Origin of the sequence: Pseudonocardia ammonioxydans, assembly GCF_900115005.1 — a bacterium.
Classification (GTDB): domain Bacteria; phylum Actinomycetota; class Actinomycetes; order Mycobacteriales; family Pseudonocardiaceae; genus Pseudonocardia; species Pseudonocardia ammonioxydans.
Genome location: NZ_FOUY01000001.1, coordinates 1 through 112255, shown reverse-complemented (window position 1 = coordinate 112255; position 112255 = coordinate 1). Strand labels below are relative to the sequence as shown.

The 112255-nt window shown below is 72.2% G+C and carries 112 protein-coding genes, 4 tRNA genes and 1 pseudogene (1 of these 117 cut by a window edge); 85 read left to right on the top strand and 32 right to left on the bottom strand.

The annotated features are described in order from the left end of the window. From nuoF to BM093_RS00540, 10 genes are all read left to right on the top strand, one after another. A protein-coding gene (gene nuoF, locus BM093_RS00585; RefSeq protein WP_093335548.1) for an NADH-quinone oxidoreductase subunit NuoF crosses the window boundary here: on the top strand, positions 1 to 1290 show its 3' portion. The gene continues 99 nt to the left of window position 1, outside the view; only the last 1290 of its 1389 coding nucleotides appear in the window; its start codon lies off the left edge, out of view; it ends in the stop codon at positions 1288 to 1290. Next, positions 1287 to 3752: an NADH-quinone oxidoreductase subunit G gene (locus BM093_RS00580; RefSeq protein WP_093335546.1), complete on the top strand. Its 2466-nt coding sequence runs from the start codon at positions 1287 to 1289 to the stop codon at positions 3750 to 3752. Before nuoF ends, BM093_RS00580 begins: the two co-directional genes overlap by 4 nt. A gap of 2 nt (positions 3753 to 3754) precedes the next feature. Further along, positions 3755 to 5044 (top strand): NADH-quinone oxidoreductase subunit NuoH, encoded by a 1290-nt coding sequence (nuoH, locus tag BM093_RS00575; RefSeq protein ID WP_425439093.1) that lies wholly within the window; start codon positions 3755 to 3757, stop codon positions 5042 to 5044. Between the two features lies 1 nt (position 5045). Next, positions 5046 to 5588 carry an NADH-quinone oxidoreductase subunit NuoI gene (gene nuoI, locus BM093_RS00570; protein WP_093335541.1) on the top strand — a complete coding sequence of 181 codons (543 nt, stop codon included), beginning with the start codon at positions 5046 to 5048 and terminating at the stop codon, positions 5586 to 5588. After that, positions 5585 to 6445 carry an NADH-quinone oxidoreductase subunit J gene (locus BM093_RS00565; protein WP_093335539.1) on the top strand — a complete coding sequence of 287 codons (861 nt, stop codon included), beginning with the start codon at positions 5585 to 5587 and terminating at the stop codon, positions 6443 to 6445. The genes nuoI and BM093_RS00565 overlap by 4 nt, the downstream gene beginning before the upstream one ends. Further along, positions 6442 to 6741, top strand: coding sequence for an NADH-quinone oxidoreductase subunit NuoK (gene nuoK, locus BM093_RS00560; protein WP_085915824.1), 300 nt, complete (start codon positions 6442 to 6444; stop codon positions 6739 to 6741). The genes BM093_RS00565 and nuoK overlap by 4 nt, the downstream gene beginning before the upstream one ends. A gap of 70 nt (positions 6742 to 6811) precedes the next feature. Continuing rightward, complete coding sequence (gene nuoL / locus BM093_RS00555) at positions 6812 to 8707, top strand: NADH-quinone oxidoreductase subunit L (RefSeq protein ID WP_425439092.1); 1896 nt, start codon at positions 6812 to 6814, stop codon at positions 8705 to 8707. Further along, entirely contained in the window at positions 8704 to 10347 is a 1644-nt protein-coding gene (locus BM093_RS00550) for an NADH-quinone oxidoreductase subunit M (RefSeq protein WP_093335533.1), read from the top strand. The genes nuoL and BM093_RS00550 overlap by 4 nt, the downstream gene beginning before the upstream one ends. Beyond that, positions 10344 to 11960 carry an NADH-quinone oxidoreductase subunit NuoN gene (nuoN, locus tag BM093_RS00545; RefSeq protein ID WP_093335530.1) on the top strand — a complete coding sequence of 539 codons (1617 nt, stop codon included), beginning with the start codon at positions 10344 to 10346 and terminating at the stop codon, positions 11958 to 11960. Before BM093_RS00550 ends, nuoN begins: the two co-directional genes overlap by 4 nt. A 47-nt stretch (positions 11961 to 12007) precedes the next feature. Beyond that, complete coding sequence (locus tag BM093_RS00540) at positions 12008 to 12985, top strand: polyprenyl synthetase family protein (RefSeq protein ID WP_093336503.1); 978 nt, start codon at positions 12008 to 12010, stop codon at positions 12983 to 12985. Here BM093_RS00540 and rarD read toward each other — a convergent pair. Then, positions 12982 to 13929 (bottom strand): EamA family transporter RarD, encoded by a 948-nt coding sequence (rarD, locus tag BM093_RS00535; RefSeq protein WP_093335527.1) that lies wholly within the window; start codon positions 13927 to 13929, stop codon positions 12982 to 12984. The genes BM093_RS00540 and rarD overlap by 4 nt on opposite strands. Positions 13930 to 14782: 853 nt before the next feature. Here rarD and BM093_RS00530 point away from each other — a divergent pair. Then, complete coding sequence (locus BM093_RS00530) at positions 14783 to 16423, top strand: sunset domain-containing protein (protein WP_143105212.1); 1641 nt, start codon at positions 14783 to 14785, stop codon at positions 16421 to 16423. An 80-nt stretch (positions 16424 to 16503) separates the two neighbouring features. On the opposite strand, the gene BM093_RS00525 is transcribed toward BM093_RS00530, so the two are convergent. The 3 genes from BM093_RS00525 to BM093_RS00515 all read right to left on the bottom strand — a co-directional run bounded on the left by BM093_RS00525 (position 16504) and on the right by BM093_RS00515 (position 20430). Next, the gene (locus BM093_RS00525; protein WP_093335522.1) at positions 16504 to 17583 is read right to left on the bottom strand and encodes a 2-oxoacid:ferredoxin oxidoreductase subunit beta; all 1080 of its coding nucleotides are present in this window, start codon (positions 17581 to 17583) and stop codon (positions 16504 to 16506) included. Continuing rightward, positions 17580 to 19541, bottom strand: coding sequence for a 2-oxoacid:acceptor oxidoreductase subunit alpha (locus BM093_RS00520; protein WP_093335520.1), 1962 nt, complete (start codon positions 19539 to 19541; stop codon positions 17580 to 17582). The genes BM093_RS00525 and BM093_RS00520 overlap by 4 nt, the downstream gene beginning before the upstream one ends. Positions 19542 to 19668: 127 nt before the next feature. Continuing rightward, positions 19669 to 20430 (bottom strand): enoyl-CoA hydratase, encoded by a 762-nt coding sequence (locus BM093_RS00515; protein WP_093335518.1) that lies wholly within the window; start codon positions 20428 to 20430, stop codon positions 19669 to 19671. A gap of 37 nt (positions 20431 to 20467) precedes the next feature. Between BM093_RS00515 and BM093_RS00510 the strand changes: the two genes are divergently transcribed. From BM093_RS00510 to BM093_RS00500, 3 genes are all read left to right on the top strand, one after another. Further along, positions 20468 to 21061 (top strand): PaaI family thioesterase, encoded by a 594-nt coding sequence (locus tag BM093_RS00510; RefSeq protein WP_218162608.1) that lies wholly within the window; start codon positions 20468 to 20470, stop codon positions 21059 to 21061. A 6-nt stretch (positions 21062 to 21067) separates the two neighbouring features. Next, positions 21068 to 21925, top strand: coding sequence for a zinc metalloprotease HtpX (htpX, locus tag BM093_RS00505; RefSeq protein WP_093335512.1), 858 nt, complete (start codon positions 21068 to 21070; stop codon positions 21923 to 21925). 98 nt (positions 21926 to 22023) lie between these two features. Then, the gene (locus BM093_RS00500; protein WP_093335508.1) at positions 22024 to 22707 is read left to right on the top strand and encodes a hypothetical protein; all 684 of its coding nucleotides are present in this window, start codon (positions 22024 to 22026) and stop codon (positions 22705 to 22707) included. A gap of 41 nt (positions 22708 to 22748) precedes the next feature. Here BM093_RS00500 and BM093_RS00495 read toward each other — a convergent pair whose 3' ends face one another. After that, on the bottom strand, positions 22749 to 23327 hold the full coding sequence (locus BM093_RS00495) for a TetR/AcrR family transcriptional regulator (protein WP_218162607.1): 579 nt from the start codon (positions 23325 to 23327) through the stop codon (positions 22749 to 22751). Positions 23328 to 23397: 70 nt separating this feature from the next. Between BM093_RS00495 and BM093_RS00490 the strand changes: the two genes are divergently transcribed. Continuing rightward, complete coding sequence (locus tag BM093_RS00490) at positions 23398 to 24144, top strand: CPBP family intramembrane glutamic endopeptidase (protein WP_245773204.1); 747 nt, start codon at positions 23398 to 23400, stop codon at positions 24142 to 24144. A gap of 22 nt (positions 24145 to 24166) precedes the next feature. Here the strand turns inward: BM093_RS00490 and BM093_RS00485 are convergent, their stop codons facing one another. Continuing rightward, positions 24167 to 26383: a bifunctional lysylphosphatidylglycerol flippase/synthetase MprF gene (locus BM093_RS00485; protein WP_245773203.1), complete on the bottom strand. Its 2217-nt coding sequence runs from the start codon at positions 26381 to 26383 to the stop codon at positions 24167 to 24169. 215 nt (positions 26384 to 26598) lie between these two features. Here BM093_RS00485 and BM093_RS00480 point away from each other — a divergent pair, with 215 nt between their 5' ends. Continuing rightward, the gene (locus BM093_RS00480; RefSeq protein ID WP_177238202.1) at positions 26599 to 27276 is read left to right on the top strand and encodes a hypothetical protein; all 678 of its coding nucleotides are present in this window, start codon (positions 26599 to 26601) and stop codon (positions 27274 to 27276) included. A 62-nt stretch (positions 27277 to 27338) separates the two neighbouring features. After that, positions 27339 to 28028 (top strand): DUF2306 domain-containing protein, encoded by a 690-nt coding sequence (locus BM093_RS00475; RefSeq protein ID WP_218162606.1) that lies wholly within the window; start codon positions 27339 to 27341, stop codon positions 28026 to 28028. 17 nt (positions 28029 to 28045) lie between these two features. Here BM093_RS00475 and BM093_RS00470 read toward each other — a convergent pair whose 3' ends face one another. Further along, a complete protein-coding gene (locus tag BM093_RS00470; RefSeq protein WP_093335502.1) occupies positions 28046 to 28537 on the bottom strand; it encodes a YajQ family cyclic di-GMP-binding protein in 492 nt (163 codons plus the stop codon). Between the two features lie 99 nt (positions 28538 to 28636). Here BM093_RS00470 and BM093_RS00465 point away from each other — a divergent pair. Continuing rightward, positions 28637 to 28718 (top strand) — tRNA-Tyr (locus BM093_RS00465). Between the two features lie 445 nt (positions 28719 to 29163). On the opposite strand, the gene BM093_RS00460 is transcribed toward BM093_RS00465, so the two are convergent. Next, complete coding sequence (locus tag BM093_RS00460) at positions 29164 to 29670, bottom strand: GNAT family N-acetyltransferase (protein ID WP_245773202.1); 507 nt, start codon at positions 29668 to 29670, stop codon at positions 29164 to 29166. A 300-nt stretch (positions 29671 to 29970) separates the two neighbouring features. Next, positions 29971 to 32091: an HNH endonuclease signature motif containing protein gene (locus tag BM093_RS00455; protein WP_093335496.1), complete on the bottom strand. Its 2121-nt coding sequence runs from the start codon at positions 32089 to 32091 to the stop codon at positions 29971 to 29973. A gap of 173 nt (positions 32092 to 32264) precedes the next feature. Here BM093_RS00455 and BM093_RS00450 point away from each other — a divergent pair, with 173 nt between their 5' ends. Further along, the gene (locus tag BM093_RS00450; protein ID WP_093335494.1) at positions 32265 to 32669 is read left to right on the top strand and encodes a VOC family protein; all 405 of its coding nucleotides are present in this window, start codon (positions 32265 to 32267) and stop codon (positions 32667 to 32669) included. A gap of 90 nt (positions 32670 to 32759) precedes the next feature. On the opposite strand, the gene BM093_RS00445 is transcribed toward BM093_RS00450, so the two are convergent. The 4 genes from BM093_RS00445 to eat all read right to left on the bottom strand — a co-directional run bounded on the left by BM093_RS00445 (position 32760) and on the right by eat (position 36986). Continuing rightward, positions 32760 to 33368 carry a GNAT family N-acetyltransferase gene (locus BM093_RS00445; RefSeq protein ID WP_093335492.1) on the bottom strand — a complete coding sequence of 203 codons (609 nt, stop codon included), beginning with the start codon at positions 33366 to 33368 and terminating at the stop codon, positions 32760 to 32762. Between the two features lie 102 nt (positions 33369 to 33470). Beyond that, entirely contained in the window at positions 33471 to 34190 is a 720-nt protein-coding gene (gene eutC, locus BM093_RS00440) for an ethanolamine ammonia-lyase subunit EutC (RefSeq protein ID WP_093335489.1), read from the bottom strand. After that, on the bottom strand, positions 34187 to 35563 hold the full coding sequence (locus BM093_RS00435; protein ID WP_093335486.1) for an ethanolamine ammonia-lyase subunit EutB: 1377 nt from the start codon (positions 35561 to 35563) through the stop codon (positions 34187 to 34189). The genes eutC and BM093_RS00435 overlap by 4 nt, the downstream gene beginning before the upstream one ends. 25 nt (positions 35564 to 35588) lie before the next feature. Next, a complete protein-coding gene (gene eat, locus BM093_RS00430) occupies positions 35589 to 36986 on the bottom strand; it encodes an ethanolamine permease (RefSeq protein WP_093335483.1) in 1398 nt (465 codons plus the stop codon). Between the two features lie 435 nt (positions 36987 to 37421). Between eat and BM093_RS00425 the strand changes: the two genes are divergently transcribed. Beyond that, on the top strand, positions 37422 to 37778 hold the full coding sequence (locus BM093_RS00425; RefSeq protein ID WP_093335481.1) for a hypothetical protein: 357 nt from the start codon (positions 37422 to 37424) through the stop codon (positions 37776 to 37778). A 151-nt stretch (positions 37779 to 37929) separates the two neighbouring features. On the opposite strand, the gene BM093_RS00420 is transcribed toward BM093_RS00425, so the two are convergent. Beyond that, a complete protein-coding gene (locus BM093_RS00420; RefSeq protein ID WP_093335479.1) occupies positions 37930 to 39582 on the bottom strand; it encodes a CocE/NonD family hydrolase in 1653 nt (550 codons plus the stop codon). A 167-nt stretch (positions 39583 to 39749) separates the two neighbouring features. On the opposite strand from BM093_RS00420, the gene BM093_RS00415 reads away from it, so the two are divergent. Then, positions 39750 to 39977: an FDXHR family putative zinc-binding protein gene (locus BM093_RS00415; RefSeq protein ID WP_093335476.1), complete on the top strand. Its 228-nt coding sequence runs from the start codon at positions 39750 to 39752 to the stop codon at positions 39975 to 39977. On the opposite strand, the gene BM093_RS00410 is transcribed toward BM093_RS00415, so the two are convergent. Together BM093_RS00410 and BM093_RS00405 are read right to left on the bottom strand one after the other, a co-directional pair. Further along, entirely contained in the window at positions 39974 to 40246 is a 273-nt protein-coding gene (locus tag BM093_RS00410) for a hypothetical protein (RefSeq protein ID WP_143105211.1), read from the bottom strand. The two genes, BM093_RS00415 and BM093_RS00410, sit on opposite strands and share 4 nt — an antisense overlap. Positions 40247 to 40322: 76 nt before the next feature. Further along, on the bottom strand, positions 40323 to 41297 hold the full coding sequence (locus BM093_RS00405; protein WP_093335472.1) for a patatin-like phospholipase family protein: 975 nt from the start codon (positions 41295 to 41297) through the stop codon (positions 40323 to 40325). Between the two features lie 214 nt (positions 41298 to 41511). Here BM093_RS00405 and BM093_RS00400 point away from each other — a divergent pair, with 214 nt between their 5' ends. The 3 genes from BM093_RS00400 to BM093_RS00390 all read left to right on the top strand — a co-directional run bounded on the left by BM093_RS00400 (position 41512) and on the right by BM093_RS00390 (position 44021). Continuing rightward, a complete protein-coding gene (locus BM093_RS00400; protein WP_143105210.1) occupies positions 41512 to 42315 on the top strand; it encodes a class I SAM-dependent methyltransferase in 804 nt (267 codons plus the stop codon). Positions 42316 to 42378: 63 nt separating this feature from the next. Further along, the gene (locus BM093_RS00395; protein ID WP_093335466.1) at positions 42379 to 43617 is read left to right on the top strand and encodes a serine hydrolase domain-containing protein; all 1239 of its coding nucleotides are present in this window, start codon (positions 42379 to 42381) and stop codon (positions 43615 to 43617) included. Then, a complete protein-coding gene (locus tag BM093_RS00390; RefSeq protein ID WP_093335464.1) occupies positions 43617 to 44021 on the top strand; it encodes a phage holin family protein in 405 nt (134 codons plus the stop codon). Before BM093_RS00395 ends, BM093_RS00390 begins: the two co-directional genes overlap by 1 nt. A 41-nt stretch (positions 44022 to 44062) precedes the next feature. Here BM093_RS00390 and tenA read toward each other — a convergent pair whose 3' ends face one another. Beyond that, positions 44063 to 44737 (bottom strand): thiaminase II, encoded by a 675-nt coding sequence (gene tenA / locus BM093_RS00385; RefSeq protein ID WP_093335461.1) that lies wholly within the window; start codon positions 44735 to 44737, stop codon positions 44063 to 44065. A gap of 209 nt (positions 44738 to 44946) precedes the next feature. Here tenA and BM093_RS00380 point away from each other — a divergent pair, with 209 nt between their 5' ends. Then, positions 44947 to 45174 carry a hypothetical protein gene (locus BM093_RS00380; RefSeq protein WP_245773201.1) on the top strand — a complete coding sequence of 76 codons (228 nt, stop codon included), beginning with the start codon at positions 44947 to 44949 and terminating at the stop codon, positions 45172 to 45174. A 3-nt stretch (positions 45175 to 45177) separates the two neighbouring features. On the opposite strand, the gene BM093_RS00375 is transcribed toward BM093_RS00380, so the two are convergent. The 7 genes from BM093_RS00375 to mrf form a co-directional block, all read right to left on the bottom strand. Further along, positions 45178 to 45603 carry a hypothetical protein gene (locus tag BM093_RS00375; RefSeq protein WP_143105209.1) on the bottom strand — a complete coding sequence of 142 codons (426 nt, stop codon included), beginning with the start codon at positions 45601 to 45603 and terminating at the stop codon, positions 45178 to 45180. 209 nt (positions 45604 to 45812) lie between these two features. Then, a complete protein-coding gene (locus BM093_RS00370; RefSeq protein ID WP_093335455.1) occupies positions 45813 to 47495 on the bottom strand; it encodes a class I adenylate-forming enzyme family protein in 1683 nt (560 codons plus the stop codon). Then, entirely contained in the window at positions 47492 to 48790 is a 1299-nt protein-coding gene (locus BM093_RS00365; protein WP_093335454.1) for a cytochrome P450, read from the bottom strand. The genes BM093_RS00370 and BM093_RS00365 overlap by 4 nt, the downstream gene beginning before the upstream one ends. 125 nt (positions 48791 to 48915) lie before the next feature. Continuing rightward, positions 48916 to 51918, bottom strand: coding sequence for a helix-turn-helix transcriptional regulator (locus BM093_RS00360; protein ID WP_177238201.1), 3003 nt, complete (start codon positions 51916 to 51918; stop codon positions 48916 to 48918). 68 nt (positions 51919 to 51986) lie between these two features. Beyond that, positions 51987 to 52205 (bottom strand): hypothetical protein, encoded by a 219-nt coding sequence (locus BM093_RS35695; protein ID WP_177238200.1) that lies wholly within the window; start codon positions 52203 to 52205, stop codon positions 51987 to 51989. A 92-nt stretch (positions 52206 to 52297) separates the two neighbouring features. Next, positions 52298 to 52468, bottom strand: a complete 171-nt coding sequence (rpmF, locus tag BM093_RS00355) for a 50S ribosomal protein L32 (protein ID WP_093335450.1) — start codon at positions 52466 to 52468, stop codon at positions 52298 to 52300. Next, entirely contained in the window at positions 52468 to 53718 is a 1251-nt protein-coding gene (gene mrf, locus BM093_RS00350) for a ribosome hibernation factor-recruiting GTPase MRF (RefSeq protein WP_093335447.1), read from the bottom strand. Before mrf ends, rpmF begins: the two co-directional genes overlap by 1 nt. 372 nt (positions 53719 to 54090) lie before the next feature. On the opposite strand from mrf, the gene BM093_RS00340 reads away from it, so the two are divergent. The 10 genes from BM093_RS00340 (at position 54091) to rplA (ending at position 58589) form a co-directional block, all read left to right on the top strand. Further along, positions 54091 to 54163: transfer RNA gene (locus BM093_RS00340), tRNA-Thr, on the top strand. 34 nt (positions 54164 to 54197) lie between these two features. Then, positions 54198 to 54273, top strand: a tRNA-Met gene (locus tag BM093_RS00335). 43 nt (positions 54274 to 54316) lie between these two features. Continuing rightward, a complete protein-coding gene (rpmG, locus tag BM093_RS00330; RefSeq protein WP_093335444.1) occupies positions 54317 to 54484 on the top strand; it encodes a 50S ribosomal protein L33 in 168 nt (55 codons plus the stop codon). Between the two features lie 32 nt (positions 54485 to 54516). Next, a complete protein-coding gene (locus BM093_RS00325) occupies positions 54517 to 54966 on the top strand; it encodes a MaoC family dehydratase N-terminal domain-containing protein (RefSeq protein ID WP_093335441.1) in 450 nt (149 codons plus the stop codon). Next, on the top strand, positions 54963 to 55442 hold the full coding sequence (locus BM093_RS00320) for a MaoC family dehydratase (RefSeq protein ID WP_093335439.1): 480 nt from the start codon (positions 54963 to 54965) through the stop codon (positions 55440 to 55442). Before BM093_RS00325 ends, BM093_RS00320 begins: the two co-directional genes overlap by 4 nt. Positions 55443 to 55553: 111 nt before the next feature. Beyond that, positions 55554 to 55629 (top strand) — tRNA-Trp (locus BM093_RS00315). 228 nt (positions 55630 to 55857) lie between these two features. Beyond that, positions 55858 to 56199 (top strand): preprotein translocase subunit SecE, encoded by a 342-nt coding sequence (gene secE / locus BM093_RS00310; RefSeq protein ID WP_093335436.1) that lies wholly within the window; start codon positions 55858 to 55860, stop codon positions 56197 to 56199. A gap of 59 nt (positions 56200 to 56258) precedes the next feature. Continuing rightward, complete coding sequence (gene nusG / locus BM093_RS00305; protein WP_093336492.1) at positions 56259 to 57278, top strand: transcription termination/antitermination protein NusG; 1020 nt, start codon at positions 56259 to 56261, stop codon at positions 57276 to 57278. A 73-nt stretch (positions 57279 to 57351) separates the two neighbouring features. Next, on the top strand, positions 57352 to 57786 hold the full coding sequence (gene rplK / locus BM093_RS00300; protein ID WP_093335433.1) for a 50S ribosomal protein L11: 435 nt from the start codon (positions 57352 to 57354) through the stop codon (positions 57784 to 57786). A gap of 77 nt (positions 57787 to 57863) precedes the next feature. After that, on the top strand, positions 57864 to 58589 hold the full coding sequence (gene rplA / locus BM093_RS00295) for a 50S ribosomal protein L1 (RefSeq protein WP_093335430.1): 726 nt from the start codon (positions 57864 to 57866) through the stop codon (positions 58587 to 58589). 83 nt (positions 58590 to 58672) lie between these two features. On the opposite strand, the gene BM093_RS00290 is transcribed toward rplA, so the two are convergent. From BM093_RS00290 to BM093_RS00275, 4 genes are all read right to left on the bottom strand, one after another. Beyond that, entirely contained in the window at positions 58673 to 59773 is a 1101-nt protein-coding gene (locus BM093_RS00290) for a CaiB/BaiF CoA transferase family protein (protein ID WP_093335427.1), read from the bottom strand. 56 nt (positions 59774 to 59829) lie between these two features. Next, the gene (locus BM093_RS00285) at positions 59830 to 60114 is read right to left on the bottom strand and encodes a hypothetical protein (RefSeq protein WP_093335424.1); all 285 of its coding nucleotides are present in this window, start codon (positions 60112 to 60114) and stop codon (positions 59830 to 59832) included. A 176-nt stretch (positions 60115 to 60290) separates the two neighbouring features. Continuing rightward, positions 60291 to 60701 carry a sterol carrier protein gene (locus BM093_RS00280; protein ID WP_093335421.1) on the bottom strand — a complete coding sequence of 137 codons (411 nt, stop codon included), beginning with the start codon at positions 60699 to 60701 and terminating at the stop codon, positions 60291 to 60293. A 127-nt stretch (positions 60702 to 60828) separates the two neighbouring features. Continuing rightward, positions 60829 to 61476: a response regulator gene (locus tag BM093_RS00275; protein WP_093335418.1), complete on the bottom strand. Its 648-nt coding sequence runs from the start codon at positions 61474 to 61476 to the stop codon at positions 60829 to 60831. Between the two features lie 74 nt (positions 61477 to 61550). On the opposite strand from BM093_RS00275, the gene BM093_RS00270 reads away from it, so the two are divergent. The 3 genes from BM093_RS00270 (at position 61551) to BM093_RS00260 (ending at position 65175) form a co-directional block, all read left to right on the top strand. Beyond that, positions 61551 to 62930 (top strand): sensor histidine kinase, encoded by a 1380-nt coding sequence (locus BM093_RS00270; RefSeq protein WP_093335414.1) that lies wholly within the window; start codon positions 61551 to 61553, stop codon positions 62928 to 62930. Positions 62931 to 63008: 78 nt separating this feature from the next. Then, the gene (locus BM093_RS00265) at positions 63009 to 64118 is read left to right on the top strand and encodes an NDMA-dependent alcohol dehydrogenase (protein WP_093335411.1); all 1110 of its coding nucleotides are present in this window, start codon (positions 63009 to 63011) and stop codon (positions 64116 to 64118) included. 40 nt (positions 64119 to 64158) lie between these two features. Continuing rightward, a complete protein-coding gene (locus tag BM093_RS00260; RefSeq protein ID WP_281248685.1) occupies positions 64159 to 65175 on the top strand; it encodes a R2-like ligand-binding oxidase in 1017 nt (338 codons plus the stop codon). Between the two features lie 47 nt (positions 65176 to 65222). On the opposite strand, the gene BM093_RS00255 is transcribed toward BM093_RS00260, so the two are convergent. Genes BM093_RS00255 through BM093_RS00245 form a run of 3 tightly spaced genes read right to left on the bottom strand, consistent with a single transcriptional unit; the run spans position 65223 to position 67992 of the window. Further along, positions 65223 to 66239, bottom strand: coding sequence for an LLM class F420-dependent oxidoreductase (locus BM093_RS00255; protein ID WP_093335408.1), 1017 nt, complete (start codon positions 66237 to 66239; stop codon positions 65223 to 65225). Then, positions 66236 to 67510: a cytochrome P450 gene (locus tag BM093_RS00250; RefSeq protein WP_093335405.1), complete on the bottom strand. Its 1275-nt coding sequence runs from the start codon at positions 67508 to 67510 to the stop codon at positions 66236 to 66238. The genes BM093_RS00255 and BM093_RS00250 overlap by 4 nt, the downstream gene beginning before the upstream one ends. Before the next feature lie 53 nt (positions 67511 to 67563). Continuing rightward, a complete protein-coding gene (locus tag BM093_RS00245) occupies positions 67564 to 67992 on the bottom strand; it encodes an SCP2 sterol-binding domain-containing protein (RefSeq protein ID WP_245773200.1) in 429 nt (142 codons plus the stop codon). A 138-nt stretch (positions 67993 to 68130) separates the two neighbouring features. Between BM093_RS00245 and BM093_RS00240 the strand changes: the two genes are divergently transcribed. From BM093_RS00240 to BM093_RS00165, 16 genes and pseudogenes are all read left to right on the top strand, one after another. Continuing rightward, entirely contained in the window at positions 68131 to 68748 is a 618-nt protein-coding gene (locus tag BM093_RS00240; protein ID WP_093335403.1) for a TetR/AcrR family transcriptional regulator, read from the top strand. A gap of 308 nt (positions 68749 to 69056) precedes the next feature. Further along, positions 69057 to 70199 (top strand): ABC transporter ATP-binding protein, encoded by a 1143-nt coding sequence (locus tag BM093_RS00235; protein WP_093335401.1) that lies wholly within the window; start codon positions 69057 to 69059, stop codon positions 70197 to 70199. Then, positions 70196 to 70969, top strand: coding sequence for an MlaE family ABC transporter permease (locus BM093_RS00230; RefSeq protein ID WP_093335398.1), 774 nt, complete (start codon positions 70196 to 70198; stop codon positions 70967 to 70969). The genes BM093_RS00235 and BM093_RS00230 overlap by 4 nt, the downstream gene beginning before the upstream one ends. Position 70970: 1 nt before the next feature. Then, complete coding sequence (locus tag BM093_RS00225; RefSeq protein ID WP_093335395.1) at positions 70971 to 71813, top strand: MlaE family ABC transporter permease; 843 nt, start codon at positions 70971 to 70973, stop codon at positions 71811 to 71813. Next, complete coding sequence (locus BM093_RS00220; protein WP_093335392.1) at positions 71810 to 73264, top strand: MCE family protein; 1455 nt, start codon at positions 71810 to 71812, stop codon at positions 73262 to 73264. The genes BM093_RS00225 and BM093_RS00220 overlap by 4 nt, the downstream gene beginning before the upstream one ends. Beyond that, positions 73261 to 74253 (top strand): annotated as a pseudogene (locus BM093_RS00215) (MCE family protein); the annotation flags it as partial. The gene BM093_RS00220 and the pseudogene BM093_RS00215, both read left to right, overlap by 4 nt. A 265-nt stretch (positions 74254 to 74518) precedes the next feature. Further along, positions 74519 to 75487 carry an MCE family protein gene (locus BM093_RS00210; protein ID WP_093335386.1) on the top strand — a complete coding sequence of 323 codons (969 nt, stop codon included), beginning with the start codon at positions 74519 to 74521 and terminating at the stop codon, positions 75485 to 75487. Then, positions 75487 to 76848, top strand: coding sequence for an MCE family protein (locus tag BM093_RS00205; protein ID WP_093335383.1), 1362 nt, complete (start codon positions 75487 to 75489; stop codon positions 76846 to 76848). The genes BM093_RS00210 and BM093_RS00205 overlap by 1 nt, the downstream gene beginning before the upstream one ends. Next, positions 76845 to 78164 carry an MCE family protein gene (locus BM093_RS37790; RefSeq protein WP_093335380.1) on the top strand — a complete coding sequence of 440 codons (1320 nt, stop codon included), beginning with the start codon at positions 76845 to 76847 and terminating at the stop codon, positions 78162 to 78164. Before BM093_RS00205 ends, BM093_RS37790 begins: the two co-directional genes overlap by 4 nt. Then, positions 78161 to 79399, top strand: coding sequence for an MCE family protein (locus BM093_RS00195; RefSeq protein WP_093335377.1), 1239 nt, complete (start codon positions 78161 to 78163; stop codon positions 79397 to 79399). Before BM093_RS37790 ends, BM093_RS00195 begins: the two co-directional genes overlap by 4 nt. Positions 79400 to 79577: 178 nt before the next feature. Next, a complete protein-coding gene (locus BM093_RS00190) occupies positions 79578 to 80153 on the top strand; it encodes a hypothetical protein (RefSeq protein ID WP_093335375.1) in 576 nt (191 codons plus the stop codon). A 73-nt stretch (positions 80154 to 80226) separates the two neighbouring features. Beyond that, positions 80227 to 81156 carry a hypothetical protein gene (locus tag BM093_RS00185; RefSeq protein ID WP_093335372.1) on the top strand — a complete coding sequence of 310 codons (930 nt, stop codon included), beginning with the start codon at positions 80227 to 80229 and terminating at the stop codon, positions 81154 to 81156. A 324-nt stretch (positions 81157 to 81480) separates the two neighbouring features. Continuing rightward, complete coding sequence (rplJ, locus tag BM093_RS00180; protein ID WP_093335369.1) at positions 81481 to 82074, top strand: 50S ribosomal protein L10; 594 nt, start codon at positions 81481 to 81483, stop codon at positions 82072 to 82074. 45 nt (positions 82075 to 82119) lie between these two features. Next, positions 82120 to 82512: a 50S ribosomal protein L7/L12 gene (rplL, locus tag BM093_RS00175; protein WP_093335365.1), complete on the top strand. Its 393-nt coding sequence runs from the start codon at positions 82120 to 82122 to the stop codon at positions 82510 to 82512. 533 nt (positions 82513 to 83045) lie between these two features. Next, complete coding sequence (gene rpoB / locus BM093_RS00170; RefSeq protein ID WP_093335362.1) at positions 83046 to 86555, top strand: DNA-directed RNA polymerase subunit beta; 3510 nt, start codon at positions 83046 to 83048, stop codon at positions 86553 to 86555. 49 nt (positions 86556 to 86604) lie between these two features. Further along, positions 86605 to 90516, top strand: a complete 3912-nt coding sequence (locus tag BM093_RS00165) for a DNA-directed RNA polymerase subunit beta' (RefSeq protein ID WP_093335358.1) — start codon at positions 86605 to 86607, stop codon at positions 90514 to 90516. A gap of 148 nt (positions 90517 to 90664) precedes the next feature. Here BM093_RS00165 and BM093_RS00160 read toward each other — a convergent pair whose 3' ends face one another. Beyond that, the gene (locus BM093_RS00160) at positions 90665 to 91561 is read right to left on the bottom strand and encodes an alpha/beta hydrolase (RefSeq protein ID WP_177238199.1); all 897 of its coding nucleotides are present in this window, start codon (positions 91559 to 91561) and stop codon (positions 90665 to 90667) included. A 602-nt stretch (positions 91562 to 92163) separates the two neighbouring features. On the opposite strand from BM093_RS00160, the gene rpsL reads away from it, so the two are divergent. The 31 genes from rpsL to BM093_RS00005 form a co-directional block, all read left to right on the top strand. After that, the gene (gene rpsL / locus BM093_RS00155; protein WP_068797767.1) at positions 92164 to 92538 is read left to right on the top strand and encodes a 30S ribosomal protein S12; all 375 of its coding nucleotides are present in this window, start codon (positions 92164 to 92166) and stop codon (positions 92536 to 92538) included. Continuing rightward, positions 92538 to 93008, top strand: coding sequence for a 30S ribosomal protein S7 (gene rpsG, locus BM093_RS00150; protein ID WP_093335352.1), 471 nt, complete (start codon positions 92538 to 92540; stop codon positions 93006 to 93008). The genes rpsL and rpsG overlap by 1 nt, the downstream gene beginning before the upstream one ends. A 41-nt stretch (positions 93009 to 93049) precedes the next feature. Next, positions 93050 to 95152, top strand: a complete 2103-nt coding sequence (gene fusA, locus BM093_RS00145) for an elongation factor G (RefSeq protein ID WP_093335349.1) — start codon at positions 93050 to 93052, stop codon at positions 95150 to 95152. A gap of 314 nt (positions 95153 to 95466) precedes the next feature. Next, positions 95467 to 96660, top strand: a complete 1194-nt coding sequence (gene tuf / locus BM093_RS00140) for an elongation factor Tu (protein ID WP_093335346.1) — start codon at positions 95467 to 95469, stop codon at positions 96658 to 96660. 534 nt (positions 96661 to 97194) lie between these two features. After that, positions 97195 to 97500: a 30S ribosomal protein S10 gene (gene rpsJ / locus BM093_RS00135; RefSeq protein ID WP_003938093.1), complete on the top strand. Its 306-nt coding sequence runs from the start codon at positions 97195 to 97197 to the stop codon at positions 97498 to 97500. Positions 97501 to 97508: 8 nt separating this feature from the next. Further along, positions 97509 to 98210, top strand: a complete 702-nt coding sequence (rplC, locus tag BM093_RS00130) for a 50S ribosomal protein L3 (protein WP_093336484.1) — start codon at positions 97509 to 97511, stop codon at positions 98208 to 98210. Beyond that, complete coding sequence (gene rplD / locus BM093_RS00125) at positions 98207 to 98893, top strand: 50S ribosomal protein L4 (protein WP_093335344.1); 687 nt, start codon at positions 98207 to 98209, stop codon at positions 98891 to 98893. The genes rplC and rplD overlap by 4 nt, the downstream gene beginning before the upstream one ends. Then, positions 98890 to 99189 (top strand): 50S ribosomal protein L23, encoded by a 300-nt coding sequence (rplW, locus tag BM093_RS00120; protein WP_010232350.1) that lies wholly within the window; start codon positions 98890 to 98892, stop codon positions 99187 to 99189. Before rplD ends, rplW begins: the two co-directional genes overlap by 4 nt. A 16-nt stretch (positions 99190 to 99205) precedes the next feature. Then, the gene (gene rplB / locus BM093_RS00115; protein ID WP_093335342.1) at positions 99206 to 100039 is read left to right on the top strand and encodes a 50S ribosomal protein L2; all 834 of its coding nucleotides are present in this window, start codon (positions 99206 to 99208) and stop codon (positions 100037 to 100039) included. A gap of 14 nt (positions 100040 to 100053) precedes the next feature. Continuing rightward, positions 100054 to 100335 carry a 30S ribosomal protein S19 gene (gene rpsS, locus BM093_RS00110; protein WP_010232348.1) on the top strand — a complete coding sequence of 94 codons (282 nt, stop codon included), beginning with the start codon at positions 100054 to 100056 and terminating at the stop codon, positions 100333 to 100335. 37 nt (positions 100336 to 100372) lie between these two features. Beyond that, positions 100373 to 100798 carry a 50S ribosomal protein L22 gene (rplV, locus tag BM093_RS00105; protein WP_093336482.1) on the top strand — a complete coding sequence of 142 codons (426 nt, stop codon included), beginning with the start codon at positions 100373 to 100375 and terminating at the stop codon, positions 100796 to 100798. Next, positions 100798 to 101643, top strand: a complete 846-nt coding sequence (gene rpsC, locus BM093_RS00100; protein WP_093335340.1) for a 30S ribosomal protein S3 — start codon at positions 100798 to 100800, stop codon at positions 101641 to 101643. The genes rplV and rpsC overlap by 1 nt, the downstream gene beginning before the upstream one ends. A gap of 3 nt (positions 101644 to 101646) precedes the next feature. After that, the gene (gene rplP / locus BM093_RS00095; protein ID WP_093335337.1) at positions 101647 to 102066 is read left to right on the top strand and encodes a 50S ribosomal protein L16; all 420 of its coding nucleotides are present in this window, start codon (positions 101647 to 101649) and stop codon (positions 102064 to 102066) included. Then, positions 102066 to 102311 (top strand): 50S ribosomal protein L29, encoded by a 246-nt coding sequence (gene rpmC / locus BM093_RS00090; protein ID WP_020622931.1) that lies wholly within the window; start codon positions 102066 to 102068, stop codon positions 102309 to 102311. The genes rplP and rpmC overlap by 1 nt, the downstream gene beginning before the upstream one ends. Positions 102312 to 102397: 86 nt before the next feature. Further along, entirely contained in the window at positions 102398 to 102664 is a 267-nt protein-coding gene (gene rpsQ, locus BM093_RS00085; protein WP_093336479.1) for a 30S ribosomal protein S17, read from the top strand. An 8-nt stretch (positions 102665 to 102672) separates the two neighbouring features. Then, complete coding sequence (gene rplN, locus BM093_RS00080; RefSeq protein WP_093335334.1) at positions 102673 to 103041, top strand: 50S ribosomal protein L14; 369 nt, start codon at positions 102673 to 102675, stop codon at positions 103039 to 103041. Positions 103042 to 103055: 14 nt separating this feature from the next. Beyond that, positions 103056 to 103382, top strand: a complete 327-nt coding sequence (gene rplX, locus BM093_RS00075; RefSeq protein ID WP_093336477.1) for a 50S ribosomal protein L24 — start codon at positions 103056 to 103058, stop codon at positions 103380 to 103382. Between the two features lies 1 nt (position 103383). After that, positions 103384 to 103947, top strand: a complete 564-nt coding sequence (gene rplE, locus BM093_RS00070) for a 50S ribosomal protein L5 (RefSeq protein WP_093335331.1) — start codon at positions 103384 to 103386, stop codon at positions 103945 to 103947. A gap of 4 nt (positions 103948 to 103951) precedes the next feature. After that, on the top strand, positions 103952 to 104137 hold the full coding sequence (locus tag BM093_RS00065) for a type Z 30S ribosomal protein S14 (protein WP_093335328.1): 186 nt from the start codon (positions 103952 to 103954) through the stop codon (positions 104135 to 104137). 117 nt (positions 104138 to 104254) lie between these two features. Further along, positions 104255 to 104653 carry a 30S ribosomal protein S8 gene (gene rpsH, locus BM093_RS00060; protein WP_093335326.1) on the top strand — a complete coding sequence of 133 codons (399 nt, stop codon included), beginning with the start codon at positions 104255 to 104257 and terminating at the stop codon, positions 104651 to 104653. A gap of 17 nt (positions 104654 to 104670) precedes the next feature. Beyond that, positions 104671 to 105210: a 50S ribosomal protein L6 gene (gene rplF, locus BM093_RS00055; protein WP_093335324.1), complete on the top strand. Its 540-nt coding sequence runs from the start codon at positions 104671 to 104673 to the stop codon at positions 105208 to 105210. Between the two features lie 44 nt (positions 105211 to 105254). After that, positions 105255 to 105623: a 50S ribosomal protein L18 gene (rplR, locus tag BM093_RS00050; protein ID WP_093336474.1), complete on the top strand. Its 369-nt coding sequence runs from the start codon at positions 105255 to 105257 to the stop codon at positions 105621 to 105623. Between the two features lie 46 nt (positions 105624 to 105669). Continuing rightward, the gene (gene rpsE, locus BM093_RS00045) at positions 105670 to 106302 is read left to right on the top strand and encodes a 30S ribosomal protein S5 (protein ID WP_093335322.1); all 633 of its coding nucleotides are present in this window, start codon (positions 105670 to 105672) and stop codon (positions 106300 to 106302) included. Positions 106303 to 106307: 5 nt separating this feature from the next. Next, positions 106308 to 106493, top strand: a complete 186-nt coding sequence (gene rpmD, locus BM093_RS00040; protein ID WP_093336471.1) for a 50S ribosomal protein L30 — start codon at positions 106308 to 106310, stop codon at positions 106491 to 106493. Continuing rightward, positions 106490 to 106948 (top strand): 50S ribosomal protein L15, encoded by a 459-nt coding sequence (gene rplO, locus BM093_RS00035; protein ID WP_245773199.1) that lies wholly within the window; start codon positions 106490 to 106492, stop codon positions 106946 to 106948. The genes rpmD and rplO overlap by 4 nt, the downstream gene beginning before the upstream one ends. A 314-nt stretch (positions 106949 to 107262) precedes the next feature. Continuing rightward, positions 107263 to 108573, top strand: coding sequence for a preprotein translocase subunit SecY (gene secY / locus BM093_RS00030; RefSeq protein ID WP_093335319.1), 1311 nt, complete (start codon positions 107263 to 107265; stop codon positions 108571 to 108573). A gap of 135 nt (positions 108574 to 108708) precedes the next feature. Next, entirely contained in the window at positions 108709 to 109263 is a 555-nt protein-coding gene (locus BM093_RS00025; RefSeq protein ID WP_093335317.1) for an adenylate kinase, read from the top strand. A 55-nt stretch (positions 109264 to 109318) separates the two neighbouring features. After that, positions 109319 to 110164, top strand: coding sequence for a type I methionyl aminopeptidase (gene map / locus BM093_RS00020; RefSeq protein ID WP_093335314.1), 846 nt, complete (start codon positions 109319 to 109321; stop codon positions 110162 to 110164). Between the two features lie 180 nt (positions 110165 to 110344). Beyond that, positions 110345 to 111463, top strand: coding sequence for a Re/Si-specific NAD(P)(+) transhydrogenase subunit alpha (locus tag BM093_RS00015; RefSeq protein ID WP_093335312.1), 1119 nt, complete (start codon positions 110345 to 110347; stop codon positions 111461 to 111463). Further along, positions 111463 to 111789, top strand: a complete 327-nt coding sequence (locus tag BM093_RS00010) for an NAD(P) transhydrogenase subunit alpha part 2 (protein ID WP_093335309.1) — start codon at positions 111463 to 111465, stop codon at positions 111787 to 111789. Before BM093_RS00015 ends, BM093_RS00010 begins: the two co-directional genes overlap by 1 nt. A 59-nt stretch (positions 111790 to 111848) precedes the next feature. Then, on the top strand, positions 111849 to 112255 hold a 407-nt coding region (locus BM093_RS00005; protein ID WP_143105230.1), incomplete at its 3' end, for an NAD(P)(+) transhydrogenase (Re/Si-specific) subunit beta.

The window sequence follows — 112255 nt, the reverse complement described above, 5'->3', positions numbered from 1 at the left end:
TACGAGCAGCTGGGGGGCTACTCCTCGCTGCGCACCGCGTTCGCCGCCCACCCGGACCAGCTGATCCAGCTGGTCAAGGACTCCGGCCTGCGCGGCCGCGGCGGCGCCGGGTTCCCGACCGGGATGAAGTGGGGCTTCATCCCGCAGGACGACGGCAGCGGGACCGGCCCCGGCGCGAAGCCGAAGTACCTGGTGATCAACGCCGACGAGGGCGAGCCCGGTACCTGCAAGGACATCCCGACGATGATGGCCGACCCGCACTCCCTCATCGAGGGCTGCATCGTCACCAGCTACGCGATCCGGGCGCACTTCTGCGCGATCTACGTCCGCGGCGAGGCCCTGCACTGCATCCGCCGGCTGCGCGCCGCGGTCCGGGAGGCCAAGGCGCGGGGCTACCTGGGCACCGACATCCTCGGCTCCGGGTTCGACCTGGAGATCGTGGTGCACGCCGGTGCCGGTGCCTACATCTGCGGCGAGGAGACGGCGCTGCTCGACTCGCTCGAGGGCCGGCGCGGCCAGCCGCGGCTCAAGCCGCCGTTCCCGGCCACCTCCGGGCTCTACGCCAGCCCGACGGTGGTCAACAACGTCGAGACCATCGCGAGCGTCCCGGCGATCGTCACCGGCGGGTCGGACTGGTTCCGGTCGATGGGCCGGGAGAAGTCGCCCGGACCGAAGATCTACTCGATCTCCGGTCACGTCGAGCGGCCCGGCCAGTACGAGGCCCCGCTGGGCATCACGCTGCGTGAGCTGCTGGAGCTGGCCGGCGGGATGAAGGACGGGATCCCGCTCAAGTTCTGGACGCCGGGCGGGTCCTCGACCCCGCTGCTCACCGCCGAGCACCTCGACGTCCCGCTGGACTTCGAGGGCGCTGCCGAGGCCGGTTCGATGCTGGGCACCACCGCGGTGCAGGTCTTCAACGAGACCGTTTCGGTGCCGTGGGCGGTCATGAAGTGGACCGAGTTCTACAAGCACGAGAGCTGCGGCAAGTGCACGCCGTGCCGGGAGGGCACCTACTGGCTGGCCCAGGTGCTGCAGCGGATGGTGCGCGGCGAGGGGACCACCGAGGACATCGACACCCTGGTCGACGTCTGCGACAACATCCTCGGCCGCTCGTTCTGTGCGCTCGGTGACGGTGCGACCAGCCCGATCACCAGCGCGGTGAAGTACTTCCGCCAGGAGTTCCTGGACCTGATCGCGTCGCAGCCCGACGTGGAGCGTCTGGAGCAGCTGACGGACGTGAAGCTTGCGCAACGGACCAACGGCACAGCACTGTCGGGAGCCTCCGCATGACTCTCACCCCGGAGTGGAACGTGACCGAGGAGACCCCGGTCCCCGAGGGGCACGTCCGCCTCACCATCGACGACCAGCTCATCGACGCCCCCAAGGGCGAGCTGCTGATCCGCACCTGCGAGCGGCTCGGCATCATCGTCCCGCGGTTCTGCGACCACCCGCTGCTGGACCCGGCGGGCGCCTGCCGCCAGTGCCTGGTCGAGGTGGAGATGGGCGGCCGGCCGATGCCGAAGCCGCAGGCCAGCTGCACCATGACCGTCGCCGACGGGATGGTGGTGCGGACCCAGCACACGTCCGAGCGGGCCGACAAGGCCCAGCAGGGCGTGATGGAGCTGCTGCTCATCAACCACCCGCTGGACTGCCCGATCTGCGACAAGGGCGGCGAGTGCCCGTTGCAGAACCAGGCGATGGCCCACGGCCGGGCGGACTCGCGGTTCGTGGAGCGCAAGCGGACGTTCCCCAAGCCGCTGCCGATCTCCAGCCAGGTGCTGCTCGACCGCGAGCGCTGCGTGCTCTGCCAGCGGTGCACCCGGTTCTCCGAGGAGATCGCCGGTGACCCGTTCATCGACCTGCTCGAACGCGGCGCGAACCAGCAGGTCGGGATCGCCGAGGACCAGCCGTTCCAGTCCTACTTCTCCGGCAACACCATCCAGATCTGCCCGGTCGGGGCGCTGACCAGTGCCGCGTACCGGTTCCGGTCGCGCCCGTTCGACCTGCGCTCGACGCCGGGGACCTGCGAGCACTGCAGCTCCGGCTGCGACATGCGGACCGACTCCCGCCGGGGCACGGTGCTGCGCCGGCTGGCCGGCAACGACCCGGAGGTCAACGAGGAGTGGCTCTGCGACAAGGGCCGCTTCGCGTTCCGGTACCTGGGCAGCGGCGGCCGGATCACCCGCCCGATGGTGCGCGGCACCGACGGTGAGCTCGCGGAGGTCTCGTGGACCGAGGCGCTGCGGGTCGCGGCGGAGGGGCTGCTCGCGGCCCGGGCCGGCGCCGGGATCGGCGTGCTGCCCGGCGGCCGGCTCACCGTCGAGGACGCCTACGCCTACGCCAAGTTCGCCCGGGTCGTCGCCCGCACCAACGACGTCGACTTCCGGTCCCGCCCGCACTCGGACGAGGAGCTGGAGTTCCTCTCCGCCCACGTCGCCGGCGGCGCCCCGGACGGGGCACCCGGGGCGGACTCGGTGACCTTCGAGGGCATCGAGAACGCACCGGCCGTGCTCACGGTCGGCACCGACCCCGAGGAGGAGTCGGGCATCGTCTTCCTCCGGCTGCGCAAGGCGTGGCGGAAGAAGGGGCTGCGGCACTTCCAGGTCGCGCCGTTCACCACGACGGGCGCGGGCAAGACCGGCGCCACCGTGCTGCACGCGGTGCCCGGGGCCGAGGCCGCGGTCGTCGCCGAGCCCGGTGCCGACGTCCTCGCCGCCCTGGGGCAGCCGGGCGCGGTGATCCTGGTCGGTGACCGGGCCGCGGAGTCGCCCGGGCTGTACTCGGCGGTGTCCGGGCTGGCCGCGCGGACCGGTGCGGCGATCGGCTGGATCCCGCGGCGGGCCGGCGACCGCGGCGCGGTGGAGGCGGGCGCGCTGCCGACGCTGCTGCCCGGCGGGATCGCGGTGACCGACGCCCGTGCCCGCACCGAGCTGGAGCGGATCTGGGGTGTGGGCGCCGGCGAGCTGCCCGCCGAGCCCGGCCGCGACGGCGACGCGATCCTGGCCGCCGCCGCGAGCGGCGCGCTGGACGCCCTCGTCGTCGGCGGGGTGGACCCGCACGACATGGCCGATCCGGCGGCCGCGCTCACCGCGCTGCGCCGGGTCGGGTTCCTGGTCAGCCTGGAGATCCACTCGTCGGCGGTCACCGAGCTGGCCGACGTCGTGCTCCCGGTCGCCCCGGACGCCCAGCGGTCGGGCAGCTACCTGAACTGGGAGGGCCGCCGCCGCGAGTTCGGCGTCGCGCTGGACGCCACCGGGGTGCTGCCGGACTGCCGGGTGCTCGACACCCTCGGGGTGGAGATGGACGCCGACCTGTTCACCCAGACCCCGGCGGCCGCGGCGGGCGAGCTGGCCCGGATCGGGACCCGGCGCCCCGGCACCGGGGCGCCCACCCGCCCCGCGGGGACGGCGCACCGGCCCGGCCCCGGCCAGGCGGTGCTCGCGACCTCGCGGCAGCTGGTCGACGACGCGTCGCTGGCGGTCGACGAGCCGGCACTGGCCGGCACCGCCCGCCGCCCCTACGTGAAGGTCAACGCGGCCACGGCCGAGCGGCTCGGGCTGGTGGAGGGCGAGGACGCCGCGGTCGGCACCGACCGCGGCACGATCACCCTGCCGGTCGCGCTGGCCGACCTGCCGGACGGTGTGGTGTGGCTGCCCACCTGCTCGCCCGGCTCGCACGTCCGGCCCACCCTCGGGGCCGGTCACGGTGACCTGGTCGGCGTGACGCCGGTCGGAAACGGACGGGTGTCGTGAACCTGCTCCAGGTGCCCCCGGCTCCGGCCGACGGGCTCACCCACACCCAGCAGCTGCTGGCCGACGACCCGATCTGGCTGATCCTGATCAAGGTCGTCGGGCTGTTCGCGCTCGGCGTCGTGCTCACCCTGTTCATGATCAACTGGGAGCGCAAGGTCGTCGGGCGGATGCAGCACCGGCCCGGTCCGAACCGGACCGGCCCCGGCGGCTGGCTGCAGAGCCTCGCCGACGGGCTGAAGCTGGCGTTCAAGGAAGACATCATGCCGGCGCTCGCCGACAAGAAGGTCTACTTCGTCGCGCCGATCATCTCGACGGTCCCGGCGTTCGTGGCGTTCTCGGTGATCCCGTTCGGCGGCGAGGTCACGATCTTCGGCGAGCAGACCGTGCTGCAGCTGGTCGACATCCCGGTCGGCGTGTTCGTGGTGCTGGCCTGCTCCTCGATCGGGGTCTACGGGATCGTGCTGGGCGGCTGGGCCTCGGGCTCGCCGTACTCGTTGATGGGCGCGCTGCGCTCGGCGGCCCAGGTGATCTCCTACGAGATCGCGCTGGGGCTCTCGCTGGTCGGGGTGGTGCTCTACGCCGCCTCCGGCTCCACCGCCGACATCGTCGCCGCGCAGGCCACGGGCTGGTACTTCTGGCTGCTGATCCCGAGCTTCGTGGTCTTCGTGATCTCGATGGTCGGCGAGACCAACCGGGCCCCGTTCGACCTGCCCGAGGCCGAGTCGGAGCTGGTCGGCGGGTTCCACACCGAGTACTCGTCGTTGAAGTTCGCGCTGTTCTTCCTGGCCGAGTACGTGAACATGGTGACCGTCTCGGCGATGGCGGTGACGCTGTTCCTGGGCGGCGGGATGTGGCCGTGGCCGCTGAGCTTCCTCAACGCCTACGGCTGGATGCAGTTCGTCGCGTTCATCATCAAGATCCTGCTGTTCCTGTTCGTGTTCATCTGGCTGCGCGGGACGCTGCCGCGGTTCCGCTACGACCAGTTCATGAAGCTGGGCTGGAAGGTCCTGGTCCCGGTGATGCTGGTCTGGATCGTGGCGATCTTCGGCATCCGCGCGTTCCAGACCAGCGGCGGGGACAACCTGGTGCTGCTGCTGTCGCTGATCGTGTTCGCGCTGGCCGTGGTGCTGGCGGTGGCGTTCCTGCTGCCCGACCGCGAGGTCGAGCCGCCGCCGGTGGAGCCGGCGTCGGACTACCCGGTTCCGCCGCTGGACCTGCAGGTCCCCACCGCACCACCGAAACGCCGCAAGGCCGTACCGGCCGGGAAGTCCGCCGGGGAGGGGAACGACTGACATGTTCGACTTCTTCAAGGGTTTCGGCGTCACCTTCTCGACGATGTTCAAGAAGGTCGTCACCGAGGAGTACCCCGAGGACTTCCCGCCTGCCGCGCCGCGCTACCACGGCCGTCACCAGCTCAACCGGCACCCGGACGGGCTGGAGAAGTGCGTCGGCTGCGAGCTGTGCGCGTGGGCGTGCCCGGCCGACGCCATCTACGTCGAGGGCGGTGACAACACCGAGGAGGCCCGCTACTCGCCCGGGGAGCGCTACGGCGCGATCTACCAGATCAACTACCTGCGGTGCATCGGCTGCGGCCTGTGCGTCGAGGCCTGCCCGACCCGCTCGTTGACGATGACCAACTTCTACGAGCTGGCCGACGACAACCGGCAGGACCTCATCTACACCAAGGAGCAGCTGATGGCTCCGCTGCTGCCGGGCATGGAGCAGCCGCCGCACCCGATGCGTCTCGGGGACGACGAGCAGGACTACTACGTCCAGGGCCCGACGCTGGCCACCGCCGCGTCGGTGGCCGACCAGACCGGGGAGCAGGAGCGGTGACCGTCTCGCTCGTCCAGACAGCACTCGCCCAGGCCGCCGGGGAGGTGAGCACCGGCGAGGCGATCGCGTTCTGGATCCTCGGCCCGGTCGCGCTCGCCGGCGCCCTCGGCCTGGTGTTCGCCCGGCACGCGGTGCACGCCGCGCTGCTGCTGGTGCTCACGATGTTCTCGATCGCGGTGCTCTACCTGGTGCAGACGGCGCCGTTCCTCGGCTTCGTGCAGATCATCGTCTACACCGGCGCCGTGATGATGCTGTTCCTGTTCGTCCTCATGCTGGTCGGGCGGGACGCGAAGGACTCGGTGATCGAGGTCCTGCGCGGGCAGCGGGCCGCGGCGCTGGTCTTCGGCGTCGCCCTGGCGGTGATGCTGGTCGGCGGGATCTCCCGGGGCCTGACCGAGGTGACCCCGGCCGGGCTCGAGGCCGGCGGCCAGGGCTCCTACGCCAACGTCTCCGGCATCGGCCGGCTGATCTTCACCGACTACCTGCTGCCGTTCGAGCTGACCGCGGCGCTGCTGATGGTCGCCGCGCTCGGCGCGATGGTGCTGACCGGCTCGCAGGGGGCACAGCACAGCAAGATCGGCCAGCGGGAGACGGTCCTGCGACGGCTGCGCGGCGAGCACGCCCGGGTCTCGCCGCTGCCCGGCCCGGGCGTCTACGCCACCGCGAACTCGGTCGCGGTGCCCGCGCTGCTCCCGGACGGCTCGATCGCCCCCGAGTCGCTGTCCGAGATCATCGAGTCGGTCGCCGTCGACGTCCCCGACACCACCACGCCGGACGCGCACGCGCTCACCGGCCGTCCCGCGCCGGACCGCGACATCGAGGCCGGCGAGGCGAGCGACACGGGGGAGCACCGATGACACCCGAGTACTACCTGCTGCTCTCGGCGCTGCTGTTCACCATCGGTGCGGTCGGCGTGCTCGTGCGCCGCAACGCCGTCGTCGTGTTCATGTGCATCGAGCTGATGCTCAACGCGGTGAACCTGTCGCTGGTCACGTTCTCCCGGATCCACGGGAACCTCGACGGCCAGGTGATGGCGCTGTTCGTGATGGTGGTCGCCGCCTGTGAGGTCGTGGTCGGACTCGCGATCATCACGGCGATCTTCCGCACCCGGCAGTCGTCCTCGGTGGACGACGCGAACCTGCTGAAGTACTAGGAGCCCGCGCGTGAATCAGCTCCCCGTCCTCCTCGCGCAGGCTGCCGAGCCCGCGACCGGAACCGCCTCGCTGGCGTGGTTGCTGGTCGCGCTCCCCGCGGCCGGCGCCCTGGTCCTGTTCCTCGCCGGCCGCCGGGCCGACGCCTGGGGCCACTGGCTCGGCGTCGGCACCGTGGTCGGCGCGTTCGCCGTCGGCCTCGCGATCTTCACCGAGACCGTCGGGCTCGCCCCGGAGGCGCGCACCCGCGAGCTCTCGGTCTACGAGTGGATGTCCGCCGGCCCGCTCTCGGTCGACTTCGGACTCCGGCTCGACCCGCTGTCGCTGACCTTCGTCCTGCTGATCACCGGTGTCGGTGCGCTCATCCACCTGTACTCGGTCGGGTACATGAGCCACGATCCGAACCGGCGCCGGTTCTTCGCGCAGCTGAACCTGTTCGTCGCGGCGATGCTGGTGCTGGTCCTCGGCAACAACTTCGTGCTGCTCTACCTCGGCTGGGAGGGCGTCGGCCTGGCGTCCTACCTGCTGATCGGGTTCTTCCAGGACCGCCCGTCCGCGGCGACCGCGGCGAAGAAGGCCTTCCTGATGAACCGGGTCGGCGACGTCGGCCTGGCGATCGCGATCTTCCTGCTGTGGCTGGAGCTCGGCACGCTGCAGTACACCGAGGTCTTCGCCCGGATCGGCGAGGTGCCCGGCGGGACGGTCCTGGCGATCACCCTGCTGCTCCTGCTCGGTGCCTGCGGCAAGTCCGGCCAGTTCCCGCTGCAGTCCTGGCTGCCGGACGCCATGGAGGGCCCGACCCCGGTCTCCGCCCTGATCCACGCGGCCACGATGGTCACCGCGGGCGTCTACCTGATCGCCCGCGCCGCGCCGATCTACAACCTGTCCGAGACCGGCCGGCTGGTCGTCTGCCTGATCGGCGTGATCACCCTGATGATCGGCGCGATCGTGGGCTGCGCCTACGACGACATCAAGAAGGTGCTGGCCTACTCCACGGTCAGCCAGATCGGCTACATGATCCTCGCCGTCGGGCTCGGCCCGGTCGGCTACGCGCTGGGCATCCTGCACCTGCTCACCCACGGCTTCTTCAAGGCCGGGCTGTTCCTCGGGGCAGGGTCGGTCATGCACGCGATGAACGACGACGTCGACATGCGCCGCTTCGGCGGGCTGTGGCGCAAGCTCCCGGTCACGTTCGTGACCTTCGGCCTCGGCTACCTGGCGCTGATCGGCTTCCCGTTCCTGTCCGGCTACTTCTCCAAGGACGCGATCATCGAGGCCGCGTTCGCCCAGGAGGGCTGGCAGGGCTGGGTGTTCGGCGGCCTGGCGACGCTGGCGGCCGGCCTGACCGGCTTCTACATGACCCGGCTGATGCTGATGACCTTCTTCGGCGAGAGCCGCTGGAAGGAGCTCACCTCCGCCGACGGCCGCGAGTACCACCCGCACGAGTCCCCGGTGACGATGACCGCACCGATGATCGTCCTGGCGTTCGGCTCGATCGGTGCGGGGGCGCTGCTCTACCCGGTCCTGCCGGGCTGGCTGTCCCCGTCGGTCGGTGAGCGGGTCGAGCTCGAGGGCGGCGCGCTGCCGCACGCGCTCATCCCGTGGCTGGTCGTCGGCGTCTCGCTGCTCGGCGTGCTGCTGGCGTGGCTGTTCGTCGGACGGCAGCCGGTGCCGGTGCAGCGACCGGAGCGGGTCTCGCCGGTGGTGGCCGCGGCCCGCGCGGACCTCGGCGCCGACGCGTTCAACGAGGCGTTCATCGAGCGGCCGGGCATCTGGCTCACCCGGGTGCTCGTCTACTTCGACAACCGTGGGATCGACGGCCTGGTCAACGGCACGGCCGCCGCGTTCGGCGGCAGCTCCGGCCGGCTGCGCCGGATGCAGACCGGCTTCGTCCGGTCCTACGCCCTATCGATGCTCGGCGGCGGGGTCATCATCGTCGCGGCCATGCTGGCGGTGAGGTTCGCATGATCGACCCGATCGTTCCCGGCAGCGGCGGGAACCCGCTGCTGATCGTGCTGCTGCTCGTCCCGGTGGTGGGCGCGCTGGTGATGTACCCGCTGCGGCGCAACACCTCCGCGGCCAAGGCCGTGGCGATGGCGACGGCGCTGCTGGAGTTCGTGCTCGTCGTCGTCGCCTGGTCGCTGTACTCGATCCCGGCGGCCGAGGCGGGCACCCGGTTCCAGCTCGAGTTCTCGCTGCCGTGGATCCCCGCCTTCGGCACGCACCTCGCGTTCGGGGTGGACGGCATCGCCCTGGCGATGATCGCGCTGACCGCGTTCCTGGTGCCCGGGCTGATGCTGTTCGCATGGGCGGAGAAGCTGCCCGAGGGCCGGTCGGCGGCCGGGTACTTCGCGCTGCTGCTGGCCACCGAGGCGACGCTGGTCGGCGTCTTCGCCGCCACCGACGTCTTCCTGTTCTACGTCTTCTTCGAGGCCATGCTGGTCCCGATGTACTTCCTGATCGGCCGCTTCGGCGGACCGAAGCGGCAGTACGCGGCGGTGAAGTTCTTCCTGTACTCGCTGCTCGGCGGGCTGATCATGCTGGCCTCGCTGATCGGGCTGTACGTGACGAGCGCCGAGCAGCTGGGCCGGGGCACGTTCACCTGGGCCGAGCTGCAGTCGATCGCCGCCGGCGTCCCGACGTCGACCCAGATCTGGCTGTTCCTCGGGTTCTTCATCGCGTTCGCGATCAAGGCCCCGCTGGTGCCGTTCCACACCTGGCTGCCCGACGCCGGTGCCGAGGCCCCGATCGTCGGTGCGGTGCTGCTGGTCGGCGTGCTGGACAAGGTCGGCACGTTCGGGTTCCTGCGGTACCTGCTGCCGCTGTTCCCGCAGGCCAGCCAGGTGATGGCGCCGCTGGTCCTGGTGCTCGCCGTCGCCGGCATCATCTACGCCGCGCTGCTGGCCGTCGGGCAGACCGACATGGGCCGGTTCGTCGCCTACACCTCGGTGGCGCACTTCGGGTTCATCGCACTCGGCGTGTTCGCGTTCTCCTCGCAGGCCTTCGCCGGGGCGACGCTGTACATGGTCAACCACGGCCTCTCGACCGGCATGCTGTTCGTGATGGTCGGCGTGCTGATCAGCCGCGGCGGCTCGCGCCTGATCGCCGACTACGGCGGTGTCGCCAAGCTCGCCCCGGTGATGGCCGGCTGCCTGCTGCTGGCCGGGATGTCGTCGCTGGCGCTGCCCGGCACGAACTCGTTCGTCTCGGAGTTCCTGGTGCTGCTCGGCTCGTTCCCGAACGAGCCGGTCTTCACGATCATCGCCACGATCGGGATCATCTTCGCCGCGCTGTACGTGTTGTGGTTCTACCAGCGCACGATGCAGGGCCCGGTCCGCGGCAGCGCGGTCATCGCGGCGCTGGAGCGCGGTGGCGCGGGCGGGCCCGGGTCGATGATCGACCCGGTCGTCGCGGCCGAGCGCAAGGGCACCGGCTTCCCGGACCTGACCGGCCGGGAGATCGGGGTGCTGGCCCCGCTGATCGTCGCGATCGTCGTGCTCGGCTTCTACCCGGCGCCGGTGCTCGACCTGATCAACCCGTCGGTGACGGCGACCATGGCCGAGCTCGGCCTGCCCGACCCGGTGCCCGCTGGAGGGATCGTCCGATGACCACCACGTCACTCGCCCAGGCACCGGTCCTGATCGAGATGCCGCCGATCGACTGGGCGGCGTCGGCCCCGCTGTGGATCGTGTTCACCGGTGCGTGCGTGTCGGTGCTGCTGGAGGCCTTCCTGCCGCGGCACCAGCGCTGGCCGGTGCAGGTGCTCGCGACCGGGCTCACCCTGGTCGCGGCGCTCGTCGCGCTGGCAGGCTACGCGCTGAGCGGGCCCGGACCGGTGCTCACGTTCGGCACCGCGCTCGCCGTGGACGGTCCGTCGCTGTTCCTCTGGGGCACGCTGATCGTGCTCGCGATCCCGAGCCTGCTGCTGCTGGCCGACCGGTCGGTGGAGCCGGGCGGGGTGTTCGTGGCCTCGGCGGCCGAGCGGGCGGCGGCCCGCAACGGTGGCGGTGGGTCCGGCCCGGGCGGGCCGCCGGAGCACGTCGACCGCTCCTACGGGGCGCCGGACGAGACCCCGACCATGCAGACCGAGCCGTTCCCGTTCGTGCTGTTCGCGCTCGGCGGGATGATGGCCTTCGTCGCGGCGAACGACCTGCTGACGATGTTCATCGCGCTCGAGGTGCTGTCGCTGCCGCTGTACCTGCTGTGCGGCCTGGCCCGGCGGCGCCGGCTGCTCTCCCAGGAGGCGGCCGTCAAGTACTTCCTGCTGGGTGCGTTCGCCTCGGCGTTCTTCCTCTACGGGATCGCGCTGGTCTACGGCTACGCCGGCTCGGTGTCGCTGCGCGAGATCTCCGAGGCGGCCGCGGGCACCCTCGCCTCGGACACGCTGCTGTTCGCCGGCCTGGCGCTGCTGCTCGTGGGGCTGCTGTTCAAGGGGTCGGTGGCGCCGTTCCACACCTGGACCCCGGACGTCTACCAGGGCGCCCCGACCCCGGTCACCGCGTTCATGGCGGCCTGCACCAAGGTCGCCGCGTTCGGCGCGATCGCCCGGGTGCTCCACGTCGCCTTCGGCAGCACCGTCTGGGAGTGGCGGGGTGTGCTGTGGGTGGTCGCGGTCGTGTCGATGGTCGTCGGCGCGGTGCTCGGCCTCACCCAGACCGACGTGAAGCGGATGATCGCGTACTCGTCGATCGCGCACGCGGGCTTCCTGATGCTCGGTGCCATGGCGCTCACCCCGGACGGCATCGCCGGGCTGATGTTCTACCTGGTGGCCTACGGCTTCACCACGGTCGCCGTGTTCGGCGTCATCTCGCTGGTCCGCGGACCGGACGGCGAGGCCGGGCACCTGTCCCAGTGGGCCGGGCTGGCGAAGCGCTCGCCGCTCGTCGCGGGGATCATGACGTTCCTGCTGCTCGCGCTCGCCGGCATCCCGCTGACCAGCGGGTTCACCGCGAAGTTCGCGGTGTTCTCGGCCGCCCTGGCCGACGGCATGGCGCCGCTGGTCGTGATCGCGCTGGTGGCGTCGGCGGTGGCCGCGTTCTTCTACCTGCGGGTCGTGGTGCTCATGTACTTCAGCGAGCCGGCCGAGGACGGACCGACCGTCGTCGTGCCCGGTGCGTTCACCACGGTGGCGATCACGCTGGGGACGCTGGCGACGCTGGTGCTCGGGATTCTGCCCACACCCGTCCTCGATTGGGCCGCCAGCGGCACGTTCGCCGGTTGAGTTCGTACGCTGTGGGGGTGGAGACGCAGAGTGTGGCCGGGATCCGGATGGCCGATCCGGAACTGGCGGAGGCCACGGCCGACGGGCTCAAGCGGGTGGAGGACCTGCTGCACCGCGAGGTGCACAGCGACTACGAGTTCGTCACCGAGACCTCGCTGCACCTGATCGAGGCCGGCGGCAAACGCTTCCGGCCGCTGTTCACGCTGCTCGCGGCGCAGGTCGGGCCGCACCCCGAGCACGACGACGTGGTCACCGCGGCGGCCGTGGTGGAGCTGATCCACCTGGCCACGCTCTACCACGACGACGTGATGGACGAGGCCGCGATGCGCCGCGGCGCGGAGTCGGCCAACTCCCGCTGGGACAACTCGGTCGCGATCCTGACCGGGGACTTCCTGTTCGCCCACGCGTCCCGGCTGGTGGCCGACCTCGGCCCGGACGCGGTCCGGATCATCGCGGAGACGTTCGCCCAGCTCGTCACCGGCCAGATGCGCGAGACGCGCGGCCCGCGCAGCTCCGACGACCCCGTCGAGCACTACCTGCGGGTGGTCGCGGAGAAGACGGGGTCGCTGATCGCCACCTCGGGCCGCTACGGCGGGATGTTCTCCGGGGCGCCCGCCGAGCAGGTCGAGGCGCTGCGGCGCTTCGGCGACATCATCGGGACGGCGTTCCAGATCTCCGACGACATCATCGACATCGCCAGCCCGGCCGACGACTCGGGCAAGACCCCGGGCACCGACCTGCGCGAGGGGGTGCACACGCTCCCGATGCTCTACGCCCTGCGCGACGGCGACGACTCGCCGTCCGCGCGCCGGCTGCGGCAGCTGCTGGCCGCCCCCATCACCGACGACGCCGAGGTGGCCGAGGCCCTCGACCTCCTGCGTTCCGGTGACGGTCTGCGCAAGGCCCGGGAGACGGTCGCCGGCTACGCCGACCGGGCCCGCGCCGAGCTCGCGGTACTGCCGGCCTGCCCGGCCATCGACGCGCTGCGCACGCTGACCGACTACACCGTCGAACGGGTCGGTTAGGCGCTCCGCGCCCGTGAGTGCTTTTCGCGGCCAGGACCGCGAAAACCACTCACGAGCAGGTCGGTGGTGAAGACGATCAGCGCGAGCCAGACCAGCGCGAAGCCCGCCCAGCGGGCCGGGGGCATCTGCTCGCCGACGACGAGCACGCCCCACAGGAACTGCAGCGTCGGGTTGATGTAGAGCAGCACGCCCAGCGTGGTCAGCGGGAGCCGGCGGGCCGCGGAGCTGTAGAACAGCAGCGGCACCGCCGTCGCCGGGCCCGCGGAGATCATGAGCAGCAGGTGTGCCGGGCCGAGGTCGATGAACGTCCCGGCGCCCGACGACTCCAGCACCAGCAGGTACACCGCGGCGGGGACCAGGAGGATCAGGCCCTCCGCGGCCAGCCCGGCCGCCGCAGGCACCCGCACGATCGCCTTGAACAGGCCGTAGACGCCGAACGAGCAGGCCAGCACCATCGACAGCCACGGGACGGTGCCGTTGCCGACCGCGATCACCAGGACGGCGAGGCAGGCCAGCCCGATGGCCGTCCACTGGGTCCACCGCAGCCGTTCCCGCAGGACGAGGACGCCGAGCAGCACTCCGACCAGCGGAGTCATGTAGTAGCCGAGCGCGGCCTCGACCACCCGGCCGACCGAGACGCCCCAGATGAACATGCCCCAGTTCACGGCGATGAACAGGGCGGCGGCGGTCATCGCGAGCCAGCCACGGACCCCGAGCCCCCGCAGGTCGCGCCAGCGACGCAGGACGGTCAGGACCACCGACATCAGCACGGCCGTCCACACGATCCGGTGTGCCAGAACCTCGACCGGCGCCGCCGGATCCAGCAGCGGCCAGAACGCCGGGAACAGGCCCCACAGCACGTAGGCGGCGACGCCGGTCGTGAGGCCCCGCGGGTCGAGCTCGCTCCGTTCGGGGGTCGTCTGTTCGGGCGTACCGATCGTCATCGCGTTACCGCCCCGTGGTCCTGCACAGTCACCATGATCCGGTACGGGTGTCGTCGCGCGCGATCGCCTTAACGGCGTGCACGATCCGTGATACCAAGCACTGCGCCCGGGGCGGCCCCGGGTGGACGGAGGTCCGGTGATGAACTGGGTGTGGGCACTGCTCGCCGTCGTCGTCGTTGTCGTGGTGGTCGGACTGCTGGTGGTCCGGGCTCGCGGCACCGGGGGCGCGGCGGACGACGCCACGGTCGTGCGGGGTGCGGCGGAGGACGCCGGCACCTCCGGTGGGCCGCACTCGCAGCGGGGCCCGGGCGACGCGTGGAGCCACGACACGGCCCGGGCGATCGCCCCCGGTGCCGCGACCGCCGGAGCGTCCGCCTCGTCGTCGGACGCCGCTGGACCCGCGTCCCCCGGAGACGCGCCGGCCCCGGGCCGGGCCGCCGATCGTTCTCGAGCCGGTTCCGGGCGGGGTGACGGTGGCCGCGAACCGGCGGCGGGCGGTCGGGCCGCCGACCCGGGGCCCGGATCGAACGGGGCCACCCGGCGTGAACGCGACCCGCGGTCCCGGAACGACGCCGCGGCGGGCCCGGGCGGCCCGGCCCCCGCGACCGCGGCCGGGACGGGACCCACAGCCGGGACGGGACCCGCAGCCGGCACGGAACCCACAGCCGGGACGGGACTCGCAGCCGGGACGGAACCCGCGACCGCAGCCGGGGCGGAACCCGCAGCCGCAGCTGGGACGGAACCCGCGGCCGGGACGGCAGCAGCCGCGACCGCAACCGGTGCATCAGTGGTGGCGCCGGACCGGCCCGGCCGATCCGGAGCGGACGACGCCCTGCCCACCGGAGCGTCGGCTGTGGACCCCACGCGGCCCGGCCGTGGCCCGGCCGGTGACGGTGACCGTCCCGCCGGAGCCGGCGGTGCCGGCACGGAGCGCGCCCCGGTCGCCGGTGGCCCGACGCCCGGCCGCACCGCTGCGGTCGGCACGGAGGCCGGTGACCCGGCCCCGGCCGACCGCCGGGCAGCGGCCGGCAAGTCGGCCGCGAACGGTCGCGTTGCCGGTGGGCTCGGACCGGAGGACACGCCGGCTCCCGGCGGTCGCGCGGGCGACGACGCCGACGGTCCCGGCCTCGCGCACCGGAGCGGGTCCCGGCCCGCGCACGACGGCAGCGGTGCGGCCACGAACGGGCAGGACGGGGCCGGATCCGCAGCCGGAACGGCCGCGACGACCCCGGGGACCGGCCGCGGGAACGGAGCCGCGACGTCCGGCCCCGGGCGCGAAGACCCCACGGCGGCCCGGGCCACCGCCTCGACGGCGAGCGACACCGGGCCCGGCTCCCGCCCGGCCGGCCGCGCTGCTTCCGCGGTCGGCGCCGCAGCCGGCGATGCGGTGGTCGGCGGCTCCCCGGACACCACCGGTCGCACAGGCGGAGCCGGTGAGCGGGGCGACAGCTCCGGAGCGGCCGGCACCGATCCCGGCGCGCCCGACACCACCGGCGGTGCACCCGGCACCGCCGTCGGCAGCAGCAGCGGGGACACGCGTGCTTCCGCGGGTGCGCCGGCGATCCCCGAACAGTCCGGTGGCTCCGACCGGCCCGAGGCCCCGATGGGGCCCGGCGCCTCCGACCGGCCCGGCGCCTCCGACCGGTCCGCTCCGGCCCACCGGTCCGGCGGCGCCGATCACGGCTCCGACGTCACGCAGAACGGCGGCCGCCGGCACGGCGACGACTCGTCCCACCCGGGCCGGCAGCCCGGCTCCTCCACCCGGACCAGCGGCGTTACGCAGGCCGGCGATCCGACCCAGGCCGGGGCCGCTACAGAGCCCGGTACTCCCGCCCGGACCGGTGCCCCCACCCAGTCCGGCGACCCCACGGAGGCCGGCGCCGCGACACGGGCCGGCGCCCCCACAGAGGCCCGCGCCGCCACCGATGCCGACCCCGCGCAGGCCGGCGGCCCCGCACAGCCCGGCGCCGCCACACGGGCAGGCGACCCCACGCAGCCCGGCGACCCCACGCAGCCCGGCACCGCCGACCCGGACGACCGGGAGCAGGAACTCAGCGCGGCCGAACACCGCGGCGGCGGCGTCCAGGCGTCCCCCGCCGGCCGGCACGCGCTGTACGGGGACGCGGAGTCCCCGCCGCTGCCCGAGGTCGACGTCCCCGCACAGTCCCGCCCATCGGCACCGCTCGTGGTGCCGTCGCGGTCGCACGCCCCGGCGGGAGCCTCCGCGCCGGCCGCGATCCCGGTCGGCGCGGCGCCGACGCCGGCCCCGGCCGGTGCCCGCCCGGGGCCCTACGCGGGCTCGGTCCACGCCCCAACGGACGGCTCCGAGCCGCCCGCCTCGCACCGGGTCAAGGTGCACAGCGGGTCGCGCCGGTTCCACACGTTCGAGTCGCCGTACTACGTCCGCACCCGGGCCGACCTCTACTTCACGGGTGAGGAGCAGGCCCGCAACGCCGGGTTCATCGCCTGGTACGAGGTGCCCGGCGCGCGCTGACGAGTCGGCCCCGGAAACGACGACGGCCCCGGTGCTCTCGAAGGGAGCGCCGGGGCCGTCGCCGGTCCGGAAGGGTCCGGTCAGATGATCGTCCAGGTGTCGTGTCCGTTGAGCAGTGTCTGGAGGTCGGCGTCGGGTTCGGCGTCGCGGGCGGCCTGGACCTGGGCGCGTGCGGCGTCGTCGTAGGTGTGGCGGGGCTGGTTGCGGAAGATCCCGGTGATGGTGTGGTTGAGGTCCTGGTCGGAGAGCCGGGACAGCGCGAAGGCCAGCTCGTGGTCGGTCGCGTCGTGGGTGACGATGTCGCCGGCGTCGACGGTGGCGGCCTCGACGACGGAGAGCCCGAAGCCGTTCTGGACGACGGCGTAGGTGCCGAGGCCGTTGTCGTCGGCGGGGCCGAAGCGGATCGGTTCGCCGTGGGTGACGGGGATGATCCGCTGGTCCTTGGTGTCGGGCTTGCGGAGCAGGTCGAAGCTGCCGTCGTTGAAGATCGGGCAGTCCTGGAAGATCTCGACCAGTGCGGAGCCGCGGTGTTCGGCGGCGGCCTGCAGTACGGCTTGCAGGCTCTTGCGGTCGGAGTCCAGGGCGCGGCCGACGAACGAGGCTTCGGCGCCCAGGGCCAGGGAGATGGGGTTGAACGGGTGGTCCAGTGAGCCCATCGGGGTGGACTTGGTGACCTTGCCGACCTCGGAGGTCGGGGAGTACTGGCCCTTGGTCAAGCCGTAGATCCGGTTGTTGAACAGCAGGATCTTGATGTTGACGTTGCGGCGTAGTGCGTGGATGAGGTGGTTGCCGCCGATCGACAGGGCGTCGCCGTCGCCGGTGACGACCCAGACCGACAGGTCGGGGCGGGTGGTGGCCAGGCCGGTGGCGATGGTCGGGGCGCGGCCGTGGATGGAGTGCATCCCGTAGGTGTTGAGGTAGTACGGGAAGCGGCTCGAGCAGCCGATCCCGGACACGAACACCGTGTTCTCGCGCTTGATGCCCAGGGTGGGCAGGAACTGGCGCACGGCGGCGAGCACGGCGTAGTCGCCGCAGCCGGGGCACCAGCGGACCTCCTGGTCGGAGGTGTAGTCCTTCGCGGTCTGCTTGGCGTCGGTGGTCGGAACCGAGTCCAGGCCGCCCGAACCGATGCCGGGCAGGCCGAGGTCGGTGGCGGTCATGCCTGTGCTCCTGTGATCTGGTTGCTCGTACCGGTGCGCGATCCGTTGCGCGAGGCGTCGGGGTGGGTGCCGGTGAGGTAGTCGAGGAACACGTCCTGGAGCTCCTCGGCGCCGAAGGGCAGTCCGGCGACCTTGGTGTAGCTCTTGACGTCGACCAGGTGCTCGCCGCGCAGCAGCAGCGCCAGCTGCCCGAGGTTCATCTCCGGGCACAGCACCGTGCGGTAGGAGCGCAGCACCTCGCCGAGGTTGGCCGGCATCGGGTTGAGATGGCGCAGGTGCGCGGTGGCCACCGAGTGGCCGAGCTTGCGCACGCGGCGGGCGGCGGCGTTGATCGGCCCGTAGGTCGAGCCCCAGCCGATCACCAGCAGGTCCGCGCCGGCGTTGTCGGGGCCGGCGTCGGGGTCGTCGACGACGAGGTCGGGGACCTCGATGCCGTCGATCTTGGCCTGGCGCAGCCGCACCATGCGGTCGTGGTTGTCGGGGTCATAGGAGATCGCGCCGTGTCCGTCGGCCTTCTCCAGCCCGCCGACGCGGTGCTCGAGCCCGGGGGTGCCGGGGATCGCCCACGGCCGGGCCAGGGTCTCGGTGTCACGCAGGTAGGGCCAGAACTCCCCGGAGCCGTCGGGGGCGTTGGGCTCGGTCGCGAACCCGGGATCGACGGTGGGCAGCTCGGAGACGTCGGGGATCTTCCACGGCTCGGAGCCGTTCGCCAGCGCGCCGTCGGAGAGCAGCATCACCGGGGTGCGGTACCGGACCGCGATCGCGGCGGCCTCGACCGCGGCGGAGAAGCAGTCGCCGGGGGTGCAGGGCGCGATCACCGGCAGCGGGGCCTCGCCGTTGCGCCCGTGCAGGGCCTGGAGCAGGTCGGCCTGCTCGGTCTTGGTCGGCAACCCGGTCGACGGCCCGCCGCGCTGCACGTCGATCACCAGCAGCGGCAGCTCCAGCGTGACCGCCAGCCCGACGGTCTCGGCCTTGAGCGCGATCCCCGGACCCGAGGTGGTGGTCACCCCCAGCGACCCGCCGAAGCTCGCCCCCAGCGCGGCACCGACCCCGGAGATCTCGTCCTCGGCCTGGAAGGTGGTCACGCCGAAGGACTTGTGCCGCGACAGCTCGTGCAGGATGTCCGAGGCCGGGGTGATCGGGTAGGAGCCCAAAAACACCGGCAGCGACGTCGTCCGCCCCGCGGCGATGATCCCGTAGGCCAGCGCCGCGTTACCGGTGATCTGACGGTAGGTGCCCGGGTCGAGCCGGGCCGGGGCCACCTCGTAGGTGACCGCGAACGCCTCGGTCGTCTCGCCGTAGGCGTGCCCGGCCTTGAAGGCGAGCACGTTGGCCTCGGCGATCTCGGGCTTCTTCGCGAACTTCTCGCGCAGGAACCGCTCGGTCGACTCCGACGGGCGGTGATACATCCACGACAGCAGACCCAGGGCGAACATGTTCTTCGCCCGCTCCGCGTCCTTCTTCGACAGCCCGGTCTCCTCGAGCGCCCCGCGGGTCAGGGTCGCCATCGCGACCCCGTGCACCGCGTAGGGCTCGAGCGAGTCGTCCTCGAGCGGGTTCGACTCGTACCCGACCTTGGTCAGGTTCCGCTTGGTGAACTCGTCGGTGTTCACGATCAGGACACCGCCGTGCGGCAGGTCCTTGATGTTGGCCTTGAGCGCCGCCGGGTTCATCGCCACCAGCACGTCCGGCCGGTCACCCGGGGTCAGGATGTCGTAGTTCGCGAAATGCAGCTGGAACGACGACACACCCGGCAGCGTCCCGGCAGGAGCCCGGATCTCGGCCGGGAAGTTCGGCAGCGTCGACAGGTCGTTCCCGAAGTTCGCCGTCTCCGAGGTGAACCGGTCGCCGGTGAGCTGCATCCCGTCGCCGGAGTCACCCGCGAACCTGATCACCACCCGGTCACGCTGTACGACCTCGGAGTCGCGAGCCTCGACAGGAGTGTCACTGGTCGTCATGGGCAGATCGGCCCCCGGTTCCGTCGAAAATACGGTGCTGTGTCGAGGTTAACCGGCTGTTCGCCCGGGAGTCCCGTCGCCCTGTCCCACGTCACAGGCACTTGCCGGGTTCCGGCAGTGTTCCTGCTCACTTCTTGCTGATCTTCTTCTGCAGGGCCGCGACCCGCTCCGCGAACTCCGCCGAGTGCACGCTCTGGGCCTGCGCGCGGACCTCGATGTCGGTCGCGTCGGCGTGCGCGTCGAGCCGTGCCGTGACGCGCATGGTCGCCTTCGTGGTCGTGATGAGGTCACGCGGCGCCGCGGCGGCCCGCCCGGCCAGCTCCATCGCGCCGGCGGTCAGCTGCTCGTCGCTGTCGTAGGCGCGCCAGGCCAGGCCGACCCGCTCGGCCTCGCGGGCGTCGAGCACGTCGCCGAACAGCGTCATCGCCGCGGTGCCCTGGGTGCCGAGCGCGCGATGCGCCATCCAGGTGTAGCCGCCACCGGGGTGCAGCCCGAGCTGCATGAACCGGACGTCGAAGCGCGCGGTCGGGCCGGCGAGACGCACGTCACAGGCGAGGGCGAGGTTGATCCCGGCACCGACGGCGGCACCGTTCACCGCGGCGAGCGTGGGCAGCGGCGACGACGCGATGGCGAGGAACCCGGAGTAGACGCGCTTGAGCGTCTCGGGGTCGGCCTCCTGCAGCTCACCCAGGTCGCCCCCGGCGCAGAACGCGGGCGGCTCACCGGTGACGACGATCGCCCCGGCCCGCTCGTCGGCGTTCGCCTCGTTCACCGCCTCGACCAGCTTCTGGGACAGCTCCAGATTCAACGCGTTGCGGCGCGCCGGGTTCGACACGGTGAGCACCGCCACGCCGTCGGTGATCTCGGACCGGACCTCGATGTCAGTCATGCCCTGGATCATCCATGCCCGGGTTAGCCTCCTGCACGTGACGGGTGTCGCAGAGACCGACGGGCCGACCGGGGCGACCCCGCTGCCGCGCCACCACGAGAACTGCTTCGCCTGCGGCGACCGGCCCGGCGGGCTGCGGCTGCGCTTCGCCGACCCCGGCCCGGACGCCGACGGGCGGCCGTGCGTGATCGGCGCGTTCACCGTCGACGCGCCGCACCAGGGCGCCCCGGGACTCGCGCACGGCGGCACCCTCGCCGCCGCGATGGACGAGCTGTTCGGGGCGCTGCAGCACCACCTCGACGAGGTCTACGTCACCGGTGAGCTGTCGACGCGCTTCCACGCCCCCGTCCCGCTGGGCGAGACGCTGCACCTGAGTGCGGTCATCGAGGAGGTCGACGGCCGCAAGCTCCGGGTGCGGGGCACCGGCCGGTTGCGCACGCCGGACGGCCCGCGCGCGGTGAGCGCGACGGCGTTGTTCCTGGCCGTGCCGATGACGCACTTCGTCACCCACGCGCCCGAGGGCACCGAGTTCCGCGGCAGACCGCTCTCGGTGCTGGGTCACAGCCGGGAACGCCGTGCCCGGTTCGTCCGTTCACCGGGGGAAGACCCGCAGGACCGCACGGAAGGGTAGGGCGGCGTGCACAGCCACATGAACGGTCTGAAGACGGCCGTGCTCCTCGGCGCCATGAGCGCACTGATCCTCGCGATCGGCGGGCTGATCGGGAGCCGTACCGGACTGGTCATCGCCCTGGTCGTCGCGCTGGGGATGAACGGCTGGGCCTACTTCAACTCGGCGAAGCTGGCCCTGCGCTCGATGCACGCCCAGCCGATCACCGAGGCCGAGTACCCGCAGCTGTTCCGGATGGTGCGCGAGCTCAGCCAGCGGGCCCGGCAGCCGATGCCGGCCCTCTACATCAGCCCGACCGACGCGCCGAACGCGTTCGCCACCGGCCGCAACCCGCGCAACGCCGCGGTGTGTGTCACCACCGGGCTGCTGCACCTGCTCGACGAGCGCGAGCTGCGGGCCGTGCTCGGGCACGAGCTCAGCCACGTCTACAACCGCGACATCCTGATCTCCTCGGTGGCCGGTGCGATGGCCTCCGCGGTGAGCTTCATCGCGAACTTCGCGATGTTCGCCGGCATGTTCGGCGGCGGCGACGAGGACCGCCCGAACCCGATCGCGATGATCCTGGTCGCGCTGCTCGGCCCGGTCGCGGCCGGCGTCGTGCAGATGGCGGTGAGCCGGTCGCGGGAGTACCAGGCCGATGCGTCGGGCGCCGAGCTGAGCGGGGACCCGCTGGCACTGGCGTCGGCGCTGCACAAGCTCAAGTACGGCACGGCGGCGGCCCCGCTGCCGCCGGACCCGCGGCTGACCTCGCAGTCGCACCTGATGATCGCCAACCCGTTCCGGCCCGGCGAGAAGATGGCCCGCTGGTTCTCCACCCACCCGCCGATGGAGGACCGGATCGCCCGGCTGCAGGCGATGGCGCGCTGAGCCCCGTCCGGACGCCGCCCAGGTTGCGGATCCGTAACGGTCACGGGGGTCGCGGGCGATGCACGGGGTAGCAGAGCTCCCCCTGCGGAAGAGGACCCATGAGCGAGACCCCAGGCCGCAAGCCCCGGCACGCGCTGTCCGACACCGGGCCGTCGGTACCCGTCCAGAGCGGGCCCCCGGAGGACCTGTTCGGGACCGGTGACGCCGACCCGGGGCCGGACGTGCCGGAGCAGTCGCGTGTCGAGGGCCCGTTCGGTCAGCAGCATGACCAGGACCAGGATCATCAGCACGGCCGGGGTCAGGACGCCGATCGCGATCCCGCGGCCGCCGTCGAACGGACCGCGCCGGCGACGGCGTTGTCGGACCGGGACCCGGTCGTCCCGCACCCGTCGTCACCCGGCGACGATCTGTCCGGTGACGGCGGGCTGTTCCGTGACGGCGGCGATCTGTTCGGTGACGACGGCGAGGCCCCGACCCGGGCGCTGCCGGTCGTCCCGCGCCCCCGCGAGGACGACGCCGGCCGCAGCCGCCCCTCGATCGCGGCCGTCGCGCAGCTCCCCGAGCCGTTCCGGCCTGCGCCCGTGCAGGGCGCGGCGGCGGGCCGGCCGGGCAGCGGTAGGTTCCGGCTCCCGGAACTGCCGCCGACCGTCCGTCCGGTGCTGCCGGCGGTGCTGGGCGCGGCGACCGCGCTGATCCTGGCCCTCGGCGTCGTCGCCGGGGTCAACGGCGCCCCGGACCCGCAACTCACGCCGCCGCCCCCGGCACCGGAGTCCGGCCCCTGAGCCCCCGCCCCTGAGCCCCGCCCGGCCTCCGGCCGCCCCGCCTACGCCGGGCCGGGCTCGACCAGCCGTACGAGGTCACGGACCCGGGCGCGCTGCACCTGCGGGTCGGCGGGGGAGTGGTGCAGCAGCCCGTCGACGGCGTGCACCAGGGTCCGGGCGAGTGCGTCGGGGTCCCCGCCGCCGGCCCGCCGGGACAGGTGGAACGCGATCTCCCGCATGCAGTCCGTGCGCAGCGCGTCCACGGCGGCGACCCCGTCCGGGGTCCGGGTGGCGAAGCCGGCGAACAGCGCGTGCAGGTGCGGGTGGTCGGCGTGCAGTGCGACGGCGGTGTCGGCGATCCGCAGCAGCGCGACCACCGGCTCCGGCGGCTCGGCGCGCAGGGCGGCGAACTCGGCGTCCAACGTGGACCGGGCCTCGGTGACGTGCCGGGCGACGAGCGCGTCGAGCAGCGCCTGCTTGTGCGGGAAGTACTGGTAGAGCGAACCGATCGAGACGCCGGCGCGCTCGGCGATCCGGTTGGTCGTCGCGGCGACACCCTCGCGTCCGAAAACCTGAGCCGCCGCGGTCAGGACGATCTCCACGGTCTCCCGGGACCGGGCCTGACGTGGGGTTCTGCGCACCGCGGTGCCCTTCCTGTCGACGGCCCGGACGCGAGTTGTGGGCGATCATCCGACCACGAAGGCTGGCCGCGTGACCAGCATCCTGTTCGTCGACTACCCGCTGCGGCTGCTGCCCGGCGCGCTCGTGCTGGCCGCGGCGTTCCTGCTGCTCGGGCACGCGGCCCCGCTGCTGCGGATCGTCGTGCTGCTGCTGGGTTTCGTCCTGATGCGCGACGCCATGACACCGCTCGGTCTGTGGTCGCTCGGGGCGGCCCCGAACGGGGTCCTGTGGCTGCGGTTCGCCCCGGACCCGGTCGTCCTGGCCGGGCTCGGCGCGGCCGGGGTGGGGCTGTCGCTCGCGATCGCCCACGGCCCGCGGGACCTGCGCGGACTGGTCGTGTGGGGACGGCTCGGCCCCCGGGCGGTGGGGGACGCGCTCGGGGCCGCCGCAGCGGTCCTGGCGCCGCTGACGGCTCTGCTGTGGATGGTGCCGGTGGACCAGCGCGGCGGTGCGGTGGCCGTGGCGTTGCTCCCGGCGCTGGCGGTGCTCGCGTTCGGCGGGAACCTTCTCGAGGAGGTCCTGTTCCGTGGGTTGCTGCAGGGCTACCTGGCGGGCCCGCTCGGCTACGGCCCGGTGCGCACGGTGCTGCTGTCCGGGCTGTTCTTCGCGGCCGGGCACGTGTTCCTGGCCTCGACGGTGACGGGGCTGGGATGGCCGGTGCTGGTGTTCACCCTGGCCGAGGGGCTCGCGTGCGCCTGGGTGCGCCTGCGCCACGGGGTGCTCGCCGCGACCGTCACGCACGGGACGGTGATCCTGGTGCTGGTGTCGGGCCTGTGACGGGACCACGAGCCCGCGCGGCTCACCCGGCGCCGGTTCGCTCCCGGGGCCCGGAGAACCCCGCCGCGACCAGCTGCCGCGGCGTGGCGTCGGGCAGGTAGGCCCGGGTGAGGGCGATCCCGATCCGCGGCAGGTCCGCCTCGTCGCGGAAGCACAGGTACACCGGCTCGTAGCGGGGTGCGAACTTCGCCTTGAACGCGTGCAACGACCGGAACCCGTAGAACGGCTCCAGGGCACCGCCGAGCCCGTCGAGCAGGCGGTCGGTCCGGTCCGTCCCGGCGGAGCCGTCCGCCCGGGCCAGCGGTGCGCCCGACAGCGATACGAACTCGTGTCCGTCCGCGGCGAACTCCAGGCACGCCGACGCGATCATGAACTCCATGACCGGGCGGAACCCGTCGGCGCGCCGCCGCATGACGTCGAGCGTCCAGCCGCGGACCACCCCGCCGGGGGCGTACACCGGCAGCCACGACGTGACCCCGTGGACACCACCCTCGCCGTCGACCGCCAGGCCGACCCGTACGTCGCGGTCGAGGGCCTCGTCGACCCCGCCGAGCGTGAAGCCCATCTCGGGCAGCCCCTTGTTCCCGACCCACTCCTCGGAGATCGCCCGGACCTGGGCCAGGACCGCCGGCGGCTCGTCGGCCAGGACGACCGTCCGGAACCCGATGCCGTCGCGTTTCGCCCGGTTCAGGGCAGTGCGGACGGTCTGCCACTTGCGGCCGGTGAACGCGAGACCGGGCAGGTCGAGCAGGGTGTCCTCGGCGATCCGGACGGTGCGCCAGCCGGTGGCTCGGGCGGCGTCGGCGACGGCCTCGGTCACCGAGAACAGGCAGGGCGTGAGCCCGCCGCGCTCGGCCTCGTCGGTGAACCCGGCGACGGCCTCGGCGAGCTGTCCGGGCGGGACGACCGGGTCGGCGAGGGCGAGCGCGATGCCGGCGTGCCGCTGGTAGCCGACGTACCCCTCGCCGTCGTCGGTGAACCGGTAGCGGATCTCCGGCCACAACGTCATCCACGACATCGTCGAGCCGCCGTTGCGGACGAGCAGCGCGCGGGCGCGTTCGCGGGCGTCCTGTTCGTCGCCACCCAGGCCGCCGGGCACCCGGCGCCGCAGTGGCACCCGGAACGCCCCGCGGGTGCCCAGCAGGTACCCGGTCAGGCCGGTCCACAGCAGCGCACCACCGACCGCGACCGGGGTCACGGTGGGCCGCGCCCCGGCCACGACGGCGACGACCGCCAGCACCGCGGTGGCGACGTTGAGCAGCCCGTACCCGACGGTCACCCACCATGCCCAGCGCTTCCCGAGCCGCAGCGCGTTCGCGACCACCAGCACGACGACCAGGTCGGCCACGACGTCCACGACCGGCTCGGCGAGGCCGACGGTCGAACCGAACGGGCCGTCGCCGGGGAACAGCAGGACGACCACCTGGACCAGCCCGATCGCGACCAGGCCCGCGAAGGCCACCACCCGCGTCTCCCGGCGGGTGCGCGGCCCGAAGCCGGGTTCCACCCCGAACAGCCGCTGCCCGACGACCAGCCCGACGGCGACGGCGACCGCGTGTGCGACGTCGCCGAGCGTCCCCTCGAACAGGAACGCCACGACCACGGTGAAGCACAGCGCCGCCCGGATCCGGAGCCGCCACGGGGAGCGGAGCGCGGCCGTCGTGACGGCCAGGACGGTGAGCGTGCCGGTGGTGGCACCGACCTCGCGCGCGGCTGCGAGCTCGACCGCCCAGCCCCACGGCGTCGTCGACAGGGCCGCGACCAGTGCCGAGGCGACGAGGACCCCGCCGACCTGACCGGCGACCGCGGTGACCGCGACGACGCGGGTGCCCATCCGGATCTCGCAGGCCCCGACGATCACGGCGAACAGCAGCAGCCCGGACAGGTACTGCCCGGGGGTGTGGGCGAACAACCCGCCGGACACCGGTGTCCAGAACCGGCCCTCCCGCAGGGCGGGGACACCGAACGCGACCTGCGCGAACCACGACTGCTGCCAGCTCGGGTGCCAGAACGCCCGGGTGAACAGACCGGCCAGCACGGTCGCAGCCAGGACGGTGACGGTGAACGGGATCCGCTGCCACGCCAGGGGCAGCGAGCCGGCCAGGCGCGAGGCCCACACCTCGAACCGCGGCGACGCCCCGGCTCCGGCCGGCGCCGCCCCGGACGGTTCGGGCACGTCCGGCCGCCGCCCGGTCGTGCGGAGGGGCCCGCCGGTCGGGACGGCGTCGGTGGTCGCCACGGTGTCGCTCCCGTCGTCCGGAGAGGGGCCGGCCCGCGGTCCGGAACGTCCGCGGACCGGTCCCCGAGCGGGACTCGCGCGGGCACCGGTCGTCGTTTCGGTGCCGCCGCCGTGCCGTACCGCGGAAGGTGATCACCACAAGTGACGATGACGGGGCCCGGCGCAACCAGGACCGTGGGCGGACAGCCCCGGGGGTCCGATGGAGGAGGCCGGCCGTGACCGTGTCGGGTTCGCGTCTCACCCGGGTGGCGGGCGTCCTCGCCGCGCTCTCGGGTGCTCTCTACATCCTCGTCCAGCCGATCCACCCGGCCGAGAACGCGGCCACGGTCACGGGCGGGGCCTGGGCGGCCGTCGGCTGGCTGACGATGATCATGGCCGTCTCCGGTCTGGTCGGGATCGTCGGGATCTACCTGCGCCAGGTCCGCGAGTCCGGACCGACGGGACTGGCCGGCGTCGTCCTGTTCGGGACGTTCTACCTGCTCACATGGGCCTTCGCGTTCGCCGAGACGCTCGTCATGCCTCCGTTGGCGGCCGAGGCTCCGCTGTTCGTCGACGGGTTCCTGGGCATCTTCAGCGGTGCCGGTACCCAGGTCGGTCTCGGCGTGCTGCCGGTGCTCGGCCCGGTGGCGGCCCTGCTGTACGTGCTCGGCGGGGTGCTGTTCGGACTGGCGATCTTCCGGGCCCGCGTCCTCGACCGCCGGGCGGGACTGCTCCTCGTCGCCGGGGCGCTCTCGACCCTGCTCGTCCCGCTGCTACCGCACGCGGCCGGGCGGTACGCCGCCGTGCCGGTCGGGCTGGCGATGATCTGGCTCGGGTACTCGCTGTGGTCGGTCGAGCGGGGCCCTGCCACCGACCACGGTGAACCGCGGCTCGACACGCCCGCGACCACGTGAGGAGCAGCGGGCTACCGGCGCGCCGCCGGTCACCGGGGCCCGGCCACGAGGCCGACGCTGCGGTGGCTGCCGCCGGGGCCGACCCGGCCCGGCCGGCCGCGCGGCTGTGGTGGTGGGCGGCCGGGCTGGCGGTGTTCGGGCTCCTGCCGGTGCTCGCCCGGCTCCTCGTCGAGCTGGCCGGTGGAACCGTGACCACGCCGGCGAACACCCGTCCCGGTGCGGCGATACCGCTGATCCTGCATGCCGTCAGCGGGACGGTGTTCACCGTGCTCGGCGCGTTCCAGTTCCCGACCGCGGGCCGGTCGCGTGGCCGGGCCCGGGTCTGGCACCCGCGGGCGGGACGCCTGCTGGTCCTCGCCGGGGCGACGGCGGCGCTGACCGCACTGTGGCTGACCCTGTTCTTCTCCGACACCCGTGGCAGCGGTGTGCTGCTGTACCTGTTCCGCCTGGCCTTCGGTGTCGCGATGGTGGCGTGCCTCGTGGCCGGGGTCGTCGCGATCCGGCGTGGCGGCGCCCTGCGGCACCGGGCCTGGATGATCCGCGCCTACGCGATCGGCCTGGGTGCGAGCACCCAGATCGTGACCCTCGGCGTCGGTGGTGCGCTGATCGGCGACGGTGAGCTCGGCACGGCACTGCTCACCGCCGCCGGCTGGATGATCAACCTCGGGGTCGCGGAGTGGGTGATCCGTCACCGGTCGCGGGCGGCACGGCCGGACCGGCGGGCGACAGGTGCTCCGGCGGTACGCCGGTGAGTCCGTCGCCGGCCCCGTCACCGGTAGTTGGTGAACTGGAGCGCGATCCCGAAGTCCTTCTCCTTCAGCAGCGCGATGACGGCCTGCAGGTCGTCCTTCTTCTTGCCCGAGACGCGCAGCTGGTCGCCCTGGATCTGGGCCTGCACCCCCTTCAGCTTCTCGTCCCGGATCGCCTTGCTGATCTCCTTGGCCTTGTCCTGCGCGATGCCCTGCAGGATCTTGCCGTTCGCCCGGTAGACCTTGCCGGAGATCGCCGGCTCATCGACCTCGAGCGCCTTCAACGAGATGCTGCGCTTGACCAGCTTCTCCTTGAAGACCTCGATCCCGGCACGCAGGCGCTCCTCGGTCTCCGACTCGAAGCTCACCGCCTCCTCGCCGGCCCAGGAGACCGTGGTGTTCGTTCCGCGGAAGTCGAACCGCTGCGAGAGCTCCTTCGCAGCCTGGTTCAGGGCGTTGTCGACCTCCTGCCGGTCCACCTTGCTCACGACGTCGAACGACGGGTCGGCCATCTCGGGTGTCCTCCTCGTGGTGCTGGGCCCCCCTCGTCGGGGCCCGTCGGATCGTGTCGTATCCTCGTTCACGCACCGAGCGAGAGCGACGTGCACCCCGGCTGGTTGCCCGAGCGGCCAAAGGGAGCGGACTGTAAATCCGTCGGCGTAGCCTTCCCAGGTTCGAATCCTGGACCAGCCACAGCAGGACAAAGAGACCCCCGACCAGCGGAAACGCTGGGACCGGGGGTCTCTTGCGTTGTCCGGGTTGGTCCGGCTGTGACCGAGCGTCTACGGGGTGTTCGCGGACGCGATCATGAACGGCGGTCGCGAAGAGCCTGCTCGACCGACGGCCCGGGCGCAGTTGCAGAACAGCGGAGAACAACGCGCGTGCCTGGCGTGGTCGAGCACGACGCGCAGGTCCCCCGCCTCGGCGAGCTCCGGTGCCGCCACTTGATCGACGTCAGCGGGTTCGCGTCCAGGCGCCCGCGCTCCACGGCGAACTCGACGGCAGTGAACAGGATCGCCCGCTTGCGACCGAGGATGGAGGGCGCGGCCGGCTTTCCGTCACGGAGCCGCCTCCGGCGGCGAGGCCGCAACGGCAGACGGGACACCATTCGAGCCGGTGTCCCGCCCGCCGTCAGCGATCAGATACCGAAGGGTGCGGCGTAGCGGACCTGGCCGCCCGGGAGCGGGCTCCCGTCGAGGGACAGCGCCATGAGGGCGTCATCGGGGACCTCGACCGAGAGCCGAATGCCGTGCTCGCTCGCCCGGCCGAACCCGAAGCGCGGGTAGTAGCTCGGGTGTCCGAGGACGACGACGTACTTCTCGCCCCGCTCGCGGGCCCGATCCAGGCCGGCGTGGATCGCGGCGGATCCGGCGCCGGTGCGCTGGTACTGCGGCAGGACCGCGCAAGGCCCCAGGCACAGGGCTGCGGTGTCGCCGACGTGGCAGCGGGTCAGCAGCGCGTACCCGATGACGATGCCTGCCGCGTCGACGGCAACGATCGACAGTTCGGGGATCCAGTTCGGGTCGGCGCGCAGGGCGTCGACGAGGTTGGCCTCCTCCTCGGTGTCGAACGCTGCGCTGTTGACCTCGTGGATGGCGGTGATGTCCGCGTCGATCTCGGCGCGGGTGGTCCAGCTGTTGGACACAATCGTTCCGTTCTCGGTGTCGTGTGGTCGACCTGATCCCGGACACAGGACGGTCGAGGTGTGATGACTCAGGAAGTAGCCACGTCCCGGAGCGTGGGGGACGTCGCGTCGCCACGACGGGCAGCGGCCACCGGCGCGGTCATCGACCCCACCTCCTTCACGATCACATCGACATCGGAACGACCCGAACGCTAGCAGGGCCGCGCGGGGCGGCAGGACCGAATTTCGTAGAGCCTCACCGACGCCACGTTGGTCCAGGACCCCTGGCTCTGCCCGGACCCGGCGCCGTTCTGAAGATCATCAGAACGGGGGCAGGTCGTCGTCGGACGCCGTCGCGTCCGGTGCGTCGGTGTCCTCGGGTGCGGTGTCGTCGTGGGCCGGTGGGCCGCGTTCGTGTCGGCGTAGGTCGGGCTGTTCGTCGTCGGCGTAGACGGGCCCCGGTGCGGGCGCGTCGAAGGCCGGGTCGTCGTCGCGGCGCACCGGTGTGATCGGTGGCGGCAGGATCGGTTCGGGGTCGACCCGGTACTGGCGTTTCAGGGGGCTGGTCCAGATGAAGTGGCCGGGTTCTGGCTGGTCGAGGCGCCAGTTGCCCTTGGTCTTCAACGTGTGGTCGTGCCGGCACAGCGGCCCGAGGCCGCCGCGGACGGTCGGCCTGCCGTGATGGTGGTCGATCGTGTGGTCCTGGTCGCAGCGTCGGGCTGCAGTCCGACACCCGGGGCTGAGGCAGGTGCGATCCCGGACCTCGGTGTGGCGCCGCAGTGCCGCATGCGGGAACCGGGCGTTCGGTTGGTTGTCGAGTGCGGCGTCGGGGTCGTCGTGCTCGGTGTGCTGCCGGTACTGGTCGGCGATGTCGGTGATCACCTTCGCCCAGGCGTCGTGCTCGGCAGCGTCCGCGGCCAGGGTGACGAGCTGGCCGGCGGGGATGTGGAGTTCGACGATTCCGCCGCGTGGGCCGGTGGGGTCGCGGGGTGTCGGGCGGTGTCGGGTGATGCCTTCGGCGAGTAGGTGGCCGTGGTCGTCGACGACGACCCAGCGCCATTGGGCGCGGTGTTGGCGGGCGACGAGGCGCCGTGCGGCGCTGGCGGGGATGGGTCCCCAGCCGGGGAGTTCGCCGGCGCGCTGGTCGAGGCCGAGCAGGGTGCTGAGGGGGACGCGGACCTCGGTCCCGACACCGGCGGTCGTCCGGAGCCCGGTGCCGCTGCCGCTCGGCGGTGAGGAAACGACAGTCGGTGCTCCCGAGTCGGGCTCGGGGGATGCGGGTGCGCCGCCGCTCGGGCCGCCGGGCTTGGGGCCGGAAGGACCGGGGCCGGTGCCGCCTGATCCGGGGTCGCCCGGTTCTTGGTCGTCGGGGTCGGGACCGTCAGCGTTCGGGTTGTCAGCGTTCGGGTTGTCAGTGCCGGAACTGCTCGAGTCGGGACCGTCCAGGTCCGAGGTACCCGATCCGGGTCCACCGGCGTCGGCGCCACCGGAGGCCGGCCTGCCGGCCGCCGGGCTACCGGGGACCGTGCTCCCGGAGGCCGGGTCGCCGGTCGCCGGGCGGCCCGCAGCCGGGGTGCCGGCTGCCGGCTTGTCGACCTCGCTACCGGTGGTGGGGTTGTCGGCGTGGCCGGCGAAGCGGGCCATCAACGCGCGCAGGATCCCGGCCCGGTCCAATCCGTGCAGTGTCCCGTCGAGCAGGCCGAGGACGAGGTCGGCGCGGATCTGGTCGATCGTGCCCGGGTGCCCGTCACGCCGGGCGGCCCTGGCCAGGGCGTCGAGGCGTTCCCAGGCGGCGGCGGCTTCCTCGGCGGGCAGGCCTTCGGCGGAGATGACGGCGGTGCCGGTCTCGGTCAGATACGCCACCACCAGCCGGTCCCGGATCGCCTTGCGGTAGCGCCGCTCGTAGTAGGCCGGATCCAACTCCAGGATCAGCCGCTTGATCCGTTCCCCGATCTGCCCGGTCGTCAACTTGGGCGCCTGCGGCAGCACCGCCTCACAGATCGCGGCGCGCTGCGCGGCGGGCAGGTCGGCGAGGTGCTGGGCGAACACTCGGGCCTTGGTGCGGTCGATCCGCCCCTGACACAGGGAGGCCTGCACCTGCGGAAGGTCACTGACAAGCGTGACGGCGAGGCTCATCTCGTATTCGGCGGCGCGGCGGTTCCAGGCCAGGGCGAAGCGGATCTCGTCGGAGCCGTACTGGTCGGGCAGGGCACCGCGGCGGATCTCCAGGGGACCGGCGAACGGGCGGCGGTGCACCACTTCGGAGATGGCGGCGAACATGTGGGCCTGGTGGTGGGACAGCTGTCGGGAGTGGGCGAGCATGACCTCGTCGATGTCGTCGTTGCACACCTGGGTCAGGTCGATCCTGGCGAGGACGGCGGCCAGGTCGGGGCCGGGCGGCATGGCCGCCAGCCCGTCTGGAATCGCCTGCCCCAGCTGCATGGTTCGAACATACGCTCGACCACCGACAGTTTCGGTTCACAGGTCCGACTCACCTGTGAACGGCCGACGTGAGGAGCCGGACGGCCTCGTCGAGCGCTGCCGCCGGTTCGCCCGGGTCCGCGGGCTCCGATTCGTCCAAGCCCGATCCGGCGACAGCACCGACGATGAGCGCCATGAGCGATCTCGAGAAGGCCGTCCCCTCGGTCTGGGCGTGCCTCCACTACCGCGACCCGCGTGCCGCCCTCGCCTTCCTCACCGGAGCCTTCGGCTTCACCGATCGAGCCGTCCACGCCGAGCCCGGCCCGGACGGCACGATCCACCATGCCGAGCTGACCTGGGCCTCCGAGCGCGGGGAGGTCGGCGGTGTCATGTTCGGCGCGTCCGACGACACCGCACGCTTCGGGGCCGGGCTCGTGCACGTGGTCGTCGAGGATCCCGACGCGCTCTGCGAGCGCGCACGGGCCGCCGGAGCCGCGATCGTCCGCGGCCCGGAGGACACCGACTACGGCAGCCGCATGGTCGTCGCGACCGACCCGGAGGGGAACACCTGGAGCTTCGGCACCTGGCACGAGGACTGACAGTGAGCCCGGAGGGCGGTCAGGCCGGTGACCGGTGCGGCAGAGCCGGGACGGGAGCCCGGCGCCCGGTGGTGGGACAGCGGAGAGCGGTCAGCCGGGCGGTCGCGCCATGGTCCAGGTCCGGGGACCGCCGTGCGGCAGGTCGAGCTCCGCCTCGACCTCGAAACCGAGCCGCCGGTAGAGCCGGACGTTTCCCGGCAGCGACGTCTCCAGGTAGGCCACGCTGCCGGTGCGGTCGGCCTCGGCCAGTCCCGGCCGGAGGACGGCGGACCCGAGGCCGCGGCCCTGTCGCCCGGGGCGGACGCCGACGGTCGCGAGGAACCACACCGGCCCGGTCGGGCGGTGGGGTGCCAGCGCGGCCTCGGTGTCCGCCGCGACGGCCGCGCGGTCGCCGGCGAGCTCGGCCAGCCGCGGTGCGAGCCGGGCGAACACGTCACCGATGCCGGTCGAGGCCGGGGTCGTCCACACCGCCACGGCGTCCGGTTCGGACGGTCCGTCCGCGGCGCCGGCGACCCACACCCTCCCGTGCGGGATGCCGATCTCGGACAGGAACAGGGTCTGATTGTCGAGGAGGCGGCGTTCGTGGTCATCGGCACCGATCGTGTGCCGGGTGAACGGGTAGTCGCGGAACGCCGCCCGGAGGGTGTCGGCGGCGGCCGGGACGTCTGCTGCGGTCGCAACCCGCACGGTCGGGTCCATCCGGCGCGACGCTACCGAGACGCCCACGGCCGGGCCATCGACTTCCGGCGTCCCGACTCCCGGCGTTCCGACGGCCGGACGGCCCGGGCCGCCGGGGAACCGTCAGCCCGCGGGCAGGGCTGGGTCGGCCTTCAGCCCCACCCCGGACAGTTTCAGCCGCCGGGCCTCGCCCATCAGCAGGGCCAGCGTCGTCGCGGCCTCGGCGTACCCGGTGCCGTGTGGTGGCCGCACGTTGGAGATGCAGTTGCGCTCGGAGTCCCGGCGGCCGCGGCGCGCGTCGTAGGTGAAGTAGACCCCGAGCGAGTCGACCGAACTCATGCCCGGCCGTTCCCCGATCAGCACCACGACGTCGCGGGCCCCGACCGCGGTGGCGATCTCGTCGCCGAGCGCCACCCGGGCCTGGGTGGCGACGACGACCGGGGCCACCCGGACGCCGTCGAGCCGGTCCAGGATCTCGGCCAGCAGCCCGGCCGCGTGGTCGCGCACCGCGAGCGGGGACAGCCCGTCGGCCACGACGAGGACCACGTCGTGCTCGCCCCGCGGTAGCTCCACCCCGGACGCCAGCCGGCGTCCCAGATCCGGGCGGGTCAGGTACTCGCCCCGGTCGCGCGGTGCCCCGGCGGCCTGCCGGACCTCCACGCCGAGCCCGGCGATCGCACCGGCCACGGCGTCGACGTCGAGCGGGGTGTGGACGGCGTCGCGGGCGGCCGCATGGGCCGCCCGCAGCTCCAGCAGCCGTCCGGTCGGCAGGGCGTCACCGGCCCGGCCGAGCGCCACCCGGGCCCGCGTGGAGGCCCGCAGGACGTCCAGCGGGTCGGTCATCGCACACCTGCCGTGAGCGTCCGCATCGCCGCCGCCGGCAGCTCCCGGACCCGGCCCGCCTCGTCGAGCAGGTCCATCGTGGACAGCCACTCGGCGAACTCGGGAGCCGGGGCGAGGCCGAGGACCTGGCGGGCGTAGAGCGCGTCGTGGAACGACAGCGACTGGTAGTGCAGCATCACGTCGTCGCCGCCGGGCACGCAGATCACGAACGAGCACCCCGCGGCGCCCAGCAGGGTGAGCAGCGCGTCGGTGTCGTCGGCGTCGGCCTCGGCGTGGTTGGTGTAGCAGACGTCGACGCCCATCGGGACGCCGAGCAGCTTCCCGCAGACGTGGTCCTCCAGCCCGGCCCGGGTGATCTCCTTCCCGTCGCGCAGGTACTCCGGCCCGATGAACCCGACCACGGTGTTGACCAGCAGCGGGTCGAACGCCCGGGCCACCCCGTAGGCCCGGGCCTCGAGGGTCTGCTGGTCGACGCCGTGGTGGGCGTCCGCCGAGAGCGCGCTGCCCTGGCCGGTCTCGAAGTACATGCAGTTCGTGCCGACGGTGCCCCGGTCCAGCGCGAGCGCGGCCTCGTGCGCCTCGCGCAGGAGCTCCAGGCGCACGCCGAAGCCGGAGTTGGCGGCCTCGGTGCCGGCGATCGACTGGAACACCAGGTCGACCGGGGCACCCCGTTCCATGATCTCGATCGAGGTCGTGACGTGCGCGAGCACACAGGACTGGGTGGGGATGGCGTAGCGGGCGCGCACGTCGTCGATCAGGTGCAGCAGCTCGGTCGTGCGCTGCGGCGAGTCGGTGGCCGGGTTGATCCCGATCACGGCGTCGCCGCAGCCCAGCAGCAGCCCGTCCACGATGGACGCAGTCACTCCGGCGGGGTCGTCGGTGGGGTGGTTGGGCTGCAGCCGGGTCGCCATGGTGCCCGGGCGTCCGACGGTCGACCGGAACGCCGTCACCACCGGGGTGCGACGCCCGACCGCGATCAGGTCCTGCAGGCGCATGAGCTTCGCCGCCGCGGCGACCATCTCCGGTGTCAGGCCGGCCGCGAGTGCGGTGGTGTCGGTCGAGGGCCGCAGCAGGTGCTCGCGCAGCTCGCCGACGGTCATCGAGGCCACCGGCGCGAACGCCTCGGCGTCGTGCGAGTCGACGATCAGCCGGGTGACCTCGTCCTCGTCGTAGGGGACGACGTGCTCGTCCAGGAACGTCGACAGCGCCACGTCGGCCAGCAGGCCCTGGGCGGCCACCCGCTCCTGCTCGGACGAGGCCGCGACGCCGGCCAGCACGTCCCCGGAGCGTTCCGGGGTGGCCGCCGCCAGCAGTGCCCGCAGGTCCGCGAACTCGTAGGTGTGGCCGCCGAGGGCGGCCCGCCGTCGTGTCATCGTGCCCCTCGCTCCGCTCGCCCGGTCATGTCAGCTCCGCCTCCGCCTCCGCCAGGGCCGCGAACTCCTCGTCCGGAGCAGCGGCCACCAGGTGGTGCCGCGAGTAGAGGGCGAAGTACAGCATGAACAGGGCGAACGCCCCCAGGGTCGCGCCGGCGGCGATCGGGTCCACCAGGAACGTCGCCACGACCGCCAGCACCGCGACGACCAGTGCGAAACCGGTCGTGACCGTCCCGCCGGGGGTGCGGTACGGCCGCGCCATCCCGGGCGCGCGCCTGCGCAGCACGATGTGGCTGACCATCATCAGGACGTACGACAGCGCCGCCCCGAACACCGCCATGTTCAGCAGCATGTCGCCCTGCCCGGTCAGCGACAGCCCGAAACCGACCGCGCCCGGCACCAGCAGCGCCAGGACCGGCGCCTTGCGGCCGTTGGTCACCGAGAGCACCCGCGGCAGGTAGCCGGCCCGGGAGAGCGCGAACGTCTGCCGCGAGTAGGCGTAGATGATCGAGAAGAAGCTGGCGACCAGGCCGGCCAGCCCGATGTAGTTGACGACGACGGCGGCGCGCGAGTCCCCGAGCGCCTCGACCAGCGGGTTCCCCGACTCCGAGAGGGCCTGTGCGCCGAGCGCCCCGGTCGCGAGGACCAGCACGGTGGCGCCGGTGACCAGCAGGACCAGCATCGCGGCGAGGATGCCGCGCGGCACGTTGCGCTCCGGCTCGCGGGCCTCCTCGGCGGCCAGCGGGACGCCCTCGAGGGCCAGGAAGAACCAGATCGCGAACGGCACCGCCGCCCACACGCCGAGCCAGCCGTGCGGGAGGAACGGCGAGGCGCCGACGGCGTCGGTCGGCGCGATGTCGACCAGGTTGGCCGGGTCGAACCGCCCGGCCGCGGCGACGGCGAACACCACCAGCCCGGTCAGCGCGATCGCGGTGATCACGAACATCGCCTTGAGCGCCTCGCCGACCCCGCCGATGTGGATGCCGACGAACAGCACGTACGCCGCCAGGTAGACCCACCAGCCGTCGGTGATCCCGAACAGGCCCAGCGACTCGACGTAGGCACCGATGAAGGTCGCGATCGCGGCCGGGGCGATCGCGTACTCGATGAGGATCGCCGTCCCCGTCGCGAAGCCGCCCCACGGGCCCAGCGCGCGCCGGGCGAAGGTGTAACCGCCCCCCGCCGCCGGCAGCGCCGAGGACAGCTCGGCCATGCCCAGCACCATCGCGAAGTACATCGCGGCGATGACGACCGCGGCGAGCAGTAGCCCGCCGAACCCGCCCTCGGCCAGGCCGAAGTTCCAGCCGGAGTAGTCGCCGGAGATCACGTAGCTGACCCCCAGCCCGGCGAGCAGGACCCACCCTGCCGCGCCGGTCCGCAGCTTCCGCTTCTCCAGGTACTGGTCGTCGGTGGGGCCGGTCATGGCGTTCCTCCGCTCGTCGGGGTGAGCGGATCGTAGGGACGACACCCGGTCGAGCGGGATACGCCGATGTGAGGGATCTGTTTCGGCGCGCAGCGCGGCTGAGTGGCCGCCGGTGCAACGCGACAGGGTGGTTCATCGACACCGTCGTGCGGAGCGCGGTCACGCAGCGTGTCCCAGGAAAAGGGTGCGCGTCCGTTCGGGTCCACTGTGGTGACGCCTTGTCGCGGGCTGCGGCCGGATGCGCCGCCGGCGCGGAGAACCGGATGCCGGAAAAGAGCAGTATCCTCGCTGAAAGTAATTGCTCTGGTCCGTTAGTGGTAAGGAATTCGTGGGAACGAGGGTCGGTTCGATAACGTTCTGTGCATCGGCGGGGCTCCCGAAACCGCGCCGAACACGCCGGTCCACAACGGGCCCGTACACAACGGAGAAACAACTGTGCTGAAGAAGGCTGGAATCGTCACCGCCGGCGTCACCGCTGGTCTGCTCGCCGTCTCGCCGCTGGCGTTCGCCGGTGACGGTGGCCACGGGCACGGGCACGACGGCAAGGACGTGCACGCCAAGCAGATCAACAACATCGACCAGGGCAGCAACGACCGGCAGAGCGGCCTCATCAACGTGGGTGACGTGAACGCGCTGAACAACGCGAACGTGCTCTCCTGCTCGCTGAACAGCGTCGACATCGCGGCCAGCGTCCTGGGCGTGCTGGGTGGCCAGGCCACCAACGGCGAGGACGCCCCCAGCGTCTCCGAGTGCTCCCCGGGCTCGACCTCGCAGACCAACATCGACGACTGATCTGCGGGAACGACCGACCTGCGCCGGGCCCGGGGCCGTCTCCCCGGGAAATCCGGCGGGTCGCGTCTTTCGCGCGAATCCCCCGCTCTCTCGAACCGGAGCGGGGGATTCCGCATGTCGGTATTCGAGAGCGGGCCGGGAAAGCGCGCCGTCAGGGATGGTGCGGCAGTACCACGTGTGACGGGTGCTCCGTCCCGTGCAGCACCTCGTAGCGGATCCGCCGTCCGGTGACGGCCGCCGACATGCGCTCGCCGGTCCCGTGGTTGCGGGCGAACCGCGGGAACGCCGCCGCGGCGATCTGCACCCGCAGCCGGTGTCCCGCGCGGAGCCGGTAGCCGGTCGGGCTGAGCGACATCCGGACGACGGTCGTCCCGTCCGGTGCGGTGGCCTCACGGCCGGGGACGAGCCGGTGCATCGCGTCGGTGATGTTCCACGACGCCCCGTCCGGGTCGACGTCGCAGATCCGCACGAACACGTCGCCCTCGCCGGAGTCGGTGCGCACGTACACCACGGCCGAGACCTCGCCGAGCAGGTCCAGGTCGGACTCCTGTGGCGGTCCGGTGTAGACCAGGACGTCGTCGCGGGCCTCGACGGCCCGGTTGTCGTGCTGCTTGGTCGGCGGCTGCAGCATCGGCCCGCCGACCGTCGGGGTCGGGTCGGCCGGGTCGTAGACGAACGTGTCCGGCGGTGCCGGGGGCGAGCCGGCGGGCCCGGGGGAGTCCGGCCGCAGCCGCGAGCCCGGCGCCAGGTACCACTCCGCGGGCTGCGTCCGCGGCGGCGGCCAGCACGGCAGGTCGGCCCACCGGTCGGCGTGCTGGACGTAGGCGCGGACCGGGGCGCGGCCGTCGCCGTCCCCGCCGTGCAGGTGCACGCCGAGCCAGCCGACCATCTCCTGGGCGATCGTCGACAGCGAGTCGCGGTCCCCGTGGTGCCACGGCCCGATGGTGATCCGGGCGGTCGCGCCGCCGCGCTGCAGCGCGGTGAAGTCGACCAGCTGCCGGTCCACGAACAGGTCCCACCACCCGGTGACCATGCACACCGGGGGCATCGCGGCGGCGTCGAAGCCGTCGTGCTCGGCCGGCGCCCAGAACTCCCGCGGCCGCTCGGCGTGCTCGACGAAGTCCCGCCAGAACACCACCGGTGCACCGGTCAGGGCGACGTCCGCGGCCTGCAGCGGCAGCGAGGCCACGGCCCGGCGCTTGCGGCGGCCGAAGACCGGGGTCGCCAGGAACCCGGTGACCGCGGTCAGGCGTTCCTGGCGCCCGATCTGGTTCACCCAGCTCGCCAGGTTCAGCAGACCGGGTGCGCCGCCGGGATAGAAGGTGCTCGTGAACTCCGACGCGGTGATGTCGGCGTTCATCGAGGCGAGGCCGGGGTCCGCGTACGGGGCGATCGCCCACTGGGTGTGCCCGACGTAGCTGGGGCCGACCATGGAGACGCGGCCGTCGCACCAGTCCTGCCCGCGGACCCAGTCCAGCGTGTCGAGCCCGTCCGGGCTCTCGTGCAGGAACGGCCGGAACTGGCCCCCGGAGCCGAACGTGCCCCGGGTGGACTGCACCAGCACCTGGAACCCGCGGCGGGCCAGCAGCGACCCGATGAGCGAACCGAGGCCGTCGCGGCCGTAGGGCGTGCGCACGAGCACCGTGGGCCGGGCCGCGACCGGGCCCGGACGGCGGTAGAGGTCGGCGAGCAGCACGACGCCGTCGGACACGGGTACCCGCAGGTCCCGTTCCCGCACGTACGGTGCCGGTGCCTCCCGGAAACCCAGACGCCGGTCGATCAGGCGTTCCGCGACCGCCGTCATCGCCACCTCCCCCTCGCGCCCGCTCGCTGCGGGGCAGGGCCGATCGTAAAAGAACCCCGTGCCCGCGCCGTCCCACGGCCGGGGGCGACGGAGCGTGGCCGGTCGCGCGGAGCGGCCCGGGGCCGCGGGCGCGGGAATTGTCGGGGGGCGCGCGTAGCCTGCGCCGCGTGCGGGTCGAACGGATGACGTGTTGCGGTCGGGAGTGGGTCGGACCGGACCGGGCGCACTGCTGCGGCCGATTCGGCGGCTGCGGTGCGGTGTTCGACGACGCCGAACTCTGGGACCGGCACCGCCCGCGCGGCCGCTGCGTCGCGGACCCCGCAGTGCTGGGGCTGGTCCCCACGCGCAACGGGATCTGGCTGCGCGAGCTCGACGGGGCGGGCCGGGCCGGTTAGCCCGGGGCCGGCGCGGTGCCGGCCCGGGTGATCCCGCGGAACACCGCGTCGGAGTGTCCGGGGTTGCGCACGGACACCAGGTCCAGCCCGGTGAACCACAGCACCGCCCCGGTGCCGAACGTCCGGCTCCCGCCGGCCGAGCAGCAGAGCTGGATCGCCCCGTGGTCGACGACGATCAGCGCACCGCGCCACTCGTCCTCGTCGTGCGGGCGGGACTCGCCCGGCGCCAGCGTGACCGTCCGCGTGTGGAACGAGGGCGCGCCCGGCATCGGTGTCACCCCCGTTCGTGATCCGGTTCTGCTGGGGGAGACCGGGCCGGTGGCGGAAAGTCATCGGCGGCCCCGCTCAGGCCGCGGCGGCCCCGCCGAGCATCTCGGCCACGGTCTCGTAGCCGATCCGGGCCGCCGCGCGCACCCGGGTGCGGTCCGTGGTCAGGCCGCGCACACCCGCCGACGAGTGCGGGGTGAGGGTCAGCAGGTGCGCGCCCTCCCGGTCCGGGTGCGCGGCATCGGTGAGCAGCGGGAGGCACTCGCCGTGCCGGGACGCGTCCTGCGCCATCCGGCCGAGCCCGGGCGCGAGCCGGTCCAGCGACCGCGCCCACAGCGGGGTACGCGCGTCGGCCGGCGGGGTGACGAGCTCGTCGGCGGTGCGGGTCATCAGGGCCAGGACGTGGGTGGCGCCGCTGCGCAGCGCCCGGGCCACCGGCAGCGGGTCCCCGACCGAGCCGTCGATCCACTCGTCCTCACCCACGCGCACCGGCGGCCCGGCGAGCAGCGGGATCGCCGCCGTCGCCCGCATCGCCGCCTTCCAGGTGCCGCCGTCGGGCAGGCCGGTCAGCACGTGCGGGGCCAGGTCCGACGGCCGGGTGACCATGACGTTCAGCGGGACCGGGCTGGTCACCAGCGAGTCCCAGTCGGTCGGCTTGGACTCGACGAGGATGTGGTCGAGCAGATGGTCCAGCGACACCATGGGCCGCCGGGTACCGAAGCGGCGCGGATCGATGAACTCCCGGCAGGCCATGTCGTCGGAGAAGATCCGGGCGGCGTTCTCGCCGTGGCCGAGCACCAGCGCGGTCCCGACGAACGCCCCCGCCGAGCTGCCCCAGACCTCGTCGAAGCACCCGGCGAGCCCGGCCTCCTCGAGGGCGTGCACCATCCCGCCGGCGTAGGCACCGCGCATCCCGCCCCCGCCGATCACGAGCGCGACCCGCCGACCGTCCCGGTGGGAGCCGACGCGGCGGCCGGCGGCCCGGCGCCGCTGCAACAGCGCCAGGACCTCGTCGTCGCCGTGCATCCCGGGCGCGACGGAGTGGCTGTCCATGCCCCCATCATCGCGTCCGGCCCCGCCGGCCCGCGTTCCCCCGGGGGGGGCACGCCCGTGCTCGTGACCCGGTCCGTCCCGGGCCCGGGCCGCGTCGACCGTTCGCACGCCACCGGCCGCCGCGTCCATGCCGTCCACCGCGCCGTGCGGGCCGGGCGGCGGTGTCCCGGCGGTGGCCGACTAGTAGGTTCCCGCGACCAGGGGGTGGCGACACGTGATGCAACGACGCCGGGTGCAGCTGGGAGCGCTCGAGGCGACCTCGCTCCCGGCTGCTCACGCCCGGGCCCGGGACGCCCGGCGTCGCAGGCCGGTGGCACACGACGACGCCGCCGGCGGCATCGCCGAGGACCTCGATCTGGGAACCGCCCCCGGTCGCGCGGACGAGCTCTGCACGCTGCTGCGGGGCGCCGTGCTCGACCACTGGGTGCGGGAGTTCGCCACCGCGTACCCGGGCGGGACCGTGGTGGAGCTCGGTCCCGGCCTCGACGCCCGCGCCGGCCGTCTCGGGAGCGACGGCCCGGAGCACTGGGTGGACGTCGAGCTGCCCGAGATCGCGGAGCTGCGCCGCGAGCTGCTGCCCGCGAGCACGCACCTGGTGGCGGGCTCGGCCCTCGACGAGGACTGGATGGAGCTGGCCCGCGAGCTGCCCGGCCCCCACCTCGTGGTGTCCGACCAGGTCCTGCCGCTGCTGCCCGAGCAGGGGGTGCAGCGGATCGTGTTCACCGTGGCGCGGATGCTGCCCGGGGCGGTGCTGGCCACCGACGTGCTGTCGCGGGCGGCCGCCGACCGGCTCGCCGCCGGATCGCTGCGCGGGACGGCCGCGGACTGGACGTGCGAGGACCCCCGCGAGCTGGAGCCGTGGGGGCTGCGCCTGCTCGACGCCTGCGGGGCGGGCGCCCCGCCCGCCGACGTCGCCGCCCGGCTGCCGCGCACGACCCGCGCGCTGGCCGCCGTGCTCTGCGGCACGCCGGCCCTGCGCGGACACCGGATGGCCCGCTACGAGATCCTGCCCGCCTGACGGGCCCCGGGACGGCCCGGGAGTCGCGATCTCCGGGGTCCCGCCGCGGGTAGGGTCGGGCCGGTGACGGTTCCGAAGATCGAAGTGGACCCGCTCGAGGTCGGGCTCGACCCGGCCCGGCTGGAGCGGGTGGACGAGCACTTCCGCCGCTACGTCGACGAGGGCAAGCTCCCCGGCTGGACGATCGCGGTGGCCCGCAACGACCGGCTCGCGCACCTCTCGCACCACGGGTACCGCGACGTCGAGGCCGGGGCCCCGGTCACCGACGATACGATCTGGCGCATCTACTCGATGACCAAGCCGATCACCTCGGTCGCGACGCTGATGCTCTGGGAGCGGGGCGCGCTCGAGCTCACCGACCCGGTCGAGCGCTACATCCCGGCGTTCGCCGACCAGCGGGTCTACCGGGGCGGCTCCGCGATGAACCCCGGTACCGACGCGGCGCTCGAGCCCGTGCGGATCCACCACCTGCTCACCCACACCGCCGGGCTCACCTACGGCTTCCACCACGCGCACCCGGTGGACGAGATGTACCGGTCGAAGGGCTACGAGTTCGGCGCCCCGAAGGGCGTCGACCTGGAGACGGCGGTGAACCAGTTCGCCGCCTTCCCGCTGCTGTTCCAGCCGGGCAGCGAGTGGAACTACTCGGTGGCCACCGACGTGCTCGGCCGGGTGGTCGAGGTCGCGTCCGGCCGGCGGCTCGACGAGTTCTTCCGCGAGAAGATCACCGGGCCGCTCGGGATGACCGACACGACGTTCTCGGTCGACCCGGACTCGCCGGAGGCCGACCGGCTCGCCGCGCTCTACAACGCCCGCCCGGGCGGCGGGCTCGTGCTCAACAAGACGCTGGCCCGCGGCGCGACCACCGAGCCGACCTACCTCTCCGGCGGCGGTGGCCTGCTCTCCACCACCGGTGACTACCTGCGCTTCGCCCGGATGCTGGCCCGCGGCGGCGAGCTCGACGGCGTCCGGATCCTCGGGCCGCGCACGCTCGCCCGGGCCACCCGCAACCACCTGCCCGGCGGCGCGGACCTGGACACCGTCGGCCGGCCGATCTTCTCCGAGTCGGCGTTCGCCGGGGTCGGGTTCGGGCTCGGCTTCTCCGTGGTGATCGACGGGCCGGCGTCCAAGCAGCTCGCCAACGAGGGCACCTTCGCCTGGGGCGGGCTCGCGTCGACGGCGTTCTGGGTGGACCCGGTGGACGACATCGTCGCCCTGTTCCTCACCCAGCTCGTCCCCTCGAGCACCTACCCGATCCGGTCCCAGCTCCAGACCCTGGTCCAGCAGGCGGTGATCGACTGATGGGACAGGCGGGTCCGGCGCTCGCGTTCGTCGTCCGGACGGTGGTCGTGGCGGCGTCGCTGTGGGTGGCGACCGTCCTCGTGAGCGGCATCGAGCTCGGCAACGGGGCGACGAGCACCCGGGTCCTGACGCTGCTCGCCGTCGCGCTGGTGTTCGGCGTGGTCAACGCGATCGTCAAGCCGGTCGTGGCGCTGGTGGGCTGTCCGCTCTACATCCTCACGCTCGGCCTGTTCGCCCTGGTCGTGAACGCGTTGATGTTCATGCTCACCGGCTGGCTGTCCGGGGTGCTGAACCTGCCGTTCGCCGTCGACGGCTTCTGGTCGGCGTTCTGGGGCGCGCTCGTGGTGGGGATCGTGTCGTTCTTCCTGCACCTGGTGATCCCCGACCGCTACGACGGGCGATAGTGCCCGTGAGTGGTTGTCGCGGTCAGAGCCGCGATAACCACTCACGAGCCAATGGGCCACCCTTCCTGGCGGTGGGCGCCGTCCCAGAACATCCACTCGTAGCGCGAGGTCGTCGTGAAGTGCTCGCGCATCAGGTCCTGCTCGGTGGGCGAGGCGGCGGCCCCGATCCGGTCGGTCACCTCCAGCACCGCGTCGACGACGGCCTGGAACTCCTCCCCGGCGTACATGTCGATCCAGCGCTGGAACAGCGGATCCGGGGAGCCCGCACCGACCAGGTGATCGCCGACCCTCCCGTAGATCCAGTAGCAGGGGAGCACGGCGGCGACGCCCTCGGCGTAGGACCCGCCGTACGCGGTGGCCAGCAGGTAGCTCACGTAGGCCCGGGTGGGCGGGGCGACCGGCAGCGTCCGGGCCTGCTCGGAGGTGAGGCCGAGAGCGCCGAGCAGGTCGGCGTGGAGCTCGCGTTCGGCGGCGATCGCACCGGTCGCGTGCTCGGCGAACATGACGGTCTCGTCGTCGGTGGGGGCCTTCGCCGCGCACACCGTGAGCGCTTTCGCGTAGCCGCGCAGGTAGTGCGCGTCCTGGACGATGTAGTGCCGGAACACCTCGTGCGGCAGCGACCCGTCGGTCAGCCCGGTGACGAACGGGTGCGCGAGGATCCGGTCGTAGATCTCCTCGACGTCGGACCAGAGCAGGTTACGCATGCGGTCGGCCATGGTTTCACCGTAGCCGTGACGCGGTACCCGATCCGGCGAACGGACGGCCACAGCCGGTCGGCCGGGCGTCAACCGGAAGGTGACGGTGAAGTGAGACGCTGCGCACTTCCGGAGGCGGGTGACGGACGGTCCGTCACCATGGGACGCAGGCGGACGGCTCAGTGTGGAGACCCTGCCGAGGTCGAGTCCCCTATCCAGGAGGTGAGGGCATGAGCGCACCCGCGCCCATGGAGCACCACGAGAAGATGCGGATGCGGGCCGCCGCGTTCCGGGCCACCCGGCTCTACCCGGGCCCGGTCGGCGAGCTGATCTCCCGGGAGCTGCTCTCCTGGGAGGACTTCGGCTACCGCCTCGGCGGTGACCGCATGGTCATGGAGCTGGTCCAGCACGTCCTCACGGCACAGCCCGCCCAGCAGCAGCGCTCGGACGCCGCCTGACCGTCACGGGTGCAGGCCGTCCGTGCTGATCTCGGCGGCCGCCCCGGTGGGCGGGGTGCCGTCGGCCAGCCCGGCGACCGCGGCGGCCAACACGACCATCGCCGCGAGCGTGGTCAGGCTGCCGGCCCGGGCGAGGACCGTGAGCGTCCGTGCGGCGGCGGGGAACGCGGGTGCCGCATCCCGGTGCCGTCCGGCGGCGGGACGGTGCGCCGGTCCCCGTGTCGCCGGCGCCGCCGCGGCGGGTGCGGCCGGGGAACCGGTGGCGGCCGAGCGCGGTGCCGGGATCCGGCCCGGCGCCGGGACGCCCGGGGTCGTGACGTCGCTGGTCGTGACGTCGCTCCGGTGCCGGGGCGCCGGCGGCCCCGCGTACGGAGCAGCGGGCTCGACGGGCCGGCGGGGAACAGGGACGCGGACGACGGGCGCGGACATGGCGATCACCACGATCTCGGGGGTCGATACGGGTTCGTCGGGAGCCGGTGCGCGCCGCCGGTTCCTGCTTCTGCCCGTCTTGTCGTGTCAGTCGCTCACCCTGTTATCCGGTGACCGTGTCCGCCAATCGTCGGAGTGGCTACTCCACCCGTGTGGTCGACAACGGCACTCGTCCTCGCGAGTGATATGTCACCGTCCGTGGTGGGGTGTCACCCGATCGCCGCCTCCGGGATCTCGGCGAGCCGCTCGCGCAGGTCGCGTTTGAGCACCTTCCCGGCGGCCGAGACCGGGATCGCCGCCAGCACGTGCACCTCGCGCAGCCGCTGGTACGGCAGGAGCCGGGCGTTGAGCTCCGCCACCGCGGCCCGGGCCTCCGCCTCGGCGGGGCCGGTCACGAACGCGACCGGGCGCTCGCCGTCCACGCCGGCCGGGCGTCCGACCACGGCGGCGCCGGTCACCCCGGGCAGCGTCAGCAGCCGCTCCTCGAGGTCGCGCGGGTACACGTTGTACCCCTTGTGGAGCAGCATGTCCTTGAGCCGGTCGACGATCCGCAGGTGGCCGTCGGCGTCGAGGACGCCCACGTCGCCGGTGTGCAGCCACCCGTCGCCGTCGAACGTGGCGGCGGTCTCGGCGGGCCGGTTCCGGTAGCCGCCGGTGACCTGCGGGCCGCGCACCCAGACCTCGCCCTCGCGGTCGGCGGCGAGCTCCGCGCCGTCGGGACCGGAGATCCGGATCTCGGTGCCCGGGACCGGCAGGCCCACGGTGCCCACCTTGCGCACCGCGGAGCGGGCCGCCGGGCCCAGCGTCGCCGACATCGTGACCTCGGTCAGGCCGTACCCCTCGGTGATGACCAGATCCTCCCCCAGCCACGCACGCAACGCCGTGATCACCTCGACCGGCAGGGGCGCCGCACCCGACGTCAGCGACCGCACCGAGGACAGGTCCCCGGCACCGTCGCGGTGGGCGAGCAGGGCCGCGAAGACCGGCGGCGCACCGGACATCGCGGTGACGGCGAACCGGGTCGCGTCCGCGAGGTAGGCGCGCGGGTCGAACCGGCCGTGCACGATCGTCAGCCCGCCGGTGAGCAGCGGCATGTTCAGCCCGCCGACGGTCCCCATCGCGTGGAACCACGGGGCGATCCCGATGATGCGGCCCGTGCCGAGCGGGGTCGGGTACTCCTCGGGCGGTCCGGGGTCGGTCAGCACGACGCCCGGGCCGGACGGGGTGTCGCGGACGTCGGGCCGCGCACCGGTGCCCCAGCAGGTCGACTGCAGGGCGTTGGTCAGTAGGTTGCGATGGCTGACCCGCACCCCCTTGGAACGCCCGGTCGTCCCGCCGGTGTAGGCGAGGTGGGCGAGGTCGGTGTCCGGGTCGAGCTCGAGGTCCGTGCCGGGCGGGTGCTGCGGGTGGCCGTCGAGGAACGCCTCCAGCGGGGTGACGTCGGCGGGCACGTCGTCCGAGCCCGGCCCGGTGACCAGCACCCGCTTCAGCGCGGTCCCGGGGCGCGCGGCGAGCACGGTGGGCAGCGCCGGCGCCCAGCTGAGGACGGCGGCCGCGCCCGCGTCGGCGAGCTGGGCGGCGAGGTCGTCGACGGGCAGCAGCGGGTTCGCCGGCCCGACCGTCGCCCCGGCGAGCAGGGTGCCCCAGTAGGCGACGGCGTACTGTGGGCAGTTCGGCAGGTGCAGCGCGACCACGTCGCCACGGCCGATCCCGTCGGCGTGCAGGGCGTGCGCGAACGACGACGCTCGGGCCAGCAACCCGCTGAACGACAGCTCGTGCCCGTCCTGGTGCAGCATCGGGGCGTCACCGAACGCGGCGACCGCGCCCCGCAGCTGCGCGGTCGCCGGCAGCCGCGGCACGTCGAGGGCCGGGACCGGGGAGCGGGCGATCACGCGAGCACCCCGTTCCCGCCGTCGGCGGTGACCGGCAGCCGAGTGATGCCGTTGATGAACATCGACCGCAGCCGGCGGGGCTCCCCGGTGGTCGCCACCCGCGGCGCGCGGCGCAGCAGCTCGGTGAACAGCGTGATCAGCTGCCGCCGGGCCAGGTGGGCACCCAGGCAGAAGTGCGGCCCCGGGCCGCCGAACCCGAGGTGCGGGTTGGGGGAGCGGCGGACGTCGAAGTCCTCCGGCGAGGCATTGACCCGCGCCCCGTCCGCGCCGTGGCGGGGGAAGTGGTCCGGGTCGCGGTTCGCCGACCAGTAGAACAGCGCCGTCTTCGCCCCGGCCGGCAGCTCGGTGCCGCCGAGCACCACCGGCTCGGCCAGCGTCCGGCGCATGTAGATCACCGGCGAGGACCAGCGGACGATCTCCTCGATCGCGGTCGGGGTGACGCCCTCGGGGTCGGCCAGCCAGGCCGCCCGCTGCTCGGGGTGCTCGGTGAGCAGCTGCAGGCCCCAGCTCGTGGCGTTGCGCGTGGTCTCGTTGCCGGCGACGACGAGCAGCACGAAGAAGCTCGCCAGCTCGTCCGGGGTGAGCCCCTCGCCGTCGATCTCGGCGTTGACCAGGGCCGAGGTGACGTCGTCGGTCGGATCGGCCCGGCGGGCCTCGCCGAGCTCGCGCATCAGCGCGGCCAGCTCGCCGCCCGCGGTGAGCAGTGCGGTGACCATGTCGGCGCCCTCGGGCACGTAGTCCGGGTCACCCACGCCGAGGATGACGTTGGTGCGGTCGTAGACGAACCGGTGGTGGCTCTGCGGGATGCCCATCATCTCGCAGATGGTGCTGAGCGGGAGCCGGGCGGAGATCGTCTCGACGCCCTCGCACTCGCCGGCGGCCAGCAGGTCGTCGACGATCTCCGAGGCCGTCCGCTCGAGCGACTCCTGCAGGCCGGCCAGCCGCCGCGGGGTGAAGCCGCGCGAGACGATCCGGCGCAGCCGCGCGTGCCGCGGGTCGTCGGTGTTGATCATCGAGCCGAAGAACTCGAGGAACTCCGGCGGCATGTCGGCGACCGAGGTCGCCCCCGGCCCGGAGCGGAAGACGCCCGGGGTGCGGCTGGCCTCGACGACCTCGTCGTAGCGGGTGAGGGCGTAGTACCCCGGCCCGGGGTCGGGGACCTGCGTGACCGGTTGTTCGAACCACGCGATGCCGGGCGCCTCGCGCAGCGCCGCGAAGGCCGCCGCGCGCTCCCGGATGGGGGCGGCCCAGAAGCCGTCCAGGTCGGAGAGGTCGATCGTGGTGGTGTCCGGCATCGTCGCCGTCCCTCCTGCCGCGCCGGGTGGGTGATCCCGACACTAGGCAGCGCACGTGGCGGTCGTCACGGTACTTCCGGGCCACCGGCGGTCCTCAGGGGACAGCCGGAGATCGTCGCCGCAGCTCAGTCGCGTGGTGGCAGCAGCCCGCGCGAGTGCGCCACCGAGACCGCCTCGGCGCGGCCGGAGGCGCCGAGCTTCGCCATCGCCCGGGACAGGTGGACGCTGACCGTCTTCTCGCTGATGAACAGCTGCTCGCCGATCGCCCGGTTGGTGCGGCCGTGCGCCACGTGTTCGAGCACCGCCTGTTCGCGCGGGGTGAGCGGGGACGCCCGGGTGGCGGGGGACGGGGCACCGGCACGGTCGCCCGGCTCCCCGGCCCGCACCGCCAGGGCCGCGACGGCGGCGTCGAGCGGGCGCGCACCGAGACGCCGGGCCACCGTCGCCGCCGCCGCGAGGTCCTCGGCGGCGGCCCGGCGCCGCGCGCGCTCCAGGAGGGTCTGCGCCCGCCGCCACCGGGCCTCGGCGGCGCGGTAGTCGTCGCCGTATCCGGCGAACGTGTCCACCACCGGTGTCCACGTCTCCGGAGCGTCGTCGCCGTGGGCACGAGCCACCTCGGCCCGCGCCCGGGCCAGCCAGGCCCGGCCCTCCGGGCCCAGCCCGGTCCCGCGCGGGAGCCCGCGCGCGGCGGCCGACTCGGCCGCGTCCAGCATCTGCACCGCGCCCGCGCGGTGCTCGGTGTCCGACGCACCGGTGGCCCGGGCGGCGACCGCGAGATCCGCCAGGGCACCGGCCGCGAGCGCCCCCACCGCGAGCAGGACCAGGTGGGCGGGGTCGTCGCGCCCCAGGCCGTCGACCGTGGCCCGGGCCCGACGAGCCGCGAGCTGCGTGTCCCCACGCCACCGGGCCGCCTCGATCCCGACCATCCCCAGCGTCACCGCCAGCTGGTCGAACGGCCGGTCCGCCGCGGGGTCGCCGAGCGAGGCGATGAGCCGCTCGGCCTCGTCCAGGTCGCCGCGCGCGACCGAGACCAGTGCCCCGGTCGCGGGCAGGACGCCGGCCACCCGGACCGCGACCGCCGGGTCGGCCGTGGCGGCGAGCCGGGCCGCGGTGTCCCAGTCCCCGCTCTGGAACGCCACCCGGATCCGGGCCAGCCGGAACTCCAGGCCGTAGCCGGCCCAGGACAGGTTGTGCCGCTCGGCGCGCCTGCTGCCGTCGTCGAGCTCGGCGGCGCCCGCGGCGAGCTTCCCCTCCTCGAGGAACGACAGCGCCCGGTTCCACACCGTCCGCAGCTCGACGTTCCGGTTCCGGGACGCCTCCGCCAGCGCGGCGGCCTCGGCGAGCAGGTCCCGGGACCGGTCCGGGTCGCCCTCGCGCTGGGCGCAGAAGGCCAGGGTGAGCAGGGCGTCCGCGTGCGCTCCCGCCAGGTCGCGCCGCTCGTACGGGGTGAGCTCCGCCGCGTCGGTCGCCCGGACGACGGCGAGGACCCGCCGCGCGGCCTCCCAGGCCGGCTCGGCCCGGTCGGTGTTGAGCAGTCCCCGTGCCAGCGCCGCGTGCGACCAGGCGAGATCCGGGCCCGGGGGGCCGCCGGAGAGCAGCTCCACGGCCGTCGCCGCCGCCTCGATCGCGTCGGTCGCGTGCGGGGCGGGGCCGGTGCCGTGGTCGAGCACCCGCAAGGCGTAGCGCCGCCGCGCGCGCGCCCGGGCCCGCGGCCCCTCCCGCTCGTCGGCCACCCGCACCGCCCGGGCGGCGAGGGCGATGCCGCGTTCCGGATCCCCGGCCGCGCCGGCCGTGCGGGCGGCCTTCAGGATCAGGGCGCTCTCGGTCATCCCGGCGATGGTCTCCGGATCGGGTACCGCGGCCCACAGCTCCAACGCCCGTTCCGCGTGGACCAGCGCCTCGGCCGGGCCGTGCCGGTGCTCGGCCTCGCGGGCCGCCCGGACCGATGCGGCGAGCGCGCGCGGCAGATCGTGCGCGGCGACCGCGTGCCGGGCCAGCTCCGCCCCGGTGCCCGGCCCGCCCCGGTCGTCCAGCAGCTCGGCGAGCCGGCCGTTGAGACGGGCCCGCTCGCCGGGCAGCAGGTCGTCGTGGACGGCCTCGCGCAGCAGCGCGTGCCGGAACGCGTAGGACTCGTCCCCGGCCGGGACCAGCACGTGGTGCGACACGGCCTCGCGCAGCCCCGACGCCAGCTCCGCATCGGGCAGGCCGGCGGCGTCGCGCAGCAGCTCGTGCGGGAGCCGGCGCTCGGCGAGGGAGACGACCTGCAGCACCGTCCGGGCGGGATCGGAGAGCTGGTCCAGCCGCGTCAGCAGGACGTCGGCGAGTGCGTCGGGCAGCTCGGCGCGGCCCGCGGCGACCATCTCCTCGGCGTAGAAGGCGTTGCCCCCGCTGCGGTCGGCGATCCGGTGCAGCACGTCGTCGCCGAGCGGGGCCGGCGCGTCCGCGGCGCGGGACCGGACGAGCTCCAGCACCGCCTCCGCGGGCAGCGGGCCGAGCTCGATGCGCCGCACCGCGGGGAGCCGGACCAGCTCGGCGAGCGTGGGCCGCAGCGGGTGCCTGCGGTGCAGGTCGTCGGCCCGGTAGGTGGCGAGCACGAGCAGCCGCTGCGACCCGAGCCGGGCCAGCAGGTAGCGCAGCAGCTCCCGGCTGGAGCCGTCGGCCCAGTGCAGGTCCTCGAGGACGACGAGCAGCGGCCGCTCGGCGGCCGCCGCCCGCAGCGCCCCGGCCACGGCGTCGAACACCGCCATCCGGTCCAGGTCGCGCTCGCCGGGGCCGCTCTCCGGTGGCCCGCTGCCGGGCAGCAGCCCGGCCAGCGCCGGCGCCGCCGCCGGGTCGACGGCCAGCCCGGCCAGGACCTCGGCGAAGGGCAGGTAGGACAGCGGGGCGGTGCCGGTGTCCAGGCAACGCCCGACGACGACGGTGCACCCGTCGCCCGCCGCGTGCGCGGCCAGCTCGGCGGCCAGCCGGGACTTGCCGATCCCGGCGTCGCCGGCCAGCAGCACGGCACCGCCCCGGCCGGAGCGGGCGGCGTCGAGCTCGGTGCGCAGCGCGGCGAGCTCGGTCCACCGGCCGAGGAGCTCGGCGGAGCCCGTCGGCTCCCCGAGTACCACCGCGCGCTGCCGGACCATGCGGGCATCGTGGCACGGCCCCCCGACAGGGTCGCCGGGATTCCCGGCCGGCACCGGCTCCCGCCCGGTCAGAATCCCGGGCGGGCGGCGTCGTCCGGGTGCTCCGGTGCGGGCGGCCGGTCGAGCGCGCGCCACAGCACCCGGAGCCGGGTGGCCCACTCCCGCAGCGGGGGCACCGGGCGCCCGGCCCGCACGAGCCGGTGGGCGGCCGCCTCGGCGTGCAGCCGCTCCTGCCGCTGCCGCACGAGCGCGGTCAGGTGGTCCATCGGGATCTCGTTCATCAGCATGCCGGTCACCCTGCTGCTGAGGGCGGGCGCGCTGCATCGGGCGATCACGTCGTCCGGTGCGCCGGAGCGGGGCCCGCCGGGGGTAAGGGGCCTCAGCCGGGTGGGGGCAGCAGGCCGCGGCGGTAGGCAGGCACCAGCGCCCGCGGCACCAGGTGCCGCCTGCCCTGCAGGGTGATCGGAACCAGGTCCGGCGCGTCGGCCCTCCAGTTCGACCGGCGGTGCCGGGTGTTCGCCCGCGACATCCGTCGCTTCGGGACAGCCATCAGTTCTCGTCCTCTCGTCCGTCGGACGGGTGGTGGGCGGCCGGATCGCCGCCCACCGGCTCGGGGTCCGAGCACGGTTCGTCGTGTGCCCGGCCGAAGGGGTCCCCGAGCGCGGACCAGGCGTGCTCGCCCGCGGCGACCTCGGCGTCGGACAGCAGCGCCTCGCGCAGCCGCGCGTCGATCTCGTCGGGATCGGCCCCGTGGCAGAGCACGACCAGGTCCTGGGCGCGGTCGCCCCAGCGCGGGTGCCAGGCCAGGGCCGCCAGCGCCCGCCGCTGCTCGTCCGCCCGGTCCCAGGCCTGGGCGCCGGCGCCGTGGAGCCACTCGCCGGCCTGCCCGATCCGCAGGCCACCGCCGGCGCTCTCCAGCCACAGCACCTCCTGCGGCCGGGTCGCCAGCCAGAGCCGGCCGCGGCTGCGTACGACGCCGTCGAGCAGGGCGTCCAGCGCCTCGTGCAGCCGGTCGGGGTGGAACGGCCTGCGGGCCGAGAACAGCAGCGTCCGCACGCCGTTCTCGGCGTCGAGCGGCGGGGTGCCGCGCAGCAGGGCGTCGTGCACCCCGCTCGGTACGCCGCGGCGGGCCTGCGCGGGCAGGCCGTCGCCGAACAGCCGGTCGTCGCCGTGCGCGGCGAGCAGCCGGGGCGCGATCGGGGCCAGCCGGTCGAGGACGGCCGCGGTGCGGTCGACCGTGGCCGGTCCGGGCAGCCGGGTCGTCACGAGCACGTCGGCGAACTCGGCCTGCCCGACGGCGAGCTGGGCCACGGTGCGCTCGTCGCCGGGGAGCGTGGAGAGCCCGCGCTCGGGCAGTGTCGCGTCCCCGCAGGCGTCGGCGAGCCAGGTGTCGGGGTCCAGCACCGCGACCACCGCCCGCAGGTCGACCAGGTCGGTCACCGGGCACGCCGCCCGGCCGCCCGGTGGCGTGCAGAGCACCGAGCCGAGCGCCCAGCACACCGGTTCCGGTTCCAGGCGCGGGTCCAGGTGCAGGACGACCCGGCGCACCGTCCCGGCGAGCGCGGCCAGTGTCGGCAGCACGTCCTCGCGCAGGGTGCAGCTCACGCAGCCGTGCGCGAGCTCCAGCACGGTGCGCTCGTCGCGCCGGGCGTCGCGGAGGCGACGGTGCACCCGGCCGCGTTCCAGGTCGTGCAGCTCGTGGTGGAGCACGACCACGTCCGGGTCGAGCTCGCGCATCCGCGTGATCGTCCGTTCGACCGCGTCGCGCGCGGTCCCGCACAGGACCACCAGTTCGGTCATGACGTCCTCCCGGACTCGGCGTGGGCACGGCGGGACGCAGTGTAAACGAAAACGATTCTCATTTCAGAGGGCGGTCTGGACGACCCCGGGAATCCGCGGCACGTCGAGTGCGGGGAGGAGTGCTGATGGCGGGCCGGAGCGCGCGACGGCGCGGACCGGCGCCGCACGTCCGGCCGGCTGACCGCGCGGGGTGTCGGGCACGTGGACGAGAAGGGTCGCCTGCACGCCGATGACCTGCGCGGACCCGGCTCCGGGCACCCCCGGTTCGGGGGCCCGGAACCGGTGTGTAGAGTTATGCAGGTCGGTGAGCGGAGAGCGCTAGCAGGGCCGTGCTGGTCCAGCGCAGTGCACTGCTCCGGTCCCGGCGCTGCCGCCCCCTTAGCTCAGTCGGCAGAGCGTCTCCATGGTAAGGAGAAGGTCTACGGTTCGATTCCGTAAGGGGGCTCTGAGAGACTCGTCGGTATCGGCGGTCTCCGCATGGCGGTGTAGCTCAGTCGGTAGAGCAAGCGGCTCATAATCGCTGTGTCGTCGGTTCAAGTCCGGCCACCGCTACCAGACTGGCGCAGTACCCGAAACACTCTGCTGGGAGGCACCCGCGATGGCCAAGGCCACGGATGTGCGGCCGAAGATCACTCTGGCCTGCGAGGAGTGCAAGAACCGCAACTACATCACCAAGAAGAACCGGCGGAACGACCCCGACCGGCTCGAGATCAAGAAGTTCTGCGCGAACTGCGGTACCCACCGGGCCCACCGCGAGACCCGCTGAACACGGTTGCGTAGCAGGGTCCGGTACTGAGGGTGGTCGACCAGTCCTGGGTCGGGCACGTGCTCGACCCGGCGGGGCCCTACCAGGTCGGCCGCGAGAAGATCCGCGAGTTCGCCGTCGCCATCGGTGACGGCGATCCGCTGTTTCACGACCTCGACGCCGCCCGTGCCGCCGGTCATCCCGATCTCGTCGCCCCGCCGACGTTCCCGGTCTGCTTCACGATGCCGGTCATCGAGGCGTTCCTCCGGGACCCCGCGTTCGGGTGGGACTACACCCGGATGGTCCACGGTGACCAGCGGATCGCCTACCACCGCCCGGTGCGGGCGGGCGACGAGCTGACCACGGTCGTGCACGTCGACGAGCTCCGCACCCGCGCCGGGAACCACATGCTGACCCTGCGCTGCGAGGTGTCGGACGCCGCCGGTGCCCCGGTGGCGACCACGCACACCATGCTCGTCAGCCCGGCGGGGGAGGACGCATGAGCGGCTCCCCGGCCGATCCCGCGAACCCGGCCGCTCGGCTCACCCCGGAGAGCGCGGCCGCGGTGCAGAAGGGTGACGCGCTCCCGTCGTTCACGGTGCAGCTCACCCGGGCCGATCTGGTCCGTTACGCCGGCGCCTCGGGTGACCTCAACCCGATCCACTGGAGCGACCGGGTGGCGGACGTGGCCGGTCTCCCCGGCGTCATCGCGCACGGGATGCTCTCGATGGCCCTCGCCGGCCGCGTCCTCACGGCCTGGACCGGCGACCCGGCGTCGATCCGCTCCTACGGCACCCGGTTCACCCGCCCGGTCGTGGTCCCGGACGACGACACCGGGGCGACCGTCGAGCTGAGCGGCACGGTGGCCCAGGTGCACGAGGACGGCGGGAGCCGGGTCGCCGTCGTCGACCTCACGGCCCGGTTCGAGGGGCGGACCGTCCTCGGACGGGCGCGGGCCGAGGTCCTCCTGCCCGGGTAGGGACCCCGGGGTCCGGGCCCGCCGGAGCGGGTGCGTACACTCGGATCAGCCGGGCGCGCCGGGATGATCCAACGCGCCCGTCCGACCACCTCCCCGGGGTGGTTCGGAAATAGGGGTGTAGCTCAATTGGCAGAGCAGCGGTCTCCAAAACCGCAGGTTGCAGGTTCAAGTCCTGTCACCCCTGCCACGACGCCGTATACCGCCGGAGATCCGGCGGCACGGCCGATGGCACGAACGGCGAAGCAGGGCAGGTCGTCGTCGGACGGAGGACGTGACCGAGGGCGGGCCACACGCGCCCGCTGCGTGCGGAGGGCGAGTACGTGGGCGAGCTGGTGAACACGCCATCGGACACGAACGCACCGCCGGGCACAGCAGTGCCGCGAACGCGACCGACGATCGTCAGCGAGGAGGGCTCGTGAGCGACGAGCAGGGGCGGCCCGGGCAGGAGCGCCCGAGCAACGCGGCCGACCGTCGCGGGCGACGCGCCGCGCGATCCGGGAACACGCCGGCCAAGGGCCGCGCCACCCCCACCCGGGCGGCCGCGGCGACCAAGGAGCGGAAGGGCTCCGTGTTCGCGCGGGTCGCCCGGTTCCTGCGCGAGGTCGTCGCCGAGCTCCGCAAGGTGATCTGGCCGAACCGGTCGCAGATGGTGAAGTACACCATCGCCGTCCTGATCTTCGTGTCGTTCATGGTGGGCCTGGTGTTCCTGCTCGACTCGGCCTTCGCCGAGGGCGTCGCGCTGCTGTTCGGCGACTGACGCGGGTGACACCGGACCGACCGGTGACGACCGACATCGATGAAGGAAGCGAGAAGGACGTGACCTCCGACAGCAACGCGTACGACGAGACGGCCGATGCGGCCGCGATCGACGCCGTCGCCGAGAACGCGACCGACGAGACGCTTCCCGAGCAGTCCGTCCAGGACGCGGACACCGAGGCCGCGCACGGCGAGGACGTCGTCCCCGGCGAGTACACCGCAGCCGAGGACAGCGCAGCCGAGGACACCGCGGCCGAGGACACTGCGGCCGAGGACACTGCGGCCGAGGACACTGCGGCCGAGGACACTGCGGCCGAGGACACTGCGGCCGAGGACACTGCAGCCGACGACACCGCGGCCGAGGATCCGGAGCAGTCGACCGCCGACGCGGACGAGCCGGCCGCCGAGCAGGAGTCCGCCGAGCAGGGCACCGAGCCGGAGGCCGCCGAGGAGGAGGACCCGGAGGAGGAGCTGCGCACCGCGCTGCGCCGGGCCCCGGGCGACTGGTACGTCATCCACTCCTACGCCGGCTACGAGAACAAGGTGAAGTCGAACCTCGAGACGCGGGCGCAGACCCTGGACGTCGAGGACTTCATCTTCCAGGTCGAGGTGCCCACCGAAGAGGTCACCGAGATCAAGAACGGGCAGCGCAAGAAGGTCCAGCGCAAGGTGCTGCCCGGCTACATCCTGGTGCGGATGGAGCTCAACGACCAGTCCTGGGGCGCGGTGCGGAACACCCCGGGCGTGACCGGTTTCGTCGGTGCCACGTCCAAGCCGTCGCCGCTGTCGATCAACGAGGTCGTGAAGTTCCTCCTCCCCAAGACCGAGGCCCCGAAGAAGGAGGCCGAGGCCGGCAGGGCCGCCACGACGTCGGGCGCAGCCGCCACCGGTGGCGCCCCCGCGGTCGAGGTCGACTTCGAGGTGGGCGAGTCGGTCACCGTCATGGACGGGCCGTTCGCGACGCTCCCGGCGAGCATCAGCGAGGTCAACGTCGACGCCCAGAAGCTCAAGGTGCTGGTCTCGATCTTCGGCCGGGAGACCCCGGTCGAGCTCGGGTTCAACCAGGTCTCCAAGATCTGAGGCACCTGCTGAGGAACGCCCGCGGCGAGGCAGGGCCGCGCGGCGTGCACATCGATCACGACAGGACGAGGACATGCCCCCCAAGAAGCGGAAGCTCTCCGCGATCATCAAGCTCCAGATCCAGGCCGGTGCCGCGACGCCGGCTCCGCCGGTCGGCCCCGCCCTGGGCCAGCACGGCGTCAACATCATGGAGTTCTGCAAGGCGTACAACGCGGCGACCGAGGGCCAGCGCGGCAACGTCGTGCCGGTCGAGATCTCGGTCTACGAGGACCGCTCGTTCGACTTCCAGCTCAAGACCCCGCCGGCTGCCAAGCTGCTGCTGAAGGCCGCGGGTGTCGACAAGGGCTCCGGCGAGCCGCACAAGACCAAGGTCGCCTCGGTCACCGACGCGCAGGTCCGCGAGATCGCCGAGACCAAGATGGCCGACCTCAACGCCAATGACATCGACCAGGCCGCGAAGATCATCGCCGGCACCGCCCGGTCGATGGGCATCAAGGTCGAGGGCTAGTCGGAGCCCTTCCGTACGCGTGGGAGAGCCGGGCGCGGCTCCGACCACGACCTGACCTCACAAGGAGACGAGGACAGATGGCACAGCGCAGCAAAGCCTACCGTGAGGCCGCCGCGAAGATCGACGCGGACCGCCTCTACTCGCCGCTCGCCGCGGCGAAGCTGGCCCAGGAGACCTCCAGCCGCAACACCGACGCGACCGTCGAGGTCGCGCTCCGGCTGGGTGTCGACCCCCGCAAGGCGGACCAGATGGTCCGCGGGACCGTGAACCTGCCGCACGGTACCGGTAAGACCGTCCGCGTGATCGTGTTCGCCACCGGCGACAAGGCCGCCGAGGCCGAGGCCGCCGGCGCCGACGCCGTGGGCGCCGAGGACCTGATCGAGCGCATCCAGGGCGGGTGGCTCGACTTCGACGCCGCGATCGCGACCCCGGACCAGATGGCCAAGGTCGGCCGGATCGCCCGCATCCTGGGCCCGCGTGGCCTGATGCCGAACCCGAAGACCGGCACGGTGACCCCGGACGTCACCAAGGCCGTCAACGAGATCAAGGGCGGCAAGGTCAGCTTCCGGGTGGACAAGCAGGCCAACCTGCACCTGATCATCGGGAAGGCCTCGTTCGACACCGAGAAGCTGGTGGAGAACTACGGCGCCGCCCTGGACGAGATCATGCGGCTCAAGCCGTCGGCCGCCAAGGGCCGCTACGTCAAGAAGGTCACCGTGACCACGACCTCCGGCCCGGGCATCCAGGTGGACCCGGCCCGCACCCGGAACCTGCTGGCTGCGGACGCGGAGGAGCAGGTCTGACCTGACGCCCCGTACGACGAACGCCCCCGGCTCCGCACGCGGAGCCGGGGGCGTTCGTCGTTGTCATGGCGCTGTCACGGCCGTCAGGACCAGTCGGCGAGCACACCGTCGACGTCCTCCGGGCCGGTCCCGCGGGTGGCCGTCTCGGTGCCGGTCCGCGAGAACCGGGGAGCCGGGGCGGCCTGCCGGACGCCGTCGGAGGTGACGATGGTGTTCCGCGCGGCGAGGTGCGCGTCCTCGCCGGCCTCGGCGAAGGAGAGCACCGGGGTGGTGCACGCGTCGGTGCCGGCGAACACCTCGGCCCACTCGTCCCGCGACTTGGCGGCGAACACCTCGGTGAACCGGGCCCGCATCGCGGGCCACCCGTCCCGGTCGTACTGCGGGCCGAGCTCGGCCTCGGTCAGGCCGAGACCGGCGATCAGCTGGGCGTAGAACTGCGGCTCCAGCGCCCCGACGGCCATGTGGCCGCCGTCGGCGCAGGTGTAGGTGTCGTAGAACGGCGCGTGCCCGTCGAGCAGGTTCGAGTTCCGCTCGTCGACCCAGGCCCCGCGGGCCAGGAAGCCCCAGAACATCTGGTTGAGCATGCTGACACCGTCCACCATGGCGGCGTCGACGACCTGTCCCTCACCGGAGGCCTTCGCCTCCCACAGCGCGGACAGCACGCCGATCACCAGCAGCATCGAACCGCCGCCGAAGTCCCCGACCAGGTTCAGCGGTGGGACCGGACGCTCACCGGAGCGGCCGATCGCGTGCAGCGCACCGGTCATCGAGATGTAGTTGATGTCGTGCCCGGCCCGCTGGGCCATCGGGCCGTCCTGCCCCCACCCGGTCATCCGGCCGTAGACCAGCCGCGGGTTGCGGGCGTGACAGTCCTCCGGGCCGACGCCGAGCCGCTCGGTGACGCCCGGCCGGTAGCCCTCCAACAGCACGTCCGCGTGCTCCACCAGCCGCAGCACGGCCTCCCGGCCGGTCGGGTCCTTCAGGTCCGCGGCGACCGAACGCCGGCCCCGCGTCGTCGGGTCCGGCGTGCCGTCGGAGCCGAGGTCCAGCCCGCCCGACGGCCGGTCGATCCGGACCACGTCCGCGCCGAGATCCCCCAGGACCATCGCCGCGTGCGGTCCGGGTCCGATCCCGGCCAGCTCGATCACCTTCAGTCCGGCCAGCGGACCCTTGCCCCGTGTCACCGGCTACCTCCTCGTCGCGGTGGATGTACCGGCGACGATAACCCGGCGCCGGTGGCCTACCCGGTCGCGTGCCGGGGCTGCTTCGCGTACTCCCAGAAGTCCGAGCCCAGCTCGCGCAGTGGACTGCCCGTCTCGTCGCGTTCCTGGATGGCGAAGAAATAGCGCCCGTGCTGCCAGCGGTCGCGCCGGGCGACCTCCAGCAACCGGGTCTCCGCCCAGTCGTGCCACTCGTCGAAGCCCTGTGGCAGCGGGTCCGGCACGTCGCACTCGATCTCGCTGATCGGGTGCAGCGCGCCGCGCAGCGGGTGCCACATGTGCACGTCCAGCCACAGGTTCTCCACCGGCCGCCTCCGTGTCGTCGCTCACAGTGTGTCGATCACAGTGTTCCGATCACAGCGCGTCGATCACGGTGATCGACCACGGTGATCGACCACGAAGTATCGGAGGCGGCGTCGGTGCAGGCCCGGTCGGCGGCCGATGAGCAACCGATCGGGTGACCCGGCACAGGTCCGGTTGCTCAGGCCTTGAGCAGGTCCTCGCGGCCCTCGGCCGTGAGCTTGTCCTGGTACGGCCCGAACAGCTGCTTGGCCATCGGCAGCAGCTTGAGCAGCTTCGAGACCGGCCCCTTCGCGCGGACGTCGCCCTTGGCCATCGCGACCGGCAGGATGACCTTACCCAGCCAGAACCGGTTGCCGGTGTCGGCGCTCATGAACAGCTCGATGTTCGGGTCCGGGCCGTTGCCGGCCCCGGTGTGCAGCTCGGAGTTCGGCATGTCCACGGTGATCACCGCGTCCGGGTCGGTGTAGGTGATCCGCAGGACGACGCCGGACGGCTGCAGCTTGGCGACCAGGTCCGGGTCCTCCAGCCCGATCCGGAAGACCCCGCCCAGGTACTCGTAGACCTCGGCCTCGTCGGCGAACACGGCCATCAGCGCCTCCTCGCGAGATGTGCGGCGGGCGACGGCGCCCCCGCTGGTCGGCGCGAGTCTGCCGATCTTCGTCCCCGGACCGCACCCCCGACGCCGGGCCAGTGATGGCCCGCAGGGGACAGCCGGGTCAGTCCAGCAGGCCGCAGCGGCCGGCCAGCGCGGCCGCCTCGATCCGGTTGGCCGCACCCAGCTTGTGCAGCAGCGAGGCGATCATGCGCTTGGCGGTCCGCTCGCTGACCAGCATCGGCCGGGCGATGTCGGCGGTCTCCAGCCCCCGGGCCAGCAGCGTCCACAGCTCGACGTCGCGCTCGTTCAGCCGGTCGAGCAGGCCGTCCGCGGTGCGGTCGGACGCGGCGAGCAGCGCGTCGAGCAGCTCGCCGCGCAGCACCCGCACCCCGGCCGCGACCGAGAGCAGCGGTGCGACGAGCACCTCGGGGTCGGCGGACTTGGCGAGGTACCCGTCGGCACCGGCCCGCATCGCGGCGGCGGCCAGGTCGAGGTCCTCGGTCCCGGACAGCGCCAGCACCCGGGTCGCGGGGTAGGCCGCCTTGATCCGCCGGATCGTCTCCACCCCGCCCAGGGGCGGCAGTGCGAGGTCCACGATCGCGATCCCGGCCCGGTGCTTCCCGACGAGCGCTACGGCCTCCTCGCCCGCGGTCGTCGACCCGGCGACCCGGAACGTGTCGCCTGCCCGGGACTCGAGCAGGAGCGCGAGCCCCTGGGAGAAGAGCGTGTGGTCGTCCACGATGACGACGACGTGCGGCTCGGCTGGCACGGCGGCGAGCCTAGTGTGGGCGCCCCGGCGGGTTCCGCACGCCTCCGCCGCCGCGTCCCCGACCCCGGAGAACGATGACCACCCGCAGCGCCGGCACCGGCCCGTCCCCGGGCGGCCCGGACCCCAGCGACCCGAATCCCGGCGACCCCAGCACCCCGGATCCCGGGACCACCGAGCACGGTGGGGGTGAGCTGCCGGAACGCACCGCCGAGGAGCGCACCGCGGTCGTCCTGCGGCTGTGCGTGGTGGCCGCCGCGGTGGTCCTGCTCGCGGTCCGCCCGGACAGCGCCCGGGTCGGGGTCCCGGCCGTGGCGGTCCTGATCGCCGCCGCGGCGGTCTACGCACTGGTGCTCGCGGCCGCCGCGACGTGGCGGGGCCGCCTGCCGGTGCGACCGGCCGTGGTGACCGGGGTCGACGGGGCCCTCGCCGTCGTGGCGTGCGGGTTCACCGGCGGGGTGGAGAGCCCGATGGTGGCGGCCCTGCCGCTGGTCGTGATCGCGATCGCGCTGCGTGGCGGGTCCGGGGTCGGCCGGGTCGCGGCGGTCGTGTTCGGCGCCGGCTTCACGGTGGCGGGACTGCTCGGCACCGACCCGGCCGTGCCGGCGGCCGACCGGGTGCTGACCGGGGTGTGGTGGACCGGGTTCCTGTTCGGGACGGCGGTACTGGTCGGGGTGCTGGTGCGGCTGCTGGAACGCCAGCTGGTCGACATCGCGACCACCCGGGCCCGCGCGGAGGGCGAGCACGAGCGCTACCTGTCCGAACGGGCCCTGCGCGACCGCATCGTGTCGCAGAGCCGGGCCCGCCTGGACGGGGCGCGGGTGGTGCTGCACGAGTTCCGGACGCCGGTCGCGTCGCTGACCGCGCTGTCGTCGGACCTGGTCCAGGAGCGGCTGACCGGGGACGCGGCCCGGACCGCGTCGCGGCTGCTCGCCGACCACGCCGCGCACCTGCAGGACATGCTCGATGGCCTGGCGGACCTGGCCGTCGACGACGGCAGCCCGCTCGGCCGCAACCGCCCCCGCCGGGTGCCGCTGGCCGATCTCGCGGCGGGGGTCCTCGACGCGGCGGGCATCCCGGCCGAGCGGCGGCGCCCGGTCGTCGAGCCGGCCGACGGGGCGGTGCACGGCGACCCGCAACGGCTGCGCAGGCTGCTCACCAACCTCGCCGAGAACGCCGCCCGGCACAGCGGTGACGAGCCGGTGGAGCTGGTCGTCTCGTACGACGGCGCGGTCCTGGTCGCCGAGGTCCGGGACCGTGGTCCGGGGCTCCCGGCCGGTCAGGAGGGCGTGGTGACGGCCAAGGGCGTAGCGCTGGGGGAGCGGCGCGGCACCGCCGGGCTGGGCCTGTGGATCGCCGAGGCGCTGGTGTCCGCCATGGACGGCGAGCTGCGCCTGCTGGCCCGCGAGGGCGGTGGCCTGGTCGCGCGGCTCACGCTGCCCCTGCCGCCGGGCTGACCCCGTGGCACCCGGGGGCCACCGCTGGCGCGGGCGGCGGGTGTGTGTGCTCCGGCCGAGCGGCCATGATCCTGCCCCATGCGGACGACGGCAGCGGTGCTGTGGGAACCCGGCGGCAAGTGGGAGATCGAGGAGGTCGAGCTCGACTCCCCCCACGCCGGGGAGGTGATGGTCGAGCTGACGGCCTCCGGGCTGTGCCACTCCGACGAGCACCTGGTGACCGGTGATCTACCCGCCGTGCTGCCGATGGTCGGCGGGCACGAGGGCGCCGGCCGGGTGATCGAGGTCGGCCCGGGGGTGACCGACCTGGAGGTCGGCGACCCGGTGGTGATGACGTTCCTCCCGGCCTGCGGGCGGTGCCAGTACTGCGCCCAGGGTGTCCCGAACCTGTGCAACGACGGTTACGCGGCCACCCTCGGGCCGCAGCTGGACGGGACCTACCGGTTCCGCGCGCGCGGTGAGGAGATCGGGCAGATGTGCCTGCTCGGCACGTTCGCCGAGCACACGGTCGTCCCGGTGAAGTCCGTCGTGAAGATCGACGAGGGCTTCCCGCTGGACCTGGCGGCCCTGGTCGGCTGCGGGGTCACCACCGGCTTCGGGTCCGCGGTGCGCAGTGCCGAGCTGCGCACCGGTGACACCGCGGTGGTGGTCGGTGTCGGGGGGATCGGTGCCAACGCCGTGCAGGGCGCCCGGGCCGCGGGCTGCCGGTACGTCGTGGCCGTCGACCCGGTCGAGTACAAGCGCGAGCGCGCCACCGAGCTGGGCGCCACGCACGTCGCCGCGAGCGTCGACGAGGCCTGGGAGATCGTCAGCGGGGTGACCCGCGGGCAGATGGGCGACGCGGCGATCCTCTGCACCGGGGTGGCCCGCGGTGCCGACATGCAGTCGCTGCTGCAGCTGGTCGGGAAGCGCGGCCGGGTCGTGGTGACCGCGCTGGCGAACGCGGAGGAGGACACGGCGGCGCTGTCGCTGCTCGACCTCACCCTCTACGAGAAGCAGATCCGCGGCGCGCTGTTCGGCAGCTCCGCCGCCCAGCACGACATTCCCCGGCTGCTCGAGATGCACAACCTCGGTCAGCTCAAGCTCCGCGAGCTGATCACCAAGGAGTACTCGCTCGATCAGGTGAACGAGGGGTACGAGGACATGCGTGCCGGGCGCAACATCAGGGGTCTGATCCGCTACCGGTAGTACCCCACCACCGGCACGACGACGGCAAGGGAGCCACACGTTGAGCACCTCAGTCCCGAGCACCCCAGCCCCGAGCACCACCACGGCCGCACGGACCATCGAGCACGGCAAGCGGGACGGGTTCGCCAGCCTGTCCGCCGGCCGGCTGCGAGCCGACTCGTTCCCGATGCGGTTGTTCACCAAGGGCAACGCGAAGCACTGGGACCCGGCGTCGATCGACTTCTCGCAGGACGCGGCGGACTTCGCCGCGATGACCGACGACGAGCGTTGGCAGACCTGCGCGCTGGCCGCGCAGTTCATGGCCGGTGAGGAGTCGGTGACCCAGGACCTGCAGCCGTTCGTGGCGGCGATGGCCGCCGAGGGCCGGCTGGCCGACGAGATGTACCTGACCCAGTTCCTCTACGAGGAGGCCAAGCACACCCAGGCCTTCCGGCTCTGGTTCGACGCCGTCGGGATGACCGGGGACCTGCACGAGTTCATCGAGCACAACGAGCACTACCAGGAGATCTTCACCCGGGCGCTGCCGGAGAGCCTCTACGCGCTCGGCGACGACCCGGGACCGGCCAACCAGGTCCGGGCGTCGGTGACCTACAACCACGTCGTCGAGGGCACCCTCGCGCTCACCGGCTACTTCGCCTGGCACAAGATCTGCGCCGAGCGCGGGATCCTCCCCGGCATGCAGAAGGTGATCAAGCACATCGGTGACGACGAGCGCAGGCACATGGCCTGGGGCACCTTCACCTGCCGCCGGCACGTGGCCGCCGACGACACCCTGTGGGACGTCGTCGACGGCCGGATGCAGGAGCTGATGGTGCCGGCGATGGGTGTCGTCACCGGCACCGTCGACCGCTGGCCCGACGGGCAGGCGCCGTTCGGCATCGACCTGAACGAGCTGGCCGAGTACGCGATGGACAAGGTCGGACGACGGCTGGGGGCGATCGAGTCGGCCCGCGGTGCCGACCTGCGCACCATCGACTCCGACGCCGAGCCGGAGCGGCTCGAGGACCGCTTCCACGCCGAGGACCAGCGGGTACTGGCGGCGGCCGCGGCCTCCTGAGCAGGGCCGGTGGGGTGGTGGCCGCGGTGGCCGCCACCCCACCGGCGTCAGCCGACCAGGTCGCGCAGGGTCCGCAGCTCGTCCGGGCTCCCGTCGACGACCATCGTGCCGATCAGCGAGTCCCGGAACACCGGGAGCTCCTCGGCGATCTTCGCCCGCGGGCCGACCAGCGCGACCTGTTCGACCATCGAGGTCGGGACCGCCCGCATCGCGGCCGCCTTGTCCCCGCCCAGGTACAGCTCCTGGATCCGGGCGCACTCGTCCTCGTAGCCCATGCGGGCGAAGGCCTCGTAGTGGAAGTTCGCGCCCCGGGCACCCATCCCGCCGATGTAGAGGGCGAGGAACGGCCGGACGCGGTCGGCGGCGGCCTCCACGTCGTCGTCGAACACCACCTGGACCATGCAGACGACGTCGAACCCGTCCGGGCGTCCGCCCCGCTCCTCGAACCCGGCCGCCAGCGACGACCGGTGCTGCGCGTCGTTGCGGGGCGCGTAGAACAGCGGCTGCCAGCCGTCGGCGATCTCGGCGGCCAGCGCCACGTTCCTCGGGCCCTCCGCGGCGAGCAGGATCGGCAGGTCCGTGCGATACGGGTGCAGTGTCGAGCGCAGCGGCTTGCCGAGCCCGGTGCCGCCCGGATGCGGGATCGGGTAGGCCGGGCCGGGGGAGGTGACCTTCTCCCGGGCGATCGTGTCGCGCAGGATCCGCACGTACTCGCGGGTCCGGGCCAGCGGCCTCGGGTACGGCTGCCCGTACCAGCCCTCGACGACCTGGGGCCCGGAGGCGCCGATGCCCAGCACCATCCGGCCGCCGGAGAGGTGGTCGAGGGTCATCGCGGCCATCGCCGTCGCGGTCGGGGTGCGGGCGGACATCTGGACCACCGAGGTGCCCAGCCGCATCCGGGAGGTGCGCGCGCCGAGCCAGGACAGCGGGGTGAACGCGTCCGAGCCGTAGGCCTCGGCGGTCCACATCGAGTCGAAGCCGAGGTCCTCCGCGGCCGCGATCTTCTCCGCGATCCCGCGCGGTGGCCCGGAGCCCCAGTAGCCCAGCGCCAGACCGAGCTTCACGACCCGCCGCCGAAGGTGACCGGCAGCCGCTTGATGCCGTTGATGAAGTTCCCCGCGAGCCACTCGGGTTCCCCGACCGACAGGTCCGGCACCCGGGTCAGCAGCTCACCGAACAGCGAGCGCAGCTGCGCCCTGGCCAGGTGGCTGCCCAGGCAGAAGTGCGGGCCGCCGCCACCGAACCCGACGTGCGGGTTCGGCGTGCGGGTGATGTCGAAGACGTGCGGGTCGGTGAAGACCGACTCGTCGCGGTTGCCCGAGTGGTAGAACATCACGACCCGCTCGCCCGCGGCGATCCGCTGCCCGCGGATCTCGGTGTCCCGGGTCGCGGTGCGCCGGAACGTCAGCACCGGGCTGGCCCAGCGCACGAACTCCTCGACGGCGGGGTCGATCCGCTCCTGGAACTCCGCGGCCAGCAGCCTGCGCTGCCCGGGGTCGCGGTCGAGCGCCAGGATCGCGTGGCTGGAGGTCTGGCGGGTGGTGTCGTTGCCCGCCACGCACAGCAGCACGAAGAACGCCGCGATCTCCTCGTCGGTGAGCGCGTCCCCGTCGACCTCCGCCTGCACCAGCGCGGTCATCAGGTCGTCGGCCGGCTCCTCCCGCCGGGCCGTGGACAGCTCGAACGACGTCGTGTGCAGCGTCATCAGGCTGCCGAGCAGCACCGCCATCGGGTCGCCGTCACCGATGTAGTCCGGGTCGTTCCAGGCGACCATGGCGTTGGCGGCGTCGGCGACCTCCTGCCGCCGGGCCTCCGGGATGCCGATCATCTCCGAGATCGTCCACATCGGCAGCCGGGCCGACACCGCGCTCACGAAGTCCGCGGAGCCGGGCTGTGCCAGCAGGTCATCGACGATCAGGCGGGCCTGCTCGGCGATCTGCTCCTCGATCCGGCGCACCCGGCGCGGGGTGAACACCGAGCTGATGACCTTGCGCAGCCGGTGGTGCCGCGGCGCGTCCATGGCCAGGATCGAGTGCGCGCCCTCGAGCATGTCCTCCGGGACGTCCTCCAGCATCACGCCGCCGTACTGCTGGCCCGAGGCGAACGTCTCGGCGTCCCGGCTGACCGCGGTGATGTCGGCGTGGGTGACCAGCGCCCAGAACCCGGGGGCGTCCGGGTCGGGCAGCAGGTCGGTCTCCGCGGGCGGGTGCCAGGACAACGGGCGCTCGCGGCGCAGCAGCGCGAACGACTCCTCGCGCACGTCGGGTGGCCGGGACCAGAAGGCCAGCGACGAGATGTCGACCGGGTCGTGGGTCCGCTTCTCGGTGGTGGTCACGTCCGCCTCCTGCGGTCGCGTCGGGAACCTGTGCGGGGCCGGGACCGGCCGGCTCAGGCGCTGATCAGCAGGTCCTCGCGTCCGTCGGCCCGGAGCCGGTCGACGTAGACCGGGAAGAGCTTCTTGGCCAGCGGCGCGAGCTGCAGCAGCTTCGTGACGGTGCCGTCGACCTTGACCTTCCCCTTGGCCATGGCGAACGTCAGGTTGACCGTGCCCTGCCAGTAGGCGTTCGCGGTCTCGGTCGACATGGTCATCGTGGCGTCCGGGGCGGGCGCGGCGGCGTCGGCGCCCTTCCACACCGCGCCGCCGGGGAGGTCGATGACCAGCGCGGCCTCCGGGTCGGTGCACTGCTGGCGCAGCACGAGCCCGGTGCCGCGGAGCTTGGGTTCCAGCTCCGGGTCGGCCAGGGCGGTCTCGAAGATGCCCCCGATGTAGCGATACAGCTCGTCCTCGTCGGCGAAACCGGGCAACGGAACCTCCACGTCGTCGTGCGAACGGTGCCAGCGACCCTGAACATAACGTAGATTACGTTACTGTCAACCGGGACCGGGCCGGAGCGGGACGAGGGCGGCGTCGCCCGCGGGTGGCCGTGGCACCCTGGTGCGGCGCGGGACGGCACGGTGGACGAGGAGCGGGGGCGGCGCGAGGTGGCCAGGAGAGCGGGCCGGCAGGTCGCCGCCGAGCAGTACTTCGACTCGGCGATGGCGATCCTCGGGCGTGACGGGGCGGCCGGGCTCAAGATCGGCCCGTTGTGCCGTTCGCTCGGCGTGACCAGCGGTTCCTTCTACCACCACTTCGGCAGCTGGGCCGGTTTCGTGCGCGGCCTGCTGCACTACTGGGAGTCCCAGCAGACCGACCGGGTCGTCGAGCTCGCCCGGGCGACGGCGGACTCGGTGGAGCGGATGCTCGTCGTCAAGCGGCTGACCGTGGAGCTGCGGCACGAGGCCGAGGCTGCGATTCGCGCCTGGGCGCAGATCGACCCGGAGGTCGGCCGCGCGCAGGCGCGGGTCGACGCCCAGCGGCGGGTCGCGCTGGAGCAGGTCGTGCACGACGTGGTCGGTGACCCGGAGGTCGCCCGCCGGCTGGCGATCTTCGGCTACTCGCTGTTCGTCGGGTTCCAGCAGACCTGCGACCCGCGGGACCGGGAGCTGCTGCGCCGGCTGTTCGACGACTACCAGGACCTGATCATGGCGCACGCGACGCCGGATCTGCGGTCGGTGACTCGGCCGACCGGGTGATACTCCCGGCGGGTGGCGGTCGGTGCCGTTCCGTGCGGTGCGGCCGCGCTCTGCGGCCGTTCGGAGCAGTTTCCGGCGCGGACGGACCTGTCGATCTGCACGATCCGCAGCAATCGGACGTGATTCGGAACGCTGCGTGAACATAACGTAGATTACGTTACGGCAACGGTCGCACGCATCGTCGTACCTCCCAGTAACCCCTCGCCCTCCGACTCGTTGAGCCGTTCAGCACCGCAGAGTGGCCGGCGCTCCCCGCGCCTCCCGGCCCCGGTGTGGATCGAGCGGTCGATTGCGCGAGGAGGCGACACGTGACCGGTGTCGAGGTGAAGGTCGAGGGGCTGACGAAGTCGTTCGGCCCGGCCAACATCTGGTCGGACGTGACACTGACGCTGCCTCCGGGCGAGGTGTCGGTGCTGCTGGGTCCGTCGGGTACCGGCAAGTCGGTGTTCCTCAAGACCCTGATCGGGCTGCTGAAGCCGGAGAAGGGCTCGATCGTCATCCACGACACCGATCTGGTGCGGTGCAGCGAGTCGAAGCTCTACGAGATCCGCAAGCTGTTCGGGGTGTTGTTCCAGGACGGTGCGCTGTTCGGGTCGATGAACCTGTTCGACAACATCGCGTTCCCGCTGCGTGAGCACACGCGCAAGTCCGAGACCGAGATCCGCGACATCGTCGCGGAGAAGATGGAGATGGTCGGTCTGACCGGGGACGAGGGCAAGCTGCCCGGTGAGATCTCCGGTGGGATGCGCAAGAGGGCGGGCCTGGCCCGGGCGCTGGTGCTCGATCCGGAGATCATCCTGTTCGACGAGCCGGACTCGGGCCTGGATCCGGTGCGTACGGCGTACCTGAACCAGTTGATCATCGATCTGAACGCGATGACCGACTCGACGTTCCTGATCGTCACCCACGACATCAACACCGCCCAGACGGTGCCGGACAACATCGGGCTGCTCTACCGCAAGCACCTGGCGATGTTCGGGCCGCGTGAGCAGCTGCTGACCTCGGAGGAGCCGGTGGTCGCGCAGTTCCTCAACGGGCGTCGTGAGGGTCCGATCGGGATGAGCGAGGAGAAGGACACCGCCCAGGCGGAGCGGGAGATGGCCGAGGCCGGGGAGCTGCAGGGCCTCCCGCCGCTCAAGCCGCAGCTGGCGGCCTCGTCCGGGATGCCGGACCGGCAGGCGGTGCACCGGCGCCGGGAGCGGGTCGAGGCGATGATGCACGAGCTCCCCGAGCCCGCCCAGCGCGCGATCCGCGAGTCCTACGGCGACGCCGGCGCGCAGTGGATGCCCCCGAACGACGGCACCACCCGGGAGGTGGCCCGCGAGCAGGTGGCGGTCACCGGCGGGCGCCCGGGCGCCGGGGACGACCGGCCCACCGACATCCACCCGCGGATCACCGACAGCACGCCGCCCCCGCCGGGGCGCCACCAGCTCAGCGGCGGTGACGAATGAGCGCGCCCGTCGCCCGGGCCCTCACCCCGGTCGGGAAGTTCATCGGCCTCGGGATCGAGATCGGCAGGCAGTCGCTGCGCCGGCCGTTCCAGCTGCGCGAGCTGGTCGAGCAGGTCTGGTTCGTCACGAAGGTCTCGGCCCTGCCGACGGCGCTGTTCACGATCCCGTTCGGGGCGACGATCGCCCTGCTGCTCGGCGAGCTGACCCGCCAGTTCGGTGCCCAGTCCCAGACCGGCGCCGGCTCGGTGCTGGCGATCGTGCAGCAGGCCGCGCCGATCGTCACGGCCCTGCTCATCTCCGGTGCGGGCGGCAGCGCCGTCTGCGCGGACCTCGGGGCCCGGACGATCCGCGAGGAGATCTCCGCGATGGAGGTGCTGGGCATCTCGCCGATCCAGCGCCTGGTCGTCCCGCGGGTGCTCGCCATGGGCATCACCGCCGTCGTGCTGAACGGCCTGGCGACCTGCGTCGGCGTGGCCGGCGGCTACTTCTTCAACGTGATCATCCAGGGCGGCTCGCCGGGCGCGTACATCAACAGCTTCTCGGCGATCGCGCAGGTCTCCGACATCGTCGTCTCGGAGGTCAAGGCACTGCTGTTCGGGCTCGTGGCCGGTGTCGTCGCCGCCTACCGCGGCCTCAACCCGCCGCCCGGCGCGAAGGGCGTCGGCGACGCGGTCAACCAGGCCGTCGTCATCTCCTTCGTCCTGGTCTTCCTGATCAACCTCGTCCTGACCGCCCTGTACCTCGAGCTCGTCCCGCCGAAGGGCTTCTGACATGGCCACACCACTGGGTGCGCGGGCCCGCCGGGCCGCGCAGGCGCCGCTGAACCAGCTCGAGGAGCTCGGCGACCAGCTGTCGCTCTACATCCGGTCGATCATCTGGATCCCGAAGACGCTGACCCGCTACAAGAAGGAGGTCGGCAGGCTGCTGGCCGAGGTCTCCTTCGGCTCCGGCGCGCTGATCGTCATCCTCGGCACGGTCGGCGTGATGGCCTCGCTGTCGCTGTTCGTCGGCTCGCTGGTCGGCCTGCAGGGCTTCCGGGCGCTGGACGCGCTGGGCGTCGAGGCGCTGACCGGCTTCATCACCGCCTACTTCAACACGCGCTCGATCGCCCCGCTGGTGGCCGCCTCGGCGCTGACCGCGACCCTGGGCGCCGGTTTCACCGCCCAGCTCGGCGCGATGCGGATCTCCGAGGAGATCGACGCGCTGGAGGTCATGGCGGTGCCCTCGGTGCCCTACCTGGTGACCACCCGCGTCGTCGCCGGGATCGTCGCGATCATCCCGATCTACACGCTCGGCATGCTCGCCAGCTACGCGGCCGCCCGGCTGAACGTGACCCTGGTCAACGGTCTCTCCGGTGGGACCTACGACCACTACTTCGACCTGTTCCTGCCGGTCAGTGACGTGCTGCTGTCGTATCTGAAGGTGATCATCTTCGCGACGGTGATCATTCTGATCCACTGTCACTACGGTTACGCGGCCAAGGGCGGACCGGCGGGCGTGGGGGTCGCGGTGGGCCGCGCGGTGCGGCTGTCGATCGTGAGCACCGCGATCCTGGACTTCTTCCTGACCCTGGTCATGTTCGGGACCTCGACCTCGGTGCGGGTGGCCGGATGAGGTCCACGAAGAGGGTCGTGCAGGGCCTGGTGTTCGTCGTGGTCATCGTGCTGCTGCTCGGGCTCGCGGTGGCGCAGTACGCCGGCCTGTTCTCGTCGGGCGTGCCGGTGACGCTGAACGTGGCCCGGGTCGGGACGCAGATGCAGGAGCGCGCCGACGTCAAGGTGCGCGGTCTGATCGTGGGCGAGGTCGAGCAGGTCTCGACCGACGGCGACACCACCAGCATCGAGATGTCGATGAACCCGGACCTGATCGACCAGATCCCGGAGAACGTCCACGCGCAGCTGCTGCCCAAGACGCTGTTCGGCGAGAAGTTCGTGTCGCTGGTGCCCCCGGCGGCCCCGGCGACGACGCGGCTCGCGGCCGGGTCGGTGATCCCGGAGGACCGCAGCCAGGCGGCGATGGAGGTCGAGCGGGTGCTCGACCAGCTGCTGCCGCTGCTGCAGGCCGTCCGCCCGCAGGACCTCGCGACCACGCTGGGGTCGCTGTCCTCGGCCCTGCAGGGCCGGGGCGAGCAGCTCGGCGAGACCCTCGAGCAGCTGAACACGCTGACCCGGGGCCTGAACCCGGTCGTGCCGGACCTGCAGGAGGACATCCGGCAGCTGGCGACGTTCGCGGACAACCTGGACGCCGCGGCGCCGGACCTGCTCGACGCCGTCGACAACCTGGCGGTCACCAGCCGCACGATCGTCGAGCAGCGCGAGGGCCTGCGGAACCTCTACCGCTCGGTGACCGGTGCCTCGGACGACCTGGGGGCCTTCCTCGACGCCAACGGCGACAACATCATCGGGGTGTCCCGGGCGAGCCGGCCGACCCTGGAGACGCTGGCGCGGTACTCGCCGGAGTTCCCGTGCCTGTTCGGGCAGCTCACCGACCTCGTCCCGGTCGTCAACAACGCGATCCGGCCCGGCACCGACCGGGTCGGCGTGAACATCACGCTGGAGATCGTCGCGAGCAAGGGCAAGTACCTGCCGAACCAGGACGAGCCCGAGCTGACCGACGACCGCGGGCCGCGCTGCTACCCGATCCCGGCCCCGGCGGGCACCCAGTACCCGTCGGACGGCCCGTTCGAGGACGGCTCGGTCCCCGGCCCGGCGCCGAAGGGGCAGCCGATGGGTGACCCGGAGCAGTTCGGTACCGAGACCTTCGGGACCTACGACGGCACGGACACCTTCGGGCAGGTCGAGGACCAGAGCGGGCGCAACGGCGCCGGTGCGCTGCCCCCGCTGAGCACCACGCTGGGTGGCGCCGGGATCGAGCCCAGCTCGCACGAGAGCGGCGAGCACCAGTCCGGCTCGGTCGACATGGGCGTGGCGAACTCGCCCGGTGAGCAGCAGGTGGTCTCCGAGCTGCTGGCGGTGCAGCACGGCACGACGCCCGACGCCGTGCCCGCCTGGGGCAGCACGATGGTCGGCCCGCTGCTGCGCGGTGCGGAGGTGACGCTGACATGAGCAGGCTGCCGATCTCCCCGCTCGTCAAGTTCCTGGTGTTCGCGCTGGTCACCGCGGTGGGCACCACGGTGCTCGGCATGACCATCGCCAACTCCCGCGGTGGCTCGGTCACCGAGTACACGGCCCGGTTCTCCGACGCGGCCGGGCTGCTGGCCGGCGACGACGTGCGGATCGCCGGTGTCGTGGTCGGCTCGGTGACCGACGTGCGGATCGTCGACCAGCGGATCGCCGAGGTGGCCTTCGACGTGGACTCCTCCACGCCGCTGCCGGCCACCGCCTCCGCCGAGCTCAAGTACAAGAACCTGATCGGGCAGCGCTACCTCGCGCTCGAGCAGGGAGCCGGCCCGACCGGGGAGACGCTCCCGGCCGGTGCCCAGATCCCGCTCGAGCGGACCCGCCCGGCGCTGAACCTGACCGTGCTGTTCAACGGCTTCCAGCCGCTGTTCCAGGGCCTGGACCCGGACCAGATCAACAAGCTGTCGATGGAGATCGTGCAGGTCCTGCAGGGCGAGGGCGGCACGGTGCAGAGCCTGCTGGCCTCGACGTCGTCGCTGACCAACTCGATCGCCGACCGCGACCAGGTGATCGGGCAGGTCATCGACAACCTCAACGCGGTCCTGCAGACCGTCAACGAGAACGACCAGGGCCTCAACGAGCTGATCAGCTCGCTGCAGGCGGTGGTGTCCGGCCTCGCGCAGGACCGGGAGCCGATCGGCGACGCGATCGCCTCCATCGGCACCCTGACCCAGGTCACCGGCTCGTTCCTGGAGGACGCCCGGCCGGCGCTGCGCGACGACATCCGCAACCTCGGCGACCTGGCCACCGAGCTCGACCGGGGCCGCCCGGCGATCGAGCGCTTCCTGGAGTACACGCCGTTCAAGCTGAACCGCATCTCCCGGGCCGGCTCCTACGGCAGCTGGTTCAACTTCTACGTCTGCGGACTCAGCGGCCAGGTCGGGTTCTCCGGGCTCATCGACCCGATCGACATCGAGGAGCTCGGGCTCGACTTCCCGCTGCAGAACCCGGCGCCGCGCTGCGGCCCGGACCCGTCGGGCATCGGGGCAGGCAACACGGTCCCGATCGAGGGCTCGGGGGAGGGCTCCGACGAGGGCTCGCCGGACGGGGAGAAGCCCGACCCGCGGATGCAGGAGCCCACGACCGACTCGATCGAACAGCTGGTGGACCCGCTGAGCCAGGGCGGTACCGACCTGGGGTCCGACCCGACGGCCGCGCTGCAGCCGGGAGGGAACTGACATGGCACGGGTAGGGGAGTCACGGCCCGTCCTGACCGCCACGATCGGGCTCGTCGCGATCGCGGCGCTCACCCTGGCGGCGTTCAACTTCGAGGCGATCTTCTCCGGGGCGACGACGTACCGGGCCGAGTTCACCGAGGCCGCCGGGCTGCAGTCGCAGGACCGGGTCACCGTCGCCGGCGTCGAGGCCGGGCGGGTGCAGAGCGTGGAGCTCGAGGGCGACCACGTGGCCGTCGAGTTCACGGTGGACGACGCCTGGGTCGGCAACCGCACCACGGCCTCGATCGAGATCGCCACGCTGCTGGGCTCGAAGTTCCTGGCGCTGGACCCGCGCGGGGACGCCGAGCAGGACTCCGGCGAGCCGATCGGCCGGGAGCGGACCAAGGCCCCGTACGACGTCGTCGAGGCGTTCAACGGGCTGTCCGGGACCATCGACCAGCTCGACACCGAACAGCTCGCGAGCAGCCTCACCACGCTCTCGGACACCTTCCGCGAGACGCCGCCGGAGATCCGCGGCGCGCTGGACGGCCTGTCCCGGCTGTCGACGACGATCTCCAGCCGGGACGCCGAGCTGAAGCAGCTGCTGGCCAACACCCGCCAGCTGTCGACGACGCTGGCCGAGCGGCGCGGTGACGTCGTCAAGCTGGTCGACGACGGCAACCTGCTGCTCGGCGAGCTGCAGCGCCGCAAGGACGCCATCGCGGACCTGCTCGAGGGCGTGCGGACCCTGTCGGTGCAGCTGCGCGGTGTCGTGGCCGACAACCAGGAACAGCTGCGACCGGCCCTGGAGACCGTGGACAAGGTGCTCGGCGTGCTCGAGGACCACCGCGACAACATCGGCGAGATCCTGGACAAGGAAGCGGTGTTCATCCGCGTGTTCGGCAACGCCCTCGGCAACGGTCGCTGGTTCGACAACTACCCCTGCGGGCTGATCCCGCCGGCCACGTCCCCGTTGGGTGGTGACTGCTGATGGGCAGCTGGGCCCACGACCGGCGCCGGATCCAGTTCGGCGCCCTGGTCGCCGTCGTCGCCGTGCTCGCGGCGAGCGCGATCTGGCTGATCACCTCCGGGGGCGGCCGGCCGATCACCGCGTACTTCATCAGCTCGGCGGCGGTGTTCGAGGACAACGACGTCCGGGTGCTCGGCGTCCCGGTCGGCAAGATCGACAAGATCACGCCGGAGGGCGACCGGGTGCGGGTCGACATGACCATCACCGACGACGACGTGCGGCTCCCCGCCGACGTCCGCGCCGCGGTGATCTCGCCCAGCCTGGTCACCGGCCGCTACGTCCAGCTCACCCCGGTCTGGACCGGCGGGCCGGAGTGGACCGGCGAGACCGTGCCGCTGGAGCGGACGGCGTTCCCGCTGGGCGTCGACGACCTGAGCCGGACCGCGACCGAGCTGTCCCGCGCGCTGGGCCCGCAGGGCGCCAACGCCGACGGCGCGCTCAACGACGCCCTGAACGTCGGCGCGGAGAACCTGGACGGCAACGGCCGCGCCCTGAACGACACCATCCGCAACCTCGGCGGCCTCTCGGCGACGCTGAACGGGTCGAGCGAGGACCTGTTCGGCACGATCACCGAGCTGCAGAAGTTCACCGCGACGCTGAAGGAGAACGACCCGGGCGTGCGCGAGCTGAACGCCAAGCTCGCCGACGTGACCGGATTCCTGGCCGGCCAGCGCGGTGAGCTCGGCGGTGCGCTGCACGAGCTCTCGTTCGCCCTCGGTGAGGTCGCCGGCTTCGTCCAGGACAACCGGGCCACGCTGAACTCGAACGTCGACAAGCTCGCCGGGGTGTCCCAGGAGATCGTCGACCACCAGCGCGCGCTGGCGGAGATCGCCGATCTGGCACCGCCCGCGCTGAGCAACCTGGTGAACAGCTACAACGGCTCGTCGGAGACCCTGGACACCCGGGCGAACCTCAACGAGCTGGCCCAGCCGCTCGCGAGCGCGCTCTGCGAGGCCGGTCGGGGCGGCACCGCCAACGTGGCGCCGCTGAGCGACGTGGCGCTGGCGCCGCTGTGCGAGCAGCTGGTGCCCGCGCTCGAGGGGGTCCTCCCGCTGCCGGCGCTCACCGACGTGGTCGGCGGGCTCAGCAGCGGCGGGCTGCCCGGTGCGGTCGAGGGCCTCGCCCCACCGGCCGGGTCGCCGTCGTCGCTGACCGACCCGGGCTCGCTGCTGCGACCCCCGGGCACCCCGCCCCCGGCCGAGCCGGACGCCGCCGGGGAGCAGGCTCCGTCGTCGGCCACGGAGGCGACCCCGACCCCCGTTCCCGAACCCGAGGAACGCGGCGGTGGCGGCCTGTTCGGCCTGTTCGGAGGTGGACGATGACCGGCCGGACCACGAGGGTCGCGGCGCTGCTGACCGCGGTCGCGGTGTCGGCGAGCGGCTGCGGCGCGCTCCAGGGCGGGCTGCGCGGGGTGCCGCTGCCCGGCGGCGCCACGCTCGGCGACGACCCGTACCCGGTGCAGATCGAGTTCTCCGACGTGGTGGACCTCGTTCCGCAGTCGATCGTGCGGGTCGGTGACGTCCCGGTGGGGGCGGTCGAGTCGGTGGCGGTCGAGCCGCAGAGCTGGAACGCCCTGGTCACCGTGCAGGTGAACCGGGACGTCGAGCTCCCGGCCAACACGACCGCCCGCGTCCGCTCGACCTCGCTGCTCGGCGAGAAGTTCGTCGAGCTGGCCGCGCCGGCCGGACCGGCCGAGGGCGACCTCGCGCAGGCCGGGCGGATCGGCGTGCAGACCACCGGGCGGGCCGCCGAGGTCGAGGAGGTGCTCGGCGCGCTGTCGATGCTGCTCAACGGCGGCGGCGTCGCGCAGATCCGGACCATCGCCACCGAGCTGAACAACGCGCTGTCCGGCCGCGAGCCGCAGGTCCGCGAGCTGCTGGGCAACCTCGACACCTTGGTCGGCTCGCTCGACGACAGCAAGGACGACATCAACCGGGCGCTGGACAGCATCAACCGGCTCTCGGCCACGCTCGCCGAGCGCCGCCCGCAGATCCGGACCGCGCTCAACGACATCAGCCCCGGGCTGCGCGAGCTGGAGGCCCAGCGCACGCAGCTGGTCGGCATGCTGCAGGCCCTGGACCGGCTCTCCGGCGTCGCGACGAACGTCGTCGAGCAGTCCCGCGAGGACCTGCTCGCCGACCTCGAGGCGTTGCGGCCGGTGCTGCGCAACCTGGCCGACTCCGGCCAGGACCTGCCCGAGTCGCTGCAGCTGCTGCTGAGCATCCCGTTCACCGACGCGGCGACCGACGCCGTCGCCGGTGACTACGCGAACCTCTACATCAAGCTGGACCTGGACCTGCGCTCGCTGCTGGAGAACATGCTGCGCAGCAACCAGCTCGGCCTGCCGCTCGACCCGACGCAGCTGGCCCAGCTGCCGCCGAACGCGCAGATGCTGACCCCGCTGCTCGGCGCGGGCGAGGGCGAGCCGCCGGCACCCGGCGCGCCCCCGCTGCCGCTGCTGGGCCCGGAGCAGCCGACCCCGGCGCCCGCGCCGGAGGGGCAGGCCCCGGGCACGGCCCCGGAGGGCACGCCCACGACACCGGCCCCGTCCGGATCGTCCACCGCGACACCCACCCCGGAGCAGGACTCCGGTGGGCGGGGCGGCCTGCTCGGCGGACTGTTCGGAGGAGGATCGTGATCACGAAGACCGTGCGGTGGCAGCTCATCGCGCTGCTGCTCGTGACCCTCGTCGGGGTCGGCTACGCGGGCTACCGCTACGCCGGGCTGGACCGGCTGTTCGGCGCCACGACCTACCCGGTCACCGTGCAGCTCGCCGACTCCGGGGGCATCTTCTCCGGCGCGGACGTGACCTACCGCGGGGTGAGCGTCGGCCGGGTCGGACCGCTGACGCTCACCGACTCCGGTGTCGACGTCCAGCTGGACATCGAGCGGAGCGCCCCGGAGATCCCGTCCGACGCGCGGGCGGTCGTGGCGAACCTGTCGCCGATCGGCGAGCAGTACGTGGACCTGCAGCCGGTCGCCGCGGACGGTGAGGCGCTGGCCGCCGGTTCGGTGATCCCGCAGGACCGCACGCGGACGCCGGTGCAGGTCGAGACCCTGCTGACGAACCTGGACCAGCTGGTGTCCACGGTGCCGCTGGACTCGCTGCAGACCGTGGTCTCCGAGCTCGGGCAGGGCTTCCAGGGCACGGCGCAGCCGCTGCAGCAGCTGCTCGACACCACCGGCGAGTTCACCCGCACCGCCACCGAGGAGCTGCCGGCGACCACCGCGCTGATCCAGGACGCCCGGCCGGTGCTGACCACGCAGAACGAGATCGCGCCGCAGTTCCAGGACTTCAGCCGCGGGCTGCGCGAGGTCACCGAGCAGCTCCGCGAGTCCGACCCGGACCTGCGCCGGATCATCGACGACGGCCCGCGGGCCGGTGACGAGCTCAGCGCGCTGCTCCACGAGAGCGGCCCGGGCCTCGGTGAGTCGATCGCCAACCTGCGGACGACCTCCGAGGTGCTCGAGCCGCGGCAGGACGGCCTGCGCCAGCTGCTGGTGACCTACCCGGGGCTGACCGCCCTCGCCCCGAAGGTGGCGCCCGGGGACGGGACGGCGCACCTCGGACTGGTCGTCAACGTCGCCGACCCGCCCGTGTGCACCCGTGGGTACGAGGGGACGGTCAACCGTCCGGGCGCGGACGTGCGGGAGACCCCGGTGAATGCCGGGGCCCGCTGTGCCGAGCCCCCCGGGAGCCCCACGACCGTCCGCGGGATGCAGAATGTGCCCCGGGCGGCGACCCCGGTGCCGCCCGCCGATGCGGGCGAGACCCCGGCCCCACCGCCCGCGGCCGGTTCGGATGCGACCGCCCAGCGTGTCGCCACGCCGGGCCTGGTCTCCGACGCCGCCCAGATCCTGATGGGCGCGTGAGCGCGACGGTCGCGCCGGTTGCGGCGCGACCGGCACGACGGCCGTGTCTCCCCGTGGCACGGCCGGCACGACGACCGTCGGGTCGCGACCACCGCGGCCCACGGTCGGCCCCTCGGCCGCGCCCGCGCGGCCACCGAGCGGCTGTGCCCCCGCAGCCGGGAGGAGGAACGCTCCGGAGATGAACGTCGAACTGGACGAGCGGCCGGCCGCGCCGGACGGCCCGGAGGACACCGGCCCACCCGCCCCGGGACGGCTCGCCCGGGTGCTGCCCGTCGCCTCGGTCGTGGCCGCGGTGCTCGCGCTGGTGTTCGGTGCCCTGTGGCTGTTCGCGCTCAACAGCGACACGGTCCAGGTCGCCCAGGCCCGCGACGAGGCGCTGCGGGACGCCCGGCAGGCCGTGATCAACCTGAACACGCTGGACCACAACAACGCCGAGGCGGGACTGGACCTGTGGATCCAGTCCTCGTCGGGCTCGGTCCGCGACGAGTTCGTGAAGAATCGCGACGCCTACGCGCAGCTGGTCACCGAGCAGAAGCGGACCACCACCGCGACCGTCGCCGACGCGGCCGTGTCCGAGGTGGACCCGCGCGCCGGCACCGCCCGGGTGCTGGCCGGGGTCGACGTGACCGTGACCCCCGACGGCGCCGAGCCCACCGTGACCCGCCAGCGGCTCGAGCTCGGCATGGTCCGCACCGAGGAGGGCTGGAAGATCGACGCGCTGGAGCCGCTCCTCACGCCCGGCGCGGGCGGCTGAGCGGCCGCACCCGCCCCGACCCGGCGGCTCCGGCCGCTCCGCTCCCAGGTCGACCACCCCAGGAGGTCACCGCATGTCCAGTTCGCGACGCCGCCCGAGCGGCGGCATCCGCAGGCCCCAGGTCGCCGGCCGCCCCCGCGGCGGGTGGACGGACGCCGCCGACACCGCCGACGAGGCCGAGCGCGACGAGGCCCGGTCCGGCACCGTCGCCGTCGACGAGCGCTCCACCGCCGCCGTCGACGCCCCGCGGGCCGCCCCGGTCCGCTCCGGCACGGCCGACGCCGACGGCCCCGCCGCCGACGGTTCTGCCAACGACGGTCCTGCCAACAACGGTTCTGCTGCCGACGGTTCCACGACCGACGGCCCTGCCCCGGACGGTTCCGCCGCCGACGGTTCCGCTGCTGACACCCGGGACGGCGCCGGTGACGATGGTGCCGACCCGGACCCCGCCGCGTCCCGGTCCCGCAGGCTCCCGCTGCCCCCGGCCCCGCGCACCCGCGCGGCCACGGCGGCGCTGCTGGTGGTCACCGTCGTGCTCACCGCGGCGGCCGCGTTCTTCGGGGTCCAGTGGTACGGCGCCCGGTTCAGCGGCTCGGCCGCGAACGCCGCGCTGACCGACGTCGGCGCCACCGCCGAGGTGAGCCGGGAGGTCGGTGACGCGGTCACGAAGGTCTACTCGTTCGACCACGCCCGGCTCCAGCAGGCCGAGGACGAGGCCCGCGCGGTGATCACACCGGAGTTCCAGCCGGAGTTCGACCGGATCTTCGGCAGCGTCCGGGAGCTCGCCCCGCAGCAGCAGGCCGTCGTCACCGCGACGATCCCCAAGTCCGCGGTCGCGAGCATCACCGGCGACCGGGCGACGGTGTACCTGTTCGTCAACCAGGTCATCCGGCGCCAGGCCGACGGCGGTGCCCCGCAGGAGGGGTCCGCGGCGGCCCGGCTGCGGGTCGACGCCGAGTACGTCGACGGCAGCTGGAAGATCGCCGCCATGACCCCGGCCTGACGACCCCGGCCTGACGCCCCGGCCTGACGACCCCGGCCCGCCCCGGGCCCGCGCGCCCCGCACCCCCCGTGAACGGCGGTGCGGGGCGCGCGTATGCTGGTCCCCGATCCACCGAAGACCGCAGGTCTGCGCCCGGGCTCGCCCGGGCGTACGAAGGTCCCGGAGTTCCCGGGCGGCCCGCGCAGGAGGTCGAGGCGATTCCCGGGCGCCCTGCGCGCCCGCCGGTTCACTCCACGCCCCGTGCCCCTGCGCACGGGGCGTTCGTCGTCTCTCGGGTCGTGCGGTGGCACCTGCAAGGACCAACCACCCGAGAGGAGGGCAGCGATGGCAGCACCTGACAAGGTCGCGGCGGTCGAGGAGATCAGCAACCGCTTCCGCGAGGCGAACGCCTCGGTCGTCACCGAGTACCGCGGGCTCAGCGTCGCCAAGCTGACCCAGCTGCGTCGGGACCTGGGTGCGGACGCGAACTTCCGCGTCGCGAAGAACACCCTCGTCAAGCGCGCGGCCGCGGACGCCGGGGTGCAGGGTCTGGACGACCTGCTCGCCGGGCCGACCGCGATCACGTTCATCCAGGGCGAGCCCGTCGACGCCGCCAAGGCGCTCAAGAAGTTCTCCAAGGACAACCCCGGCCTGACGATCAAGGGCGGGTACATGGACGGGCGCGCCCTGTCCGTCGCCGAGATCGAGCAGCTCGCGGACCTCGAGTCCCGCGAGGTGCTGCTGGCCAAGCTGGCCGGCGCGATGAAGGCGAACCTGTCGAAGGCCGCGTCGCTGTTCAACCAGCCGGCCTCCCAGGTCGCGCGGCTCGCCCAGGCCCTCGCCGACAAGAAGGCCGACGGCGGCGAGACCGCCGGCGAGCCCGCAGCTGCCGAGGCCCCGGCCGAGGCCGAGGCCGACGGCGACTCCGCCGAGAGCTGATCACCACCCCCACCGAACGTCTGTCGTAGAGAAAGGACCGCCACCATGGCGAAGCTGTCCACCGACGAGCTGCTCGACGCCTTCAAGGAGCTCACCCTCCTGGAGCTCTCGGACTTCGTGAAGAAGTTCGAGGACACCTTCGACGTCACCGCCGCCGCCCCGGTCGCGGTGGCCGGTGCCGCCCCGGCCGCCGGCGGCGACGCCGCCCCGGCCGAGGAGGAGAAGGACGAGTTCGACGTCGTCCTCGAGTCCGCGGGTGACAAGAAGATCCAGGTCATCAAGGTCGTCCGCGAGGTCGTCTCCGGCCTGGGCCTCAAGGAGGCCAAGGACATGGTCGAGGGCGCGCCGAAGCCGCTGCTCGAGGCCGTCAACAAGGAGGCCGCCGAGGCCGCCAAGGCCAAGCTCGAGGAGGCCGGCGCGAAGGTCTCCCTCAAGTGATCTCGCGCTGAACCGCGCCCGGAGGGGCGGGACCCGGACTCGGGTCCCGCCCCTCCGGCGTTTCCGGGGCCGGGCGGGCCCGTGCCGGGGCCGGGACGGGCCGGACGTCGCCCGTGCGGCCGTGGTGACCGGTCGTCCCGGGCTTTCGACCGCTCATCGACGTCCAGGGGGTTGACTCGGTGCGCCGGGCAGGTCACTCTTGGGCAACGGTGGTTGCCTGGATGCTGAAATCGGCGACCTGTCTCGACAGCTGCGCCGGTAGCAGCTATAGTCAATCTTTGCGCTGCCTGCGTCCACGTTCTCTGCGCTCGCTACCGGAAGTTTCCGGGCCGCTCTGTCGGCCGTCGGAGAGGGTTCGGCGGAGCGGTCGCGGAGATGCCGACCCGCACGGCGGCGCCTGACAACAGACGGCGTGCGACGTGGCCCGCTGCCGGCTCACGATCCGGGGGGGACCCCGAACGGATCGAGGAAGACGGTAGCGCCCGCCACCGGCGTACGCCAGACGAGAAGCGCAGTTCTCGGAAGGACGCATCTTGGCTGTCTCCCGCGCCGCCGCGACGACTTCGACCCTCTCCGCTTCGGCGAACCCGAACTACCCCGGTGCACCCACCCGGGTCACCTTCGCGAAGATCGCGGAGCCACTGGAGGTCCCGGACCTCCTCGACCTGCAGATCCAGTCCTACGAGTGGCTGGTCGGCAGCGAGGCCTGGTTCCAGCGCCGGATCGACGCCGGCGACGAGCTGCCGGTCAGCGGGCTCGAGGAGATCCTCACCGAGATCTCCCCGATCGAGGACTTCTCCGGCTCGATGTCGCTGTCCTTCTCCGACCCGCGCTTCGACGAGGTCAAGGCCTCCGTCGAGGAGTGCCGGGACAAGGACATGACCTACGGTGCCCCGCTGTTCGTCACGGCGGAGTTCACCAACAACACCACCGGTGAGATCAAGTCCCAGACGGTCTTCATGGGCGAGTTCCCCGTGATGACCGACAAGGGCACGTTCATCATCAACGGCACCGAGCGCGTCGTCGTGTCGCAGCTCGTCCGCTCGCCGGGTGTGTACTTCGACCACTCGATCGACAAGGCGACCGAGAAGGACGTCTACTCGGTCAAGATCATCCCGAGCCGGGGTGCGTGGCTGGAGTTCGACGTCGACAAGCGCGACACCGTCGGTGTCCGGATCGACCGCAAGCGCCGCCAGCCGGTCACCGTGCTGCTGAAGGCTCTCGGCTGGACCGCCGAGCAGATCGGCGAGCGCTTCGGCTTCTCCGAGACGATCATGACCACGCTGGAGAAGGACAACACCGCGGGTCAGGACGAGGCGCTGCTCGACATCTACCGCAAGCTGCGCCCCGGCGAGCCGCCGACGCGCGAGAGCGCCCAGGCGCTGCTGGAGAACCTGTTCTTCAAGGACAAGCGCTACGACATGGCCAAGGTCGGGCGCTACAAGGCCAACAAGAAGCTCGGCCTCGACGTGGACACCACGGTCGGCACGCTGACCGAGGACGACGTCGCCACCACCATCGAGTACCTGGTGCGCCTGCACGCGGGTGAGACCACGATGACGGTCGGCTCGGGGGACGCGGCCGTCGAGATCCCGGTCGAGACCGACGACATCGACCACTTCGGCAACCGGCGTCTGCGCACCGTCGGTGAGCTGATCCAGAACCAGGTGCGGGTCGGCCTGTCGCGTACCGAGCGGGTCGTCCGCGAGCGGATGACCACGCAGGACGTCGAGGCCATCACGCCGCAGACCCTGATCAACACCCGGCCGATCACGGCCGCGATCCGGGAGTTCTTCGGCACCTCGCAGCTGTCCCAGTTCATGGACCAGCACAACCCCCTCGCGGGCCTGACCCACAAGCGCCGCCTGTCGGCGCTCGGCCCGGGCGGTCTGTCCCGGGAGCGGGCCGGCATGGAGGTCCGGGACGTCCACCCGTCGCACTACGGCCGGATGTGCCCGATCGAGACCCCGGAGGGCCCGAACATCGGCCTGATCGGGTCGCTGTCGTCCTTCGCGCGGGTCAACCCGTTCGGCTTCATCGAGACCCCGTACCGCAAGGTCACCGAGGGTGTCGTCACCGAGCAGATCGACTACCTGACCGCCGACGAGGAGGACCGTTTCGTCGTCGCACAGGCGAACGCCGTGCTGAACGACGACGGCTCCTTCGCCGAGGACCGGATCCTGGTCCGCCGCAAGGGCGGCGAGGTCGACCTGATCTCGCCGGCCGGCGTCGAGTACATGGACGTCTCGCCGCGCCAGATGGTGTCGGTCGCGACGGCGATGATCCCGTTCCTCGAGCACGACGACGCGAACCGCGCGCTGATGGGCGCGAACATGCAGCGTCAGTCCGTGCCGCTGCTGCGCTCGGAGTCGCCGCTGGTCGGTACCGGCATGGAGCTGCGCGCCGCGGTCGACGCCGGCGACGTCGTCGTGGCCGAGCAGGCCGGTGTGGTCGAGGAGCTGTGCGCCGACTACATCACCGTCATGGACGACGAGGGGCAGCGTCAGACCTACCGGCTGAACAAGTTCCGCCGCTCGAACCAGGGCACCTGCAACAACCAGAAGCCGATCGTCGACGAGGGCGCCCGGGTCGAGGTGGGCCAGGTGCTCGCCGACGGGCCGTGCACCGAGAACGGCGAGATGGCGCTGGGCAAGAACCTCCTGGTCGGCATCATGCCGTGGGAGGGCCACAACTACGAGGACGCGATCATCCTCTCGCAGCGCCTGGTGCAGGACGACGTGCTGACGTCGATCCACATCGAGGAGCACGAGGTCGACGCCCGGGACACCAAGCTGGGCGCCGAGGAGATCACCCGGGACATCCCGAACGTCTCCGAGGACGTGCTCGCCGACCTCGACGAGCGCGGCATCATCCGGATCGGTGCCGAGGTCCAGCCGGGCGACATCCTGGTCGGCAAGGTGACCCCGAAGGGCGAGACCGAGCTGACCCCGGAGGAGCGCCTGCTCCGCGCGATCTTCGGTGAGAAGGCCCGGGAGGTGCGCGACACCTCGCTGAAGGTGCCGCACGGCGAGTACGGCAAGGTCATCGGCATCCGGGTGTTCTCCCGCGACGACGACGACGAGCTGGCTCCCGGCGTGAACGAGCTGGTCCGGGTCTACGTGGCGCAGAAGCGCAAGATCTCCGACGGCGACAAGCTCGCCGGCCGGCACGGCAACAAGGGCGTCATCGGCAAGATCCTGCCGGTCGAGGACATGCCGTTCCTGGAGGACGGCACGCCGCTCGACATCATCCTGAACACCCACGGTGTGCCGCGCCGGATGAACATCGGCCAGATCCTGGAGACCCACCTCGGGTGGATCGCCAAGACCGGCTGGGAGATCGAGGGCCAGCCGGACTGGGCGTCGCGGATGCCCGAGGAGCTGTACTCGGTCCCGGCCGACACCAAGACCGCCACCCCGGTGTTCGACGGTGCCCGCGAGCACGAGATCACCGGCCTGCTCGGCAGCACGCTGCCGAACCGGGACGGCGAGCGGATGGTCAAGTCGGACGGCAAGGCACAGCTGCTGGACGGGCGCTCGGGCGAGCCCTACCCGTTCCCGGTCGCGGTCGGCTACATGTACATCCTGAAGCTGGCCCACCTGGTGGACGACAAGATCCACGCCCGGTCGACCGGCCCGTACTCGATGATCACCCAGCAGCCGCTGGGCGGTAAGGCGCAGTTCGGTGGTCAGCGCTTCGGCGAGATGGAGTGCTGGGCGATGCAGGCGTACGGCGCCGCCTACACCCTGCAGGAGCTGCTGACGATCAAGTCCGACGACGTCGTGGGCCGCGTGAAGGTCTACGAGGCGATCGTCAAGGGCGAGAACATCCCGGAGCCGGGGATCCCCGAGTCGTTCAAGGTGCTGCTCAAGGAGCTGCAGTCGCTCTGCCTGAACGTCGAGGTGCTCTCCAGCGACGGCGCGGCGATCGAGATGCGGGACGCCGACGACGAGGACCTCGAGCGTGCCGCGGCGAACCTGGGCATCAACCTGTCCAGCCGTCCCGGCTCGGAGTCGATGACGGTCGACGACGTCGTCAACTGACCCCGCCGTACACCGATCAGCCGAGATAACGAAGAAACAGAGGACATACGTGCTCGACGTCAACTTCTTCGACGAACTGCGCATCGGCCTGGCCACCGCCGAGGGCATCCGCCAGTGGTCGCACGGTGAGGTCAAGAAGCCGGAGACCATCAACTACCGCACCCTGAAGCCGGAGAAGGACGGGCTCTTCTGCGAGAAGATCTTCGGTCCGACCCGGGACTGGGAGTGCTACTGCGGCAAGTACAAGCGCGTCCGGTTCAAGGGCATCATCTGCGAGCGCTGTGGCGTGGAGGTCACCCGCGCCAAGGTGCGCCGTGAGCGGATGGGCCACATCGAGCTGGCCGCCCCGGTCACGCACATCTGGTACTTCAAGGGCGTCCCGAGCCGGCTGGGCTACCTGCTCGACCTGGCTCCCAAGGACCTCGAGAAGATCATCTACTTCGCGGCGTACGTGATCACCTCGGTGAACACCGAGCTGCGGCACAACGACATGTCCACGCTCGAGAACGAGATGAGCGTGGAGCGCCGGCGGATCGAGCAGACCCGCGACGCGGACCTGGAGGCCCGGGCCCAGAAGCTCGAGGCCGACATCGCCGAGCTCGAGGCCGAGGGGGCCAAGGGCGACGTCCGGCGCAAGGTCAAGGACGGCGGCGAGCGGGAGATGCGCCAGCTCCGTGACCGGGCCCAGCGTGAGCTGGACCGGCTCGAGGAGATCTGGAACACCTTCACCAAGCTGGACGTGCAGCAGCTCATCGCGGACGAGTCGATCTACCGCGAGCTGTACGACCGCTACGGCGACTACTTCACCGGTGCCATGGGTGCCGAGGCGATCCAGAAGCTCCTGGAGAACTTCGACATCGACGCCGAGGCCGAGAAGCTGCGCGAGATCATCCGGTCCGGCAAGGGCCAGAAGAAGCTGCGCGCGCTCAAGCGGCTGAAGGTCGTCGCGGCGTTCCAGTCCACCGGCAACTCGCCGCTGGGCATGGTGCTCGACTGCGTCCCGGTCATCCCGCCGGACCTGCGCCCGATGGTGCAGCTCGACGGTGGCCGCTTCGCGACCTCGGACCTGAACGACCTGTACCGCCGGGTCATCAACCGGAACAACCGCCTCAAGCGACTGATCGACCTCGGCGCGCCCGAGATCATCGTCAACAACGAGAAGCGGATGCTGCAGGAGTCCGTCGACGCGCTGTTCGACAACGGGCGCCGCGGCCGGCCGGTGACCGGGCCGGGCAACCGTCCGCTGAAGTCGCTGTCGGACCTGCTCAAGGGCAAGCAGGGCCGGTTCCGGCAGAACCTGCTCGGCAAGCGCGTCGACTACTCGGGCCGTTCGGTCATCGTCGTCGGCCCGCAGCTGCAGCTGCACCAGTGCGGTCTGCCCAAGCAGATGGCCCTCGAGCTGTTCAAGCCGTTCGTGATGAAGCGCCTGGTGGACCTCAACCACGCGCAGAACATCAAGTCGGCCAAGCGGATGGTCGAGCGCGGCCGCTCGCAGGTGTGGGACGTGCTCGAGGAGGTCATCTCCGAGCACCCCGTGCTGCTGAACCGGGCGCCCACGCTGCACCGTCTCGGCATCCAGGCCTTCGAGCCGCAGCTGGTGGAGGGCAAGGCCATCCAGCTGCACCCGCTGGTCTGCGAGGCGTTCAACGCGGACTTCGACGGTGACCAGATGGCGGTGCACCTGCCGCTGTCGGCCGAGGCGCAGTCCGAGGCCCGCGTGCTGATGCTGTCGTCGAACAACATCCTGTCCCCGGCGTCCGGCCGCCCGCTGGCGATGCCGCGCCTGGACATGGTGACGGGTCTGTTCCACCTGACCCGGCAGAACGACGAGGGCGAGGGCGCCGGCAACCACTACGGCTCCTCGGCCGAGGCGATCATGGCCTTCGACCGCAAGGTGCTGCACCTGCAGGCGCCGATCAAGATCCGGCTCCCCGGTGTCGTGCCGACCGCGGGTGCCGCGGGCGAGTCGGTGACCGAGGACGGTGTCTGGACCGCGGAGACGACGCTGGGCCGGGTGCTGTTCAACGAGCTGCTCCCGGCGGACTACCCGTTCATCAACGAGCCGCTGCCGAAGAAGCGCCAGGCCGCGATCATCAACGACCTGGCCGAGCGGTACTCGATGACCGAGGTCGCGCAGGTGCTGGACCGGCTCAAGGACGCCGGCTTCTACTGGGCGACCCGGTCCGGGGTCACCCTCGCCATCGACGACGTCGTGGTCCCGCCGAACAAGCAGGAGATCCTCGACTCGTACGAGGCGAAGGCCGACCAGATCAACAAGCGCTACCAGCGCGGTGCCCTGTCGCACCAGGAGCGCAACGACGAGATGGTCAAGATCTGGTCGCAGGCCTCGGAAGAGGTCGCACGGTCGATGGAGGAGAACTTCCCCCAGGCCAACCCGATCCCGACGATCGTGCAGTCCGGTGCCGCGGGCAACATGGCCCAGGTCCGCCAGCTGGCGGGCATGAAGGGCCTGGTGGCGAACCCGAAGGGTGAGTACATCCCGCGGCCGATCAAGTCGAACTTCCGCGAGGGCCTGTCGGTGCTGGAGTACTTCATCTCCACGCACGGCACCCGGAAGGGTCTGGCGGACACCGCGCTGCGGACCGCCGACTCGGGGTACCTGACCCGTCGGCTGGTCGACGTCTCGCAGGACGTCATCGTCCGCGAGGTCGACTGCGGCACCGAGCGTGCGATCACCATGCCGGTCACCGAGGAGACCAGCGACGGGCGGCTCATCCCGCACCGTTACCTGCGCACCTCGGTGTACGCCCGGTCCTCCGCGGAGGAGGTCACCGCGCCCGACGGCACGGTCATCGTCCGCAAGGGCGACGACCTGGGTGACCCGGCGCTGGACGCGTTGGTCGGGGCCGGGATCAAGCAGATCCGGGTCCGGTCCGCGCTGACCTGCGCCTCGGCCACCGGCATCTGCGGGCGCTGCTACGGCCGCTCGATGGCCACCGGCCAGCTGGTGGACGTCGGTGAGGCCGTCGGCATCGTGGCCGCCCAGTCCATCGGTGAGCCCGGTACCCAGCTGACGATGCGTACCTTCCACATCGGTGGTGTGGCCGGCGACGACATCACGACCGGTCTGCCGCGTGTCACCGAGCTCTTCGAGGCCCGGGTCCCGCGCGGCAAGGCGCCGATCGCCGACGTCGACGGGCGGGTCCGGATCGAGGACGGCGACCGTTTCTGGAAGATCACGCTGATCCCGGACGACGGCGGCGAGGAGATCGTCTACGACAAGCTGTCCAAGCGGCAGTGGCTCGGGATGACCTCGGTCGACGGCGTCGAGCGTCCGCTGGCCGACGGCGACCACGTGTCGGTCGGGCAGCTGCTGCTCGAGGGCACGGCGGACCCGCACGAGGTGCTGCGTGTCATGGGCCCGCGCGAGGTGCAGCTGCACCTGGTGCGTGAGGTGCAGAAGGTGTACCGCACGCAGAGCGTGGACATCCACGACAAGCACATCGAGGTCATCGTCCGGCAGATGCTGCGCCGGGTGACGATCATCGACTCGGGTGCGACCGAGTTCCTGCCCGGCGCACTGGCCGAGCGGGGCGAGTTCGAGGGCGAGAACCGCCGGGTCGTCGCCGAGGGCAACGAGCCGGCCTCCGGCCGCCCGGTGCTGATGGGGATCACCAAGGCCTCGCTGGCGACGGAGTCGTGGCTGTCCGCGGCCTCGTTCCAGGAGACCACCCGGATCCTCACCGATGCCGCGATCAACGGAAAGCGCGACAAGCTCGTCGGGCTGAAGGAGAACGTGATCATCGGCAAGCTGATCCCGGCCGGTACCGGCATCAACCGGTACCGCAACATCCAGGTCCAGCCGACCGAGGAGGCCCGTGCGGCCGCCTACGCGCTGCCGAGCTACGACGACGGCTACTACAGCCCCGACGTGTTCGGCACGGGCACCGGTGCCGCGGTGCCGCTGGACGACTACGACTTCGGCCGCGACTACCGCTGATGCGCTGACCGCTGCCGAAGAGGTCCCGGACGGGGCCGGACACCGCTCTCCCGTGGCGGTGGCCGGCCCCGTTCGTGCGTTCGGGCGCCGGTGCGACGCCGGACGGGCCGCCCCCGGGCGGGGACGGACCTGCCGGGGAGCGAGCGGTTCAGCGGGTGCAGTCGGCCCGCAGCGCCAGGCCGAGGGTGCGCAGCGCCTCGTCGGCCTCGGCGAGCAGGCCCGCCATGGTCGGGTAGTCGTGCCACATCCCGGCGGTGCGCTCGTAGCTCACCGAGGTCCCGGCGGCGCCGGCCCGCTCGACCAGGGCGTCGGCGTCGTCGACGAGCACCTCGTCCGCCCCGGCGACGACGTGCAGCGGCGGCAGGCCGGCCAGGTCGGCGTCGAGCGGGCACAGCTCCGGGGTGCCGGCCCAGTCCGCGGCGTAGCCGTCGACGGCGCCGGCCAGCCACGACGGATCGAGCATGGCGTCGCTGCGGGCGTTGCGGGTCAGCGCGTCCGCGCTGCAGGACAGGTCGAGCCACGGGGAGATCAGCCCGACGGCTCCGGGCAGCTCCGAGCCGGAGTCGCGCAGCCGCAGCAGCAGCGACATGGCCAGGCCCCCGCCCGCGGAGTCGCCGACGACCGCGATGCGGTGGGCGGGGCGGCCCGCGGTACGCAGTGCCTGCCAGGCGGCCAGCGCGTCGTCGAGGGCGGCCGGGAACGGGTGCTCCGGCGCGAGCCGGTACTCCGGCGCGTGCACGGGCGTCCCGGTGGCGTGGGCGAGGCCGGCGAGCAGCGGGCGGTGCGAGGCGGGGGAGCCGACCAGGTAGCCACCGCCGTGCAGGTACAGCACGCGGTGCGGCCCGAACGGGCCGGCGGGGGCGACGACCTCGGTGGGCACCCCGCCCAGGACACCGCGGGTCCGGCGGGTGCCGCGGGGGAGCGGCAGCGCGGCACCGACGAGGTCGAGTCCGGCGCGGCGCACCGGTAGAGGTAGGGTCGAGGACATCAGCGGCGCGACGAGCGCGCGTGTGGCGAAGCGGTTGACCGCCGTCGGCAGGTGCATACCGGACGGTAACCCGGCCGCCGTGCCTGCTGTGCCCAGGGCGGATCCGGTGTCCGACACCGGTTCGCCCGCCTCCGACCAGCTCTCGACGAGCGGCGGGCGATCTGCGACGAGCGGGTGAGGACGCTTGCCAGGGCCCGCCCTGTGCGGCATGGTCGGTGCCAATCCGGTCTCCGGCGGGACTCCTCCCGGCGGATGCGCGGACCTCCGAAGCCCCCGGAGAGTCCCCATACGGGTCCGTGACGGACCCGCTTTGACCGTCTCGAAGAGGGCCGAGTACTCTTGTGCCCTGCGCTCGACTTCGGTCGGGCCGGTCCGCGTGCCCCGTGGCGTGCGGATCCGGGTGGTCTCGCCGCCCGGGTCCCCGAAGCGTCCCGGTGACGGGCACGGTGGACGTCCCGAAAGCCTCCGCGGGGCCCTTCCGGTTCCGAGCGTGCGCGGGACGACACGCCCGACCTCGGGGTCCGGCGCGACGGTGGCGGAAGCAGTACCGAAGCCACGCCGGCGCCCGGCTCCCGGAGTACAGAAGTTCAGCACCACGAACGAAGAACAGCGACTAGCGAGACAGTCGAGCCACGTCGACGGGAAGAAGTAGACGGTTCATGCCCACGATCCAGCAGTTGGTCCGTAAGGGCCGCGAGGACAAGGTCACCAAGACCAAGACCGCGGCGCTGAAGGGCAGCCCCCAGCGCCGTGGGGTCTGCACCCGCGTGTACACCACCACCCCGAAGAAGCCGAACTCCGCGCTGCGCAAGGTCGCCCGCGTGCGGCTCTCGAGCGGCATCGAGGTCACCGCGTACATCCCCGGTGAGGGGCACAACCTGCAGGAGCACTCCATCGTGCTGGTGCGCGGCGGCCGTGTGAAGGACCTCCCGGGCGTGCGTTACAAGGTGATCCGCGGGTCGCTGGACACCCAGGGTGTCAAGAACCGCAAGCAGTCCCGTAGCCGCTACGGCGCGAAGAAGGAGAAGAGCTGATGCCCCGCAAGGGCCCCGCCCCGAAGCGTCCGCTGGTCTCGGACCCGGTCTACGGCTCGCCGCTGGTCACCCAGCTGGTGAACAAGGTCCTGAGGGACGGCAAGCGCTCGCTCGCCGAGCGCATCGTCTACGCCGCCCTCGAGGGCACCCGCGACAAGACGGGCACCGACCCCGTCGTCACGCTCAAGCGCGCGCTGGACAACGTGAAGCCGGCCCTCGAGGTCCGCAGCCGCCGTGTCGGTGGCGCGACCTACCAGGTCCCGGTCGAGGTCCGTGCCTCCCGGCAGACCACCCTGGGTCTGCGCTGGCTGGTCACCTACTCCGGCCAGCGCCGCGAGAAGACGATGGTCGAGCGCCTGATGAACGAGCTGCTGGACGCCAGCAACGGCCTCGGCGCCAGCGTCAAGCGGCGCGAGGACATGCACAAGATGGCGGAGTCGAACCGCGCCTTCGCCCACTACCGCTGGTGACCGGCCACCGTCGGACGCCAACTCGCAGGGAGAGCTGAGCAGTGGCCACACAGGACGTGCTGACGGACCTCACCAAGGTCCGCAACATCGGCATCATGGCTCACATCGACGCCGGTAAGACCACCGCGACCGAGCGGATCCTGTACTACACCGGGATCAACCACAAGCTGGGCGAGACCCACGACGGCGCGGCGACGATGGACTGGATGGAGGAGGAGCAGAAGCGCGGCATCACGATCACGTCGGCCGCGACGACCTGCTTCTGGGACAACCACCAGATCAACATCATCGACACCCCCGGTCACGTCGACTTCACCGTCGAGGTGGAGCGCTCGCTGCGGGTGCTCGACGGCGCCGTCGCGGTCTTCGACGGCAAGGAGGGGGTCGAGCCGCAGTCCGAGCAGGTCTGGCGGCAGGCCACCAAGTACGACGTCCCGCGCATCTGCTTCGTCAACAAGATGGACAAGCTGGGCGCCGACTTCTACTTCACGGTCCAGACCATCTCCGACCGGCTCGGCGCGACCCCGCTGCCCCTGCAGCTGCCGATCGGCAGCGAGAGCGAGTTCATCGGCGTCGTCGACCTGGTCGAGATGCGGGCCCTCACCTGGCGCGGCGAGGTCGCGAAGGGCGAGGACTACACGGTCGAGGAGATCCCCGCCGAGCTGCAGGAGCGGGCCCAGGAGTACCGCACCCAGCTGATCGAGGCCGTCGCCGAGACCGACGACGAGCTCATGGAGCTCTACTTCGGTGGCGAGGAGCTGACCACCGAGCAGATCAAGGGCGGCATCCGCAAGCTGGTCACCGGCCGGTCGGCGTTCCCGGTGCTGTGCGGTTCGGCGTTCAAGAACAAGGGTGTCCAGCCGCTGCTGGACGCGGTGATCTCGTACCTGCCGTCGCCGTACGACGTGCCGCCGGTCGAGGGCTTCCTGACCGACGGGGAGACCCCGGCCAGCCGCAAGCCGTCCAAGGACGAGCCGTTCGCGGCGCTGGCGTTCAAGATCGCCGCGCACCCGTTCTTCGGTAAGCTGACCTACGTGCGCGTCTACTCGGGCCGGATCGCGGCCGGGGCGCAGGTCGTCAACTCGACGAAGGACCGCAAGGAGCGCATCGGGAAGCTCTTCCAGATGCACTCCAACAAGGAGAACCCGATCGACGAGGCCCTCGCCGGCCACATCTACGCGGTGATCGGTCTCAAGGACACCACGACCGGTGACACCCTCTGCGACCCGCAGAACCCGATCGTGCTCGAGTCGATGACCTTCCCGGACCCGGTCATCCAGGTGGCCGTCGAGCCGAAGTCGAAGGCCGACCAGGAGAAGCTGTCCACCGCGATCCAGAAGCTGGCCGACGAGGACCCGACGTTCCAGGTCTCGCTGGACGACGAGACCGGTCAGACGATCATCGCCGGCATGGGGGAGCTGCACCTCGAGGTGCTGGTCCACCGGATGAAGTCCGACTTCAAGGTCGAGGCGAACATCGGTAAGCCGCAGGTCGCCTACCGGGAGACCATCCGGCAGCCGGTCATGAAGCACGAGTACACGCACAAGAAGCAGACCGGTGGCTCGGGGCAGTTCGCCCGCGTCATCGTCAACCTGGAGCCGCTCACCGGCGGCGACGGTGCGCTGTACGAGTTCGAGAACAAGGTCACCGGTGGTCGCATCCCGCGGGAGTACATCCCGTCGGTCGACCAGGGTGTCCAGGACGCCATGCAGTACGGCATCCAGGCCGGCTACCCCGTGGTCGGTGTGAAGTGCACGCTGCTGGACGGGCAGTACCACGAGGTCGACTCCTCGGAGATGGCCTTCAAGGTCGCCGGTTCGATGGCGTTCAAGGAGGCGGCTCGCAAGGCGAGTCCCGCCATCCTCGAGCCGATGATGGCCGTCGAGGTCACCACCCCCGAGGACTACATGGGTGACGTCATCGGCGACCTCAACTCCCGCCGCGGCCAGGTCCAGGCCATGGAGGAGCGGGCCGGCGCCCGCGTCGTGAAGGCGCTCGTGCCGCTGTCCGAGATGTTCGGCTACGTCGGTGACCTGCGGTCGCGGACCCAGGGCCGGGCGAACTACACGATGGTCTTCGACTCGTACGCCGAGGTTCCGGCGAACGTGGCCAAGGAGATCATCGCGAAGGCGACGGGCGAGTGAGCATCGTGCGAGCGTCAGCGAGCACGGCGCGGAGCGAGTCCGGAGTCGAGCGAACAGCACAGTGAAGGCGACGGGCGAGTGAGCATCGCCGCGAGCGTCAGCGAGCGCGGAGCGGAGCGAGTCCGGAGCCGAGCAGTGAACACAGCGAAGGCGACGGGCGAGTAAGTCTCGCTTCGCGGGCCGGTCGGCGCCCAGTCCGACCTGCTCGGAAGGCGCGGTCCGCGGATCGGTAAGGTCCGCGGCCCGCACCTCACACCCCACAGACCTGCCGTCAGCACGGCGGAGAAGAAGACAGAAGTCCAGGAGGACCAGCAGTGGCGAAGGCGAAGTTCGAGCGGACCAAGCCGCACGTCAACATCGGCACCATCGGTCACATCGACCACGGCAAGACCACGCTGACGGCGGCCATCACCAAGGTTCTGCACGACCGTTACCCGAACCTCAACGAGGCTTCGGCGTTCGACATGATCGACAAGGCGCCGGAAGAGCGCCAGCGCGGTATCACGATCTCCATCGCGCACGTCGAGTACCAGACCGAGAAGCGGCACTACGCGCACGTCGACTGCCCCGGGCACGCCGACTACGTGAAGAACATGATCACCGGTGCCGCCCAGATGGACGGCGCCATCCTGGTGGTCGCCGCGACCGACGGCCCGATGCCGCAGACCCGTGAGCACGTGCTGCTCGCGCGTCAGGTCGGCGTGCCGTACATCGTCGTCGCCCTGAACAAGGCGGACATGGTCGACGACGAGGAGATCATGGAGCTCGTCGAGATGGAGGTCCGTGAGCTCCTCTCGGAGCAGGACTACCCGGGCGACGACCTCCCGATCGTGCGCGTCTCGGCGCTGAAGGCGCTCGAGGGCGAGACCGAGTGGGCCGACGCGATCGTCCAGCTCATGGACGCCATCGACGAGGCGATCCCGGAGCCGGAGCGCGACATCGAGAAGCCGTTCCTCATGCCCGTCGAGGACGTCTTCACGATCACCGGTCGCGGCACCGTCGTCACCGGCCGCGTCGAGCGCGGCATCGTGAAGGTGAACGAGGAGGTCGAGATCGTCGGCATCCGGCCGAAGTCGACCAAGACCACGGTCACCGGTGTCGAGATGTTCCGCAAGATCCTCGACGAGGGGCGTGCCGGCGAGAACGTCGGTCTGCTGCTGCGTGGCATCAAGCGTGACGACGTCGAGCGCGGCCAGGTCGTCGTGAAGCCGGGTTCGATCACCCCGCACACCGAGTTCGAGGGCCAGGTCTACATCCTGGGCAAGGACGAGGGCGGCCGTCACACCCCGTTCTTCAACAACTACCGTCCGCAGTTCTACTTCCGGACGACCGACGTGACCGGTGTCGTGACCCTCCCGCAGGGCACCGAGATGGTCATGCCGGGTGACAACACCTCGATGAGCGTTCAGCTGATCCAGCCGATCGCCATGGAGGAGGGCCTGCAGTTCGCCATCCGCGAGGGTGGTCGGACCGTGGGTGCCGGCCAGGTCACCAAGATCAACAGCTGAGGTCGCGGGACGGCCGGTCTCCGGCCGGTCGCCCCGCTACCCACCCCCCGGTCGAGGGGGTCGCACGGCCGTGTGGCATCCTTGACGGGTTGCACGATGAGCATGGCGCGTGGATGCGCCGCCCCTGTTCCCGGCCCCGCCGGTAGTCCAGGAGTCGCGCTCCACGCGCCATGTTCGTTGTCAGCCTCGGTTCCGCGTCCGTGTTCCGGCCGACGGGTTCGCCCCGATCGATCGGTGCAGGGTCGCGGAGCCGAGGAAGATCAAGCGACATGCCCGCCCCACAGGGGGAGGGACGCGGTGACCCGGGTACACCCCTGGGGGTCGGGCGCGACACGCCCGACCTCGTGGACCGGTGAGCCCCGGCAGGATGCGTGAGCCCGGTGGACCGGGCGTGCGGATCCACCAGCCGACAATCCTGAACAGAGCACGGGCCGCAGCCGGCCGCACCGGGTTCCCGGGGGCAGCACGGCGCGAGTTCTGGACGGGCCGACACCGCGCACCCCCGCGGCAGGAAGAAGAGGACGACCGACGACCATGGCGGGACAGAAGATCCGCATCAGGCTCAAGGCCTATGACCACGAGGCAATCGACGCGTCGGCTCGCAAGATCGTGGAGACCGTGACGCGCACCGGTGCTCGGGTCGTCGGCCCCGTGCCGCTGCCCACCGAGAAGAACGTGTACTGCGTCATCCGCTCGCCGCACAAGTACAAGGACTCGCGCGAGCACTTCGAGATGCGCACGCACAAGCGGCTGATCGACATCCTCGACCCGACGCCGAAGACGGTCGACGCGCTCATGCGCATCGACCTTCCGGCGAGCGTCGACGTCAACATTCAGTGACGGGGGCGATGACTGTGAGTTCAGCGACTGCTTCGATCAAGAAGACGACTGCGACCAGGCAGCCGAAGAAGGTCACCGGGGTCCTGGGCACCAAGCTCGGGATGACCCAGGTCTTCGACGAGAACAACCACGTCGTGCCGGTCACCGTGGTGCAGGTTGCGCCGAACGTCGTGACCCAGATCCGGTCGGCCGAGACCGACGGCTACACCGCCGTCCAGCTCGCCTCCGGTGCGATCGACCCGCGCAAGGTGAACAAGCCGGAGTCCGGCCACTTCGCCAAGGCGGGCGTCACGCCGCGCCGGCACCTGCTGGAGCTGCGCACCTCCGACGCCGCGGACTACGCGCCCGGCCAGGAGGTCACCGCCGAGGCGTTCGCCGAGGTCCCCGAGGTCGACGTCGTCGGCGTCACCAAGGGCAAGGGCTTCGCCGGTGTCATGAAGCGTCACGGCTTCGCCGGCCTGGGCGCCTCGCACGGCACCCAGCGCAAGCACCGCTCCCCGGGCTCGATCGGTGGCTGCGCCACCCCGGGCCGCGTGTTCAAGGGCGTGCGCCTGCCGGGCCGGATGGGCTCCAACCGCCAGACCACGCAGAACCTCAAGGTCCACCGCGTGGACGCCGAGCGTGGCCTGCTGCTCATCAAGGGTGCGGTGCCCGGTCCGCGTGGCGGGCTCGTCGTGGTGAAGACCCCCGCGAAGGGTGATGGCAAGTGAGCACCGTGCAGATCAAGACGCCGGAGGGCGCCGCGAACGGCAGCGTCGAGCTGCCCGACCACGTCTTCGACGTGACGGCGAACATCGCCCTCATGCACCAGGTCGTGACCGCGCAGCTGAACGCGGCGCGTCAGGGCTCGCACGACACCAAGACCCGCGGCGAGGTCCGCGGCGGTGGCAAGAAGCCGTACCGGCAGAAGGGCACCGGCCGCGCCCGTCAGGGTTCGGTCCGCGCGCCGCAGTTCGCCGGTGGTGGCACCGTGCACGGCCCGACGCCGCGGGACTACTCGCAGCGGACCCCGAAGAAGATGAAGGCCGCCGCGCTGCGCGGAGCCCTCTCGGACCGGGCCCGTGCGGGCCGCGTGCACGTCGTGTCCTCGCTGGTGGAGGGCGACGTCCCGTCCACCAAGGCGGCCCGCACCGCCCTCGAGGCCGTGCTGCCGGAGACCGGTGTGAAGCGGGTGCTCGCGGTCGTCGAGCGGACCGCCGAGACCGCGCTGCTGAGCCTGCGCAACCTGCCGCAGGTCCACCTGATCGCGCCCGACCAGCTGAACACCCACGACGTGCTCGTCAACGACGTCGTGCTGTTCACGCAGACGGCGCTGGACGAGTTCCTGGCCGGCCCGATCGCCACGCCGAAGGCCGCGAGCCGCCGGGCTGCTGCTGAGGAGGCCGCCAAGTGATCACGGACCCGCGGGACGTGCTGCTCGCGCCGGTCGTCTCGGAGAAGAGCTACGGGCTGCTCGACGAGCGCCAGTACACCTTCGTCGTGGCGCCGGACGCGAACAAGACCCAGATCAAGATCGCCGTGGAGAAGGTGTTCGGGGTCAAGGTGACCAGCGTGAACACGCTGAACCGCCCGGGCAAGCGCAAGCGCTCCCGCACCGGCTACGGCAAGCGCAAGGACACCAAGCGCGCGATCGTCACGCTCTCCGAGGAGAGCAAGGCGATCGACGTGTTCGGTGGCCAGGCGAGCTGAGGGAGCGAGCTGACCCATGGCCATTCGTAAGCACAAGCCGACGACGCCGGGCCGCCGTGGCTCGAGCGGAGCGGACTTCGCCGAGATCACCCGGGACTTCCCGGAGAAGTCGCTGGTGCGTCCGCTGCACAACAAGGGCGGCCGCAACGCGCACGGGCGGATCACCACCCGGCACCAGGGTGGGGGGCACAAGCGTGCCTACCGCCTGATCGACTTCCGGCGCAACGACAAGGACGGTGTGCCGGCCAAGGTCGCGCACATCGAGTACGACCCGAACCGCACCTCGCGGATCGCGCTGCTGCACTACGCGGACGGCGAGAAGCGCTACATCATCGCGCCGGCCCGCCTGAAGCAGGGCGACCGGATCGAGAACGGCCCCCGGGCCGACATCAAGGTGGGCAACAACCTGCCGCTGCGCAACATCCCGACGGGCACCGTGGTGCACGCGATCGAGCTCCGCCCCGGCGGCGGTGCCAAGATCGCGCGCTCGGCGGGTTCCGGCGTCCAGCTGGTCGCCAAGGACGGGCCCTACGCGCAGCTGCGGATGCCCTCCGGCGAGATCCGCAACGTCGACGTGCGCTGCCGCGCCACCGTCGGCGCGGTCGGCAACTCGGAGCACGCCAACATCAACTGGGGCAAGGCAGGCCGGATGCGGTGGAAGGGCAAGCGCCCGACCGTCCGTGGTGTCGTCATGAACCCGGTGGACCACCCGCACGGCGGTGGTGAGGGGCGTACCTCCGGTGGCCGGCACCCGGTCAACCCGGCCGGTACCCCCGAGGGCCGCACCCGTCGCACCAAGCCCTCCGACAAGTTGATCGTCCGCCGGCGCCGTACCGGCAAGAAGCGCTGAGCAGGGAGGTAAAGATGCCGCGCAGCCTGAAGAAGGGCCCCTTCGTGGACGACCACCTGCTCAAGAAGGTGGACGCCCTCAACGAGTCCGGCAAGAAGACCGTCATCCGCACGTGGTCACGTCGGTCGACCGTCATCCCGGACATGATCGGCCACACGATCGCGGTGCACGACGGCCGCAAGCACGTGCCGGTCTTCGTGTCCGACTCGATGGTCGGGCACAAGCTGGGCGAGTTCGCCCCGACCCGGACCTTCCGGGGCCACATCAAGGACGACCGCAAGGCGCGTCGGCGCTAGAAGCCGGCCCGAGTAGCGACAAGGAGAGGTGGAGAAGATGGCAGACGCAGTGACGTCTGACGAGACCACCGGCGCTGCGCTCGAGCCGACTCGTGCGCGCGCCGTGGCGCGGTTCGTCCGCAGCTCGCCGATGAAGACCCGCCGTGTCGTGGACCTGGTCCGCGGCCTGCCGGTCGACGAGGCGTTGGCGATCCTGCGGTTCTCGCCGCAGTCCGCGGCCGAGCCGGTCGCGAAGGTCGTGGCGAGCGCCGCGGCCAACGCCGAGAACAACCTGGACCTGGACCCGGACACCCTCGTGGTGGCCGTGGCGATGGTCGACGAGGGGCCGACGCTCAAGCGCATCCGGCCGCGTGCCCAGGGGCGCGCCTACCGGATCCGCAAGCGGACGAGCCACATCACCATCGAGGTCGAGTCGGTTCCCGGTAAGGCCGGCCGTCGTGGTGTGAAGGGGAGGGCCCGCTGATGGGGCAGAAGATCAACCCGCACGGCTTCCGCCTGGGCATCACCACGGACTGGAAGTCGCGCTGGTACGCCGACAAGCAGTACTCCGAGTACGTCAAGGAGGACGTCGAGATCCGCAAGATGCTCTCCAAGGGCATGGAGCGGGCCGGCATCTCCAAGGTCGAGATCGAGCGGACCCGGGACCGGGTGCGGGTGGACATCCACACCGCCCGTCCGGGCATCGTGATCGGCCGCCGCGGCGCGGAGGCCGACCGGATCCGGGGCAACCTGGAGAAGCTGACCAAGAAGCAGGTCCAGCTGAACATCCTCGAGGTCAAGGCCTCGGAGTCGGACGCGCAGCTCGTCGCGCAGGGCGTGGCCGAGCAGCTGTCGAACCGGGTCGCCTTCCGGCGGGCCATGCGCAAGGCCATCCAGTCGGCCATGCGCAGCCCGCAGGTCAAGGGCATCCGGGTGCAGTGCTCGGGCCGGCTCGGCGGTGCCGAGATGTCGCGGTCGGAGTTCTACCGCGAGGGGCGCGTGCCGCTGCACACGCTGCGCGCGGACATCGACTACGGCCTGTTCGAGGCCCGGACCTCCTTCGGCCGGATCGGCGTGAAGGTCTGGATCTACAAGGGTGACGTCGTCGGTGGCCGCCGCGAGGGTGCTCCGGCCGCCGAGGCGCCGGGCCGCGGCCCGCGCCGCGAGCGTCCGGCCCGTCGCCGCTCCGGTGCCTCGGGCACCACTGCGACCAGCACCGAGGCCGGACGCGCCGCGCAGAGCGGCGGCGGCCAGGGCGGCGGCGCCGGCACGGCGACCGCCGAGGCCCCTGCCTCCGGTGAGAACCAGAGCAACGGTGGGGAGAGCTGACCGATGCTGATCCCACGCAAGGTCAAGCACCGCAAGCAGCACCGGCCCAAGCGCAAGGGCATGGCCAGCGGCGGCACCGCGGTCACCTTCGGTGACTGGGGCATCCAGGCGCTGGAGCCGGCCTACGTGACGAACCGGCAGATCGAGTCGGCGCGTATCGCGATCAACCGGCACATCCGTCGTGGCGGGAAGATCTGGATCAACATCTTCCCGGACATCCCGATGACGAAGAAGCCCGCCGAGACCCGGATGGGTTCCGGCAAGGGTTCGCCGGAGCGCTGGGTCGCGAACGTCAAGCCCGGCCGGGTGATGTTCGAGATGACCTTCCCGAACAAGGAGACGGCCCACGAGGCGCTGCGCCGGGCCATGCACAAGCTGCCCATGAAGTGCCGGATCGTGTCCCGTGAGGGTGGTGACATCTGATGGCGAGCAGCGGTAACACCAAGGCAGCCGAGCTGCGTGAGCTCTCCGACGAGGAGCTGGTCGTGCGGGTGCGGGAGGCCAAGGAGGAGCTGTTCAACCTCCGCTTCCAGATGGCCACCGGGCAGCTGGACAACAACCGGCGGCTGCGGGCCGTCCGCCACGACATCGCGCGCTGCTACACGGTGATGCGCGAGCGTGAGCTCGGCCTGTCCGCCGCCCCGACCGAGAGCGAGGGCGCGGCATGAGCGACGACGCGAGCAGTGGTGTGAGCGCGGACGTCCGCAGCGTGACCGAGGACGCGACGGCGGCGACCAAGCCGCACACGGCACAGGTGCAGCCCGAGGGGCAGCGCGGGGAGCGGAAGGTCCGTGAGGGCCTGGTCGTGTCCGACAAGATGGACAAGACCGTGACCGTGTCCCTCGAGGACCGGGTCAAGCACCCGCTCTACGGCAAGGTCATCCGCCGGACCAACAAGGTCAAGGCGCACGACGAGGAGAACACCGCCGGCATCGGCGACCGTGTCCGCCTCATGGAGACCCGTCCGCTGTCGGCGACCAAGCGCTGGCGGCTGGTGGAGATCCTCGAGAAGGCCAAGTAGGAGTCGAAGTGATCCAGCAGGAGTCGCGGCTGCGCGTCGCCGACAACACCGGTGCCAAGGAGATCCTGTGCATCCGGGTGCTGGGCGGCTCCGCGCGGCGCTACGCCGGCGTCGGCGACGTCATCGTCGCCACGGTCAAGGAGGCCATGCCCGGCGCCGGCGTGAAGCGTGGTGACGTCGTCAAGGCGGTCATCGTGCGCACGAAGAAGGAGAAGCGCCGTCCCGACGGCAGCTACATCCGTTTCGACGAGAACGCTGCCGTCCTCATCAAGGCGGACAACGGACCCCGAGGGACTCGAATCTTCGGCCCGGTCGGGCGCGAGCTGCGCGACCGCAAGTTCATGAGGATCATCTCCCTCGCTCCGGAGGTGCTCTGATCATGAAGGCGAAGATGAAGGTGAAGAAGGGCGACACCGTTCTGGTGATCGCCGGCAAGGACAAGGGCGCCAAGGGCAAGGTCATCGCGGCCTACCCCGAGCGCGAGCGCGTGCTGGTCGAGGGCGTGAACCGGATCAAGAAGCACACCCGGATCAGCCAGAACCAGCGCGGGGCCGAGAGCGGCGGGATCGTCACCCAGGAGGCGGCCATCCACGTCTCCAACGTGATGGTCGTCGACTCCGACGGCACGCCGACCCGCGTCGGCAAGAAGGTCGTCGAGGGCGAGGACGGCACGTCCCGCCGCGTCCGGATCTCCAAGCGCAACGGGAAGGAGATCTGAGATGACCGCTCCGACCACCGAGATCCCGCGGCTCAAGCAGCGGTACCGCTCGGAGATCCAGGGCAAGCTGCAGGAGGAGTTCGCGTACCGCAACGTCATGCAGATCCCCGGCCTGACCAAGGTCGTGGTGAACATGGGCGTCGGTGACGCCGCGCGGGACTCCAAGCTGATCGACGGCGCGCTGCGCGACCTGGCCATCATCACGGGCCAGAAGCCGCTGCTGCGCCGGGCGAACAAGTCGATCGCGCAGTTCAAGCTGCGCGAGGGGATGCCCATCGGCGCCAAGGTGACCCTGCGGAACGACCGCATGTGGGAGTTCCTGGACCGGCTGCTGACGATCGCGCTGCCGCGTATCCGGGACTTCCGGGGCCTGAACGGCAGCCAGTTCGACGGCCGTGGCAACTACACGTTCGGCCTGACCGAGCAGTCGATGTTCCACGAGATCGACCCGGACTCCATCGACCGGCCGCGGGGCATGGACATCACCGTCGTGACCACCGCGACCACGAACGCCGAGGGCCGGGCGCTGCTGCGCCACCTGGGCTTCCCGTTCAAGGAGAGCTGAGCGAATGGCGAAGAAGGCGCTCATCAACAAGGCGAACCGGAAGCCGAAGTTCGCCGTGCGTGGCTACACCCGCTGCCAGAAGTGCGGCCGGCCGCGTGCGGTCTTCCGCAAGTTCGGCCTCTGCCGCGTGTGCCTGCGCGACATGGCGCACGCCGGCGAACTGCCGGGTGTGAGCAAGAGCAGCTGGTAACCCCTGTGAGTGGATATCGCGGCTGGAGCCGCGATATCCACTCACACGCACCATGTGCCCGATCGCCGAAGGCCCGCGACACCGCGAGGAACCACGGCGGGAAAGAGACAAGACACCATGACGATGACCGATCCGATCGCAGACATGCTGACCCGTCTGCGGAACGCGAACTCGGCCTATCACGACCGCGTCGTGATGCCCCACTCCAAGCTGAAGGTCGCCATCGCGGAGATCCTTCAGAAGGAGGGCTACATCTTCGCGCACCACACCGAGGACGCCGAGGTCGGCAAGTCCCTGGTCGTCGAGCTGAAGTACGGCCGCAACCGGGAGCGGAGCATCGCCGGCCTGCGGCGGGTCTCCAAGCCGGGCCTGCGGGTCTACGCGAAGTCGACGAACCTGCCGCGGGTCCTGGGCGGGCTCGGCGTGGCGCTCATCTCGACCTCGCGGGGTCTGATGACCGACCAGCAGGCCTACCGGAGCGGCGTGGGCGGGGAAGTCCTCGCCTACGTCTGGTGAGAGAGGGGTAACGAACGATGTCTCGCATCGGAAAGCTGCCCATCACCGTCCCGTCCGGCGTGGAGATCACCATCGACGGCCGCACGGTCACCGCGAAGGGTCCGAAGGGCACCCTCTCGCACACCGTCATCGAGCCGATCACGATCGAGCGCGAGGACGACGGCGCGGTGCTGGTGAAGCGCCCGAACGACGAGCGTGAGGTCCGGGCCTTCCACGGTCTGTCCCGCACGCTCGTGAACAACATCGTGGTCGGCGTGAGCGCCGGCTACGAGAAGAAGCTGGAGATCCACGGCGTGGGTTACCGGGTCCAGCTCAAGGGCCAGAACCTCGAGTTCGCCCTGGGGTACTCGCACCCGGTCGTCATCGAGCCGGCGGAGGGCATCACCTTCGCGGTCGAGTCGCCGACCAGGTTCTCGGTCTCCGGCATCGACAAGCAGCTCGTCGGCGAGACCGCTGCGAACATCCGGAAGCTGCGCCGCCCGGACCCGTACAAGGGCAAGGGCGTGCGGTACGCCGGCGAGCAGGTCCGCCGCAAGGTCGGGAAGACGGGTAAGTGATGGCCGAGACGAACGAAGCCGTGTCGGGTGCCGCCCGCCGTCGGATGGCGTCGCAGGTCGCGCGCAAGCGCCGCGACTCGCGCATCATCCGGCACGCCCGGCTCCGGAAGAAGATCTCCGGGACGCCCGCGCGTCCGCGGCTGGCGGTCAACCGCTCCTCGCGGCACATCGCGGTCCAGCTGATCGACGACCTGGCCGGGCACACCCTGGCCCACGCGTCGAGCCTGGACGCCGAGGTGCGCGGCCTGGAGGGCGACAAGAAGGCCAAGGCGACGAAGGTCGGCGAGCTGATCGCCGCCCGCGCCAAGGAGGCCGGGATCTCCACCGTCGTGTTCGACCGCGGTGGCCTGGCCTACCACGGCCGGATCGCGGCCCTGGCCGACGCCGCCCGCGAGGGAGGCCTGGACTTCTGATGGGCCTCTCCAAGCACAGCAGTGACATGACTGAAGGGATCGTCTGATGCCGGGACGTACGCGGCGTGACGGCGGAGGGCCCGGTGGCGGTAGCAACGACAACCGCAACAACCGGGACCGCCGGGACGGTGGCCGTGGCGGGGCGGCCCAGGACAAGACCCCGTACATCGAGCGGCTGGTCACGATCAACCGCGTGGCCAAGGTCGTCAAGGGCGGCCGCCGGTTCAGCTTCACCGCGCTGATGATCGTCGGCGACGGTGACGGCCTGGTGGGCGTCGGCTACGGCAAGGCCAAGGAGGTGCCGGCCGCGATCGCCAAGGGCGTCGAGGAGGCGAAGAAGAACTTCTTCCGCGTCCCGCGCATCGGCGGCACGATCGTGCACCGCGTGCAGGGCGAGGACGCCGCGGGCGTCGTCCTCCTGCGCCCGGCCTCGCCGGGTACCGGTGTCATCGCCGGCGGCCCGGTCCGCGCGGTGCTGGAGTGCGCGGGGATCTCGGACGTGCTGTCCAAGTCCCTCGGCTCCGACAACGCGATCAACATCGTGCACGCCACGGTGGCCGCACTGCGTGCCGTGCAGCGTCCGGAGGAGGTGGCGGCCCGTCGCGGTCTGCCGCTCGAGGACGTCGCCCCGGCCCGGATGCTGCGGCAGCGCGCCGAGGCCGACGCGGCGAGGGTGTGAGCGACATGGCCACTCTGAGGATCACCCAGGTGAAGAGCCGGATCGGGACCAAGCAGAACCAGCGTGACACGCTGCGTTCGCTGGGTCTGCGCAAGATCCGGCAGACGGTGGAGCGTCCGGACGACCCGCAGACCCGCGGGTACGTCCACACGGTGCGCCACCTCGTGACCGTGGAGGAGGTGCAGGCGTGAGCGACGAGCAGAACGTGATCAAGCTGCACGACCTGCGTCCTGCCCCGGGCTCGAAGAAGGAGCGGACCCGCGTGGGCCGCGGCGAGGGCTCGAAGGGCAAGACCGCGGGTCGCGGCACCAAGGGCACGAAGGCCCGCAAGACGGTGTCGCCGCGCTTCGAGGGCGGGCAGATGCCGCTGCACATGCGGCTGCCCAAGCTCAAGGGCTTCAAGAACCGCTTCAAGGTCGAGTACCAGGTCGTGAACGTCGGCGAGCTGGCCACCCTGTTCCCGCAGGGCGGCGAGGTCGGCCCGGCGGAGCTGGCCGAGGCCGGCGCGGTCCGCAAGAACCAGCCGGTCAAGGTGCTCGGCGAGGGCGAGCTCTCGGGCGTCACCCTGACCGTGAAGGCCCACCGCTTCTCCGCGTCCGCGCGGGAGAAGATCTCGGCGGCGGGCGGCTCGGTCACCGAGCTCTGACCGAGGCCTTCGCAGCACGTGTCCGGCGCCGTTCACGGTCCCGACCGCCACTCCGGCGGAAGGGGCTCGTGGGCGGCGCCGAGGCGTGTCCGGGGCGCTGTTACAGTCACGTCCGGGCTTCGCGTCCACAGCAACGCCGAGAGGCGCGCGCGCACCACCGAACGGTGCTCGGGTACGGCCGAGAGGCGTACGTACGCCGCCCCCGCCGGGCATCCCCCGGCCCGGGAGCGCGGATCGCGTCCCCCATCCGGCCGGCTCCGTCCGGGGCCGGAGCAGGCGGTGCCGGGCCGCCCACGTCGTAGGAGGATCACCGAGTGCTCAGCGCAGTCCGGTCGGCCCTGACCACGCCGGATCTCCGCAAGAAGATCCTCTTCACGCTGGCGATCGTGGCCGTGTACCGGCTCGGGGCGAACGTCCCGTCGCCGGGGGTGTCGTACCCGAACATCCAGGAGTGTGTCCGCCAGGTCGAGGGCGGGGACAACGCCAGCGTCTACTCGCTGATCAACCTGTTCTCCGGCGGGGCGCTCCTCCAACTCTCGATCTTCGCTCTGGGCATCATGCCCTACATCACCGCGAGCATCATCGTGCAGCTGCTGCAGGTGGTCATCCCGCGGTTCGAGCAGCTGAAGAAGGAAGGCCAGTCCGGCCAGGCGAAGCTCACCCAGTACACCCGCTACCTGACCATCGGCATCTCGGTCCTGCAGGCGACGGGCTTCGTGGCGCTCGCCGAACGGGGCCAGCTGTTCCAGGGCTGCTCGCTGCCGATCATCCCGGACTCGTCGATCTTCACCCTGGTCGTCACCGTCAGCACGATGGTGGCCGGCTCCACGCTGGTGATGTGGCTCGGCGAGCAGGTGACCGAGCGCGGCATCGGCAACGGCATGTCCCTGCTGATCTTCGCCTCGATCGCGCACCGGATCCCGGCCGAGGGCCGGCTGATCCTGGAGAACTCCGGCGGCCTGGTCTTCGCCGGTGTGTGCGTGTTCGGCCTCGCGATCATCGCCAGCGTCGTGTTCGTCGAGAACGGCCAGCGCCGCATCCCGGTCCAGTACGCCAAGCGCATGGTGGGCCGGCGGATGTACGGCGGCACCTCGACCTACCTGCCGCTGAAGGTCAACCAGGCCGGCGTCATCCCGGTGATCTTCGGTAGCTCGCTGCTGTACCTGCCCGACCTGGTCGCCCGCCTCGCCGGGAACGACGGCGGCTGGTTCCAGCAGTTCGTGCAGACCTACCTGGTCGATCAGTCCAACCCCGTGCACATCGTGCTGTACATGGCGCTGATCATCTTCTTCACGTACTTCTACGTGGGCATCACGTTCAACCCGGACGAACGTGCCGAGGACATGAAGAAGTACGGCGGCTTCATCCCGGGCATCCGGCCCGGCAGGCCGACCGCGGAGTACCTGAACTTCGTGCTCAGCCGCATCACCATGCCGGGCTCGCTGTACCTGGGCATCATCGCCGTCCTGCCGAACTTCTTCCTCGGCATCACCGGCACCGGCCAGAACCAGAACTTTCCGTTCGGCGGCACCGCCGTTCTGATCATGGTGACGGTGGGCCTCGACACGCTGAAGCAGATCGAGAGCCAGCTCATGCAGCGGAACTACGAGGGATTCCTGCGTTAGGCTCGCCCGAGCGTGGCCGTGCGGGAACCCCGGTCGGGGCCCCGGCCCCGCCCCGGTGTCCGCGGCACCGCGCGCCGGCGAGGACGCCGGTGCGGCAGAGACAGTGACTTTGGGACTTTGGGAGGTCGGGTTCGCGTGCGACTCGTTCTGGTGGGACCGCCGGGTGCCGGCAAGGGGACCCAGGCTGAGCAGATGGCCAAGCGGCTGGAGGTCCCGCACATCTCGACGGGCGACCTGTTCCGCGCGAACCTGCGCGACGAGACGGAGCTCGGCCGCGAGGCGAAGCGGTACATGGACGCCGGGGACCTGGTGCCCGACGAGGTGACCGTCGGCATGGTCAAGGACCGGCTCGGCGACTCCGACGCGCAGCGCGGCTTCATCCTCGACGGCTTCCCGCGCAACACCGCGCAGGCCGGCTCGCTCGGCGAGATCCTGCAGGAGAAGGGCCTGGAACTCGACGCCGTCGTCCAGTTCGAGGTCGACGACGAGGTCGTCGTGCAGCGGCTGCTCGGCCGCGGGCGCAGCGACGACAACGAGGACACCATCCGCAACCGGCAGCGCGTCTACCGCGAGGAGACGGCCCCGCTGCTGGACCACTACCGCAGCCGGCTGGTCACGATCGACGCCGTCGGCGAGATCGACGAGATCACCGAGCGGGTCTTCTCGGCGCTGCGGGAACGCGGCGCCTGAGCGAGGAAGTCGACACCGACGCGGCCGCCGGCACGGCGGGGAACCGAGGGAACGCATGAACGGTCGGGGCGGCCTCCGCGGCGCGATCGCCCGGTACCGGGGTCGGGACATCGAGCTCAAGACCCACCGTCAGCTCGAGGCGATGCGGGAGGCGGGCGCCCTGGTGGCCGCCACCCTCGCCGCCGTCACCGAGCACGCGAAGCCGGGCGTGAGCACGGCCGAGCTCGACGCGCTGGCCGAGCAGACGATCCGCGGCGGTGGCGGAGTGCCCTCGTTCCTCGGGTACCACGGGTTCCCGGCGAGCATCTGCGCGTCGGTGAACGAGCAGATCGTGCACGGCATCCCGTCGCCGGAGCAGGTGCTGGCCGACGGCGACCTGCTGTCGGTGGACTGTGGCGCGATCCTGGACGGCTGGCACGGGGACTCCGCCGTGACCATCGCCGTGGGGGAGGTGTCCGCAGCCGACCTCGCGCTGTCGGCGGCGTGCCGGTCGGCGCTGGACGCGGGCATCCTCGCCGTCCGGTCCGGTGCCCGGCTGACCGACGTGTCGTATGCGATCCAGGAAGCCTGCCGGGCCGCGGCAGAGGCCGACGGCGCCGACTACGGGATCGTCGCCGACTACGGCGGCCACGGCATCGGCACGTCGATGCACATGGACCCGTTCCTGCCGAACCACGGCGAACCCGGCCGCGGGCCGCGGTTGCGCCCCGGGATGGCCCTGGCCGTCGAGCCGATGCTCGTGGCCGGGGACCCGGAGGCCCTCGAGCTGGACGACGGCTGGACCGTGATCACCGCCTCCGGTGGCCGCGCCGTGCACTGGGAACACACGATCGCGGTGACCGAGGACGGCCCGTGGCTGCTGACCGCGCCCGCGGGTGCCCCGGACCGCCCCGGTCGCTGACCGCACCGCGCCGCGCCCGGCCGGGCCGGGGCGCGTCCGACCGCTCACACGGACGGATGACCCCAGGTCAGAATCTGATCGATACAGCCGGTACTGGGTAATCGATCCAGTGCCGGCCCCCGGGTAGTTCTGATCACGTCCGGGCGCCACGGGAGCGAGCTCGTGGTCTAGGTTCCCCGCATGGGCGATGAGGCCGGGCGGGACGACCCGCAGAAGACGGTCACGATCGGCGTACCGAGAGAGACACGAGCGGGCGAGCGCCGGGTGGCGCTGGTGCCGAAGGTGCTCGGCAAGCTCTCCGCACGCGGTGCGACGGTCGTGGTCGAGGCCGGGGCGGGCGCTGGTGCGCTCATCCCGGACGAGGAGTACACCGCCGCGGGCGCCGAGATCGGCGACCCGTGGGCGGCGGACGTGGTCGCCGTGGTCAACGCGCCGAGCGAGGAGCAGATCGGCCGGCTCCGTTCCGGGCAGGTGCTGATCGGGTTCCTGTCCCCGCTGACGGACCCGCAGATCGTGCAGAAGCTGCGCGGTGCCGGTGTCACGGGGTTCGCGATGGAGTCGATCCCGCGGATCTCGCGCGCGCAGGGCATGGACGCGCTGTCGTCGCAGGCGAACGTGGCGGGGTACAAGGCGGTGCTGGCCGCGGCCGAGCACTCGACCCGGTTCTTCCCGATGCTGACGACGGCGGCGGGGACGGTGAAGCCGGCGACGGCGCTGGTGCTCGGCGTCGGGGTGGCGGGTCTGCAGGCGCTGGCCACGGCGAAGCGGCTGGGTGCGCGGACCACCGGTTACGACGTGCGGCCGGAGGTCGCCGACCAGGTGCGCTCGCTCGGGGCACAGTGGCTGGACCTGGGCATCGACGCGGCCGGTGAGGGCGGTTACGCCCGCGAGCTCACCGACGACGAGCGTGCGCAGCAGCAGCAGGCCCTGGAGGAGGCCATCACCGGGTTCGACGTGGTCGTGACCACGGCGCTGGTGCCGGGCCGGCAGGCGCCCCGGCTGGTGAGCGCCGCCGCGGTCGAGGGCATGCGCCCGGGCAGCGTCATCGTGGACATGGCCGGTGAGGCCGGCGGCAACTGTGAGCTGACCGAGCCGGGCGAGACCGTGGTGCGGCACGACGTGACGATCGTGTCGCCGCTCAACCTGCCCGCGGCGATGCCGGAGCACGCCTCCGAGCTGTACGCGCGCAACATCACCTCGCTGCTCGAGCTCATGCTCGCCGACGGCGAGCTCACCCCGGACTTCTCCGACGAGGTCCTGGCGCGCTCGTGCGTCACGCGCGAGGAGGAGGGTTCCTGATGGATTCCGCACTGCTGGCGAACATCGCCATTCTGGTGCTGGCCGGTTTCGTGGGCTTCGCTGTGATCTCGAAGGTCCCGAACACGCTGCACACGCCGTTGATGTCGGGCACGAACGCGATCCACGGGATCGTGTTGCTGGGCGCGATCGTGGTGCTGGGCCGGGAGGAGGTCGGCGTGGTCGACGCGATCATCCTGGTGGTGGCGATCGCGTTCGGTGTGATCAACGTGGTCGGCGGGTTCCTGGTGACCGACCGGATGCTGGGGATGTTCAAGGGCAAGGCGCCCGGTAAGGCCGCTGCGCAGAAGGACGGGAGCGGCTCGTGAACAGTGTCGGAGACGGTGTCGGGGCCCTGGCGGCGGCGGAGACGCTGCCGGAGGGGCCGCTGGGCACGATCGTGCCCATCCTCTACATCATCGCGTTCGGGTTGTTCATCTACGGCCTGTCCGGGTTGACCGGGCCGCGTACGGCGGTGCGGGGGAACCTGATCGCTGCGGTCGGGATGGGGCTGGCGGTGGTGGCGACGCTGCTGCTGGTGCGCACGAACTGGATCTTGATCATTGTGGGTCTGGTGGTGGGCACGCTGCTGGGGGTGCCGGCGGCGCGCAACGTGAAGATGACCCAGATGCCGCAGATGGTGGCGTTGTTCAACGGCGTCGGTGGTGGCGCGGTGGCGTTGATCGCGTGGGCGGAGTTCCGGGCGACCGGCGGGTTCGTCGACACGGCGTTGTATGTGGTGATCGCGTCGATGTTCGCCGCGATCGTGGGTTCGATCTCGTTCTGGGGCTCGTT

Excerpts from the sequence above, each read along its gene's own strand:
- BM093_RS00550 (WP_093335533.1), top strand. The coding sequence starts at position 8,704 with ATGATCGACCCGATCGTTCCCGGCAGCGGCGGGAACCCGCTGCTGATC.
- BM093_RS00320 (WP_093335439.1), top strand. The coding sequence starts at position 54,963 with ATGAGCGGCTCCCCGGCCGATCCCGCGAACCCGGCCGCTCGGCTCACC.
- BM093_RS00445 (WP_093335492.1), bottom strand. The coding sequence starts at position 33,368 with ATGGACCCGACCGTGCGGGTTGCGACCGCAGCAGACGTCCCGGCCGCC.
- BM093_RS00185 (WP_093335372.1), top strand. The coding sequence starts at position 80,227 with ATGTCCAGTTCGCGACGCCGCCCGAGCGGCGGCATCCGCAGGCCCCAG.
- BM093_RS00520 (WP_093335520.1), bottom strand. The coding sequence starts at position 19,541 with ATGACGACCAGTGACACTCCTGTCGAGGCTCGCGACTCCGAGGTCGTA.
- rplV (WP_093336482.1), top strand. The coding sequence starts at position 100,373 with ATGGCAGACGCAGTGACGTCTGACGAGACCACCGGCGCTGCGCTCGAG.
- BM093_RS00065 (WP_093335328.1), top strand. The coding sequence starts at position 103,952 with ATGGCGAAGAAGGCGCTCATCAACAAGGCGAACCGGAAGCCGAAGTTC.
- nuoK (WP_085915824.1), top strand. The coding sequence starts at position 6,442 with ATGACACCCGAGTACTACCTGCTGCTCTCGGCGCTGCTGTTCACCATC.
- rpmF (WP_093335450.1), bottom strand. The coding sequence starts at position 52,468 with ATGGCTGTCCCGAAGCGACGGATGTCGCGGGCGAACACCCGGCACCGC.
- BM093_RS37790 (WP_093335380.1), top strand. The coding sequence starts at position 76,845 with ATGACCGGCCGGACCACGAGGGTCGCGGCGCTGCTGACCGCGGTCGCG.
- BM093_RS00540 (WP_093336503.1), top strand. The coding sequence starts at position 12,008 with ATGGCCGATCCGGAACTGGCGGAGGCCACGGCCGACGGGCTCAAGCGG.
- nuoN (WP_093335530.1), top strand. The coding sequence starts at position 10,344 with ATGACCACCACGTCACTCGCCCAGGCACCGGTCCTGATCGAGATGCCG.
- BM093_RS00450 (WP_093335494.1), top strand. The coding sequence starts at position 32,265 with ATGAGCGATCTCGAGAAGGCCGTCCCCTCGGTCTGGGCGTGCCTCCAC.
- rpmC (WP_020622931.1), top strand. The coding sequence starts at position 102,066 with ATGGCGAGCAGCGGTAACACCAAGGCAGCCGAGCTGCGTGAGCTCTCC.
- BM093_RS00365 (WP_093335454.1), bottom strand. The coding sequence starts at position 48,790 with ATGCCGGACACCACCACGATCGACCTCTCCGACCTGGACGGCTTCTGG.
- rpsE (WP_093335322.1), top strand. The coding sequence starts at position 105,670 with ATGCCGGGACGTACGCGGCGTGACGGCGGAGGGCCCGGTGGCGGTAGC.
- rplR (WP_093336474.1), top strand. The coding sequence starts at position 105,255 with ATGGCGTCGCAGGTCGCGCGCAAGCGCCGCGACTCGCGCATCATCCGG.
- rpsJ (WP_003938093.1), top strand. The coding sequence starts at position 97,195 with ATGGCGGGACAGAAGATCCGCATCAGGCTCAAGGCCTATGACCACGAG.
- rpsH (WP_093335326.1), top strand. The coding sequence starts at position 104,255 with ATGACGATGACCGATCCGATCGCAGACATGCTGACCCGTCTGCGGAAC.
- map (WP_093335314.1), top strand. The coding sequence starts at position 109,319 with ATGAACGGTCGGGGCGGCCTCCGCGGCGCGATCGCCCGGTACCGGGGT.
- BM093_RS00380 (WP_245773201.1), top strand. The coding sequence starts at position 44,947 with ATGAGCGCACCCGCGCCCATGGAGCACCACGAGAAGATGCGGATGCGG.
- BM093_RS35695 (WP_177238200.1), bottom strand. The coding sequence starts at position 52,205 with ATGCTGATGAACGAGATCCCGATGGACCACCTGACCGCGCTCGTGCGG.
- rplF (WP_093335324.1), top strand. The coding sequence starts at position 104,671 with ATGTCTCGCATCGGAAAGCTGCCCATCACCGTCCCGTCCGGCGTGGAG.
- rplE (WP_093335331.1), top strand. The coding sequence starts at position 103,384 with ATGACCGCTCCGACCACCGAGATCCCGCGGCTCAAGCAGCGGTACCGC.
- BM093_RS00190 (WP_093335375.1), top strand. The coding sequence starts at position 79,578 with ATGAACGTCGAACTGGACGAGCGGCCGGCCGCGCCGGACGGCCCGGAG.
- BM093_RS00205 (WP_093335383.1), top strand. The coding sequence starts at position 75,487 with ATGGGCAGCTGGGCCCACGACCGGCGCCGGATCCAGTTCGGCGCCCTG.
- BM093_RS00210 (WP_093335386.1), top strand. The coding sequence starts at position 74,519 with ATGGCACGGGTAGGGGAGTCACGGCCCGTCCTGACCGCCACGATCGGG.
- BM093_RS00410 (WP_143105211.1), bottom strand. The coding sequence starts at position 40,246 with ATGCCGGGCGCGCCCTCGTTCCACACGCGGACGGTCACGCTGGCGCCG.
- rpmG (WP_093335444.1), top strand. The coding sequence starts at position 54,317 with ATGGCCAAGGCCACGGATGTGCGGCCGAAGATCACTCTGGCCTGCGAG.
- rplL (WP_093335365.1), top strand. The coding sequence starts at position 82,120 with ATGGCGAAGCTGTCCACCGACGAGCTGCTCGACGCCTTCAAGGAGCTC.
- rpsC (WP_093335340.1), top strand. The coding sequence starts at position 100,798 with ATGGGGCAGAAGATCAACCCGCACGGCTTCCGCCTGGGCATCACCACG.
- BM093_RS00435 (WP_093335486.1), bottom strand. The coding sequence starts at position 35,563 with ATGACACGACGGCGGGCCGCCCTCGGCGGCCACACCTACGAGTTCGCG.
- BM093_RS00015 (WP_093335312.1), top strand. The coding sequence starts at position 110,345 with ATGGGCGATGAGGCCGGGCGGGACGACCCGCAGAAGACGGTCACGATC.
- rpsG (WP_093335352.1), top strand. The coding sequence starts at position 92,538 with ATGCCCCGCAAGGGCCCCGCCCCGAAGCGTCCGCTGGTCTCGGACCCG.
- BM093_RS00160 (WP_177238199.1), bottom strand. The coding sequence starts at position 91,561 with ATGCACCTGCCGACGGCGGTCAACCGCTTCGCCACACGCGCGCTCGTC.
- rpsS (WP_010232348.1), top strand. The coding sequence starts at position 100,054 with ATGCCGCGCAGCCTGAAGAAGGGCCCCTTCGTGGACGACCACCTGCTC.
- BM093_RS00375 (WP_143105209.1), bottom strand. The coding sequence starts at position 45,603 with ATGTCCGCGCCCGTCGTCCGCGTCCCTGTTCCCCGCCGGCCCGTCGAG.
- BM093_RS00405 (WP_093335472.1), bottom strand. The coding sequence starts at position 41,297 with ATGGACAGCCACTCCGTCGCGCCCGGGATGCACGGCGACGACGAGGTC.
- BM093_RS00470 (WP_093335502.1), bottom strand. The coding sequence starts at position 28,537 with ATGGCCGACCCGTCGTTCGACGTCGTGAGCAAGGTGGACCGGCAGGAG.
- BM093_RS00525 (WP_093335522.1), bottom strand. The coding sequence starts at position 17,583 with ATGACCGCCACCGACCTCGGCCTGCCCGGCATCGGTTCGGGCGGCCTG.
- BM093_RS00580 (WP_093335546.1), top strand. The coding sequence starts at position 1,287 with ATGACTCTCACCCCGGAGTGGAACGTGACCGAGGAGACCCCGGTCCCC.
- rplP (WP_093335337.1), top strand. The coding sequence starts at position 101,647 with ATGCTGATCCCACGCAAGGTCAAGCACCGCAAGCAGCACCGGCCCAAG.
- eutC (WP_093335489.1), bottom strand. The coding sequence starts at position 34,190 with ATGACCGACCCGCTGGACGTCCTGCGGGCCTCCACGCGGGCCCGGGTG.
- rplA (WP_093335430.1), top strand. The coding sequence starts at position 57,864 with ATGGCACAGCGCAGCAAAGCCTACCGTGAGGCCGCCGCGAAGATCGAC.
- eat (WP_093335483.1), bottom strand. The coding sequence starts at position 36,986 with ATGACCGGCCCCACCGACGACCAGTACCTGGAGAAGCGGAAGCTGCGG.
- rplK (WP_093335433.1), top strand. The coding sequence starts at position 57,352 with ATGCCCCCCAAGAAGCGGAAGCTCTCCGCGATCATCAAGCTCCAGATC.
- nuoI (WP_093335541.1), top strand. The coding sequence starts at position 5,046 with ATGTTCGACTTCTTCAAGGGTTTCGGCGTCACCTTCTCGACGATGTTC.
- BM093_RS00390 (WP_093335464.1), top strand. The coding sequence starts at position 43,617 with ATGGGACAGGCGGGTCCGGCGCTCGCGTTCGTCGTCCGGACGGTGGTC.
- BM093_RS00360 (WP_177238201.1), bottom strand. The coding sequence starts at position 51,918 with ATGGTCCGGCAGCGCGCGGTGGTACTCGGGGAGCCGACGGGCTCCGCC.
- rplX (WP_093336477.1), top strand. The coding sequence starts at position 103,056 with ATGAAGGTGAAGAAGGGCGACACCGTTCTGGTGATCGCCGGCAAGGAC.
- BM093_RS00010 (WP_093335309.1), top strand. The coding sequence starts at position 111,463 with ATGGATTCCGCACTGCTGGCGAACATCGCCATTCTGGTGCTGGCCGGT.
- BM093_RS00230 (WP_093335398.1), top strand. The coding sequence starts at position 70,196 with ATGAGCGCGCCCGTCGCCCGGGCCCTCACCCCGGTCGGGAAGTTCATC.
- BM093_RS00515 (WP_093335518.1), bottom strand. The coding sequence starts at position 20,430 with ATGACTGACATCGAGGTCCGGTCCGAGATCACCGACGGCGTGGCGGTG.
- mrf (WP_093335447.1), bottom strand. The coding sequence starts at position 53,718 with ATGACCGAACTGGTGGTCCTGTGCGGGACCGCGCGCGACGCGGTCGAA.
- rplC (WP_093336484.1), top strand. The coding sequence starts at position 97,509 with ATGACTGTGAGTTCAGCGACTGCTTCGATCAAGAAGACGACTGCGACC.
- rplJ (WP_093335369.1), top strand. The coding sequence starts at position 81,481 with ATGGCAGCACCTGACAAGGTCGCGGCGGTCGAGGAGATCAGCAACCGC.
- BM093_RS00220 (WP_093335392.1), top strand. The coding sequence starts at position 71,810 with ATGAGGTCCACGAAGAGGGTCGTGCAGGGCCTGGTGTTCGTCGTGGTC.
- BM093_RS00225 (WP_093335395.1), top strand. The coding sequence starts at position 70,971 with ATGGCCACACCACTGGGTGCGCGGGCCCGCCGGGCCGCGCAGGCGCCG.
- BM093_RS00455 (WP_093335496.1), bottom strand. The coding sequence starts at position 32,091 with ATGCAGCTGGGGCAGGCGATTCCAGACGGGCTGGCGGCCATGCCGCCC.
- rplB (WP_093335342.1), top strand. The coding sequence starts at position 99,206 with ATGGCCATTCGTAAGCACAAGCCGACGACGCCGGGCCGCCGTGGCTCG.
- BM093_RS00265 (WP_093335411.1), top strand. The coding sequence starts at position 63,009 with ATGCGGACGACGGCAGCGGTGCTGTGGGAACCCGGCGGCAAGTGGGAG.
- BM093_RS00270 (WP_093335414.1), top strand. The coding sequence starts at position 61,551 with ATGACCACCCGCAGCGCCGGCACCGGCCCGTCCCCGGGCGGCCCGGAC.
- rpmD (WP_093336471.1), top strand. The coding sequence starts at position 106,308 with ATGGCCACTCTGAGGATCACCCAGGTGAAGAGCCGGATCGGGACCAAG.
- tenA (WP_093335461.1), bottom strand. The coding sequence starts at position 44,737 with ATGGCCGACCGCATGCGTAACCTGCTCTGGTCCGACGTCGAGGAGATC.
- rarD (WP_093335527.1), bottom strand. The coding sequence starts at position 13,929 with ATGACGATCGGTACGCCCGAACAGACGACCCCCGAACGGAGCGAGCTC.
- BM093_RS00420 (WP_093335479.1), bottom strand. The coding sequence starts at position 39,582 with ATGACGGCGGTCGCGGAACGCCTGATCGACCGGCGTCTGGGTTTCCGG.
- rpsL (WP_068797767.1), top strand. The coding sequence starts at position 92,164 with ATGCCCACGATCCAGCAGTTGGTCCGTAAGGGCCGCGAGGACAAGGTC.
- BM093_RS00280 (WP_093335421.1), bottom strand. The coding sequence starts at position 60,701 with ATGGCCGTGTTCGCCGACGAGGCCGAGGTCTACGAGTACCTGGGCGGG.
- BM093_RS00500 (WP_093335508.1), top strand. The coding sequence starts at position 22,024 with ATGAGCGAGACCCCAGGCCGCAAGCCCCGGCACGCGCTGTCCGACACC.